This is a genomic window from Streptomyces iakyrus (genome assembly GCF_000717055.1).
GTDB lineage: Bacteria > Actinomycetota > Actinomycetes > Streptomycetales > Streptomycetaceae > Streptomyces > Streptomyces iakyrus.
Window position 1 is genome coordinate 1 of the sequence record NZ_JNXI01000024.1, and the last position, 103,131, is coordinate 103,131.

Here is a 103,131-nt window from a genome sequence, read left to right on the forward strand (position 1 = left end):
GAGGGGGACCGGAGCGACCGGAACGACCGCGGCGGTCAGCGCGGGAGCCGCGGCGGAGACCGTGGGGGCTTCCGCCGCGACAACGACCGAAGCGGCAACGACCGTGGCGGGTTCCGTCGGGACGACCGCGGTGACCGCCCCGATCGTGGAGACCGTGGCGGTTTCCGGCGTGACGACAACCGTGGCGGTGGGTACGGCCGGCGTGACGACCGTGACCGCGGACCGCGCAGGGACGACCGCGACCGTGGTGAGCGCCGCGACGATCGGGACCGTGGCGGTTTCCGGCGTGACGACAACCGTGGCGGTGGGTACGGCCGGCGTGACGACCGTGACCGCGGACCGCGCAGGGACGACCGCGACCGTGGTGTGGCGAGCGGCGCGAGGGCGACCGTGGGGGCTTCCCCCGTCGCGACGACCGGGACCGCGGCGGTTTCCGTCGCGATGACAGCCGCGACCGTGGCTTCCGCGGTGGCGACCGGGACCGCCCCAGGGACGGTGACCGTGGCTTCCGGCGTGACGACCGTGGTCGTGACGACCGTGGTGGTTTCCGTGGCCGTGACGAGCGCCGTGACGAACGTCGCGGGGACGACCGCGGGGAGCGTGGCGGCTTCCGGCGCGACGACGCAGGCCGGGGCGGGCGTCCCGGGTTCCGTCGAGAGGACGGTCCCCGCAGCGACCGCGGCGAGTTCCGCCGCGACGACCGTCGCGACGACCGCCGTGGGGACGACCGCGGTGGCTTCCGCGGCCGTGACGACCGCGGCGGGCGCGGGCCCCGTCGGGACGACCGTGGTGACCGTCCGTCCTTCCGGCGTGACGGCGACCGGCGCGACGGTGACCGGGGTGGCTTCCGCGGCCGTGACGACCGGCGTGGCCCTGGCCGGTTCCGTGAGGAGCGGGACCGGGACCGGGAGCCCATCAAGCGGCTGCCGATCCCCGAAGACGTCACCGGCGACGAGATCGACAAGGACGTACGGCAGGAGCTGCAGAGCCTGCCCAAGACGCTCGCGGAGGACGTCGCCAGGAACCTGGTGATGGTCGCGCGGCTCCTCGACGAGGACCCCGAGGGTGCGTACGGCTACTCCAGGGTCGCGCTGCGGCTGGCTTCGCGTGTCGCCGCCGTGCGGGAGGCGGCCGGGTTCGCCGCCTACGCCAACCAGAAGTACGGCGAGGCGCTGGCCGAGTTCCGGGCCGCCAAGCGGATGACCGGGAACATCGACCTGTGGCCCGTCATGGCCGACTGCGAGCGCGGGCTCGGGCGGCCGGAGAAGGCGCTGGACATGGCCGGGGCGCCCGAGGTGCACAAGCTCGACAAGGCCGGGCAGGTCGAGATGCGGCTCGTCGCGGCCGGCGCGCGGCGGGACATGGGGCAGCTGGACGCGGCCATCGTGACGCTCCAGAGCCCGGAGCTGGCCGCGAACTCCGTGCAGCCGTGGACCGCGCGACTGCGGTACGCCTACGCCGACGCGCTGCTTGCCGCCGGTCGGGAGAGCGAGGCGCGGGAGTGGTTCGCGAAGGCCGTCGAGGCCGACCGCGACGGCAGCACCGACGCCTCGGACCGGCTTGCCGAGCTGGACGGCGTGGAGTTCGTCGACGCCATGGCCGAGGACGAGGACGAGGACGGCGAGGTGCAGGCTCCGGCCGAGTCCGAGGCGAGCGTGGACAAGGACGAGGACGACAAGGACGACGACAAGGACGACGACCAGGACGGCGACCAGGACGACAAGGACTGACGTCCGTCGAAGGAGGGGCGGGTCCCGGCCGTGGTCCGGGGGCCCGCCCCTTCGTCATGCCGTCAGCGGCTTCGCCCTGTCACAGGTCCAGCGCCCGCAGCACCAGGCCCGTGGCCGGCTTCGGGCCGAACGACGTCGACTTGCGGGGCATCGTCACGCCCTGGCGGGCCAGGTCGCGGACGACCTCCTCGCGGACCGGGTGCATCAACACGGCCGTTCCGCCGTCGCGTTCCGCCTTCTCCACCGTGGCCGCCGTGTCGTGGATGTAGGCGATGTGGGCGGGGGAGTCCTCGGGGATGCGCCAGACGTGCTCCAGGAGCGTGGCGTGCAGGACCGTCGCGTCCAGGGTGCGCCAGGCCTCGGGGCGGTCGGCGGGGATCGTGCGGGCCAGCAGGCCGGGGTCCGGATGGTCGACGAGGTGGAAGACGCCGTCGCCGGCCAGCAGGAACGCGTTGCCGGTGCCGGTCGCGTCGGCCAGGGCGTCGAGGGCCTCGGGGAGGCTGACTTCGAGCCGGCGTACGCGGAAACGGCCCTCCAGGGCTGCCACGGCCTCGCCGACCGGCAGGTCGTGCAGCAGGCGGTGGATGGCGCGGACCCGGAGCGGGTACCGGGCCGTGTCGATGAGAAGGACGAGGCCGTGGTCCCACGGGCTGGGCGAGGGGTGTTCCGTGCGGAGGCGGCGGTAGGTCGCCCAGCGGTGGTGGCCGTCGGCGATGAGGGCCTGGTGCCGGCCGAGGCCGGTCTGGATCGCGGCCAGGTCCTCGGGAGAGGTGACCGACCACAGGCGGTGGTGGAAGCCGTCCTCCGTGGTGGTGGCGAGGAGCGGAGGCTGTTCTGCGGTGCGCTCGATCAGCTCGGCCGTGGCAGCCGTCGCGTCATCGCCCCGGTAGGTGAGCAGGAGGGGTTCGAGGTTGGCCGAAGTGGCGCGCATGAGGGCGGCGCGGTCGGCCACGATGTGCGGCATGACGTCCTCGTGCGGCAGCACCACCTGCTCGGCGGGGTCGGACACGCGCAGGGCGCCGATGACGCCGCGCTGCAGCATGCCGTCGCCGTCCTGCTGCTCGTAGAGGTAGAGTCCCGGTTCCGGGTCGGTGGTCAGGACGCCCTCGGACAGCCAGCGGCGCAGGGTGTCGGCGGCCTGTTCGTTGCGGGCGCTGGGCGTGGCGGCCTGCGGGAGGATCAGTCGGACGATGTTGTGCGGGTCGGCGGCCTCGAGGTGGTGCAGGCCGTCGGGGCGTACCACGACGTCGTACGGCGGAGATGTGACGGCGGCTAGGCTGCCGACCCGGTCGGGGTCGTAACGAAGGCCTCGGAACGGGGTGAGTTCCAGGCCTCGGTGCGCCGTCGCCTCCGAGTGACCTGCTGTATTCATCCCGGCATCGTACGGCTGTCGGTGGCATGGGGGATGATCGGGGGAAAGCCGTCGAACGAGGAGCGATGCGGGATGAGCCGGAGCGTCAGGACGAGGCCCGAGGGCAGTGGGCAGGCCCTGAGCGAGGCGTACGACACGGCGCTGCTCGATCTGGACGGCGTCGTGTACGCGGGCGGGAGCGCGATCGTGCACGCGGTCGAGTCGCTGGCCCGGGCCCGGGAGGGCGGTATGCGGCTCGCGTACGTCACGAACAACGCGCTGCGGACGCCGGACACCGTGGCCGGGCATCTGACGGAGCTGGGGATACCGACGGGCGCGGAGGACGTCATCACCTCGGCGCAGGCGGTCGCGCGGCTGATCAGTGAGCAGGTGCCGCAGGGCGCCCGGGTGCTGGTGATCGGCGGTGAGGGGCTGCGGGTCGCGCTGCACGAGCGCGGGCTGGTGCCGGTGGAGTCCGCGGACGACGATCCGGCGGCGGTGGTGCAGGGGTTCGGCGGGGCCGATCTGCCGTGGGGCCGGTTCGCCGAGGCGTCCTACGCGGTGGCCCGGGGCGTGCCGTGGTTCGCGTCCAACACCGACCTGACCATTCCGAGCGGTCGGGGGATCGCGCCGGGCAACGGCGCCGCGGTGGAGGTCGTCCGGATCGCCACGGGTGCCGAGCCGCAGGTCGCGGGCAAGCCGCTGCCCCCGATGCACCGGGAGACGATCCTGCGGACCGGCGCGCAGCGGCCGCTGGTGGTGGGGGACCGGCTGGACACCGACATCGAGGGTGCGTTCAACGGCGACGTCGACTCGCTGCTGGTCCTGACCGGTGTCACCGACGGCGCGCAGCTGCTGGCCGCGCCTCCGCAGCACCGGCCGACGTATGTGGACGCGGATCTGCGCGGAATGCTCGGCCGTCAGCCGGAGGTCGCCGAAGCGGGCGAGGGCGCATTCCGGTGCGGTGGCTTGACGGCGACAGCCGGTACGGACCGGCTGGAGCTCGACGGAGAGGGCGAGGCGCTGGACGGGCTGCGCGCGTTGTGCGCCGCGGCGTGGACGGCAGCCGGTGAGGGTACGTGCGAGTTGGACGGGGGCAAGGCGCTTGCACGGCTGGGTCTCTGAGCGCCTGTCAGCGCTGGGCCTGAGCGTCTGTCAGCGCCCGGGCCGGGTAACCGGGGCGAGGCCGGGCAGAATCTTGCTCGAATGCGAGGGTAGGCTAACCTAACCTGCGTGTTGGTCGAGAGTCCCCCTGAACAGCGCGCGGAGACCGCCCCCGCGCCCCCGGCCCGACGGGCGATGCGAGCCTTCGGGCTGCTCCTGGCCGTCGCGATCCTGGTGCTCGTCGCACTGGCGAGCATCGCGATCGGTGCGAAAGAGCTGTCCCTCGGTCAGGTCTGGCACGGCCTGTTCGAGGACTCGGGGACCTATGGGGACGTCGTGGTGGCGGAGCGGCTGTCGCGGACCGTGCTCGGCCTGCTCGCGGGCGCCGCGCTCGGCCTGGCCGGGGCGGTCCTGCAAGCCCTCACACGCAACCCGCTGGCCGACCCCGGTCTGCTCGGCATCAACGCGGGTGCCTCCGCCGCGGTCGTCACGGCCATCACGTACTTCGGGGTGACCTCGCTCAGCGGCTACGTATGGTTCGCGTTCTTCGGCGCTGCCGCGGTCGGGGCGCTGGTGTGGTTCCTCGGCGGCAGCCGGGGTGCGACACCGGTGCGGCTCGCGCTCGCCGGCACGGCCATCAGCGCCGCGCTGTACGGCTACCTCCAGGCCGTGATGATCATGGACGAGGCCGCGCTCGGCAAGATGCGCTTCTGGACGGTGGGTTCGCTGGCCTCGGCGACCGATTCGACCATCACGCAGGTCCTGCCGTTCCTGCTGACCGGTACGGTCCTGGCGCTGGCGCTCGCCCGGCCGCTCAACGCGATGGCCATGGGGGACGACACCGCCAAGGCCCTCGGCGCCGACCTCAACCGCACGCGGGCGCTGTCCATGCTGGCCGCGACCGTCCTGTGCGGGGCCGCGACCGCCGCGTGCGGGCCGATCGTGTTCGTCGGGCTGATGGTGCCGCACGTCGTGCGCTCCTTCACCGGACCCGACCTGCGCTGGATCCTGCCGTACGCGGCGATCCTGTCGCCCGTGCTGCTGCTCGGAGCCGATGTCATCGGCCGGATCGTGGCCCGGCCCTCGGAGCTCCAGGTGGGCATCGTCACCGCGATCCTCGGCGGCCCGGTGTTCATCTTTCTCGTACGACGGCGGAGGACGGCGCAGCTGTGAAGACCACCAACCGTGCCGTGCGGACGCCGGGCGGCCTCTCGGTACGCCTGGACGCGCGGGCTGTCACCGTCGTGCTCCTGCTGATCGTCGCGGCGCTCGTGGCGAGTGTCGTGCTCATCGGTACCGGCGACTTCCCCATCCCGGCCGCCGACGTGCTGCGGACGCTGGTCGGTGAGGGCAACCCGGGCCAGGAGTTCATCGTCACCGAGCTGCGGCTGCCGCGGGTCCTCGTCGGGCTGCTGGTCGGCGCCTCGCTGGGACTGGGCGGGGCCCTGTTCCAGGCCATCTCCCGCAATCCGCTGGGCAGTCCGGACGTGCTGGGTCTCGGGCAGGGGGCGACGGCCGGCGCACTCGCGGTGATCGTGCTGGGCTCCGGGAGCGCCAACCAGGTCGCGGCCGGGGCGCTGGTGGGCGGCCTGGTGACCGGGCTCGCCATCTATGTGCTCGCCTGGAAGCGGGGGGTGCACGGCTACCGGCTCGTCCTGGTCGGTATCGGCGTCTCCGCGATCGTCACGGCGGTCAACGGCTACCTGCTCACCAAGTCCGACATCGTGGACGCGGCCCGTGCGGTCGTGTGGATGACCGGGTCCCTCGACGGCCGGGACTGGGACCAGGTGTGGCCGCTGCTCGCGCTGACCGCCGTGCTGGTGCCGCTCGTCCTCGTCAACGCGCGCGGGCTGCGGATGATGGAGATGGGCGACGACGTCTCGTACGCCCTCGGGGTGCGGGTCGAGCGCGTACGGCTGCTGCTCATGGCGGCGGCTGTGCTGCTCACCGCGTCCGCCACCGCCGCGGCCGGTCCCGTCAGCTTCGTCGCGCTCACCGCGCCGCAGCTGGCCCGGCGCCTGACCCGCTCGCCCGGGCCGAACCTGCTGCCCTCGCTGTGCATGGGCGCGGCGCTGCTGGTCGTCGCCGACTGGGTCTCGCAGCGGGCGTTCGGCGCCGAGCAGCTGCCCGTGGGCGTGGTCACCGGTGTGCTCGGCGGGGTCTACCTGCTGTGGCTGCTGGTCAGCGAGCGCAGGGCGGGCCGGATATGAGCGCCGGGGTGGAGAAGAGCACCAGCGGACTGAACAACCAAGGGAGCACCGTGAACCGCCTGTCCGCCGAGAACGTCACCCTCGCCTACGACCAGCGGGTCATCGCGGAGCGGTTGTCGGTGGCGATACCCGACAACTCCTTCACCGTGATCGTGGGCCCCAACGCGTGCGGCAAGTCGACACTGCTGCGGGCGCTGTCGCGGATGCTCAAGCCGAGCGAGGGCCGGGTGCTGCTCGACGGGCAGGTCATCCAGTCGATGCCCGCGAAGAAGGTCGCGCGGACCCTCGGGCTGCTGCCCCAGTCGTCCATCGCGCCCGACGGCATCACGGTCGCCGACCTGGTCGGCCGCGGCCGCTACCCGCACCAGGGAATCCTGCGCCAGTGGTCGGCCGAGGACGAGCGCGTCGTGCAGGAGTCCATGCGGCAGACCGGCGTGGCCGAACTCGGCGACCGCTACGTCGACGAACTCTCCGGCGGCCAGCGCCAGCGCGTGTGGATCGCCATGGCGCTCGCCCAGCAGACACCGCTGCTCCTCCTCGACGAGCCGACGACGTACCTGGACATCCAGCACCAGATCGACGTGCTGGACCTGTGCGCGGAGCTGCACGAGGAGCAGGGGCGCACGCTCGTCGCCGTGCTGCACGATCTGAACCACGCCGCCCGTTACGCCACCCACCTCATCGCCCTGCGCGAGGGCCGGGTCATCGCCGAGGGCGCGCCGAAGGACATCGTCACGGCCGGACTGGTCGAGGAGGTCTTCGGGCTGCGCTGCCAGGTCGTCGACGACCCGGAGACGGGCACGCCGCTGGTCGTGCCTGCGGCCCGCAAGGCCCGCGCCCACGCCGCGGGCGGGAAGGCCGCGGCTACAGAAGCTTCCTGAGCTGGAGCAGGTCCCGCACACCGGCGTGCAGCTTCACCCGGCCCGAGCCCCAGGCCTTGGCGAAGTTCAGCTCGCCGCCCACCAGGGCCACCAGGTCGTCGCCGGTCATGGCGAGTCTGATCTCGGCCTTGCCCGGCGGCGGCCCCGGCACGGTGTCGTGCACCTCGATCCGCCCGCCGCGCATCCGGCCGGTGAAGGTGACGTCGAGGTCCGTGATGTGGCAGCTCACCGAACGGTCCAGGGCCGCGGCGTCGCGGACGTCCCCTTCGGCGCGCTGCATGTTGTCCGAGAGCTTGTCGAGTGCGCTGCGGCACTCCTCGATCGTGGCCATCGCGATCGACGGTACCGCAGCGGTTCGCGGTAGCGTCGTGGCATGGACGACGCAGTTCCCGGGACCCCGCCGGCGGCGGAGGACGAACCGGTGCACGACCCCGCCGCCCCGGCCCCCCTGAACGTGCCCCGCACGCCGACCGGCGATGCCGGTGTGGACGCGGCCCTGGACCGGCTCGGTGACGCGGACCACCTCGCCACGGACGGGCATCTCGAGGTGTACGAGGATGTACACCGGGGGCTGCGCGACGCGCTCACCGCGCTCGACGTACGCCCGGGACCTCCGGTGCCCCCGATGCCGCACGCACCTAGGAGCTGAACCGAACGTGGCAGGAGTCGCACGACGCCGTCTGGACGCGGAGCTGGTCCGCCGGAAGCTCGCGCGCTCGCGCGAGCACGCCGCGCAGCTGATCGCCGCGGGGCGGGTCTCCGTCGGCAAGACCGTCGCGACCAAACCCGCCACGCAGGTGGAGACCGCGGCCGCGATCGTGGTGGCCCAGGACGACAGCGACCCCGACTACGTCTCGCGCGGCGGCCACAAGCTGGCCGGGGCGCTCGCGGTGTTCGCTCTGCAGGGGCTGGCCGTTGAGGGGCGCAGGGCGCTCGACGCGGGCGCGTCCACCGGCGGTTTCACCGATGTCCTGTTGCGGGCGGGCGCCGCGCACGTCGTCGCCGTGGACGTCGGATACGGACAACTCGCGTGGTCCCTGCAGAAGGATGAACGCGTCACCGTCAAGGACCGTACGAACGTACGCGAGTTGACGCTTGAAGCGATCGATGGGGAGCCAGTGGATCTTGTCGTGGGGGATCTGTCCTTCATCCCGCTCGGGCTGGTCCTGCCCGCTCTGACGCGGTGCGTGAAGCCGGACGCCGACCTGGTGATGATGGTCAAGCCGCAGTTCGAGGTCGGCAAGGAGCGCCTCGGCAGCGGGGGAGTGGTACGCAGCACCCAGCTGCGGGCCGAGGCGGTGCGGGGGGTGGCCGAGAAGGCCTGGGGGCTGGGGCTCGGGGTGAGGGGCGTGACGGCCAGTCCGCTGCCCGGGCCGTCGGGGAATGTCGAATACTTTCTGTGGCTGCGGTCCGGGGCACCGGAACTGGACCCGGCCGAGGCAGACCGTGCAGTGGCGGAGGGGCCGCGTTGACCGAGAACCGAGCTCGTACTGTATTCCTGCTCGCCCACACGGGCCGGCCCGCGGCCGTGCGCAGTGCCGAGCTCGTCGTGAAGGGGCTGCTGCGCTCCGGTCTGGGCGTGCGCGTCCTGGAGGCCGAGGCGCGCGACCTGCCTCTGCCGGCCGAGGTGGAACTGGTCAAGGAGGCCACTCCGCAGTGCCTCGACGGCTGTGAGCTGCTGATCGTGCTGGGTGGTGACGGCACGCTGCTGCGCGGTGCCGAGTTCGCGCGGGCGTCGGGTGTGCCGATGCTCGGCGTCAACCTCGGGCGCGTCGGGTTCCTCGCGGAGGCCGAGCGGGACGACCTCGACAAGGTCGTCGACCGGGTGGTCACCAAGGCGTACGAGGTCGAGGAGCGGATGACCGTCGACGTCGTCGTGCACCGCAACGGGGACATCGTGCACACGGACTGGGCGCTGAACGAGGCGGCCGTGCAGAAGGTGTCCGCCGAGCGGATGCTGGAGATCGTCCTGGAGATCGACGGGCGGCCGGTCACGGGGTTCGGCTGCGACGGGATCGTGTGTGCGACGCCCACGGGGTCGACGGCGTACGCCTTCTCGGCGGGCGGGCCGGTGGTGTGGCCGGAGGTCGAGGCGCTGCTGATGGTGCCGATCTCCGCGCACGCGCTGTTCGCGAAGCCGCTCGTGACATCGCCGGATTCTGTGTTGGCTGTGGAGGTTCTGCCACACATTCCGCCGGGGGTTCTGTGGTGCGACGGGCGGCGGACGGTCGAGTTGCCGCCCGGGGCGCGGGTGGAGGTGCGGCGGGGGGCCGTGCCGGTGCGGTTGGCGCGGCTGCATCATGCTTCTTTCACGGACCGGCTGGTGGCCAAGTTCGCGCTGCCTGTTTCCGGGTGGCGGGGCGCACCTCACTAGCGGCTCGTGGGGAGGGTGCGGGTGGTCTGTGGCTTGTCGCGCCCACGTGGCGGAGCCGCACATCGATACAGCCCCGCGCCCCTAGGAGCCGATCACCACTCTCGTGGGTGACAGGGGCGGGCCAGTCGCACTCGCCCGCCCGGACCTCGTAAGGTCGTGTCCGTGTTGGAGGAGATGCGGATACGGTCGCTGGGCGTGATCGACGATGCTGTCGTCGAGCTGTCGCCCGGGTTCACCGCGGTCACCGGTGAGACGGGTGCGGGCAAGACCATGGTGGTCACCAGCCTGGGGTTGCTGCTGGGCGGGCGGGCCGACCCGGCGCTCGTGCGGATCGGGGCCGGTAAGGCCGTCGTGGAGGGGCGGATCACCGTCCCGCGGGGCGCCGCGGTCGCCGTACGCGCCGAGGAGGCCGGGGCCGAGCTCGACGACGGGGCCCTGCTGATCAGCCGTACCGTCTCCGCCGAGGGGCGCTCACGGGCGCACCTGGGCGGGCGCGGCGTGCCCGTGGGCGTGCTGGCCGAGCTCGCCGACGAGCTGGTGGCCGTGCACGGGCAGACCGACCAGCAGGGGCTGCTCAAGCTGTCCCGGCAGCGGCAGGCGCTCGACCGGTACGCGGGCGACGCGGTCGCCGGGCCGCTGGCCAAGTACGGCGAGGCGTACAAGCGGCTGCGGGCCGTCGCCGCCGAGCTCGACGAGATCACCACCCGGGCCCGCGAGCGGGCCCAGGAGGCCGATCTGCTGCGCTTCGGGCTCGACGAGATCGCCGCCGTCGAGCCCCGCGCGGGCGAGGACGTGGAGCTGGCCGAGGAGGCCGAGCGGCTCGGGCACGCCGAGGCGCTGGCGTCCGCCGCCGCGGTCGCGCACGCCGGCCTCGCGGGTAACCCCGAGGACCCGGAGGGCGTCGACGCCGGGACGCTCGTCGCGGGCGCGCAGCGGGCCCTGGACGCCGTACGGTCGCACGATCCGGCGCTGGCCGCGCTCGCCGACCGCATCGGGGAGATCGGGATCCTGCTGCGCGACGCGGCCGGTGACCTGGCGGGGTACGCCGACGATCTGGACGCCGATCCGCTGCGGCTGGCGGCCGTCCAGGAGCGGCGGGCCGCGCTCACCGGGCTGACGCGCAAGTACGGCGAGGACATCGCCACCGTGCTGGCCTGGGCCGAGCAGAGCGCCGCCCGGCTGACCGAACTGGACGGCGACGACGAGCGGATCGGGGAGCTGACCGCCGAGCGGGACGCGCTGCGGTCCGAACTGGGCGGGCTGGCGCAGGCGCTGACGGACGCCCGGACCGAGGCCGCCGAACGGTTCGCCGCCGCCGTGACCGCCGAGCTGGCCTCGCTCGCCATGCCGCACGCGCGGGTGTCCTTCGACATCCGGCAGACCGAGGACCCCGAGGGCGTCGAGGTCGGCGGGCGTCCGGTCGCCTACGGTCCCGCGGGCGCCGACGAGGTCGAGCTGCTGCTCGCCCCGCACCCGGGGGCGCCGCCGCGGCCGATCGCCAAGGGTGCGTCCGGCGGTGAACTGTCGCGTGTGATGCTGGCCGTGGAGGTGGTGTTCGCGGGGACGGACCCGGTGCCGACGTACCTCTTCGACGAGGTCGACGCCGGGGTCGGCGGCAAGGCGGCGGTCGAGATCGGCCGGCGGCTCGCACGGCTGGCGAAGACCGCGCAGGTCGTGGTCGTGACGCACCTGCCCCAGGTGGCCGCCTTCGCCGACCGGCAGCTGCTGGTCGAGAAGACCAACGACGGGTCCGTGACCCGCTCCGGTGTCAAGGTCCTCGAAGGTGAGGACCGGGTCCGGGAGCTGTCCCGCATGCTCGCCGGCCAGGAGGACTCCGAGACGGCCCGGGCGCACGCGGAGGAGCTGCTGGCGGCGGCCCGGGCGGACGGTTAGCACGGAGCGGCGCACTTTTGGTGGTGCGGCAAGGCCGGGCGGGTCGCCCGATTTCACTCGTGTGGGTGACCCGGCCCGGGGCGTTCCCCCGCTGCCGCGCCCCGCTGCCGTGGCGCAGGGGTTCCGGCGTTCCCGGAACCCCCTTGTGTCCTGGCATCCTTGGCGGAGTACGCGTGCGAAACCTCGTCGTGACCGTCCAACCCGAACCAGGAGCCCGGCCACGTGACCCCCGTGAGCAGCCACTCACAGCATGGCCAGTTGCCGCTGCGCACCGTGCAGGTGCTGGGCGGCGGCAATGCCGCCAGCAGTGCGCATGTGCGCTCGCTGGCCGCGGGGCTCGTCGCGCGGGGCGTGAAGGTCACGGTGTGCGCCCCCTATGAGGCCGATCAAGCCTACGACTTCAGCGGTGTCGGGGCCGACCACGTGCACGTGCCGCGCAGCAGCGACCCGGTGTCGGTGGCCGCGCTGCGGGCGGCCTGCGCCAACGCCGATCTGGTGCACGCGCACGGACTGCACGCCTCCTTCCGCACCGTGCTCGCCCTCAGCGGGCGACGCGTGCGGACTCCGCTGGTGGTGACGTGGCACGACCGGGCGCACGCCGACGGCGCGCGGGCCCACATGCTGCGCGTGCTGGAGCGAAGGGTCGTGAAGGCGGCCACGGTCGTGCTGGGGACGACCTCGGCGCTGGTGGACCGGGCCCGGCTCACCGGCGCGCGGGACGCCCGGCTGGCGGCCGTCGCGCTGCCCGGCCCGCGCAGGCCCCGCGAGCCCGACGACCCCGACCGGCGGCGGCCCAAGGTGCGCGCCGAACTCGGCGCCATCGGACGGCCGTTGCTGATGGCCGTCGGCTCCCTGGAACGCCACCGCGGATACGACGTGCTGCTGGACGCCGCGCGCGCCTGGCGCCGCCTCGATCCCGTGCCGCAGGTCGTGATCGCCGGAGAGGGCCCGCTACGCGGTGAACTCCAGGCGCGGATCGAGGAGGAGGAGCTGCCGGTCCGGCTCATCGGGCGGCGCGAGGACATCACCGACCTGCTCGCCGCGGCCGACCTCGCCCTGCTGCCGAGCCGCTGGGAGGCGCGCTCCGTCCTCGCCCAGGAGGCCCTGTACGCACGCGTGCCGCTTGTCGCGACGGAGGTCGGCGGCATCCCCGAACTCGTCGGCGACGCGGCCGAACTCGTCCCGTACGGCGACGCGAAGGCCCTCGCCGACGCCGTCGTGCGGCTGCTCGGCGACCAGGGGCGGCGGGACCTGCTGGCCGACAAGGGCGCCCGCCAGGCCGCCGGCTGGCCGACCGAGGACGAGACGGTCGCCCAAGTGCTCAGCGTGTACGACGAGTTGACCCAGCCCCGGCCCCTCCCCTAGCAGCCCCCGGCAGCCCTACGAGACGTGCCTGCGGGCCCGCAGGGCCAGGCTCAGGGCCAAAACCGTCTGCGGGTCGTCGAGGTCCGTGCCCAGCAGCTCCCCGATGCGGGCCAGGCGGTTGTACAGGGTCTGCCGGTTGAGATGCAGCTCGCGGGCCGTCTCCGCCTTGCGTCCCGCGTGGGCGAGGTAGGTCGTGAGCGTGGGCAGCAGCGGCGGCCGGGAGCGGCGGTCGTGCTCCAGCAGCGGGCCGAGGGCGCGGTCGACAAAGGCCGCCAGGTCCTCGTGGTCGCGCAGCCGCCACAGCAGCAGGTCGATGTCGAGGCGGCGGGCGTCGTACCAGGGCCGGTCCGGCAGGCCCTGGGCCGCCGTGGCCGTCTCGGCCGCGTGCCGCAGGCCCGAGGCGGCCGAGGGCCAGCCGCCGGCTGTCCCCACGACCATCACGGGCGGCTGCCCGCCCGGCCGCGGCAGCCCGGCCCGGCCCACACCGGCCCGCAGAGCCGCCGCCACCCGGTCCGCAACCGCCGCCCGCTCCGGCTCCGCGCGCAGCCCGAGCAGCACCAGCACCCGGCCCTCCACCGGCCGCACCCCGAGCAGCACCGGCACGCCCACCGACGCCAGCTCCTCCGAGACCGCCCGGGCCAGCACGGCCCAGCCACCCCCGCTCTCGTCCGGGGACAGGGCGTCCCCGAGCCGCATGACCACCGGCAGCAGTGGGCCGCTACCCGGCCGGAACCCGAGCACACGGGCCTGCGCCGGGGCGTCCTCGGCCGCGACGCGGCCCTCGGCGAGGTCGGTGAGGAAGTCGCCGCGCCCGCGCGCCGCCAGTTCCTCCTCCTGGCGGGCCTGCATCAGCACCACGGCCAGGATGCCCGCGGCCCGCTCGGCGGCCATCCGGTGCACCGGCGCCAGGGGAGTCCGCACGGGCAGCAGAACGAGCCGGGCCCGTACGCCCCCGCTGCCCGGCCCGCCGCCCGGCACGTCCACGAGCACCGACCCCGCGAGCGGCGGCTCGTCCTTGTGCTGGCCGCGCAGCCCCTCCCACACCTGGAGCGGGTCCGCGCCCTCGGGCCCGGACCCGGCCGCGTACAGCAACTGCCCGTCCGCCGTCTCCAGGAACACCGGGTTCGCGGCGAAGTCGGCGAGGATGCCGAGCACGTGGGGCACCCCGCCGCCGCCCAGCAGGGCCTGCGTGCACCGCCGGTGCACCTCCTCGGCCCGCTGAAGCAGGGCGTAGTGACCGTTGACGATCTCGGTGTGGACCTCCTCCGTGACCGTGACGAAGGGCACCTCGCGGTGCAGCTGGACGAGCGGCAGCCCGGCGGAGCGTGCCGTGTCGACGAGGGCCGCGGGCAGCCGGGTGAAGCGCGGACCGAGCTCCACGACCAGGGCCGCGATGCCGCGCTCCGCCAGGGTGCGCACGAACGCCCGCTGCTCGGCGGGGCGCGTGCCGAGGCCGTAGCCCGTGGTCAGCAGGAGTTCGCCGCCCTTGAGCAGGGAGGCGATGTGCGGCACCTCGCCGGCGTGCACCCAGCGCACGGTCCGCCCGAGCCGCTCGGCGCCCGCCAGCACCTCGGGCAGCCCGCTGCGCAGCCCCGGCAGCTCCAGCGCCCGCTGCACGGTGATCCCGGCGCCCTGGGTGTCGTAACCGCTGTCCGTCCCGCTCTCCATGTGCCGGACGCTACCCGCGCGGAAGCCTCGCGGACATCTCCGGCGGGGCACCGAAACGATCACCGTCCGGATCCGGCGCCCGCTCTCCCCGGATTAGCGCGTGATCGACCGGGTACGGGCGCCGTCATGGACATGAGCGTGGTGGCGGTGGGGCGGGAGGACGACAGTCCGGTCGAGGAGCCGTTGCGGGTCGCGGTGCTCGCCGACCGGCTCGGGTACCGGGAGGTCTGGGCCGGCGAGGGACCCACGTGGGACTCGTTCGTCCTGGCGACGGCGATCGGCGCCGCCACCGAGCAGGTCGCGCTGACCGCCGGGCCCGTACCGGTGTCGGTGCGCGATCCGCTCACCATCGTCCGGGGCGCCGCGTCCACCGCGGCCGTCACCGGCCGTCCCGTCGGCGTGGCCCTGGGCACCTCCAGCAAGCGGGTCGTCGAGGGAGTGCACGGCCGGCCGCGCACCCGGCCCGCGGCGGCCCTCGCGGAGTCGGCGGCGGCCGTACGGGCGCTGATGGGCAGCGTGCCGGGTGAGCCGATCGTGCCCGGCAGCGGCTTCCCGCGCCGCCTGTCACCGCCTGGAGGCATGGTCACCGTCGCCGCGTTCGGGGAGCGGGCGGTCGCCGCCGCCGTCGCGCACGCCGACCGGATGCTGCTCGACCTCGTCTCGCCCGAGCAGGTCCGCGTGCTGCGCGACCGGATGCTCGCGGCCGCCGAGAAGGCCGGCCGTACCCCGCCGCGACTGACCGCCTGGCTGCCCGCCGCCGTCGATCCGGAGCCGGAGACGCTCACGCAGGTCCTGCGCAGCGTCGTCGGCTACCTGGCGGTGCCGGGCTACAGCGACATGTTCGTCGACGCGGGCTTCGCCGAGGTCGTCGAGCTGGCCGCCAAGGGCGCCGACGCCGACACCCTGCTGCGGGCGCTGCCGCCCGAGGCGGCCGGCACGGTCGCCCTCGTCGGCGACACCGCCACCGTCCGCGCCCGGATCGCCGCCTACGCCGAGGCCGGACTGGACGAGATAGCCCTCGTCCCGGCCACGGCCGCGGACCCCGCGGGGGAACGCACGCTCACGGCCCTCAGGCCGGAGTGAGGCCCACGGGAGGGCCGGAGCGGCACCCCCGAATGCCGCCCCCCGTTCAGCCGCCGTACGCGCCCGAAGCCGTCAGGCGCAGTGCCGTGTCGATGAGCGGCACGTGGCTGAAGGCCTGCGGGAAGTTGCCGACCTGGCGCTGCAGACGCGGGTCCCACTCCTCGGCCAGCAGGCCGAGGTCGTTGCGCAGGGACAACAGCTTCTCGAACAGCTTGCGGGCCTCGTCGACGCGTCCGATCATCGCCAGGTCGTCGGCCATCCAGAACGAGCAGGCCAGGAACGCGCCCTCGTCACCGGGCAGACCGTCGACGTTCTCGTCGCCACTGGTGGTCGGGTAGCGCAGGATGAAGCCGTCCGGCGTGGACAGCTCCCGCTGGATCGCCTCGATCGTGCCGATGACCCGCTTGTCGTCCGGCGGCAGGAAGCCCATCTGCGGGATCAGCAGCAGCGAGGCGTCCAGCTCCTTCGAGCCGTACGACTGCGTGAACGTGTTGCGCTCCTTGTCGTAGCCCCGCTCGCACACGTCCCGGTGGATGTCGTCGCGCAGCTCCCGCCAGCGCTCCAGCGGGCCGTCCGCGTCACCGGACTCGATCAGCTTGATCGTGCGGTCGACCGCGACCCAGGCCATCACCTTGGAGTGCACGAAGTGGCGGCGCGGGCCGCGCACCTCCCAGATGCCCTCGTCCGGCTCCTGCCAGTGGTCCTCCAGGTAGCGGATCAGCTTCAGCTGGAGCAGCGAGGCGTAGTCGTTGCGGGCGAGGCCCGTCATGTGGGCGAGGTGCAGGGCCTCGGTGACCTCGCCGTACACGTCCAGCTGGAGCTGGTGGGCCGCGCCGTTGCCGACCCGGACCGGGCCGGAGTTCTCGTAGCCCGGCAGCCAGTCCAGCTCCGCCTCGCCGAGCTCGCGCTCACCGGCGATGCCGTACATGATCTGGAGGTTCTCCGGGTCGCCGGCGACCGCCCGCAGCAGCCACTCGCGCCAGGCACGGGCCTCCTCGCGGTAGCCGGTGCGCAGCAGCGAGGACAGCGTGATCGCCGCGTCGCGCAGCCAGGTGTAGCGGTAGTCCCAGTTGCGGACGCCGCCGATGTCCTCCGGCAGGGAGGTGGTCGGCGCGGCGACGATGCCGCCGGTCGGGGCGTACGTCAGGGCCTTCAGCGTGATCAGCGAGCGCACCACGGCCTCGCGGTAGGGGCCGTGGTACGTACAGTGGTCGACCCACTCGCGCCAGAAGTCCTCCGTCGCCTCCAGCGACTGCTCCGGCTCCGGCAGCGGCGGCGGCTCCTTGTGCGAGGGCTGCCAGGAGATCGTGAACGCGATCCGGTCACCCGGCGCGACCGTGAAGTCCGCGTACGTCGTCAGCGACTTGCCGTAGGTCTCCGCGGATGTGTCGAACCACACCGAGTCCGGGCCCGCGACGGCCACCGTGCGCCCCTCGTGCTTGTGCACCCACGGCACCACCCGTCCGTAGGAGAACCGCATCCTGAGCGCCGAGCGCATCGGCACGCGGCCCGAGACGCCCTCCACAATCCGGATCAGCTGCGGGGCGCCGTCACGCGGCGGCATGAAGTCGGTCACCCGGACCGTGCCCCGCTGGGTGTCCCACTCGGACTCCAGGATCAGCGAGTCGCCCCGGTAGCTGCGCCGCGCCGCGGTGGGGGGCTGCTGGTCGGAGGCGTACGCGGGGCCGAGCCGCCAGAAGCCGTGCTCCTCGGTGCCCAGCAGGCCGGCGAAGATGGCGTGCGAGTCGAAGCGGGGCAGGCACAGCCAGTCGACTGTGCCGTCCCGGCAGACCAGGGCAGCGGTCTGCATGTCTCCGATGAGTGCGTAGTCTTCGATGCGCCCGGCCACGTGCAACTCCAGTCGAACGGCCACGTCACCCCACGAGGGGGCTGTCGCTAGTGCGGTCAAGGGGGGTTTCAGCAAGTCTTGCAATGCGTCGTTGAGCGATGAAGCAAAACAGGTCACTCAGCCGTCATGCAAAGCGCCAATTGTTGCTCAACGAACTGACGAGCTCACGTTGTTCCGGTGCTTACGGGCGGGGGGTGGTGCCGTTGGGCCGGACGGGCTCGGCAGCGAGTGTCCGAGCAGGATACGACGCACGCGGATGATCCGGGTGCCCGTCCGGACAAGGGGAGTACGCCGAACGAGTGAGCAACGGGTGAGGAAGCGGTGAGCACGGTCGCCTCCGTGTCGGGATGTGTGCGGAGCGTGGCCGGAAGCCATCGCCCCGCAGCGCTGATACGCTGGTAGCCCGTGGACCGGTGGGCCCCTTCCCGACAGGGAACCCCCGAACCGCAGCGACGGCACCCCGGAGATTTCCGGCGGGCAGCCGCACCGCACCCCCAGACCGCGACCACGGGAGCCCCGTCTTGGCCATGCCGCCCGCCGCTTTTCGTAATTCGACGACCAAGCACATCTTCGTCACCGGGGGTGTCGCCTCCTCGCTGGGCAAGGGCCTGACGGCCTCCAGCCTCGGCATGCTGCTCAAGGCCCGCGGTCTGCGCGTCGTGATGCAGAAGCTCGACCCGTACCTGAACGTGGACCCGGGCACGATGAACCCCTTCCAGCACGGTGAGGTGTTCGTCACCAACGACGGCGCCGAGACCGACCTGGACATCGGCCACTACGAGCGCTTCCTCGACCGCGACCTCGACGGCTCCGCCAACGTCACCACCGGCCAGGTGTACAACACCGTGATCGCCAAGGAGCGGCGCGGTGAGTACCTGGGCGACACCGTGCAGGTCATCCCGCACATCACCAACGAGATCAAGCACCGCATCCGCCGCATGGCGACGGACGAGGTCGACGTCGTGATCACCGAGGTCGGCGGCACGGTCGGCGACATCGAGTCGCTGCCGTTCCTGGAGACCGTCCGCCAGGTCCGTCACGAGGTCGGCCGTGACAACGTCTTCGTCGTCCATATCTCGCTCCTGCCGTACATCGGCCCCTCGGGTGAGCTGAAGACGAAGCCCACCCAGCACTCGGTTGCGGCCCTGCGCAACATCGGTATCCAGCCTGACGCGATCGTGCTGCGCTGCGACCGCGAGGTGCCCACCGCGATCAAGCGGAAGATCTCGCTGATGTGCGACGTCGACGAGGCCGCCGTCGTGGCCTGCCCCGACGCCCGCTCGATCTACGACATCCCGAAGACCGTGCACGGCGAGGGCCTGGACGCCTACGTCGTCCGCAAGCTGGACCTGCCGTTCCGCGACGTCGACTGGACGACCTGGGACGACCTGCTCGACCGCGTCCACAACCCCGACCACGAGATCACTCTCGCCCTGGTCGGCAAGTACATCGACCTGCCCGACGCCTACCTGTCGGTCACCGAGGCGCTGCGCGCCGGCGGCTTCGCCAACCGGGCCCGCGTCAAGATCAAGTGGGTCACCTCCGACGACTGCAAGACCCCGGCCGGCGCCGCGGCGCAGCTCGGCGACGTCGACGGCATCTGCATCCCCGGCGGCTTCGGCGACCGCGGCGTGCTCGGCAAGGTCGGCGCGATCAAGTACGCCCGCGAGAACAAGATCCCGCTGCTCGGCCTCTGTCTCGGCCTGCAGTGCATCGTGATCGAGGCCGCGCGCAACCTGGCCGACATCACCGACGCCAACTCCACCGAGTTCGACCCGGCCACCTCCCACCCGGTCATCTCCACCATGGCCGAGCAGCTCGACATCGTCGCCGGTGAGGGTGACATGGGCGGCACCATGCGGCTCGGCATGTACCCGGCCAAGCTCGCCGAGGGCTCGATCGTGCGCGAGGTGTACGACGGCAAGGAGTACGTCGAGGAGCGCCACCGGCACCGCTACGAGGTGAACAACGCCTACCGGGCCGAGCTGGAGAAGCAGACGGGCATCCAGTTCTCCGGCACCTCGCCGGACGGCAAGCTCGTCGAGTACGTCGAGTACCCGCGCGACGTCCACCCGTACCTGGTCGCCACGCAGGCCCACCCGGAGCTGCGCTCGCGCCCGACGCGCCCGCACCCGCTGTTCGCCGGGCTCGTCAAGGCCTCGGTCGAGCGGAAGACTTCGAAGTAACACACCAGTTGTACGGTGGCCGGGGTGCATCCCTTCAAAGGGTGTGCACCCCGGTTTCGTTTCGGCAGGTCGCGCGGCACGTGGAAGGACAGGCATGACGATCAAGGACGCCCCGGAGGAGTGGGAGATCCGGGCGACGCAGACTCCCTTCGTGGGCAACAAGACCTCCGTCCGCACCGACGACGTGGTCATGCCCGACGGCACCGTGGTCGGCCGTGACTACCAGGTCCACCCCGGCTCCGTGGCCGTCCTCGCCCTCGACGCGGACGACCGCGTGCTGGTGCTGCGCCAGTACCGCCACCCCGTGCGCCACAAGCTGTGGGAGATCCCGGCCGGACTGCTCGACGTCCCCGGCGAGAACCCGCTGCACGCGGCGCAGCGCGAGCTGTACGAGGAGGCGCACGTCAAGGCCGAGGACTGGCGGGTGCTCACCGACGTCTACACCACGCCCGGCGGCTGCGACGAGGCCGTGCGGATCTTCCTGGCGCGCGACCTGTCCGAGGCCGAGGGTGAGCGGTTCGCGGTCGAGGAGGAAGAGGCCGACATGGTCCTGGACCGGGTGCCGGTCGAGGACCTCGTGCGGGGCGTGCTGGCCGGCGAGCTGCACAACAACTGCCTCGTCGTGGGCGTCCTCTCACTGGTGGCCGCCCGGGGCGGTGACGGCCTGGACGCCCTGCGCCCGGCTCTGGCGCCGTGGCCGGCTCGGCCGTTCGAGGCGTAGGCGCTCCGCTCGGGGCGGTGCGACGGGTGGGTGCCGCCACGGTCGTCTGTCGGGTGCGGCGTCGTCGTGGCCGGTCGCGCAGTTCCCCGCGCCCCTTTCGGGGCGCGACCTTCTGCTGTCGGTCCTACGATCTGCTGATCCGATCGGGGGATGTGCCCGCCGTGCCCGCCGTACTCCTCCGGGAACGTTGCAGAGCGTGAACTAGGCTCTGGGGCACGCCCGAACCGGAGTCCCGGCGGGCTTGCGTGTGCGGTGGGACGGGAGTGTGGCCCGTGGCGGATCAGGTCGTGGAGACAGGCGACGTGCGGTCGGCCGGGCGCGCTGCCGGGGAGATCGAGTTCCTGGGCCGCACACGGGAGTTGAAGGAGCTGCGCGCCGACATCGAGCGCGCCGGGCTGGACACCCTGGCCGGCCGCAAAGCACCCCGCGCGCGCGTGCTGCTCATCGCCGGCCGGCCCGGTTCGGGCCGCACGGCTCTCGCCGAGGAACTCGTCCGGCAGGTTGCGGACGGTTACCCCGACGGGGTGCTGCGGGCGAGCCTGACCGAGCCGGGCGGCACCCCGGTCCCCGTCGGACGTGCCGCCCGCGACCTCCTCACCGCCCTGGACGTGCCGGCGCCCGCCGGGGCCGGTGACGACGACCTCACCGATGCCCTGCGCACCGCCCTGGCCGACCGCCGAGCCCTGCTCCTGCTGGACGACGCGGCCGACGCCGAGCAGGTCGACGCCCTGCTCCCCGACACCCCGGACTGCCTCGTCGTCGCGGTCTCCGAAGGGCCGCTGACCGGCATCTCCGACGTCCGCCCCTGCACCCTGGGCGGCCTGGACGCCAAGTCCGGGGTGGAACTGCTGACCCGGCACACCGGCTCGGTCCGCATCACCGTCGACCCCCGGGCCGCCGAGGGCCTCGCCGAGGAGTGCCAGGGGCAGCCCGCCGCGCTGATGCTGGCGGGAGGCTGGCTCGCGGCCCACCCCAAGGCCGCCGTCTCCGACCTCGCCAAGCAGCTGCGCGCCGAGGACACCGAGGGCACCGCCCTCACCCGGGTGTTCCGGCTCGCCCACGCCGCCCTGCCCGCCGGCGCCGCCCGGATGCTGCGCCTGCTCGCCCTCGCCCCGGCCGGGCTGGTCGACCCGCAGACCGCCTCCGCACTCGTCGGCTGCTCGGTCGACAGCGCCCGCAGCACCCTCGACGACTTCGTCGCCCTGGGCTTCCTGCACGCGGTGGACTCTCCGCTGCCGCAGTACGAGGTGCCGGGCTGCCTGCACCCCCAGCTGCGGATCCTCGCCGAGCGCCTCGAACGCCCGGCCGAGCTCCAGCTGGCCCGGGCCCGCATGCTGGAGCGGACCGTACGGCTGCTCCAGGCCTGCCGGGCGATCACCGAGACCGACAGTCCCCAGGCGCGCCAGAAGCTCCTCGACATGCCGCGCGCCCTGCGCTTCCCCACCCCGCGGGCGGCCGCCGACTGGCTGCGCCTGACCCGGCCCGCGCTGCTGGCGTCGGTCCGGCTCGCGGTCGCCGACGGGGAGCTGGACACCCTGGCCCGACGGCTGATGTCCCAGCTGGTCCGGGCGATGGCGGCGCACATCGGCACCCAGGCCGCCGCTGCCGACCTCTACGACATCCACAGCCTCGTCCTCGGCATCGCCGAGCGCCGCCACCTGCCCCGCGAGCGTGCCGCGGCCCTGCTGAACCTCGGCGACCTCGACGCCCGCACCGGCCGTACGGCCGACGCCCTGACGCGCTACCGGGCCGCGCTGGACGCCGGGCGCGAGGTGAACGACCCGTACGCCACCGGCCGTGCGATGGAATCCGTAGGCGGCGCGTACCAGGACCTCGACGACTTCGACCGGGCCGCCGACTGGTTCGGCCGCGCCCTGGTCGAGCGGCTCGCCCGGGGCGAGCGCGCGGAGGCCGCGCGGCTCTACGGGCGGATCGCCGCAGCCCACACCTTCGCCGGCCGCTACGGCGAGGCCCTGCGGAACTGGCGCGCGGCGGTCGCCGGGCACCGCAAGAACGGCGATGTGGCCGCCCAGGCCCGCGCCTTGAGCGAGCTGGCGCGGGTGCAGGAGTACGCGGGCCGGCCCGAGGAGTCGCTGCGCACCTGCCGGGAGGCGGTGGAGTGGGCGCGGCGCGCCGAGGATCCGCGACTGCAGGCCGCCCTGCATCTGCGGGTCGCCGACACCCTGGAGCACCTGGGTGATCCCGCGTCGGCCGGGCTGCACCGGGGAGCCGCCGAGCGGATTCTTGGCGACTCAAACCTTCAAAATGAGCCTGACGCCTGCGAAATCCGTACCGCATCAGCCGAAGATTGATGCAATGAAAGGCTAGACAGCGAGAACGCCTTCATTAGACTGGCTCTGCCGCACGTTCTCCTGCGGTCTCTCCCGGTGTGCCCGTGCGTGCCCGGGTATGTCTAAGAAGTACCCCCATACCCTCTGAGCCAAGGACCGTGATCGACGTGAAGGTCGGCATCCCCCGCGAGGTCAAGAACAACGAGTTCCGGGTGGCCATCACCCCCGCCGGCGTGCACGAGCTGGTGCGCCACGGCCACCAGGTCGTCATCGAGCGCGACGCCGGCATCGGCTCCTCGATCACCAACGAGGAGTACGTCGCCGCCGGCGGGCAGATCCTGGACACCGCCGACGAGGTGTGGGCCACCGCCGACCTGCTGCTGAAGGTCAAGGAGCCCATCGCCGAGGAGTACCACCGCCTCCGCAAGGACCAGACGCTCTTCACGTACCTGCACCTGGCCGCCTCCAAGGAGTGCACGGACGCCCTGCTGGAGTCCGGCACCACCGCGATCGCCTACGAGACCGTCGAGCTGCCCAGCCGCGCGCTGCCGCTGCTCGCCCCGATGTCCGAGGTCGCGGGCCGGCTCGCCCCGCAGGTCGGCGCCTACCACCTGATGCGCGCCAACGGCGGCCGCGGCGTGCTGCCCGGCGGCGTCCCCGGCGTGCTGGCCGGCCGCGCCGTCGTGATCGGCGGCGGCGTCTCCGGCTGGAACGCCGCGCAGATCGCCATCGGCATGGGCTTCCACGTGACCCTGCTCGACAAGGACATCAACAAGCTCCGCGAGGCCGACAAGATCTTCGGCACGAAGATCCAGACCGTCGTCTCGAACGCCTTCGAACTGGAGAAGGCCTGCCTGGAGGCCGACCTCGTCATCGGCGCGGTCCTGATCCCCGGCGCCAAGGCCCCGAAGCTGGTCACCAACGAGCTCGTCTCGCGCATGAAGCCCGGGAGTGTCCTTGTCGACATCGCGATCGACCAGGGCGGCTGCTTCGAGGACTCCCGTCCGACCACCCACGCCGAGCCGGCCTTCCAGGTCCACAACTCGGTCTTCTACTGCGTCGCCAACATGCCCGGCGCTGTGCCCAACACCTCCACCTACGCGCTGACCAACGCGACGCTGCCGTACATCGTCGAGCTGGCCAACCACGGCTGGGCGGACGCGCTGCGCCGCGACCCGGCGCTGGCCAAGGGCCTCAACACCCACGACGGCAAGGTCGTTTACCGCGAGGTCGCCGAGGCGCACGGCGTGGAGCACGTGGAGCTGACCTCGCTGCTCGGCTGAGCCGCCCACCAGCCCTCGACAGCCGGTAAGTCGGCTAAGTAACCAACCGGCAAAGGCGATACGTCAACACCGGTCGTCAACGCCGCGTACCCGGCCGGACCTTGCCCGACAAGGTCCGGCCGGATGTGTGTATGGTCACTTCGCGGTTCTCGGGCAACTCGCCTCGAACGTAACCCTTCAACCGATTCGCACACCGGTGAAACCTGCCGTGCGACGGCCGTACGCCCTTGACAGCGGGATGTTTCATTGCCGACACATCGGGCCGGGTCCGGCGGATTGTGTTGCTGCGGACGCCCGACACGCCATAGAGTCGCCAGCTGTCGGCATGGTGCCACGCTGACCTGTCTAGAAGTTTCCTGGTCACCAAGGAGGTAAGACGACTTGTGAATGAGTCGACATTTACTCCCGGGGGTGGCCAACCAGGAATGCCTGCACGGGACCAGGAGCCCGCGGGGTTCGCGGCTGTCGGCTCCGTCGCTGTGCGCACCTTCGCAGCCCACCAGAGTCAGCAGGCGACTCACACTGCACACCAGAAGATGGATGGCCATCACGTGAACGCCATGGCCGGCGACGGAAGTGGCGCGCCCCACAACCACTTCGCCGACTACGACGAACTGCCCGAGGGGCACTTCTACGACCCCGACGCGGAGTACGAGCCCGACCCCGAGTACGCGGCCACTCTCGCACCCGACGCGGCCAGACAGCGCCGGGAGCGTGTGGGCCCGACCGGGCGGCCGCTGCCGTACTTCCCGATCCCGGGACCGCTGCCCGAACACGGCCCCGCAAAGATCATCGCGATGTGCAACCAGAAGGGCGGCGTCGGCAAGACCACGTCGACCATCAACCTGGGTGCCGCGCTCGCGGAGTACGGACGCCGGGTCCTGCTCGTGGACTTCGACCCGCAGGGCGCGCTGTCGGTCGGACTCGGCGTCAACCCGATGGAGCTCGACCTCACCGTCTACAACCTGCTCATGGAGCGGGGGATGGCCGCCGACGAGGTGCTGCTGAAGACTGCGGTCCCCAACATGGACCTGCTGCCCAGCAACATCGACCTGTCGGCGGCCGAGGTCCAGCTCGTCTCCGAGGTCGCCCGCGAGTCGACGCTGCAGCGCGCCCTGAAGCCGCTGCTGCCCGACTATGACTTCATCGTCATCGACTGCCAGCCCTCGCTCGGCCTGCTCACGGTGAACGCCCTGACGGCCGCGCACAAGGTGATAGTGCCTCTGGAGTGCGAGTTCTTCGCGCTGCGCGGCGTGGCCCTGCTGACGGAGACCATCGAGAAGGTCCAGGAGCGACTCAACCCCGAGCTGGAGCTCGACGGCATCCTCGCCACGATGTACGACTCGCGCACGGTGCACAGCCGTGAGGTGCTCGCGCGTGTGGTCGAGGCGTTCGACGACCACGTCTACCACACGGTCATCGGGCGCACGGTCCGCTTCCCGGAGACCACGGTCGCCGGTGAGCCGATCACCACGTACGCCTCCAACTCCGTCGGTGCGGCCGCGTATCGCCAGCTCGCCAGGGAGGTGCTCGCCCGGTGTCACGCCGAGTGAGTCTGCCGGGGGCCGACGAACTCTTCCGTACGACAGGGGGGATGGGGCTCCAGTCGTCCCAGCCCAGGCGTCAGGCCAACGGCGACGCCCGGGTGCCCGCTCCGGCGGGGGAGGGCGACGCGGCGGCGGCAGCGGCCGCGGAGGACGCGCCGCAGTCGGTGCCCGCGCAGGGCGGTGACGGCGAGGGCGCCGAGCACGTAGCGGCGGACGCGGAGCCGGCCGAGGCCGGGGAGGCGCACAGCCGTTCCGCGACCGCCGAGCGCTCCGGCTCCGCCCGTCGCCAGACGGCGCAGGAAGGTTCTGCCGCCGGTGCCGCGGGGGGCGCGGGGGCCGCGCCCCGTAAGCGCGGGCGGAACGCCTCGCGCCGTCCCAGCGGCCGCGAGCGGCACGACGAGAAGATCACGGTCTACGTGTCGGCCGAGGAGCTCATGGACCTGGAGCACGCCCGTCTGGTGCTCCGCGGCGAGCACGGTCTGGCCGTCGACCGCGGGCGCATCGTCCGCGAGGCGGTCGCGGTGGTCCTCGCCGACCTGGAGACCCGCGGAGACGCCAGCATCCTCGTACGGCGACTGCGCGGGCGGTAGCGGTAGCCTGCGGGGGCCATGACCTCGAACGCTTCCCCACCTCCCCCCGGCGGCCCGGCCGGCCGCCGGCGTGCGCTGGGGAGGGGCCCGGGGGTTCCGCCGGCCGAGCCGAGAGAGGCCGAGCCGCTCACGTCACTGGAGGAGGCCGACCCCGGGGCCCTGCCGGTCGAGCAGACGGGGACGGAGGCGCCTGGGCCCTTCGCGGACGGCGACGGGACGGCTGCGGCGGTTGAGCTGCGGGCGGAGACGGTCGCGAACGGGTCGTTGCCCGCGGGCGGGGGTGTCGCGCCTGCGGAACTCGCCACCTCGGTGGCCGAGCCGAGTTCCTCGCCTCAAGACGCCGGGCAGGCGGCTTCGCCGACCGGATCCTTGGCCGAGCCGCCCGAGCCCTTGGCGGACGGCGACGGGACGGTTACGGCGGTCGAGCTGCGGGCGGAGACGGTCCCGAACGGACCGGCGCCCGCGAGCGGGGGCGTCGCGCCTGTGGGCCCCACTTCCCCGGTGGGCGAGCCGGGCTCCTCGCATCACAGCTCCGGGCATGCGGCTTCGCCGACCGGATCCCCGGCCGGGTCGCTCGGGCACTCCGTGGACGGCGACGGGGCGGCTTCGCCGGTCGAGCTGCGGGCGGAGGCGGTCCCGAACGGACCGGCGCCCGCGAGCGGGGGCGTCGCGCCTGTGGGCCCCACTTCCCCGGTGGGCGAGCCGGCCGGGCCCGCGTCCGCACCGACCGGGTCCCTGAAAGCCGCGGTTCCCGGGCCGGTGGACACCGCAGGGCCCATGGTGCCGCTTGCGGGCGCGGCTGGGAGCACGGCGCGGTCTGTGGAGGCGGCCGGACCTATGGCGCTGCCCAGGGATGCGGCCGGGACCACGGCACCGCCTGTAGACATGGCCGGGCCTGCGGCGCTGCTTGCCGACGCTGCCGGGCCGGTGGGCGTGGGCGAACCGAGAGGGGCTGCCGGGACGCGGTCCGCGGATGCGGTGACCGGGTTCGGCAACGCTTCCGTCCCCGCCCCGAGCCCCCCGCCCCCGGCCGGTGGCGACGGGACGGCTGCGGACGACGGGGTCTTCAAGGTCCGGCTTGCCAACTTCGAGGGGCCCTTCGATCTGCTGTTGCAGTTGATCTCGCGGCACAAGATGGACGTCACCGAGGTCGCGCTGTCGAAGGTGACCGACGAGTTCATGGCCCACATCCGGGCCATGGGACCGGACTGGGACCTGGACGAGACGACCGAGTTCCTGGTCGTCGCCGCGACCCTGCTCGACCTCAAGGCCGCACGGCTGCTGCCCGCCGCCGAGGTGGAGGACGAGGGCGATCTCGCGCTGCTCGAAGCGCGGGACCTGCTGTTCGCCCGGCTGCTGCAGTACCGCGCGTACAAGCAGATCGCCGACATCTTCAGCGGGCGCCTCGACGACGAGGCCCGGCGCTACCCCCGTACCGTCGGCCTCGAAGCGCACCACGCCGAGCTGTTGCCCGACGTCGTCATCAGCATCGGGGCGGAAGGATTCGCCAAGCTCGCCGTCAAGGCGATGCAGCCCAAGCCCAAACCGCAGGTCTACGTCGACCACATCCACGCCCCGCTGGTCAGCGTGCAGGAGCAGGCCCAGATCGTCGTGGCCCGGCTCAGAGAGCTCGGTGAGGCCAGCTTCCGTGCGCTCGTCGAGGACACCGACGACACCCTGACCGTCGTGGCGAGGTTCCTCGCGCTGCTGGAGCTGTACCGCGAGAAGGCCGTAGCGCTGGAGCAGGAGACCGCGCTCGGAGAGCTGCTCGTGCGGTGGACCGGCGGCGACGGGGACGAGACACCGATCGTCACCGACGAGTTCGACCGGCCGCCCGAGCCGCCGAAGGAGGAGAAGAAGGCGTGAGCGAGCCAACGACCGACCTGCCGGCCGGGACGCCCACCGTGGCCGGCCTCGACCTCAAGCCCGCCCTGGAGGCCGTCCTCATGGTCGTGGACGAGCCCGCGACCGAGGAGCACCTCGCGAAGATACTGGAGCGGCCGAAGCGCCAGATCGCCGACGCGCTGTGCGAGCTGGCCGACGAGTACACCGTCCAGGGCCGCGGCTTCGAGCTGCGGTACGTCGCGAACGGCTGGCGCTTCTACACCCGGGCCGCCTTCGCGCCGGCCGTCGAGCGCTTCGTCCTGGACGGCCAGCAGGCCCGCCTCACCCAGGCCGCCCTGGAGACCCTGGCCGTCGTCGCCTACCGGCAGCCGGTCAGCCGCAGCCGGGTCTCGGCCGTGCGCGGAGTCAACTGCGACGGTGTCATGCGCACCCTCCTCCAGCGCGGTCTGATAGAGGAGGCGGGCACGGAACCCGAAACAGGTGCGATCCTGTACAGGACGACGAACTACTTCCTGGAGCGGATGGGCCTGCGCGGTCTGGACGAGCTCCCGGAGCTCGCGCCCTTCCTCCCGGAGGCGGAGGCGATCGAGGCCGAGACCCAGGAAGGCGTACCGTCGTTCGACCCGGACGCGCCTGACGACGACGTGCCGGGCAGCCGCCCGGCCACCCCGGGTACCGACGACGAAGACGACCAGACGGAACTTTGATGCGAAGCAGCAGCGGCAGGAACAGCAGCGGAAACAACGGCGGGAGCCGTGGTGGCAACAGCGGCGGCCGCGGCGGGAGTGGTGGTGGTCGCGGTAACTTCCGCGGCGCCGGCAACAACCGCGACGACAAGCAGGGCAGCGGCCGTCCGAAGAAGCCCCGCCCCGAGGAGCGCCGCTACGACGTGGGCCCGGGGGCGACGAAGGACGGCCCCAAGGCCGGGCGTGGCGGTGCCGCGCGCGGCGGCGCCAAGGGCGGGCCCAAGCAGCCCCAGAAGCAGGGACGTACGACCCCGGCCCGCCCGCGTGAGTACGAGGCGCAGGTCGAGGAGCGCAACCGCGACCGGTACGCCGGGAAGAAGGAGGTCAAGCTCCCCAAGACCTTCCCCGGCGCCGAGCAGGAGGGCGAGCGGCTGCAGAAGGTCCTCGCCCGCGCGGGCTTCGGCTCCCGGCGTTCCTGCGAGGAGCTGATCGAGCAGGCCCGGGTCGAGATCAACGGCGAGATCGTCCTGGAGCAGGGGCGGCGCGTCGACCCCGAGAAGGACGAGATCAAGGTCGACGGGCTGACCGTCGCCACGCAGAGCTTCCAGTTCTTCTCGCTGAACAAGCCCGCCGGTGTCGTCTCGACGATGGAGGACCCGGAGGGCCGGCAGTGCCTCGGTGACTACGTCACCAACCGCGAGACCCGGCTCTTCCACGTCGGCCGGCTCGACACCGAGACCGAGGGCGTCATCCTGCTCACCAACCACGGCGAGCTGGCCCACCGGCTGACCCACCCGAAGTACGGCGTGAAGAAGACCTACCTCGCCCACATCGTCGGCCCCATCCCGCGCGACCTGGGCAAGCAGCTCAAGGACGGCATCCAGCTGGAGGACGGCTACGCCCGCGCGGACCACTTCCGGGTCGTCCAGCAGACCGGCAAGAACTACCTCGTCGAGGTCACCCTCCACGAGGGCCGCAAGCACATCGTGCGCCGGATGCTGGCGGAGGCCGGCTTCCCGGTCGACAAGCTGGTCCGGGTCGCCTTCGGGCCGATCACCCTGGGCGACCAGAAGTCGGGCTGGCTGCGGCGGCTGTCCAACACCGAGGTCGGGATGCTGATGCAGGAGGTCGACCTCTAGGCCTGACCTTCCAGACCCGACCACCACCAGACCTGACCTCCAGGCCTTGTGAGTGACCGGCACCCCCTTTTATAGTCGTGCTGACTATAAAAGGGGGTGCCGCTGCATGGACGGCTACGACAAGTACGCCCACGAACCCTTCGCCGTCACCGTCGATCTGGCCGTGTTCACACTCCGGGAGGGCGCGCTGCACGTGCTGCTCGTCGAGCGCGGACAGGAGCCGTACGCCGGACGCAGGGCCCTGCCCGGCGGATTCCTGCGGCCGGACGAGTCCGCGGAGACGGCCGCCCGGCGTGAACTCGCCGAGGAGACCGGCCTGTCCGACGTCTCGGGGTTGCACCTGGAGCAGCTGCGGACGTACAGCGAGCCCGGCCGCGACCCCCGGATGCGGGTCGTGTCGGTCGCCTTCGCCGCCCTGCTGCCCGATGCACCCGAGGTGCACGGCGGCAGCGACGCGGCCCGGGCCGACTGGGTGCCGTACGGCACGGCGGGCCCGCTCGCCTTCGATCACGACCGCATCCTGGCCGACGCCCACGACCGCGTCGGCGCCAAGTTCGAGTACACCTGCCTCGCCACCGCCTTCTGCCCGCCCGAGTTCACCCTCGGCGAGCTCCAGCAGGTCTACGAGACCGTGTGGGGCACCGAGCTGGACCGGCCCAACTTCCGTCGCAAGGTGCTCGCCACGCCGGGATTCGTCGAAGCCGTCCCGGGCGCCGCGCGACTGACCGGCGGACGCGGCAAACCCGCCGCGCTGTACCGCGCCGGAACCGCCACCGCCCTCCACCCGCCTCTCCTCCGGCCCACCCGGGAAGGACGCCCCGCATGACCACGCTCGTCCACAAGCAAGCCGCCACCGGAGCGCTCACGGGCCTGGCCCTCGGGGACGCGCTGGGCTTTCCCACCGAGTTCGACGACGTCCCCTCGATCCTCGCCAAGTGCGGGCCCTGGCGGGAGATGGAGCTGCCGCAGCGCGCCGTCGTCTCGGACGACACCCAGATGACGCTGGCGCTGGGCCGCGCGGTGCGGACCGCGATGGACCGCGGGGTGCTCGCCCCACTGCGGCTGGTGCGACCCCTGCGCGAGGAGTTCGTGGACTGGTACCAGTCCCCGGAGAACAACAGGGCTCCGGGCCGCACCTGCATGAAGGCCTGCTACCTGCTGAAGGACGAATCCCGCCCCTGGCAGGACGCCGGCCAGATCGACTCCAAGGGCTGCGGTGCCAACATGCGCGTCGCGCCCCTGGGCCTCGTGCCCGGTCTCAGTGACGAACAGCGCGCCGGCGCCGCCCAGTTGCAGTCCGCCCTCACCCACGGGCATCCCACCGCGCTCGCCGCCTCCGACCTCACCGCACACGCCGTACGTCTGCTCGCGCAGGGCGCCGAGCCGACCGGGCTGATCGGCCTGCTCCGCTCCTACGCCCTGGAGAACCGCGGCCGCTACCACGAGCGCTGGCTCGGCGACCTGTGGCGGCGGGCCGGGGACCCGAGCCCCGAGCGGTTCATCGCGCGCGGCTGGGACGAGTGTCTGGAGGCCCTCGAACGTCTCCGGCACGCCGTGCGCACCGTCTCCCCGGAGACCGACCCGTGTCTGGCCACCGGTGAGGGCTGGATCGCCGAGGAGGCGCTGGCGACCGGGCTGCTGTGCTTCCTGCTCTTCGTCGACGAACCGGTCACGGCCCTGCGCCGCGCCGCCTGCACCGTCGGCGACTCGGACTCGATCGCCTGCCTGACGGGTGCCTTCGCGGGCGCCCACCGGGGCGCGGAGGCCTGGCCCGCCGAGTGGGCCGACCGTGTCGAGTACCGGAGTGACCTGGTCACCCTCGGGGCGCTGTGGGACGCGTGACGCCGACGGGCCGGTCGCGGGCCCTCACGCCATGCGAATCGCGTTTCCCTCCACGGTGATCTGCTCGGCGGGCAGCGGCCGCGTCGCCGGGCCCTGGGACACCGCGCCGTCGGCGATCTGGAACTTGCTGCCGTGACAGGGGCAGTTGATCGTGCCGTCGGAGACGGTGGACACCAGGCAGCGCTGATGGGTGCAGATCGCCGAGAAGGCCTTGAACCGGCCCTGCTCCGGCTGGGTCACCACCACCTCCTCGTCCTTGAAGATCTTGCCGCCGCCCACCGGGATCTCGTCGATGTTGGCCAGGACCTGGCCGGCGGGGCCGCTCGTCGCGCCCTCGCCGGTGGGGGACTGTGTCGACGTGGAACCGCTGTCGTCGCCGCCCCCGCCGCAGGCCGCGACGAGCGCCGCCGCGCCGGTCGCGCCCGTCGCGAGGAGAACCGTGCGGCGCGTGGTCTCGTAGGTCATGTCGTCACTCCGAAAGTACCGAAGAGGGGTGAAACGGAATTTGCGTCATCTTGGCACCGAACTTACCCAAAGGTGACGATCCCGGCGTCTCACCGGGCGGGCGCCGCGCACCCGGGCCGCCCTGGCTGACTAGGCTGGTCGGACGTAGAGCGACACGCACGTCAACAAGGAGCATCGCTGTGGCGGTACGAGCGGTCCGGGGCGCCGTCCAACTCGAACGGGACGAGGCCGGGCACATGGACGAGCAGGTCGGAGCCCTGCTCACGGAGATCCTCGAGCGCAACGATCTCGCCGCCGACGACCTGATCAGCATCTGGTTCACGGCCACGCCCGACCTGCACAGCGACTTCCCGGCCGCCGCCGCCCGCAAGCTGGGCATCGTCGACGTGCCGCTGATCTGCGCCCAGGAGCTGGACATCGAAGGCGCCATGCCGCGTGTCGTCCGGGTCCTCGCGCACATCGAGTCCGACCGGCCCCGCGCCGACATCGCCCATGTCTACCTCGGCGCCGCGGCCGCCCTGCGCAAGGACATCGCCCAGTGAGGACCGCACTCGTCATCGGAACCGGCCTCATCGGCACGTCCGCCGCGCTGGCCCTGGCCCAGCGGGGCGTCACCGTGCACCTCGCCGACCCGGACCCGGAGCAGGCCCGTACGGCGGCCGCGCTCGGCGCCGGCACCGACGAGGCGCCGGACGGGCCCGTCGACCTCGTGATCGTCGCCGCCCCGCCCGCGCACGTGGCGGACGTGCTCACCGACGCCATCCGCAGCGGTGCGGGACGCGGCTACCTCGATGTCGCCAGCGTCAAGGGCGGGCCGCGCCGCGAACTGGAGGCGCGCGGCCTCGACCTGTCGGCGTACATCGGCTCGCACCCCATGTCGGGCCGGGAGAAGTCCGGCCCGCTGGCCGCGACCGCGGACCTCTTCGAAGGCCGCCCCTGGGTGATGACCCCGACCCGGGACACCGACACCGAGGTGCTGAACCTCGCTCTGGAGCTGGTCTCGTACTGCCGGGCCGTGCCGGTCGTCATGGACGCCGACGCCCACGACCGGGCCGTGGCCCTCGTCTCCCACATGCCCCACCTGGTCTCCAGCCTGGTCGCCGCGCGGCTGGAGCACGCCGAGGAGTCCGCCGTGCGCCTGTGCGGGCAGGGCATCCGCGATGTGACGAGGATCGCCGCCTCCGACCCCCGGATGTGGATCGACATCCTCTCCGCGAACCCCGCGCCGGTCGCCGACCTGCTCACGGATGTCGCCGCGGACCTGGAGGAGACCGTGCGGGCCCTGCGCGCCCTGCAGTCCTCCGACGACCACAAGCGCCGCGAGGGCGCCGACGGGATCGAGGACGTGCTGCGGCGCGGCAACGCCGGGCAGGTCCGCGTCCCCGGCAAGCACGGGTCCGCGCCACGGGCCTACGAGGTCGTGGCCGTGCTCATCGACGACCAGCCGGGACAGCTGGCCCGGATCTTCGCCGACGCGGGCCTGGCCGGGGTCAACATCGAGGACGTGCGGATCGAGCACGCCACGGGGCAGCAGGCCGGTCTGGTGCAGTTGATGGTGGAGCCCAAGGCGGCCTCGGTGCTGAGCGCCGCGCTGCGGGAACGGGGCTGGGCGCTGAGGCAGTAGGGCGTGCCGGGCGGGGCCGGCCGACGCGCGGCCGGACGAGTGACGCGCACCCAGTAACCTTGTGCGGGGCAGTCGCGCCCTCATCCCGCCGAGCCCGGTTCAGGAAGGTCCCCACTGTGGAAAGCGCCACGCCAGTGATTGTCGCCATCGACGGCCCCGCCGGCACCGGCAAGTCGAGCACCTCGAAGGCCGTGGCGGCCCAGCTCGGGCTGAGCTACCTGGACACCGGCGCCCAGTACCGGGCGATCACCTGGTGGATGGTGAGCAACGGCATCGACATAGACGACCCGTCCGCCATCGCCGCCGCCGCGGGCAAGCCCGAGATCGTCTCCGGCACCGACCCGGAGGGCCCGGCCATCACGGTCGACGGCGTGGACGTGGCCGCCCCGATCCGCACCCAGGAGGTCTCCTCCAAGGTCAGCGCGGTCAGCGCGGTGCCCGAGGTGCGCGCCCGGATCACCGAGCTGCAGCGCTCGATCGCCGCCTCCGCCGAGCAGGGCATCGTCGTCGAGGGCCGGGACATCGGCACCACGGTGCTGCCCGACGCCGACCTCAAGATCTTCCTCACCGCCTCCCCGGAGGCGCGCGCCGCCCGCCGCAGCGGCGAGCTGAAGGGCTCCGACGTCCACTCCACCCGCGAGGCCCTGATCAAGCGGGACGCCGCCGACTCCAGCCGCAAGACCTCCCCGCTCGCCAAGGCGGACGACGCCGTCGAGGTGGACACCACCGAGCTCACGCTGGCCCAGGTCATCGAGTGCGTCGTCACCCTCGTCGAGGAGAAGCGGGCCGGAAAGTGACCGATCTGCCTTCGGCGCGGGGTGCCGAGGTCGGGCGGCGCATCGGCGTCGGCCTGATGTACGGGCTGTGGAGGCCGCGCGTGCTCGGTGCCTGGCGGGTGCCCGCGAGCGGGCCGGTGATCCTCGCGGTCAACCACTCCCACAACATCGACGGCCCGATGGTCATGGGCGTGGCGCCCCGGCCGACGCACTTCCTGATCAAGAAGGAAGCGTTCATCGGGCCGCTGGACCCCTTCCTGCTCGGCATCGGGCAGGTGAAGGTCGACCGCGACACCACCGACCGCACGGCGATCACCAACGCGCTGGGCGTCCTGGCGGCCGGCGGCGTGCTCGGCATCTTCCCGGAAGGCACCCGGGGCGAGGGCGACTTCGCCTCGCTGCGCGCCGGCCTCGCGTACTTCGCGGTACGCAGCGGCGCCCCGATCGTCCCGGTGGCCGTGCTGGGAAGTTCCGGGAAGCCCGGACGGTTGATAAAGGCGCTGCCTCCGCTGCGCTCCCGGGTCGACGTCGTCTTCGGCGAGCCCTTCGAGGCGGGCGACGGCAGCGGTCGCCGGACGCGCAAGGCGCTGGACGAGGCGACCGGGCGCATCCAGAAGCAGCTAGCGGCCCACCTGGAAAACGCCAGGCGCCTCACCGGGCGCTAGGCGACACTTGAGTAGTGGATCAGCCCGGAACAGCGGGTACTCCACCGACCACCACGATGAACGACGAGGTACGGACTTCATGAACGACCACATCCAGCCCGACGGCTCGGACGCCTCCGACGGCGCGTACGAGCACGACCACGGGGCGCTCGGCGACGCCGAGTACGCGGAGTTCATGGAGCTCGCCGCCGAGGAGGGCTTCGACCTCGAAGACGTCGAAGGTGCCATCGAGGCGGCCGGGCACGGCCCGCTGCCCGTCCTCGCCGTCGTCGGCCGCCCCAATGTCGGCAAGTCGACTCTGGTGAACCGCATCATCGGGCGCCGCGAGGCCGTCGTCGAGGACAAGCCCGGCGTCACCCGCGACCGCGTGACCTACGAGGCCGAGTGGGCGGGCCGCCGCTTCAAGGTCGTCGACACCGGCGGCTGGGAGCAGGACGTCCTCGGCATCGACGCCTCCGTGGCCGCCCAGGCCGAGTACGCCATCGAGGCCGCCGACGCGGTCGTCTTCGTCGTCGACGCCAAGGTCGGCGCCACCGACACCGACGAGGCCGTCGTCCGGCTGCTGCGCAAGGCCGGCAAGCCGGTCGTGCTGTGCGCCAACAAGGTGGACGGCCCGAGCGGCGAGGCCGACGCGGCCTACCTGTGGTCGCTGGGCCTGGGGGAGCCGCACCCGGTCTCCGCGCTGCACGGCCGCGGCACCGGCGACATGCTCGACCAGGTCCTGGAAGTGCTGCCCGAGGCGCCGCGCGAGACGTTCGGCGGGGGCGGCATCGGCGGCCCGCGCCGCATCGCCCTGATCGGTCGCCCCAACGTCGGCAAGTCCTCGCTGCTGAACAAGGTGGCGGGCGAGGAGCGCGTCGTCGTCAACGAGCTGGCGGGCACCACCCGCGACCCCGTCGACGAGCTGATCGAACTCGGCGGTGTCACCTGGAAGTTCGTCGACACCGCGGGCATCCGCAAGCGGGTCCACCTCCAGCAGGGCGCCGACTACTACGCCTCGCTGCGCACGGCGGCCGCCGTCGAGAAGGCGGAGGTCGCGGTCATCCTGATCGACGGCTCCGAGTCCATCTCGGTGCAGGACCAGCGGATCGTCACCATGGCCGTCGAGGCCGGCCGCGCGATCGTCATGGCGTACAACAAGTGGGACACCCTCGACGAGGAGCGCCGCTACTACCTGGAGCGGGAGATCGAGACCGAGCTCGGCCAGGTGGCGTGGGCGCCGCGGGTGAACGTCTCGGCGCGCACCGGCCGGCACATGGAGAAGCTGGTCCCGGCGATCGAGACGGCCCTGGCGGGCTGGGAGACCCGGGTCCCGACGGGCCGGCTGAACGCCTTCCTCGGTGAGCTGGTCGCCGCCCACCCGCACCCGGTCCGGGGCGGCAAGCAGCCGCGCATCCTGTTCGGCACGCAGGCGGGCACCAAGCCGCCGCGGTTCGTGCTGTTCGCCTCCGGATTCATCGAGGCGGGCTACCGGCGCTTCATCGAGCGCCGCCTGCGCGAGGAGTTCGGCTTCGACGGGACGCCGATCCACATCTCCGTGCGGGTGCGCGAGAAGCGCGGCAAGAAGAAGTAGCGCACAGCACCGGAAAGGGCGGCCCCGTTCGGGGCCGCCCTTTCCGGTGTCCGGTGCTCGCTCAGACGCCGCCGCGCCGCCCCGGCGGCAGCGCGGCCGGTACGTGGTGCATCCCCGTGCTGTGTGCGGCGACGGTCCCGACGCGCTGCCACTGCGGCTGCTGCCCGGTGGCATGGCGGGCGCTCTGGGCGCCCGCGCTGTAGGCACTGTAGGAGCTGCCGTACGCCCCTGCGTACGGGCCCGAACTGTGCGGGGTGTTCCCGAAGGCGGTGAATCCCAGCTTCTCCTCGCCGCTGCGGTCGCCGGGCAGTGCGCGGAAGGACTTGACGTACTCGGCGTAGAGAGCGTCGTAGATCGGCGTGGCCGATGGGCCGCCCTGGGAGTCCTGAGCCGATCGCGCGGACGGGATCGGCGAGAGGGACTGGCGGCGGGGAACGTCGTATGCGTGCACGTATGTCCAAACGACCCCGCGGGTCAAGGGATGCGGCCCGGGTACGGCTTTCGCCGGTCTGCGGCGTGCACGGGTGACGGGAGGCTCAGGTGCCGGCCAGCGGCAGCGCCGAGCCGACCAGCTTTCCGTTCGCCGCCGCCTTGTCCAGCGCGTCCCGCAGCAGGTCCTCGCGCGGCTGGCGGCCGATCGAGCCGGCGGGCGCGGCGAACATCAGCACCTGCTGGTGCTTGTTGGCCGCCGCGCGCCAGCCGTCGGTCACCTGGAGCGGCTGGTGGGCCTGCCACCAGGCCACCGGCTGGCCGCCGTTGCTGCCCGGCTGGAGCACCGCGTGCAGCTGGCCCACGGCGAGCAGCACCGACCAGCCGTGCAGCACCGGGGGTACCGCCGACAGCTCCGACAGCGGCATGAACCCCTGCTCGATGAGCAGCGGCAGGAAGTCGTCGCCGGTGCCGGTCGTGCCGGCCCGGGCGATGGGCCCGGTCGGCTCCACCACCAGGGCCGGGTGGAGCTCCCCGCCGATCAGGACGAGCCCGCTGGTCACACCCAGCACGGCCTGCTCGGGCACCGCCTTGTCGGGCACCACCCGGTCGGGCTCCAGATCGACGGTGTCGCCGGCGATGGACTTCACGGCGCCCCGCAGCTGCTCCTCGGTGACCTGCACGACCTGCGAGGGCAGACAGCCGGAGTGGGCGAAGGCGAGGACGGCGGTCTCGTCACCGATGAACAGAACGGTGCTGGTGCGCTCCTGCTCGGAGTCGCCCGGTGTGCGGCAGGACGTGCAGTCGTAACTGCCCGGGGCGGTCTCTCCGGCGAGCAGGCGGTCGGCTTCTTCGTCGCCGATCTCGGCGCGTACCTCGTCGCTGACGTCGAGCATGCGCGGCACGGGTGGCTCCCTCGGGGATGCGGTGCGTGGCAAAGCCGGGTGGCTCCCGGCCCGTGGTCCGGGTCGGTCCCGGCTCATGAAGAAGACAACGGACGATCTGTGGCGGGAGTCACGCCCCAGGGCGAACGGAATCGAACCAACCAGCGCGCAGGGTCACGTTTCGCGCGGAATGGCGCACTCACTGTCAACTCGCCGTCATGTAAAGGGCGTTAGGAGGGTGAAGTGGGTCACACACCACCGGGGGAGTTGGTGAACAAATCCGGAAATCCGCGAATGAAGTGGGTGTCCGGAAATGGCCGTTACCCCAGGTATCGGTGAACTGGCCTGCCCGGACGGGCGACTGGTTGATGCCGGCCGCAGACCTCCTTAGATTCCTCCGCCGTGTGCAACGAGCACCGCTCGGGTACGTCCACCGGCCGCCGGGTTCCCAGGAACCGGGCACGGCACCGCTCCGGTGGACGGGGTGAGCGCGGCCCTCGCGTCCCATGGCGCGGGAGTGGCGCTCCGCCTTGGGGGATCCCGGGTGTTTCGAAAGGGACCTATATGTCCGAATGTGCCGATTCCTCTCGCCCCGACGCCCGGAAGACCCCGGTTCGTACGACGGCGGTCCTCGCCGGGGCGGCACTGCTCGCGCCCCTCGGACTGCTCGCCGCGACCGGGAACGCCGCGGCGGCCGACAGCGGAGTGTGGGACCGCATCGCCCAGTGCGAGAGCGGCGGCAACTGGCACATCAACACCGGCAACGGCTACTACGGCGGCCTCCAGTTCGCCGCCTCCACCTGGAACGCCTACGGCGGCACGGCCTACGCGCCCACCGCCGACCGGGCGAGCAGGTCCCAGCAGATCGCCGTCGCCACCAAGGTCCAGCGCGCCCAAGGGTGGGGCGCCTGGCCGACCTGCTCGGCACGTGCCGGGGCGAGCGGCGGCGCACCCGCCGCCGACCCGGTCACCTCCACCGCGCCGGCCCCGGCGAAACCGCCGAAGGCGCCGGCACGTTCCGCGGAACACGCGGACCGCGGCTCCTCCCGCGGTGACTACACCGTCCGCCGGGGCGACACGCTCAGCGGTGTCGCAGCCCGGCACGGGACCACCTGGCAGCGCCTCTACGCCGCCAACAAGGCCGCCATCGGCGGGAATCCCGACGTGATCGTCCCCGGCCTGCGCCTCACGTTCTGAGGCGCCGCTCCCCCTCGCCGGGACACGGGCCCCGTCCGGTCGGCCGACCGGACGGGGCCTCGGCGTCCGGCATCAGCCGGAGAGCTCGCCCGCCTGTCCGGCGAACACGACGGTCCCGCGGCGCAGTTCGTAGACGATCGCGGACCGGTCCCGCAGGGCGGGCGGCAGCCGCTGCTCGGCGACCACCACGCACGCGTCCAGCGCGCCCAGCAGCTCGTACGTCCGGGCCGCGACCGGGGGCGACATGCCCTGGGCGGGCTCGTCGACGAGCACCACGCGCGCGCGGGCGAGCACGGCCCGGGAGAGGGCGAGCATGCGCTGCTCCCCGCCCGAGAGGGTGCCGGCGCGCCGCTCCAGCAGGGGGCGCAGCTGCGGGTAGGCGTCGAGGGCCGGGGTGTGGTCGCGCGCGGCGAGTGCGAGGTTCTCGCGCACGGTGAGCGAGCCGAACACGGCCTGCCGCTCCGGCACCAAACACAGCCCCCGCCGGGCCCGTTCGTACGCCGGGACGCGGGTGATGTCCGTGCCGTCCCACACCACCGTGCCGCCCGTCAGGGGCACGGTGCCCGCCAGGGCGCGCAGAGCGGTGCTGCGGCCGGACCCGTTGCGGCCGAGCAGCACGGTGAGGCCCGGGCCGGGGGCGGCGAGGGTGATGCCGTGCAGCGCTTCCAGGGGGCCGTAGCGCACGCGTGCGTGGCGCAGGGAGACGGTCGTCATCGGCCGGCCTCCGGTTCCAGGGCGTCCAGCACGCGTCCGGGCGGGCCGGAGGCGACGATCCGGCCCGCGGTCATCACGTGCACGACGTCGGCGAGACCGGCCACCAGGTCCAGGTCGTGCTCGACGACCAGGAGGGCCGTGCCGTCGGCGGCCAGGGCCCTCAGGACCCGGGCCAGGGCGGTCACTTCGGCGGTGTCGAGCCCGGCGGCGGGCTCGTCGAGGAGCAGGACGCGGGGGCTTCCCGCGAGGACCCGGGCCAGTTCGACCCGGCGCAGCGTCCCGGTGGGCAGCCCGGCGGCGGGCCGTGCGCGCAGGGGCCCGTCGAGTCCGAGCAGCCTGAGAGCGCGCTCCACGGCGCCCGGGTCGGTCACCCGGCCCTGCTCGGCACCGACGCGGACGTTCTCGGCCACGGTCAGCGACGGGAAGACGGCCAGCTGCTGGAACGTCCGTGCGACACCGAGCCGGGCCCGGGCCTGGGCGGGCAGCGCGGTGATGTCCCGCCCGCCGAGCCGCACGACCCCCCTCGCGGGCGGCAGCGTCCCCGCCAGACAGTGGAACAGGGTGCTCTTCCCGGCCCCGTTGGGCCCGACGACCGCGGTGATCCGCCCGGGGGAGAGCTCCAGGTCCACCCCGTCGAGGGCGGTGAAGCCGCCGTAGCGGGCGTGGAGGCGGCGGGCGGTGAGGAGGGGAGCGGCGGCCGGGGGAGGGGGCGGCGGGGTGCCTCCCAGGCCGGGGACGGCCCCGCCCGGTGGGCCGGGTGGCGGGTGGCTGTTGCCGTCGGGGTGCTCGCGTCGGACGGGTGCGCTGCCGGGGTGCTCGTGTCGGGCGGGTGTTCCTGCCCTGTGAGCCATGCGTGTCGCACCGGTCGGTGCCGGGGCCCTCGGGGCCTTCTGGGGCTCTGCGGGGCGCAGGAGCCGGTGGGCCCGGGCGCCCGCCGGAGTCAGGGCCGGGGTGCGGCGCAGCCGGAGGCGTTCCCTGGCGGTGCGCAGGGCCTCGTACGGGCCGCCCGGGAAGCGGCCCGCCAGGATCGCCAGGACGCCGATCAGGGCCGCCGCGACGCCGCCCCGGGTGCCCGCGTCCAGCCCGACCAGGAGGGCCGCCGCTGCGAGGGCCCCGAGCGTGCTGTCAGCGCCCAGCACCACCACCGCGGCGAACCACAGCAGGCCGCGCACGGGGTCGTAGGCGGCGGCGTCGAAGGCGCGCAGGCCCATGCCGAGCATGCCGCCGCCCAGTGCGGCCAGTGCGGCACCCGCGACGAAGGCCAGCAGCTTGAGGGACGGCACCCGGACGCCCGCCGCCTGCGCGCCCCGCTCGTGATCCCGCATGGCGGCAAGGGCCCGGCCCGTCCGCCCCCGGCGCAGCGCGTGCGTGGCCAGCAGCGCGACCGCCAGCAGGAGCAGCTCCAGGACGTAGTACGCCCGGTCCCCGTCGAAGCCGGCGGGGCGGCCCAGGGACAGGCCCGCGGTGGCGTACGGCTGGGCGAAGACGAAGCGGCTCACCCCCACGCCGACCGCGAAGGTCGCCAGCGCCAGCGCCAGGCCCCGGCGGCCGATCGCCGGCCAGCCCGTCAGCAGGCCGAGCGGCGCCACCAGGACCACCGACACCCCGAGGGCCGCCAGCTCCGGCAGGGCGGGCAGCCCCGGGAAGCGGCCCGCCGCCAGCAGCGCCGTGAACAGGGCGCCCAGGCCCGCGTACGCCGCCTGCCCCAGGGAGATCTGGCCGCCGCGCCCGGTGACGACCACCAGGGACAGCAGGATCACGGCCAGCGCCGGCACCTGGACCGAGGTGTGCAGATCCTGGCCCGCGAGCCCCAGCGGCAGCAGGAACAGCACGAGCACCACGACCCAGGCGCCCGGCGGGGTCGCCGCGCGCGCCGTGGCCGTGCGGGGCAGCGCGTCCCGTTCCCCGACGCCCGGCAGGACCAGCGCCGCGACCAGCAGCGCGACGACGAACAGGTTCGTGCCCACCGCCTGGAGCAGCGGCTCGGCCCAGCCCGACGGGTGCAGCCGCGTCAGCTGGCTCTGCGCCACCCCGATGCCCAGTGCCACCACCACCGCGACCGGCAGGCTCCGCATCCGCGCGGCCACCGCCACCGCAACGACCTCCATCACGAGCAGCGAGAGACCGGACGGGTCGAGCCGTACGTACGGCGCCAGCAGCACTCCCGTCAGACCGGCCGTGAACGAGCCGAACGCCCAGCCCGTGGCCGCGACCCGGTCCGCGTCGATGCCGCCCAGCTCGGCCAGCCGCCGGTCGTCGACCACGGCCCGCAGCTCCCGCCCAAACCGCGTCCGGCGGATTACCACCGTGACCCCCGCGGCCAGCACCAGCACCACCGCCAGCTGCCCCCACGGCTCGTCCGGCACCAGCACCGGAGCGTCGTCCCGCGCCCCCTGCCCCCACAGCAGCGCCGCCCCGCCCACCAGCAGCACGAACACCCCGATGGACGCCACCAGCGTCTGCGCCGGGGCACCGCCCAGGACAGCCAGGGGCCGGAACACGAACCGCTCCAGGACCACCCCCAGCCCCGGGGCCAGCACCAGCAGCGTCACCACCGCACCGAGCCACAGCGGCCAGCCCCACTCGACCACGCACTGCCGCAGCACGTACGCGCACACCATCGCGATCGCGCCGTGGGCGAAGTTCAGCACACCCGTCGCGCGGTACGTCACGATCAGGCCGATCCCGGTCAGCGCCGCCGCGCTGCCCACCGAGAGCCCGGCGAGGGTGAGGTCGTACGTCAGCGACGACATCAGTCGGTTTCTTCGGCCGGCTCGCAGATCGGGCAGGGGTCCAGCTCACCGCTCGCCACCAGCTTGGAGTCCACCGGGACAGCCTCCGCCTTGCCCGCGACCAGCGGGCAGTCCGCGCGGTGCCACAGCGTGCCGCCCGGCACCATCAGCAGGTCGCCGCTGACCGCGAGCGGCGCGAGCGCGGCCCGGCCGCTCTCCTCCGGCTCGTCCGGCTCCGCCGCCACCAGCAGGTGGTACAGCTCCTCCACGCGCGCGGCGGCGATCGACTCCCGGCCCCGGGCCAGCAGCACCGCCCCGGCGACGATCAGCCCGGCCCCGGGGATCGAGCAGGAGGCGAGGTAGGGCAGCTGCCGTTCGGCGTAACGCTCGCCGGAGACCCCGTACCAGCCGACGACGCACAGCACCGCCCCGGCGGCCAGGGCCGCCCAGCCGGCCCACAGGACGGGATGCACGGTCCGCAGTCGGCTGGTCCGCATCGCTGGCTCCCACACGTCGGAATCGGCTGTGCGTGCGTCGGGCTGCCTGTTCAAGTCCGCCGATCGCTTGCACTATGCCCTGTGGAAGCTGACCCTGAAAGCACCGGGCGCACATGGCCCGGACCGACACCCGGTGGTGAGCCAGATGGTTCTCGGCAGCGACCTCAGGCGGGGGAACGCGACGGGGGGTCCACGCACCGCGGGACGGGGTACGGCGATCGCCGCCGCCCTGGTCCTGGCCATCGCCCCGGCCCTCGCGGCGTGCAGTGACGACAGCGGCGGCGGCAGCGAGTCCACGCCTCCCACCCCGACCGCGGAGCGGACTACGAGCGCGCCGGCCAGCGCGCCGGCGGACCGGGCCGCGGCGGAGGCGGAGATCAAGCAGAACTGGGAGAAGTTCTTCGATCCGCAGACCTCGACCGAGGAGAAGCAGGCCATCCTGCAGAACGGCGACCGGATGGGGCCGGTCCTGGAGGCCTTCAGCGGTGACGAGCGCGGCGGACAGGTCCAGGCGAAGGTCACCAAGGTCGAGTTCACCTCGGCGACCGAGGCGGACGTGACGTACACGCTCACCCTGAAGGGCGCCACCGTTCTGCCGAACGCCTCCGGGACAGCCGTCGAGGAGGAGGGCACCTGGAAGGTGTCCGTCAAGGCGCTGTGCTCGCTGGTGCAGATGAGCGGCAATGCGTCGCCGGTCCCGGGTTGCTGAGATCCTCGTCGCCGTCCTGCTGCTCTCCCTGAGCGCGGCCTGCGGCAGCCGGCTCCCGGAGAGCGACTTCGAGCACGACGACCGCACCCCCGCGCCCCGCGACGCCGCGCCTTTGCGGGTCGGCATCATCACCAGCGCCACCAGCCCGGTCGGCGGCGGCGCCTTCACCGGACCGCGCGACGGCGCCCGGGCCTTCTTCGACCGGCTCAACGCGCGCGGGGGCATCGACGGCCGCCGGGTCGAGGTGCGCACCTGCGACGACGGCGGCAGCGGCGTCGGCAACAACGAGTGCGTGCACCGACTCGTCGAGGAGGACCAGGTCGTCGCCCTGGTCGCCACCACCGCCCTCGACTACGCGGGGGCCTCCCGCGTCTCCCGCGCGCGCGTGCCCGACATCGGCGGCCAGCCCATCGGCACCGCCTACGACACCTTCCCGCACCTCTACGGCATCTACGGCAGTCTCGCGCCCCGCGACGGCACCCCCGGCTGGGACGGCAAGCTGTACGGCGGCACCGAGGTCTACCGCTACTTCAAACGCGAGCACGGCGCCCGCACCGCCGCCGTCGTCTCCTACAACCAGTCCGCCTCGGCCGCCTACGCCCGGCTCGTGGAGCGCGGCCTGCGCGCCGAGGGCTACAAGGTCGTCACCGAGCAGGTCGACTTCGCCCTGCCGAACTTCCGCGCCGTCGCCGCCGACCTCAAGGAGCAGGGCGCCGACCTGGTGTTCGACGCCATCGACGGGCACGGCAACGCCCGGCTCTGCCAGGCCATGGACGAGGCCGGCGCCGACGTCACCGCCAAGGTGACCAACGTTCAGAACTGGACATCCACCGTCGCCGAGGACTACAAGGACGCCCCGCGCTGCCGCAACGCCCTGTGGGCGACCGGCGCCAGCCGCAACTTCGAGGACACCGGCAACGCGGCCGTACAGGAGTTCCGCGAGGCGACGAAGGACCTCGAGACGCACTCCCAGTGGCAGCTGGAAGGGTGGGCGGCCGCGCGCTGGTTCACGGACGCGGCGAAGTCCTGCGCCACCACGGGCATCACGCGCGCCTGCGTCGACGCCTTCATGAACCGCAGCCAGGGCTACACCGCCGGAGGACTGCTGCTTCCCGTCCGCTTCGACCGCCTGCCCGAGCCGCCGAAGAGCATCAGGACCTGCCTGTCGGTGGCCCGCTGGCAGGACGGCGAGGGCTGGGTGGGGCAGGGCGACATGAACCGCACCTGCTTCACCGTCCCGCAACTGGCCTACGCGCCTTGAGGACAGTGGCTGTCCGCAAGGCCTGGCAGACTCGCCCCATGTTGGAGACCTCGGCCCGCCTGCTGCGTCTGCTGTCCCTGCTCCAGGCCCACCGCGAGTGGTCCGGCGCCGACCTGGCCGGCCGGCTCGGCGTCAGCGCCCGCACCCTGCGCCGGGACGTCGACCGGCTGCGCGAACTGGGCTACCCGGTCAACGCCAGCCCCGGCACCGGTGGCGGCTACCAGCTGGGCGCGGGCGCCGAACTCCCGCCGCTGCTCCTGGACGACGACGAGGCCGTCGCCGTGGCGGTCGGGCTGCGCACCGCCGCCGGGCAGGGCATCGACGGCATCGGCGAGACCTCGGTACGGGCCCTCGCCAAGCTGGAGCAGGTGCTGCCGAACCGGCTGCGCCGCCGGGTGGGCGCCCTGAACGCCTTCACCGTGCCGATGCTGCGCAGCACGCTGCCCTCCTCGGTCGACCCGGCCGTGCTCACCGAGCTCGCCCATCTGTGCCGGGACGCCGAACGGCTGCGCTTCGAGTACCGCGGCCACGACGGCACCCCCAGCCGCCGCACGGTCGAACCGCACCGCCTGGTGTGCACCGAGCGCCGCTGGTACCTGGTCGCCTGGGACCTCGACCGCGACGACTGGCGCACGTTCCGCGTGGACCGCGTCACGCCCAGACCGCCGCACGGCCCGCGCTTCACCCCGCGCAAGCCGCCTGCCGAGGACCTCGCCGCCTACGTCTCCCAGGGCGTCTCCACGCGCGCGTACGCCACCCACGCCGTCGTACGGCTCCTGGTGCCCCTGGAGGAAGCGGCCGGACACATCTCGCCCTCCGCCGGAGTGCTGGAGGCGGAGAGCGAGAACACCTGCCTGCTGCGCTGCGGCGCCGGCAGCCTCGACGTGATGGTCATCCACGTGGTGATGCTGGGCTTCGACTTCGAGGTGCTGGAGCCCGACGGGCTCATCGAGGCGATCAGGACGACTCGGGACCGGCTTGATGGCGCTCTGGCTCGGGCTGCGCAGTCACCGCCGCGTACTCCGGATGGTGGAGGTCGAACGCCGGCGACTCGGAGCGGATCCGGGGCAGCGTCGTGAAGTTGTGCCGCGGCGGCGGGCACGAGGTCGCCCACTCCAGGGAACGGCCGAAGCCCCAGGGGTCGTCCACCTGGACTTTCTCGCCGTACTTGGCGGTCTTCCACACGTTGTAGAGGAACGGCAGCGTCGACATGCCGAGCAGGAACGCGCCGATCGTCGACACCGTGTTGAGCGCGGTGAAGCCGTCCGCCGCGAGGTAGTCGGCGTACCGGCGGGGCATGCCCTCGGCGCCCAGCCAGTGCTGCACCAGGAACGTGGTGTGGAAGCCGACGAAGAGCACCCAGAACTGGATCTTGCCGAGCCGCTCGTCGAGCATCTTCCCGGTGAACTTCGGCCACCAGAAGAAGAACCCGGCGAAGATCGCGAAGACGACGGTGCCGAAGACGACGTAGTGGAAGTGCGCCACCACGAAGTACGTGTCCGTCACGTGGAAGTCCATCGGCGGCGACGCCAGGATCACCCCGGTCAGGCCGCCGAACAGGAACGTCACCAGGAAGCCGGTCGCCCACAGCATCGGCGTCTCGAAGGACAGCGAGCCCTTCAGCATGGTGCCGGCCCAGTTGAAGAACTTCACCCCCGTCGGCACCGCGATCAGGAAGCTCATGAAGGAGAAGAACGGCAGCAGCACCGCACCCGTGGCGAACATGTGGTGCGCCCACACGATCATCGACAGGCCGGTGATCGCCATCGTCGCCCCGACCAGTGTCAGATAGCCGAACAACGGCTTGCGGCTGAAGACCGGGATGATCTCTGTGATGATGCCGAAGAACGGCAGCGCGATGATGTACACCTCGGGATGGCCGAAGAACCAGAACAGGTGCTGCCACAGGATCGCCCCGCCGTTGGCCGCGTCGAACACCTGCGAGCCGAACCGCCGGTCCGCCTCCAGCACCAGCAGCGCCGCCGCGAGCACCGGGAACGCCATCAGGATCAGGATCGACGTGAACAGGGTGTTCCACACGAAGATCGGCATCCGGAACATCGTCATGCCCGGGGCGCGCATCCCGATGATCGTGGTGACGAAGTTGACCGCGCCGAGGATCGTGCCGAAGCCCGACAGCGCCAGCCCCATGATCCACAGATCGGCCCCGATCCCCGGCGAGCGCACCTCGCTGTTGAGCGGGGCGTAGGCGGTCCAGCCGAAGTCCGCCGGCCCGGAGGGCACCAGCAGCGAGCCGAGCACGATCAGCCCGCCGAACAGGAACAGCCAGTACGAGAACATGTTCAGCCGCGGGAAGGCCACGTCGGGCGCGCCGATCTGCAACGGCATCAGCTCGTTGGCGAAGCCCGCGAAGGTCGGCGTCGCGAACAGCAGCAGCATGATCGTGCCGTGCAGCGTGAACGCCTGGTTGAACTGCTCGTTGTCGATGATCTGCAGACCGGGGCGGGCCAGTTCGGCGCGCATCAGCAGCGCCATCGCTCCGGCGACCAGGAAGAACAAGAACGACGTGATCAGGTAGAGGTGGCCGATCTTCTTGTGGTCCGTGGTCGTGAGCCAGTCGACCACCACCCGGCCGTGCCGTGTCCGCTGCTCGGGCGGCGCCGCCGCCTGTACGGTCTGCGTCCCCATCGCTCGCCCCTTCGCTGATCGCGCACCGGGCCCGCCGCAGCCCGCGCCTCATGTACCCGCGAGCTCACGCCATGATGCTCGCGTCACCGCGCGCTCCGACAGGGGGCGTATCGGCCTCTGTATGCCGAAGCCATGCATTTCCCGTGCCGCGCCGACTTCGCCGGGCCGGTGCGGCGCGGGAAAGCAATGGAGCCCCGGAGGCACTTCACCGGGCACTTTCGCCGGGCTTTTCCATGAGCTCATGCGACACGCGGGAATTCCGATCGAATGCCTGCGGAAGGCGTACGGAATCGCTCGTCCGTGTGACGGACAGCTCCCGAAACGCCTGTCGTGATCTTGTGACAGAAGCGTGACGCGGGCCGGACAGTGACCGGGGCCCCGGCCTGGACTTCCGCGGTCTGCGGCCAGCGCATAGCGTGGCGGCATGGCACCGACTCCGACACCTTCCGCTGAACCCGACGACCGCCCGGACACCTATGTCGGCCTGGAGGCCGGCCGGGCCGAACGCCTCGCGCGGGAGCGCGGCTGGCCGACGGTGCGCTCGCTGCCGCCGGGCGCGATCATCACGATGGAGTACCGCGTGGGCCGGCTGAACTTCGAGGTCAAGGGCGGCCGCGTCGCGCGGGCCTGGAAGGGCTGAGACCCGGCGAAGGCCCCGGTTCCGCTCCGGAACCGGGGCCTTCGCGCTGCCGGAAGGGGTGCGCACCTGCCGTGGTCAGCCGCCTGTCAGCGGACGGGCCGACGAGGCCGAACCGCGTGGGTGACGCTCCGGATGCTGAGGGCGGCGGCTGCCGGCGGGGGTGATCGGGCTGCGCTCCGAGCGGGCCGTGTGCGGGCCCGGCGCCAGGTAGGCCGGGGCCCGGGACGCGCAGGCCGCCACGTCCTCCCGGTCGGCGGGCAGGGGCGTGAGCACGACGGGAGCACCGGCCGGGGTGCGGCGACCGCGGGCCCGCAGGCGGTCGCGCAGGTCGAAGATCGCGGCCTCGGCACGGGCGATCAGCGGCTCGAACCACGGCAGCCCGAGCATGATCAGCAGACCCGCGGTCCAGCCGAGGAGCACATCGCTCAGCCAGTGCGTACCGAGGTAGACCGTGGCCATTCCGACGCCGAGCGAGGTCACCGCGGACACGGCGGACAGCCAGCGCTGCGCTCTCGCGGAGGACGCCAGGTAGGCCAGGATTCCCCAGGTCACCACGGCGTTGGCGGTGTGACCGCTCGGAAATATATCGCCGCCGCGCCACATCTCGTTCGAGCCGATCACGGTCGCGTAGTGCGGCCCCAGGCGGCCCATGCCGTACTTGGCGGCGCCGACCGTGATGTTCAGCAGCAGCAGGGAGACGCCGAGCGCGAGCAGCGGCCGCAAGGTGTGCTGCCGCCAGGAACGCCAGCCCAGCCAGGCCGCCACCATCACGGCGGTCGGGCCGCGCTGGCCGAGGACCACGTAGTAGTCGACGAACCAGTGGATCTCCGACCACTGCTGGTACGGGCGGAAGAACATGACCTGCCAGTCGAGCCGGACCAGCCAGGACGTGATCACCACGGCCCACACGATCGCGCCGTAGAAGGCCAGGGTTCCCGCGAAGAGCACGATGCGGTGCCTGCTCATCTTCGGCACATCGATGTGGGCCGGTCGTTCCGGCTCACGGTCCAGCCGGGCGAACACCCGGTCCAGACGGGTGAGCTTCGGTTCGGTACGCACCCAATCGACGTTACAGCGAGTGAGCTCTGATCCCGGGCGAATCAACGGCTTTGTGATGACGATGTGATGTGGGATTCCTCTCAGGAGGGGGTTTATTTCCAGCGAATCTGCAATCGTCGGCCGCTGCGGCCTTCAATTCCTTTGATCATTCCGGATGCGGGTTTTATTGCGCTTTTGAATTCGTTCACCGGGGCATGGTGCGGAATTCCCCCTGCGCTCACAGCGGGTCAGGGCGGACCGGAGCCGTTCAGCCAGAACGCCCCGTACACCGCCGAGGCCACCGCGACGGCCCCCACAATGGTCGCTGACCTGCGCAGACGTGCCTTGGCCAGGGTCAGCGCGAGCGGCAGCAGCAGCGGGAAGGCGGGCAGCAGCAGGCGCGGTTTCGAGCCGAAGTAGCTCGACGCGCACAGGGCGAGCGCGGTCACGACCCCGCTGTAGACCAGCAGCGGCAGCGGCTGGCGCTGACGTACTCCGGTCACGTACAGCCAGACGACTGACGCGACCCCGGCGATGAGCCCCACACCGGCCAGAGCCGCCGGGAACGACGTGAACTTCTCGGCGACGAACCGGGCGAAGGCCCAGCCGCCGTCGAAGCCGTTGCGCCATCCGGCCTGGACGTCCAGGTAGCCCAGCGGGCCCTTGCCGGTGCGGTGGCCGACCCAGAGCACGTAGCCGGCGGTGCCGAGAGGGGCCAGGGCCATGCCGAGGACGCGCCGGACGCGGGTCGCGGGCTCGGCCGTGACGTGCGGGGCGTCCTGCCCGGGCGCACTCCGGTCCCGTACGAAGGAGGCCACCGCCGCCACCCACACGGCCGCCACCACGGCCAGCCCCACCGGGCGGGTCAGCCCGGCGAACAGGGCCAGGGCGCCGGCCGCCACCCAGCGGCCGGTCAGCACCGCGTACAGCGCCCAGGCTGCGAGCGCCGTGAAGAGGGATTCGCTGTACGCCATCGACTGCACGATCCCGACCGGAAGAACCGCCCACAGCAGCACCGCGCACACCCCGGCCCGGCGGCCGTACACATGGTCCGCCACCGCGAAGATCCCCCAGGCCGCGGCGAGCGAGGCGACCAGGCTGACGAGGAACCCCCCGTCCGCGTACGACAGCGGCGACACCGCCGCCACCAGCCGCTCCAGCCACGGCAGCAGTGGGAAGAACGCCAGGTTCGAGTGCACGTCCCCGTTCGCCAGCCGCACCTCGTAGCCGTAGCCGAGCTCGGCGACCCTGACGTACCAGAGCGCGTCCCAGCGGGCGGTCAGCAGCGTGTACGCGCTCTTGTCCCGCGTCGCGCTCCACAGGAACAGGGCGAGCAGGCCCAGGGCACGGACGGCCGCGTACCCGGCGAGCGCCGGAGCCGCCCGGCGCAGCGCCCCGGCGCGGGGCGGGGCCGCGCGCGTCTCAAGATCGGTCACGGGCCCGATTATCGACCCGGGCCGGAACCGTCCGGCCTGCCGGGGCGTGAACCACGAAAGAGAGAGTGGCGTACACCACATCCATCCGCAGGAGGTGTGAGAGGTCCGCCACTGGTCTCCGTCAGGGACTCGCGTACTCTGACGTGTCACTCGCTTTTCGTTTGCGCGGGCCGGAGACCACCGCTCCTCTCCGGCCGAGTCGCGGGGGCGTCCCCCACCCCGTGAGCCCGCCGATCGCGAGGGAACATCTGGGAGGTACGTACATGTCCGGGACGACCACGGCCGCCGCTGCGCTGCGCCGTAGGGCGGCCGGGGCCGGTGCCAACCGCTGGGTGGTTCTCGTCGTCCTCTGCGTCAGCCTGCTGCTGGTCGCCGTCGACGCCACCGTGCTGCACGTGGCGGTCCCCGCCGTCACCGAGGACCTGAAGCCCGGCGGGATGGAGCTGCTCTGGATCGTCGACGTCTACCCACTGGTCTGCGCCTCGCTGCTGATCCTGTTCGGCACGCTGGGCGACCGCGCCGGCCGCCGGAGAGTGCTGCTCCTCGGCTACACGCTGTTCGGCGTCGCCTCCGGCCTCGCGGCCCTGGCCGACAGTGCTCAGCTACTGATCGTGGCGCGGGCGCTGCTCGGCGTGGGCGGCGCGATGATCATGCCCGCGACCCTGTCCATCCTGCGGCAGGTCTTCCCGGACCGGCGCGAGCGGGCGCTCGCGATCGGCATCTGGAGCGCCGTGGCCGCGGTGGGCGCGGCGGTCGGTCCGCTGCTCGGCGGCTTCCTGCTGGAGCACTTCTGGTGGGGCTCGGTGTTCCTCGTCAACATTCCGTTGATGCTGGTCAGCCTCCCGGTGGGACGGCTGCTGCTGCCCGAGTCGAAGGGGGACGGCAAGGGCCCCTGGGACGTGGTCGGTGCGCTGATGGCGGCGGCCGGGCTGTTCGGTCTCGTGCTGGGCGTGAAGCGGCTCGGCAGCGGGGAGTCTCTCGGCAGCCTGCTCACCGTGCCGTCGCTGGTGGTGGGCGCCGTGCTGCTGGTCGCCTTCGTGCGGCGGCAGCGGCGGCGGGCGTATCCGCTGGTGGACCTGAAGATGTTCGCGCGCCCCGCGTTCAGTACGTCCGTCGGCTGCATCGTGCTGGCGATGCTCGCGCTGGTCGGGCTGGAACTGATCGCGGCGCAGTACCTCCAGTTGGTGCTCGGGCTGTCGCCGCTGGAGACGGGGCTGCGGCTGCTGCCGCTGACGTTCGCGGCCATGGCGGCCGGGCTGGCCGGGGCGCGGATGCTGCGGCGGTTCGGGCCGCGGCGGATGGTGTGCGCCGGGTTCTGCCTCACGGCGTTCGCGGTGGTGCTGCTGACGGCGCTGGGCCGGACGGACGACTGTGCGCTGATGCTGAGCGGGTTCGTGCTGCTCGGCTTCGGGCTGGAGACGACGCTGTTCGGGGCGTACGAGTCGATGCTGAGCGAGGCGCCGCAGGAGCAGGCCGGTGGGGCGGCGGCGATCGGGGAGACGTCGTACCAGCTCGGGGCGGGCATCGGGATCGCGCTGCTCGGCACGGTGATGAACGCGGCGTACGCGCCCGGGCTGTCGGGCGTGCCCGGGGTTCCGGCGTCGGCGTCCTCTTCCGCCGGACATTCGCTGGGGGAGGCGTACGAGGTCGCCGCGCAGCTGGGCGGGTCGGCCGGTGCCGCTCTCCGGAGTGCGGCCCGGGACGCGTTCGTGCACGGGCTGCACGTCACGTTGCTGGTGAGTGCGGGGTTGTTGCTGCTGGGGGCCGTGATGGCGTTGCGGTTGCCGCGGGTCATGCAGTGTGAGTCCTCGGAGCCGGTGGACCTGCCCGCTCCCAGGGACGCTGCGGAGTCCCGCGTCTCGGTGTGACACCCCTTCGCCCACCCACGCACGGCCCGTAGCTGTCGGATGAGGGGCGAGGGTCGCCCGTGGGGGTGGTTGGCCGTTGGCGGCTTGCCTGTATCGGGGCTGTGGGTGGTGCTTGGGCGGGCCCAGGCCGTAGCGTCTGGCTAGCGGTGCTAGTTAAAGAGCTTCGGAGGGTGTCGATCATGTCCGGTTCATCCAAGCTGCCTCCTTTCGATCCCGCCGATCCCCTCGGCCTGGACGACCTCCTGGAGCCGGAGGACCTCGGGATCAGGGACACCGTGCGGGCCTGGGCCGCGGACCGGGTGCTGCCCCATGTCGCCGAGTGGTACGAGAAGGGGGAGCTGCCGGGGATCCGGGAGCTGGCCAGGGAGCTCGGCGGCATCGGCGCCCTCGGCATGTCGCTCGACGGGTACGGGTGTGCCGGTGCGTCCGCCGTGCAGTACGGGCTCGCCTGCCTGGAGCTGGAGGCCGCCGACTCCGGCATCCGTTCCCTCGTCTCCGTGCAGGGCTCCCTCGCCATGTACGCCATCCACCGCTTCGGCAGCGAGGAGCAGAAGCAGCAGTGGCTGCCGCGGATGGCCGCCGGTGAGGTGATCGGCTGCTTCGGGCTCACCGAGCCCGACCACGGCTCCGACCCCGCCTCCCTGCGCACGTACGCCAAGCGGGACGGCTCCGACTGGATCCTCAACGGCCGCAAGATGTGGATCACCAACGGGTCGGTCGCCGGTGTCGCCGTCGTCTGGGCGCAGACCGAGGACGGAATGCGCGGCTTCGTGGTGCCCACCGACAGCGGCGGGTTCTCCGCTCCCGAGATCAAGCACAAGTGGTCCCTCAGGGCCTCGGTCACCAGCGAGCTCGTGCTCGACGACGTGCGGCTGCCCGCCGACGCCGTCCTCCCGGAGGGCACCGGCCTGCGCGGGCCCCTCAGCTGTCTGTCGCACGCCCGGTACGGAATCGTCTGGGGCGCCATGGGCGCGGCCCGCAGCAGTTTCGAGGCCGCCGTCGAATACGCGAAGTCACGGGAGCAGTTCGGGCGGCCCATCGGCGGCTTCCAGCTCACCCAGGCCAAACTCGCCGACATGGCGGTCGAGCTGCACAAGGGAATTCTGCTCGCCCATCACCTGGGGCGGCGTATGGACGCCGGCCGCCTGCGCCCCGAGCAGGTCAGCTTCGGCAAGCTCAACAACGTCCGGGAAGCGATCGAGATCTGCCGCACGGCCCGGACGATTCTCGGCGCCAACGGGATCTCGCTCGAATACCCCGTGATGCGGCACGCCACCAACCTCGAGTCGGTGCTCACCTACGAAGGCACCGTCGAGATGCACCAGCTCGTGCTGGGCAAGGCGCTCACCGGACTCGATGCCTTCCGGTAGGCCGGTCCGGTAACCCTGCGCGGGGGCAGGGCCGGTGAGCGGCCCTGCCTCAGCTCTGGTTGAAGAACCCGTCCGTCCGGTGCCCGGCCGGGTCGCCGTTGACGATCTCCGTGTTGGCGGGGGTCAGCAGGAACACGCGGGTCGACACTCTTTCGATCGAACCGCGCAGGCCGAAGATCAGCCCGGCCGCGAAGTCGACCACGCGCTTGGCGTCGGACGCCTCCATGGCCGTGAGGTTCATGATGACCGGCACGCCCTCGCGGAACAGCTCGCCGATGGCGCGCGCGTCCCGGAAGCTGTCCGGGGTCACCGTGCCGATGCGGCGGCCCTTCTCCTCGGCGACGTCCGAGGCCACCTTGACACGCGGATCGGTGACCCAGGCCTCCCCGGGCTCGTTCCCGTCGGAGTAGTCGTCGTCGTCGTAGTAACGCTCGTCTTCGTTGTCGTCGACGAGGCCAAGCCAGGCACTTGCCTTGCGTACCGATCCCATGGACGCCTCCTCTCACAGCGGTCTTTCTGCTTTCCGCATCCCTATGGTCGTCCATGATGCGGATGGCGCGCCAAGTGGATAGACGCCGCACGGGGGGTTTGTGACGGTACTGGTGCACAGCGAATCCGTCGAGAGTCCGTGTGTCCCAAGGGCCGTTTCCCAAACGGCTGCTGACTGTGAGTGAAATATGATTCTTCTCGGCGTACGGGTGACACCGGGGCGTACGGGTGAATGCCGCAGCCGATACGATGCCGCAGCTCAACGTCGTCACACACCTCGGGGGAGCGTCGTGTTCGGAATCGTCAGGCCCTGTAGACACCGGCTCGGGGAGAAGCTCGCCAGCCAGTGGATGGCGCATTTGTGCGGGCTCTGCCTCGCTCTAAGGGGTGACCACGGGCAGTTCGCCCGAATAGTCACGAATTATGACGGGCTGCTTGTCTCGGTTTTGACGGAGGCTCAGTCGGAGAGCGACGGGACCGGCCGGCGTACGGCCGGACCGTGCCCGCTGCGCGGCATGCGCACCGCCTCCGTCGCGCACGGCGAGGGGGCCCGGCTCGCGGCGGCCGTTTCTCTCGTGCTGGCCTCGGCGAAGGTCCGCGACCACGTCACGGACGGTGACGGGTTGTTGGCCCGCAGGCCGGTGGCGCGTGCGGCGCGCCGGGTCGCCGCGAGCTGGGACACGGCGGGCGCCCGGACCGGCACGGCTGTGGGATTCGACACCGCGCTCCTGGTCGACGCCGTGGACCGGCAGGCCGGGATCGAGGCGCTGGCCGGCCCCGGGACGCCGCTCCTGACCGTCACCGAACCGACCGAGACCGCGACCGCCGCGGCCTTCGCGCACACCGCTGTACTCGCGGGCCGGCCGCGCAACGCCGTGCCCCTCGCCGAGGCCGGACGGCTCTTCGGGCGCCTCGCGCACCTGCTGGACGCCGTGGAGGACCTGCACGCTGACGCCGCGTCAGGTGCCTGGAACCCGATCGTCGCGACCGGCACCTCCCTGGCGGAGGTCCGGCGGCTGGCCGACGACGCGGCGCACGGCGTGCGGCTGGCGCTGCGCGACGCCGAGTTCACCGACGCCCGGCTCGTCCATCTGCTGCTCGTGCACGAACTGCGGCGCTCGGTGGACCGGGCGTTCGGCACGGTTCCGGTGTGCGCCTCCCACCAGGGCGGCGGGCCCTACGGACAGCAGGGGCCCCACGGGCAGCCGCCGCAGGGGCCCTACGGACAGCCGCCGCAGGGGTCCTACGGCTCCCCGCACCACCCGTACGCGGGCGGTGGCGGGAATCCGTACGCCGGCGGGGGAGGTGCCTACGGCGGTGGCGGGTTCGGAGGTGACGGATTCGGGGGTGGCGGGTTCGGCGGTGGCGCGCCGGTGCCCCAGCCGCCGCCCCGACGGCGTGGGTTCTGGGCCGGCTGCGGGATGTTCTGGCTCCTGTGCTGCACCTGCAAGCTGTGCTGCGCCAAGGAGTACGAGGGACCGTGGTCCCGTAAGAAGCGCGAGGGCGTCTGCCGGGACTGTGACTGCGACGGGTGCGATTGCTGCTGCCCCTGCGACGGCTGAACCGACCCGGCCGGGCGGCTCGTAAAGATCGCTCAAAGGTTGAAGTCCGAAAGGCACTCTTGCGCCGACCGGCCGTTCGGCCGAATACTCCCCCTCAGCGCTTGTCAGGGGCACGGCGTGTTCGGAATCCGAACAGCCGGTCCAGGGCTGCGCCTCACGGGCCCGAAACCCCACGAGGGCCCCCTACTTCCTTTGTGGAGGAACGAAAAGTGAGGATCAAGCGCACCACCCCCCGCAGTGGCATTTCGAGACGGACCCGGCTGATCGCCGTTTCCACCGGCCTCGTTGCCGCCGCAGCGATCGCGATCCCCAGCGCGAACGCATCCGACACCCCCACCACCTTCAGCGCCGCCGAGCTCAAGAGCGCCAGCGGCTCGCTGCTGAAGGCCGACATCCCGGGCACCGCCTGGGCCGTCGACAGCAAGACCAACCGCGTACTGCTGACCGTGGACAGCACGGTCACCCAAGCCGAGATAGCGAAGATCAAGCAGCAGGCCGGCGGCAACGCCGACGCGCTCACGATCAAGCGCACCCCCGGCAAGTTCAACAAGCTCATCCAGGGCGGCGACGCCATCTATGCGAGTAGCTGGCGCTGCTCCCTCGGCTTCAACGTCCGTGCCAGCAACGGCACCGAGTACTTCCTGACCGCCGGTCACTGCACCGACGGCGCGGGCACCTGGTACTCCAACTCCGGCCGCACCACGGTCATCGGCTCGACCGCCGGCTCCAGCTTCCCGGGCAACGACTACGGCCTCGTGCGCTACAGCGGGTCCGTCAGCCGTCCCGGCACCGCCAACGGCGTGGACATCACGCGTGCGGCCACCCCGAGCGTGGGCACCACCGTCATCCGCGACGGCTCCACGACCGGTACGCACAGCGGCCGGGTCACCGCCCTCAACGCCACCGTCAACTATGGCGGCGGCGACATCGTCTCCGGCCTCATCCAGACCACCGTCTGCGCCGAGCCCGGTGACTCCGGCGGTTCGCTCTACGGCAGCAACGGTGTCGCCTACGGCCTGACCTCCGGCGGCAGCGGCAACTGCTCCTCCGGCGGCACGACGTTCTTCCAGCCCGTCACGGAGGCCCTGAGCGCCTACGGCGTCAGCGTCTACTAGGCCGGCCCGCACCACGGCACCAGCACCTCGCACCTCGACAGGTGGCCCCCGTACGCGACCCTGCGTACGGGGGCTCGCTAGTGTCTGCTGTCGGTGATCACATGGGGGAGGGATCCGCGCGATGGACTTCGACGACCGGCAACGGCGGGTGCGGCGCAGCCCGTTGCTGTTTCTGGCGCCGCTGGTCCTGCTGGTCCTGCTGGCGCTGGTGCTGCTGTGGGAGATCGTGCGGTCGAACGTGACCGGCGAGCTGAGCCGGGAGTGGCCCTGGCGGCTGCGGCTGATGGACATGAACCCGCTGGGCAGCCTGCTGGCGGTCGCGCTCGCGGCCGTGTTCGGGCGGGCCCAGTACGCGCGGACGGTACGGCCCGCGCTGGGCTGGAGCTCCAGCTGGACGGTCGGCGAACTCGGGCCGGACGAGCCCGCGTGGAGCGTGGAGATAGTGAACGGCGGCTCGCAGCACGCGGTGGTGGAACGGGTGGACTACTGCTTCGTGCCGCGCGGCGGGGAGCCCGGGGAGTGGACGGACCACGCCGGGCTGCTGGAGGCGCTGGCCGAGGCGGGGCTTGTACAGGGCAAGGACTACCACCAGCGGCTGAGCGGGGCGGGCTTCCCGCTGAGCGACAGCGGGATGCGGGCGGGCCTGTACGGACCGCGGTTCGTCGACGACATCGACCAGCTCCGCATGCGGCTGCGGGTCGTCGACGCCGTGGGCGACAGTCACGAACGCGTCATGGACCTGATGCGCGGCGCCCGCCTGTGCCGCCCCGAGACCCGCCCGGAGCGTCCGCATTCCTGAACGCCCGCGGGCGCGGGGGTGGCCCCCCAGGGGGCGGCCGGGCCGTGGGAACGGGCCGGATGACCGGAGGGGCGGGCGGCCCGTGATGCCCGGGCGGCGGGAGTGCCGGTGGTGAGTGGATGGGTGGCTGGACCCGGTCGGGGGGCGGGCGGTGACTGGAGCGGTGGGTGGCGCGGGTGGCTGGATCGGAACGGGTGGATCGAGTCGCTCGTGGGTGGTCATGACGAAATGGGTGTCTGTGCCGGGGCGAGCCAGTCCAGTACGGCTGGAAGGGCCTCCAGGGCCCCGAAGTGGCCGGTGTCCGGGGCCAGGACCGGGCGGACCCGGGGGATGCGGCTCGCCAGCCAGGTGAAGTGGCCCCGTGGTGAGAACATGTCCAGCGCGCCGTGCCACAGCAGGACCGGCCGGGTGATGTCCGCCGGGTCGAAACCCCAGCGGCTCACCAGGGCGAGGTCGTCGTCGACCCAGCCGCTCGCCGACGTGCGCAGCGCCTCGCGGTAGTTGCGCAGCAGCATGTCGCCGACCGCTGGTGCGGAGACGATCCGACGGTCGGAGTCGGTGAGCCCGTCGCGGATGGAGACGAGCAGGTGCGCGGGGTCCCTGCGGATGTCGGCGGCACGGGCGGCGAGCCGGTCGGCGAAGCCCAGCGGATCGGTGAGCGCCCGGGTGAAGTCCTCGACGTTGGAGTCCGCCATCCCGTCGAACCAGCTCAGCCCCGGCGCGTCCGGCGGCGCGGGACACACCAGCGCCGCCGCCCGCCGTACCCGGTCGGGCAGCAGCGCGGCGCAGGCCAGAGCGTGAGGTGCGCCGCCCGAGCGGCCGAGTACGGCGAACCGGCCGAGCCCCAGGGCGTCGGCCAGTTCCGCCACGTCCTGGGCGGCGTCGGCGACCCGGCGGCCCGGCAGGCGGTCCGAACCGCCGTATCCGGGGCGGTCGTAGGCGATGAACCGCAGGCCCGGGTGTGCGGCCATGACGTCCTCGGGCACGACTCCGAAGCGGCAGCCGGGGGTGCCGTGCAACAGGAGCACCGGCGTGCCGTCAGAGCGGCCGTACTCCTCGACCGTCAGCCGCCGCCCGTCCCGCATGCGTACGGTTTCGTCCATCTTTGCCCTCCTGTTGATTGGGGTGTGGTGATTTTGCGAGTAGTTCAGCAATCGATGCTTCTTGTCCTCGGATGGGGATCAGGGGGAATCGGGTGGACGAGGGGCGAAAATCAGCCAGGGGTAGACCTCACAGAGTGCGCACACGTTACTCACGCGTAATGTTTGCAGTGTGAACGGGAGTTGGGCAGGTCCGATTTGACCGTGGACGGTCAAAAATGAGGGGGCGTGCGCTCCGTAATCTACGCGCGTCCTGAACTCGACCTTGTGTGCCCCTGGTTGTCCTCGGAATAGTGGGCGCTCGTCAACGAAGCCTTCCGGCTCGTGAGGTCCCCACAACCTCTCGTGCCGACCCCCCACAGGAGGACAGAAGTTGAAGCACCGACGCATACCCAGGCGGCGTGCAGCCGTGGCAGGCGCGGGCATAGCCGCGCTGGTCGCCGCGGGAGTGACGTTCCAGACCGCGAACGCCAGTGAGACCCCTGAGGCGTCCGCGCCCCGGACCCTGTCGGTCGCCGCGGCCGGAAAGCTCGCCTCGACGCTGGCCGAGGATCTCGGCGGCGACGCGGCCGGGACGTACTACGACACGAAGAGCAAGGCCCTCGTGGTGAACGTGCTCGACGAGGCCGCCGCCCAGGCCGTCGAGAAGGCCGGCGCCAAGGCGAGAGTCGTGGCGAACTCCCTCGCCGAACTCAAGAGCGCCCGCAGCACGCTGAAGCAGGACGCGACGATCCCGGGCACCGCCTGGGTGACCGACCCCACCACCAACAAGGTCGTGGTGACCGCCGACCGTACGGTCTCCAAGGCCGAGTGGGCGAAGCTGACGAAGGTCGTGGACGGGCTCGGGGCGAAGGCCGAACTGAAGCGGTCCAAGGGGGAGTACAAGCCCTTCATCGCCGGTGGTGACGCGATCACCGGCGGCAGCGGGCGCTGCTCGCTGGGCTTCAACGTGGTCAAGGGCGGCGAGCCGTTCTTCCTGACCGCCGGTCACTGCACCGAGGGCATCTCCACGTGGTCGGACTCCAGCGGCAAGGAGATCGGCACCAACGCGGACTCCAGCTTCCCGGACAACGACTACGGGTTGGTCAAGTACACCGCGGAGGTCGCTCACCCGAGTGAGGTGAACCTCTACAACGGCTCCACCCAGAAGATCTCGGGCGCCGCGGACGCGACCGTCGGCATGGCGGTCACCCGGAGCGGGTCGACCACGCAGGTGCACGAGGGCAAGGTCACCGGGCTGGACGCCACGGTGAACTACGGCAACGGCGACATCGTGAACGGGCTGATCCAGACCGACGTGTGCGCGGAGCCGGGTGACAGCGGCGGGTCGCTGTTCTCGGGCGACAAGGCGGTCGGGCTCACGTCCGGCGGCAGCGGTGACTGCACCTCGGGCGGGGAGACGTTCTTCCAGCCGGTGACCGAGGCGCTGTCCGCGACCGGGACGCAGATCGGCTGACCGGTGCGTGTGTGAAGTCCCGCCCCTTGTGCGAGGGGCGGGGCTTTCGTCTGTCGTGGGTGGTTTTCGTATGGCTTCGCCTGACGCCGGGTGTGGGTCGGGGCCGCGCCGGGGGGTGTCCGTCCTCGGAACGGCGCGATGGACGCCCCTACCGACTGACTGGCGTTGACGTGCCAACCGCTGCGGGCGGACAACCCCCGACACGGCCCCTTACGTACGACGGCGAGTGCGGGCCGGCTCTGGCGGGGGTTACGGCGACTGCGTCGCGGTCGCGCGTCTTCGTGCCGCCGCCGCCATGGTGATCGCGGCTCCTGCCACCGCCCACGCCGACAGGACCAGGAGCGACGTCGTCATCGCGTTGTTGTCGAAGTAGGCGATGGAGCGGGTCGACCAGGTGCCGGCGCCTGGGGGCAGGGCCGGGCCGATCGCCTTCCAGAAGGGCGGGAGGAGGGGTGGGGGCAGTGCACCGCCCGCGCTGGGGTTGCCGAGGATGACCACCAGCAGGATGACCAGGCCGATGCCGATCGTGCCGAAGAGGCCCTGCAAGGCGAGGGTGGCAGCGCCCACGGCGAAGATGATCAGGGTGCCCAGGCCCCAGAGGGCCGCGGTGCTGCCCGGCAGGGCGTCCAGGGCCGGGCCGGCGATAAGGGCTCCGCCGAGACCGCCGGTGACGGCGACCAGGGCCATGACCGCCAGCCGGATCGCGGCGCGGGAGGGGTTGGAGGGTTTCGCCCCGGCGCTGATGGCCAGGACCGCGGCGCCCAGGTAGCCGCCCACGCACCAGCCGATCACCAGGTAGAAGGACGAGAGTCCGTTGGGGTCGTGGGGCGCGGACGGGATCACGTCGACCGTCCGGATGGTGCGCCGCTCGGACTTCTCCAGGTCGGTGACCAGGGCCGTCAGCGTGGTGGAGAGGATTCTGCCGCCCCCGGAGGCGACCAGGAGCGTGTCGGCGCCGCCCCTGGGGTCGATGATCAGGGCCGCGTCGATGTCGCGGTGGGTGAGCTGGGACCGCGCCGTGGCCTCGTCGGGCAGGGCACGGGGGTCCAGCGGCGAGCCGGGCAGCCGTTCCAGCCGGGTGACCGCCTGGCCGGCGGCGGCCTGGGGGGCGACCACGCCGAAGGGGACGTCCTTGGGTTTCGGGTCGTGCAGAGCTCCCACGTACGAGGCGATGAACAGCAGCTGGAGTGCGATCACGCCGACGATGAGCAGGGTGGCCCGCGGGGTGACGGCGTCTCTCACCTCCGTGCGGAACGAGCTGTGCGGCATGCCTCCACGGTCGGGGGGTTTGGGGTGTTTCCGCAGGTGGGACGGGGCCGAACGGATGTCGCACATACATTCGAAGATGAGGGTATGGTGGGGGTGAGGTAGCTGGGAACAGATGTTCGAGAGCTGGTGTGGCTCACAAGTGCGGGAGGTGCGTGTGCCGGGGTTCACGCATCTGCACACCGTCTCCGGATTCTCGTTGCGTTATGGAGCCTCGCACCCGGAGCGGCTGGCCGAGCGTGCCTCCGAGCGGGGCATGGACGCCCTGGCGCTGACCGATCGCGACACGCTCGCCGGTGCTGTCCGGTTCTCGAAAGCCTGTGGGAAGGCGGGGGTCCGGCCGCTGTTCGGGGCCGATCTGGCCGTGGCGGGTGCGGAGCCCGGGCCCGAGCGGCGGGGGCGGCGCCGGACCCCGGTGCGGGGTGGCGCCTTTGTCGACGAGTCGGCTCCCCGCGTGACGTTTCTCGCCCGGGACGGCGCCCGGGGGTGGGCGGACCTGTGCCGGCTCGTCTCGGCTGCCCATGAGGGGGAGGGGACGCCCCTGCTGCCCTGGGAGCGCAATCACGCCGAGGGGCTGACCGTGCTGCTCGGGCCCGGATCGGACGTCGGGCGCGCCCTGACCGCGGGGCGGCCCGACCGTGCGGCGCGACTGCTCGCGCCCTGGCGTGACGTCTACGGCGACGCCCTGCGGCTGGAAGCCGTCTGGCACGGCCGGGAGGGTACGGGGCCGGGGTCGCTGCGGCTGGCCGCCCGGACCGTCGGGTTCGCCGCCGAACAGCGGATCCGGCCCGTGCTCACCAACGCGGTTCGGTATGCCGACCCGGGTCTCGGGCCGGTCGCCGACGTGCTGGACGCCGCCCGGCTGCTGGTGCCCATCGACCCGGCCAGGGGGCTGGACTCCGGTGAGGCCTGGCTCAAGGGCGCCGGGGACATGCTCGCTGCGGCGGAGCGGATCGTGGAGGCCGCGGGGTTCCGGCGGGAGACCGCTCACCGGCTGGTGGAGCAGACGCAGGCCACGGCCGCGGCGTGCCTGGTCGATCCCGAGGACGATCTCGGGATCGGCACCGTCCACTTCCCCGAGCCGCATCTGGTCGGCGCCGGGCGGCGGACCGCCCAGCGGGCCCTTGCCTCACGGGCGGCGGCGGGGATGGTGCTGCGCGGGTACGACCGGCGGCGGGAGTACTGGGAGCGGATGCACCATGAGCTGGACATCATCGCCCATCATGGCTTCGCTTCCTACTTCTTGACCGTGGCCCAAGTGGTTGACGATGTGCGGGAGATGGGCGTCCGGGTCGCCGCCCGGGGGTCCGGGGCCGGGTCGCTCGTCAACCATCTGCTCGGTATCGCGCATGCCGATCCGATCGAGCACCGGCTGCTGATGGAGCGGTTCCTGTCGAAGGAGCGGGTCGTGCTGCCCGACATCGACATCGACGTGGAGTCCGCGCGGCGGCTGGAGGTCTACCGGGCGATCATCGACCGGTTCGGCACCGAGCGGGTCGCGACGGTCGCGATGCCGGAGACGTATCGCGTGCGGCACGCGATCCGGGACGTGGGGGCCGCCTTGTCCATGGACCCGGCCGAGATCGACCGGGTGGCCAAGTCCTTTCCCCACATCCGGGCGCGGGACGCCCGCGCGGCGCTGGAGGAACTGCCCGAGCTGCGCGCGCTGGCGGGGGAGAAGGAGAAGTACGGGAAGCTGTGGGAGCTGGTCGAGGGACTGGACGCGCTGCCGCGCGGGGTGGCCATGCACCCGTGCGGGGTGCTGCTGTCGGATGCCTCGCTGCTCGCGCGTACGCCGGTCATGCCGACCAGCGGTGAGGGCTTTCCGATGTCGCAGTTCGACAAGGACGACGTCGAGGACCTCGGGCTGCTGAAGCTCGACGTGCTGGGCGTGCGGATGCAGTCGGCCATGGCGCACGCGGTGGAGGAAGTGGAGCGGGTGTCGGGGGTGAGGGTCGATCTGGACGCCCTGGCGCCGGGGGATCCGGAGACGTACCGGCTGATCCAGTCCACCGAGACGCTCGGGTGCTTCCAGATCGAGTCGCCCGGGCAGCGGGATCTGGTCGGACGGCTCCAGCCGGCCACGTTCCACGACCTCGTCGTCGACATCTCGCTGTTCCGGCCCGGGCCGGTCGCCGCCGACATGGTGCGGCCGTTCATCGAGGCGCGGCACGGCCGGGCGCCGATCCGGTATCCGCACCCCGATCTGGAGGGGCCGCTGAAGGAGACCTACGGGGTCGTCGTCTTCCACGAGCAGATCATCGACATCGTCGACATCATGACCGGCTGCGGGCGCGGCGAGGCCGACCGGGTGCGGCGCGGGCTGTCGGACCCGGAGTCGCAGGCGCGGATCAAGGTGTGGTTCGCGCAGCACGCGGCGGTGAACGGTTATGACGCGGAAACGATTCAGCGGACCTGGGAGATCGTCGAGGCCTTCGGGTCGTACGGCTTCTGCAAGGCGCACGCGGTCGCCTTCGCCGTGCCGACGTACCAGTCGGCGTGGCTGAAAACACATCACCCGGCCGCCTTCTACGCGGGGTTGCTCACGCACGACCCCGGCATGTACCCGAAGCGGCTGCTGCTGGCGGACGCGCGGCGGCGGGGCGTGCCGGTGCTGCCGTTGGACGTGAACGCGTCGGGGGTCGCACACCGTATCGAACTGGTGTCCGGTAAATGGGGGCTGAGGCTGGCCCTCTCCGATGTCCACGGCATCAGCGAGGCCGAGGCGGCGCGGATCGCCGAGGGTCAGCCGTACACCTCGCTGGTCGACTTCTGGGAGCGGGGCCGGCCCAGCCGTCCGCTGGCCCAGCGGCTCGCACAGGTGGGGGCACTGGATGCGTTCGGCGCCAACCGCCGCGATCTGCAACTGCATCTGACCGAGCTGCACCGGGGCGCCCGGGGCGGGGGCGGCGGCCAGCTCCCGCTGGCCGGGGGGCGCGAGACCGCACCGGCCGGACTGCCCGACCTCACCTCCTCGGAGCGGCTCAGCGCCGAGCTGGGCGTGCTGTCCATGGACGCCTCGCGGAACCTGATGGACGATCACCGGACGTTCCTCGACGAGCTCGGCGTGGTGTCGGCGCGGCGGCTGCGCGAGGCCCGGCACGGGGAGACGGTGCTGGTCGCGGGCGCCAAGGCGGCCACCCAGACACCGCCGATCCGGTCCGGCAAGCGCGTCATCTTCTCCACCCTGGACGACGGCACGGGCCTGGTCGACCTCGCCTTCTTCGACGACTCCCACGACGCCTGCGCCCACACCGTCTTCCACTCCTGGCTGCTGCTGGTGCGCGGTGTGGTGCAGCGCCGCGGCCCGCGCAGCCTCAGCGTGGTGGGCACCGCCGCCTGGAACCTCGCGGACCTGCTGGACGTACGCCGGGAGGAAGGGCTGGAGGGAGTCGCGGCCCGGCTGGCCGGCGGCGGTGATTCCGGTGGGTCCGGCGACGACGGTGACGGGGCGGCGCGCCGGCGGCTCGCCGGCTCGGAAGGGGCGCCCGCGCCGACGGGTTCCGCGGCCCAGGACCCGATGGAGCAGCGGAAGATCCGCATGGCCACGGGGTACGAGATGCACCCCTGGGCCGATCTGCGTCCCGCGGGAGAAGGGCCCGCGGCGGTCGGAAGGAAGTTGTGGCACCAGAGTCCGGGGAGTGCGGGATGACCATCCTCTGCGTACGTTTCCAGCTGCCTTTGACGGGCGGGGTGGAGCTGCCCCACCTGCTCGGGATGCTGGAGGAGTTCACCCCCGTCGTCCAGGCCCTGCCGCCGGACGGGGCGCTGGCCGATCTGCGCGGCGCCGAGCGGTACTTCGGGCGGGACGCCGTCGAACTGGCCTCGGTGATCCGGGTGCGGTCGCTCGCGCTCCACGGTGTCGACTGTGTCATCGGGGCCGGGCCCGGGCCGATGCTGGCCCGGATGGCGCTGGACGGCGCCCCGCCCGGGGTGACGCGTACGGTGCCCGAGGAGCCGGGCGCCATCGCGGAGTTCCTCGCGGACAAGCCCGTCGCCGCGCTGCCCGGTGTCGGCACCGCGACCGCCCGCACGCTGGGCGACTACGGCCTCGACACCCTCGGCCGGGTCGCCGCCGCGCCGCTGTCCACCCTGCAACGGCTGATCGGCGCGAAGGCCGGCCGCGAGCTGCGCGAGAAGGCGAACGGCGTGGACCGGGGCCGGGTCGTGCCGAACGCCGTCTCCCGGTCCCTCGCGGCGGAACGCCCCTTCGGGCGCGACGAGCTGGACCCGGACCGGCACCGCCGGGCGCTGCTGTCGGCCGCCGAGGAGCTCGGCGCCCGGCTGCGGGCCCTGGAGAAGGTCTGCCGCACGCTCACCCTGACCGTGCGCTACGCCGACCGGTCCGCCACCACCCGCAGCCGCACCCTGACCGAGCCGACCGCCCACTCCCCGGCGCTGACCCGGACCGCGTACGGCCTGTACGAGGCGCTCGGACTGCAGCGGGCCAGGGTGCGGGCCATCGCCCTGCGCGCCGAAGGGCTCGACCCCGCCGACCAGGCCTCCCACCAGCTGACCTTCGACCCGGTGGACGAGAAGGTCCGCCGCATCGAGGAGGTCGCGGACCGCGCGCGAGCGAAGTTCGGGCCACGGGCGGTGATGCCCGGGGGATTGGGCGGGGCGGCGGCGTAAAGCCCTCCGCCTGACGTCAGTTGGCCCACGGCGGCGCGATGCGGGTGCCGTCGGCCAGCCGTGCCTCCAGGCCGATCGACGTGGTGACCCAGGAGTACGCCGTCCGGTCGGTCGGGTTCTCGACGGTCAGGGTGGCACCGGGGTTGATGATCACCGTGTCGCCCGCGGTGATCCGCTCGGTGCGGCCGTCGAGGGTGATCAGCAGTTCACCGTCGAGCAGATGGAAGATCTCCTCCCGGCTGACCGTGTGCGCGGGCGCCTTGAGGCCGGCCGGGATCTCGCCGCGCCAGGCGCACAGCTCCTTGCTGCCGCTGTTCGGGGTGGCATACGAGACGAATCGGGCGCCGTGGATCTCGTGGGTGACGGCTTCGGACGATCGGACGATGGGCATGAGGCCTCCAATTGGTTAAGCTACTTGACTATATGGTCAAGCAGCTTGACCAGTGCGTCAAGGGTGTTTCAATGCATGCGTGCAGAACTCCGAGGCCATGGCCCTGTCCGCCGCCCTGCTCGCCGTCGCCGGCGGACTCACGCAACGCATCAACGAGGGCGTGCTTGCCCGGGGCTTCGAAGGGGTGCGGCCGGCGCACGGCTTCGCCTTCGCCCGGCTGGCCCCGGACGGCGCGACGGTCACCGACCTCGCTGCCCATCTCGGGGTGACCAAGCAGGCCGCGAGCCAGCTCGTCGATGAACTGGTGCGCAAGGGGTACGCCGAGCGGCGGCCGCACCCCGAGGACGCGCGGGCGCGCCTGGTCGTGCTGACCGAGCGGGGGTGGGGGTGCACGCGTGCCGCGGAGGAGGCGGCCGCGGAAGCCGTCCGGGAATGGGGGGACCTGCTGGGGGAGCGGGAGGTGCGGTCGCTGAGGCGGCAGTTGCTGCGAATCGCTCCGGACGGGCCCGTCCGGCCCGCCTGGTGAGGGGGTTTCAGTGGGGGCCGGGGCTCCGGTTACCGCTGCAAGTTTTTACTGACGCGTAACTTCCCAGTTTGACTACTCGCCCGTAACTTGACGAGTGAACAGCATCCTCGTGATCCGGATCACAGGGCCTCGTGCCGTCGCATCCCCCCTGAGCCGCAAGGAGATCACCCGATGCTGCCCTGGAAACGAGTGCTCAGACCCCTGGCCGCGCTGCTGCTGACCGCCGCGGCCGTCACCGTCCCCGCCACCACCGCCCAGGCCGCCGGCGCCCCGAGCTCCGGCTGGAACGACTACTCCTGCAAGCCGTCCGCCGCCCATCCCCGCCCCGTCGTCCTGGTCCACGGCACCCTCGGGAACTCCGTCGACAACTGGCTGGGCCTCGCTCCCTACCTGAAGGTCCGCGGCTACTGCGTCTTCTCCCTCGACTACGGGCAGCTCGAAGGGGTCCCCTTCTTCCACGGCCTCGGACCCGTCGAGAAGTCCGCCGGGCAGCTGAAGGCCTTCGTCGACAAGGTGCTCACGGCCACCGGCGCCGCCAAGACCGACGTCGTCGGACACTCACAGGGCGGCATGATGCCCCGCTACTACCTGAAGTTCCTCGGCGGAGCCGCCAAGGTGAACGCCCTGGTCGGTATCGCGCCCAGCAACCACGGCACCGACCTGAACGGCTTCACCCACCTGCTGCCGTACTTCCCGGGCGCCGCGGACCTGCTGTCGAAGAACACCCCCGCCCTCGCCGACCAGGTGACCGGCTCCGCCTTCCTCACCAAACTCAACGCGGGCGGCGACACCGTGCCCGGCGTGCGCTACACCGTCATCGCCACGCGGTACGACGAGGTCGTCACGCCGTGGCGCAGCCAGTACCTGTCCGGGCCCGACGTGCGCAACGTCCTGCTCCAGGACCTGTGCCCCGTCGACCTGTCCGAGCACGTGGCCGTCGGGCTGCTCGACCGGGTCGCCTTCCACGAGGTGGCCAACGCCCTGGACCCGGCGCGGGCCAGACCCACCACCTGCGCTTCGGCTTTCGAATGACACGTGTCATCCGTTGACACGTGCCAAAGAAACGTTTCGGGGCCTGTCCGGCCTGAGCCGCCGGACAGGCCCCGGATCATGGGGCGGTGGGGATCAGCCGCCGTGCCGCCCGCCGCTTGCCGTCCGGCGCCGGGCCGACAGGAACAGAGCCGACGAGCCGAGCGCCAGCGTGGCCGCACCGCCGACCGCGAGGTACGTGGTGCTGCTGTCACCGCCGGTCTCGGCGAGGTTCTCGGTGGCACCGGCCGCCTTCGGCCGGTTGGGCGCGGCCGTGGCCGCCTTCGGCCGGTCAGCCGTGCCTTTCCGCGGGGCCGCGGCCGGCTCCGCCGAGGTACTGGGGTCGTCGTCGCCGTGCCCGTGGTGCTCCACGGTCGACTTGGCGTTGCCGTCCTTGATCTGCTTCTCGCTGGGAGCGGAGGCGGACGGGGCCGGAGCGGCCGCGCCTCCCGCCGCGCCGTCACCACCGCCGAAGCTGACGTCCGAGCAGGAGTAGAACGCTTCCGGGCTGTCCGACCGCTGCCAGACCGCGTAGAGCAGGTGCTTGCCGGAGCGCTGGGGCAGGCTGCCGGAGAAGGTGTAGAAGCCACCGCCGGCGGCCGGGTCGGTGGACGTCGCGACCGGGTTGGCGAGATCCAGGTCCTTCCAGGCCAGAGGCTTGGCCGGGTCATAGCCGGGCTTGGTGATGTAGACCTTGAACGTGCCCTTGTGAGGGGCCGTCACGCGGTACTTGAAGGTGTGCGAGCCGCTGCTCACGCTGGTCGCGGGCCAGTCGGCGCGGGCCAGGTCGAGGCCCTTGAACTGCTCGTTGTTCGCGCTGCAGAGCTTGCCGTCCGGTATGAGCTGCCGGTGCCGGCCGCCCGCGTCGCCGATGCGGATGCCGTTCCAGTCGTAGAGGGCCTGGGTGCCGCCGGCCGCCACCGCCGCCTTGCACGCGGCCGACTTCGGGCTCTCGGGGCCCTCGGCGTAGCACTGCGAGACGCGACTGACCGGGTCGCCCATCGAACCGTGCGCGGCGGCCGGGACAGCGGTCAGCGCCGTTACGGCGAGCGGGAGGCTGCCGAGAGCGGCGACGGTGGCTGCTGTGCGGCGTGCGGGCATGCGGGAACTCCTCGAAGCGGTGCGTGGGACAGGTCCGGGCCCGGGTGGGCCGGATCCCGTGGGGTGCTCCGAAGCTAGCCCGTGAGAACCGTGAAATCGCCTGCTGAGGGCGGGTGGAGGAGATCCTTATGGCCCGCTTAAGGGAGTGTTCGGACTGGCATCAGGTAGATACCGTCACGGCATGGCAGACGAGGAGATCCGGCTTGCCGGGACCGCCGACGTACCGGTCGTCGCGGACGTCATCGACGCGGCCTTCCGCCCCTACATCGAGCGCATCGGGCAGGTGCCACAGCCCATGAAGGAGGACCACGCGGCGAACGTGGCCGCGGGCAAGGTGTTCGTGACGGGCGATCCCGTGACCGGACTCGTCGTGGTCGAGGCGTTCGCGGACCACGTCTTCCTCGACACCATCGCCGTCCACCCCACCGCGCACGGCGGGGGAGTGGGGCGGCGGCTGCTCCGGTTCGTGGACGCACACGCGCGTGCGCTGGGCCTGCCCGAGGTCAGGCTCTACACGAACGCGCTGATGTGGGAGAACCAGAAGATCTATCCGAGATACGGCTACGAACTGGTGGAACGGCGTGTGGACGGGCCCTACGACCGCGTCCACTACCGCAAGCGGCTGCTCTGAGGCGTGCGTCTCATGACCGGCACCGGCCGCTCAGGCGTCCGGCCACCAGGTGCGGGCGATGTCCTTGCGGACTTCGGGGCGCCCGGCGGGGCGCTCGTCGGCCTCTTCGCGGACCCGGCGGACATCCGTCTTCTTCAGGGGCTTCTGCACGGTCACACGGCGCATGGCTGCCTCCTTAAGGGTCTACCGGGTTCCGCGTTCTCACGGAGGTAGACCTTTCGGGGGAGAGTTACTCATCGCTCCTGGTCTGTCAGTGGCGGCAGTCACGATTCGAGTGTCAGTGGCGGGTGTCACTCTTGGGCCATGACGAATGTGGACTGGGACGCCGAGGCCGCCTTTTTCGACGAGGAGCCGGACCACGGCCTGCGCGATCCCGGGGTGCGCCGGGCCTGGGCCGGACGGCTGCGCGCCTGGCTGCCGGCCCGGGCGGGGGACGTCCTCGACCTCGGGTGCGGCACCGGCAGCCTGTCGCTCCTCGCGTCCGAGCAGGGACACCGGGTGACGGGCGTGGACCTCTCGGCCGCGATGGTGACCCTCGCCAGGGAGAAACTGACCGGGCGTGACGCGGTGTTCCTCGTCGGTGACGCCGCGGCACCGCCGGTCGGCGAGCAGCGCTTCGACGCCGTGCTCGTCCGGCACGTCCTGTGGGCCCTGCCCGACCCCGGCCGCGCCCTGAGGCACTGGTGCGGGCTGCTGCGGCCGGGCGGACGGCTGGTGCTGGTCGAGGGCGTGTGAGGAAGCACCGCCCCCGTCGGCATACCGGCGGAGCGGCTCACCGGCCTCCTCGCCCCGATCGCCCGGCAGGTGCGCCTGGAGCGGCTGTCGGGCGATCCGTCGCTGTGGGGCAAGGAGGTGACGGACGAGCGGTACGCGGTGCTCGCCCAAGTCCGGACGTCAGGCCAGGAGCGCGGCGAAGTCACCGCCGCGGGCGAGTGACTCCAGTTCGTCGAGGGCGGCCAGGGCGGCCCGCGCCGCCTCCGGGTCCGTCTCGGCGAGGCCGCTCTCGGCGAACTCGTCCTCGTCCAGCCGCCGCACGTCCGAGCCGTCCGCCGAGCGCCACAGGTCCAGGTCCAGGTCCTCCACGACCAGCTCCGGCCCGGAGCGCACGGCGGGGCGGGTGACGTCGCAGTACCAGCCCTTCAGCGCGCCCGTGGCGGAGCGGACCTCCTTGACCGCGTACCACCGGTCGCGCCAGTAGTACTCCGTGAAGACGTCCCCGGACTCGAAGCGGACGAAGCCGAAGTCGCGGACGCCGGAGCCCGCCCACGGGGCGCGGACCGCGACCCGCGTACCGTCGTCCGACAGCAGCTCGCCGGAGTAACGGATCTTCGTACGGCCCGCCTTGACGAGCACGACGTCCAGGAGCGGGAGCCGGTCAGCCGAGTTCGCGGACATACCGTATTTCCTTCGCGCAGGTTTCGTAGCCGAACCACTTGTTGATGGCGATCATCGGCTCGTTGCCGGTGTCGTTGCCGGTGAACGCCTCCGTGTACCCCGCGGCGCGGGCGCGGTGCAGGGAGTCGTTCTTGGCGAGCTTCGCCAGGCCCCGGCCCCGGAACGCGCGGGCGGTTCCGGTCATGGCGGTGGCGTAGCGGGAGCCGCCGTCGGTGTACGCGGCGGTGAAGGCGGCGAGGCGTCCGTCGACGACCGCGATCGTGGTCAGCTCGTGGTCCAGGAGCGGTTGCTTCCAGGTCTCCTCGATCCAGGCGTCGTAGTCCGTCAGGTCCACGTCGATGTCGCTCGGTTCGTCCGACGAGGCCTCCGCGTCCAGCTCGAACACGGGGCGCGGGTCGTCCGCGAAGTCGGCGGCGGTGCGCAGCTCGACGCCCGCCGACAGGTCCTGGCGGGGCGGCAGGGTGCCGTCCGCCAGAGCCAGGCGCAGGAACCAGGCGGAACGGCTGGCCCGGAAGCCGTGCCGCTCGGCGAAGGCGCGGTTGTCCGGCTCGTCCAGCACCCAGGTGAACAGCTTGGTGACGCCCAGCCGTCCCAGGCGCTCCTCCGCGGTGCGCAGCAGGAGCGAGCCGGCGCCGCGGCCGGTGTGGCCGGGGCGCACATAGATGTTGGCGGAGCCCTGGCCGGGCTCCGGGCTCTCGTGGGCGACGCTGATCTGGGCCGTGCCGATGATCTCGCCGTCCTCCTCGGCGACGAGCTGCCCGAAGTGGGCGTCCGGGTGCGCGTGCGTCAGGGTGTGCACCACGGACTCAGGGGTGGAGAGCAGGTACGGAAGGGCGAGGCGACGGGTGTCGGAGAACCCCTCGGCGTCGGCTCGGACGTCGGGACGCAGGTCGCGCACGATCACGGTCATGGGGACGCACGCTACGCGTGGACCCGTCCGGGGTGCCTCTCATTTTCCGTCGGGTGCGCGACAATCGGGCTGTGACCTTGAAGATCGACATCGACGACAGCGCCCCGCCGTACGAGCAGGTGCGGGCGCGGATCTCCGAGCAGGCCCGGTCGGGTGCGCTGCCGGTGGGGTACCGGCTGCCGACCGTGCGGGGACTGGCCGAGTCGCTGGGGCTCGCCGCGAACACGGTCGCCAAGGCGTACCGGGCGCTGGAGGCGGACGGGGTGATCGAGACGCGGGGCCGCAACGGCACGTTCGTGGCCGCCGCCGGCTCGGCGGCGGACCGCGAACTGGCGTCGGCGGCGCAGGCCTATGTGGAGCGGGCCCGGAGGCTCGGGCTGGGCGAGGACGTCGCGCTCGCCGCGGTACGGGACGCCCTGCGGGCGGCGTACGGCGAGCAGGGCAGCCCCAAGTCCTAACCGGACGGCTGCGCCAGGCGCTCCGGTGTCCGTGTGATGTGCAGCCCCGCCGACCTCCCCGTCCGTGCGAACGCCATCGCGTCCTCCACCGCCGCGCCGCCCGGGTCGTTGTTGAAGTACGCGTAGACGTCCTCGCCGTCGGGCCAGGCCGTGGCGATGCGGTCGAGCCAGGTGGCCAGCGAGCGGCGGCCGTAGCGGGGCCAGGGCCGGGCCCGACCCTGGTGGAAGCGGACGTAGCCCCAGTCGGTGGTGCGCCACAGCGGCGTGGCCGGGCGGGCCAGGATGTCGGCCCAGCACAGGGAGGCGCGCCGGGACTCCAGGACGCGGCGGACCTGCGGGGTCCACCAGGAGTCGTGGCGCGGCTCGACCGCGACCCGGGTCGGGGCGGGGAAGCAGGCCAGGCACGCGTCCAGCAGGCCCGGGTCGGCGCGCAGGGTGGGCGGGAGCTGGAGCAGGACCGGACCGAGACGGTCACCGAGGCCCGCTGCGTGGCTCATCAGGCGGTGCACCGGCTCCTCGGGGTCCTTGAGCCGCTTGATGTGGGTCAGGTAGCGGCTCGCCTTGACCGCGACGACGAAGTCCCCGGGCACCCGCCCCCGCCAGTCCTCGAAGGTCTCCCGGGCCGGCAACCGGTAGAAGGCGTTGTTGATCTCGACGGTGGCGAACTGCCCCGCGTACTCCTCCAGCCAGAGCCGCATCGGCAGCCCGGAGGGGTACAGGACGTCCCGCCAGTCCTTGTACTGCCACCCGGACGTGCCGACGAACAGGGTCATATCCCCATCAAAGCACCGCAGGCTCCGGAGGGCGGCCGGGGAGGGCCGGGGCGGCTACGCGTCGGCGCGCGTGTGGAAGCGGTAGAACAGCAGCAGGAAGAGGGCCGCCATGACCAGCAGCGCCGTGATGACCACGGGCCGGATGTCGTCACCGGTCTGGCTGTAGAGGAAGCCCAGCGCGACACCGGCGAAGGCGGCCCGCAGCAGGGCGTGCAGGGCGTGCAGATCGCGCCTGAGACGTCGGACGACCTGGATCACGGCGATGCAGAGCGCCGTGAAGGCGACCGCGCTCCACACGCCCGACGCCACGTCCGCCCCGGTGATCGGGCCGCCGTGCCGCCGGTTCACCGCGACCCAGTTGCCGTAGACGACACCGAGCACGACGGGCAGGACCCACCGTGCGACGCGGTGGGCGGGTTCGCTGAACACGGTGGGCGCCGTGTGCGCCATCGGAGGCCTCCCTGGTCCATGCGGAGCGCGGCGTCGCTCCGCGGCACACCTTGGCACGCCCGGGTAACAGGGAGGTGAGAAGCGGTTGTGAGCGACCCCGGCGGGTGGGGTCCCACTACAGATACAGCCCCGCGTCGACGCCTCCGCGCGGCTCCGGCAGGGACGTCGGGGACGTGCCCCGGCGCAGCGCGTACAGCTCCGCCAGCGTCGCGCCCTCGCGCCCGACGCCGTCCTCCTGGCCCAGCCAGTTCACCGCCTCGGTGCGGGTCAGCGGACCGACCTCGATCCGGGCGAGGCAGCGGCCGGGGCGGACCACGGCGGGATGCAGGCGCTCCAGGTCCTCGTTGGTCGTGACCCCGACCAGGACGTTGCGGCCCTGGCCGAGCAGTCCGTCCGTCAGGTTCAGCAGCCTCGAAAGCGCCTGGCCCGCCGTGTGCTTGGCCTCGCCGCGGATCAGCTCGTCGCAGTCCTCCAGGAGCAGCAGCCGCCAGCGGCCCTTGCCCGTCGCGTCCTCCTCGCCGATGGCGATGTCCATGAGGTAGCCGACGTCGGAGAAGAGCCGCTCGGGGTCCAGGACGCAGTCCACCTGGCACCAGTCGCGCCAGGACCGGGCCAGCGTCCGCAGCGCCGACGTCTTGCCGGTGCCCGGCGGGCCGTGCAGCAGCAGGAGACGGCCCGCGATGTCCTCCGGGGTCGTCTTCATCAGGCGGTCCATCGCGTCCGCCACGGGCGCGGTGTAGTTGGGCCGGATCTCCTCCCAGGTGCCTGCCGCGATCTGCCGGGTGGTGCGGTGCGGGCCGCGGCGCGGGGAGACGTACCAGAAGCCCATCGTGACGTTCTCCGGCTGCGGTTCGGGCTCGTCCGCCGCGCCGTCCGTCGCCTGGTCGAGGACCTTCTTCGCGAGCTCCTCGCCGGTCGCCGTCACCGTGACGTCGGCGCCGCGGTTCCAGCGGGAGACCAGCAGCGTCCAGCCGTCGCCCTCGGCGAGGGTCGCGCTGCGGTCGTCGTCCCGGGCGACGCGCAGCACCCGCGCGCCGGGCGGCATCAGCGTCGCACCGGACCGCACGCGGTCGATGTTCACCGCGTGGGAGTACGGCTGCTCGCCCGTCGCGAAGCGGCCGAGGAACAGCGCGTCGACGACGTCGGACGGGGAGTCGGAGTCGTCGACGTTGAGCCGGATCGGCAGCGCCTCGTGCGGGTTTCCAGACATGCCGCCATGATCCGGCACGGGGAGGCCGCGTGCACCCGGTTTCCCGGTGCACGCGGCATGTCGCCCCCGCGCAGGTCAGCCCCCGGAGCGGTAGACCAGCCGACGCGCCTGCCGAACCCTGCGGACGACGGCGTACCCCTTGGTCAGGGCGCGGTCCGCAGCGAACGTACGGGCGATTGCGCGGCCCTCGACGACCCGCTCGAACTCCTCGATGCCCGTGCTGCGGCGCACCGTCACCCGCCGCAGCGCGTACGGCCCCTGCGCGCGCCGCGCGAGGCCGTTGCCGACGGCGAGGGCCTGGGCGTAGCCCGTCTCGCGCACCGCCTGCCGGACCCGGCGGCTGGAGTAGCCGTAGGGGTAGGCGAACGAGGCCGGTACGGTGCCCAGCTGGTCCGAGACGATCTCCTTGCAGTGGATCAGCTCGAACCTCAGCGTGGCGTCGGAGACCTGGTCGAGCTGCGGGTGGCTGTGGCTGTGCCCGCCGATCTCCACGCCCGCCGCCGCGAGTTCGCGCACCTGGTTCCAGTCCAGCATGGTGTCCAGGCCGCCCCCGGTGTCGTACGGCCCCCTGAGCCACCCCGTCGAGACGAACAGGGTGGCGGGGAAGCCGTGCTTGGCGAGCGCGGGGAGGGCGTGCCGGTGCACACCCTCGTAGCCGTCGTCGAAGGTGATGAGGACCGGCCGGTCGGGCAGCGGCCGGCCGGAGCGCCAGCACGCCGCCAGCGCGGCCGTCGTGACCGGCGTGAGCCCTCGGTCGGCGAGCACCGCCATCTGCTCGGCGAAGGCCTCCGGAGTCACCGACAGGGCGCGGGTCGCGTCGTTCGGGTCGGTCGCGACCGCGTGGTACATCAGAATCGGTACGCGGGTGTCACTCACGGGCCGCCACCTCCACCGCGGGCACCCGGAACGTGGTCCCGCCCCGGCGCGCCCGGAGGCTGCCGACGACGTAACCGCCCGCCGCCGTCAGCACCCCGGCCACGATCGCGCCGGCCCGCCCCGCACCGCCCGGCCGGGCCAGCAGGGCGTCCCGCAGCCCCCGCGCCACCCCGGCCGGCAGGACCCGCGTGGCGTACCGGCGCTCCGACTCCAGGCCCTTCTCGGCGCCGACGCTCCGCGCCACCAGGGCCTTGGACAGGCCCTCGGCGTAGGTGCGGGTGCGGAAATAGCGGAAGTGCTCGCGGATCTCGGGCACCCGGTGGTGGATCACGGCCCGGTCGTCGATCAGCAGGACCGCGTCGGGCCGTGCGCGGCTGAGGCGGATGCACAGTTCCGTCTCCTCGCAGCCCAGCGGGCGTTTGTCGCCGTCCCGGCCGATGCCGGTGGCGAAGCCGCCCGCCGCGTCGAAGGCGCTGCGGCGGAACGAGGCGTTGCCGCCGAGCACGTTGCGCACCCGGACCCGGCCGCGCGGCAGGCCCCGGTACGTGCAGCCCACCACCCAGTCGAACTCCTCCGGGAACCAGTGCGGCCGACGCCCCGACGCCCAGACCGGGACCGTGCGTCCGCCGACCGCCATCACCCGCTCGTCGGTGTAGGCCTCGGCGAAGTGCCGCAGCCAGTCGCGCTCGGCCACGGCGTCGTCGTCGAGGAAGGCCACGACCTCACCGCGGGCCGCGGCGATGCCCGTGTTGCGGCCGGCCGACAGGCCACGGGGGCCCGCGTTGGCGAGCACCCGCACCACGGACCCTTCGGACGACTCCTTGTACTCCTTGGCGAGCCGCTCCCGGAGCGTCTCGTTGTGATCGACGACCAGCAGCGTCTCCAGGGCCGGCCGCGACTGCGCGCGGACCGAGGAGACCGCCGCGAGGATGTCCTCCCAGCGGTCCTCGGTGTACGCGCAGATCACGACGGAGATGCCGGGACCGCTCAAGACACCTCTCCCCGCATCGCGGCCGGCATCGACGACCGGGGCGAACGGCGGCGCAGAGAACGGCGGTTGGAGCGCTCCTGAAGGATCACCCGGAGCACGCGCAGCCCGTCGCGCACGGCCCGCAGATTGCTGACGCCGTGGATGCGCAGGTACTCGTGGCTCGGGATCTCCTGCACCTTGAGCCCGGCCTTGACGACCCGGATGTTCATCAGGGTCTCGACCTCGAAGCCGGTGCAGTCCAGGTCGATCTTGTCGAGGCAGTGCCGCCAGAACGCGTTGTAGCCGTAGCACAGGTCGGTGTACCGAGCGCCGAACTTGCGGTTGACGACCGTGCAGAGCGCCCAGTTGCCCATCTTGCGGATGAAGGTCATGTCGTCGGTGCCGCCGCCGTTGGCGAAACGGGAACCCTTGGCGAAGTCCGCGCCGGAGACCAGGGCGGAGACGTAGCTGAGGATCTCGCCCCCGTCCGCCGAGCCGTCCGCGTCGACCATCACGATGATGTCGCCGGTGCAGGCCTGGAACCCGGTGATCAGGGCGTCGCCCTTGCCCTTGCCGCGCTGTTCGACGACCTTCACCTCGGGCCACAGCTCACGGGCCACCTCGACGGTGTTGTCGGTCGAGTTGCCGTCGACCAGGACCACCTCGTGGATCCAGTCGGGCAGGGTCTTGAAGACGTACGGAAGGTTCTCCGCCTCGTTCATCGCCGGGATGACCACGCTCACCGGCGGGGCTATCGCCAGATACGAGGAGACGGGCCGGTACTTGGCTGCGGTCGGCGGATGCTCGTCCGTCACGGCCGGCTGCAGAACTGAACTCATGAGTCTGGTCCCTCTCGTCCGGTGGACCGCCCCCCCAGGGCAGTCCGGATCCAGTCCGGTTCGAAAGGGGGGTTCTCACCCGAGGCACGCCGAGATGGCGAGGCATGCCGGGATGAAGCTCCGGCACGCCGGGTGAGCTGGCAAAGCTGGCCGGCGGCAAAACGGCAGCCGACCGCGCGGCACGGCCCGGAGACAGTTGAGACCACCGAGCACGGCACCCCCCTACCGCGCCCCGCGCCGGTTCGTCGCGGTCCTTGAGCCCTCCCCTAGAGCCGCGTACTGACGGACCGATGCGGGTGAGATGTATGACGGTATTGACGATTGAACCCGTATGGCAAGACCTGGAACGGCCCCTCACGTTTTTGTTGGTTTGGTCGTTGCGGCAGACGCCTTGTGCGACGCAAGTTGCACGTTCCCTTCGCATAAACATGCGTTCCCCGGAGGCGATCAGGGCCTCCGGGGAACGCATGTTCAAGTGCCGGTGCGGTCCGCGGTCACTGCACGAGTTGCAGCAGCCGGTTCGGCGAGCCGGAACCCGCGCTCGTGACCTTGCCGGTGACGGCGCCGTTCACCAGGGCCGCGGCGACCTGGGCCGGGGTGGACGAGGTGTGGCCCGCCAGGTAGACCGCCGCCGCGCCCGCGACGTGCGGGGTCGCCATCGAGGTGCCGGAGATGGTGTTGGTCGCGGTGTCGCCGGTGTGCCACCCGGCCGTGATGGAGGAGCCGGGCGCGAAGATGTCCAGCGCCGAGCCGTAGTTGGAGTAGCTCGCCTTGGCGTCCGTGCTGGTGGTGGCGCCGACCGTGATCGCCTCGGCGACCCGGGCCGGGGAGGACGAGGAGGCGGTGGTGCTGCTGTTGCCCGCGGCGACGGCGTACGTGACGCCGCTGGCTATGGAGTTGCGGACGGCCGTGTCCAGGGTGGCGGAGGCGCCGCCGCCGAGCGACATGTTGGCCACCGAGGGGCCGGAGTGGTTCCTCGTCACCCAGTCGATGCCGGCGATCACACCGGCCGTGGTGCCGGAGCCGCTGTTGTTCAGCACCCGCACGCCCACGATCTTCGCCTTCTTGGCGACGCCGTAGGTCGAGCCCGCGATGGTGGTGGCCACATGGGTGCCGTGGCCGTTGCCGTCGGAGGCGTTGCTGTCGCCGTCGACCGCGTCGTAGCCGTGCGCGGCACGGCCGCTGATCTGCTGGTGGGTGATGCGCACACCGGTGTCGATGACGTACACCGTGACGCCGCTGCCCGCGCTGTCCGGGTAGGTGTAGGTGCCGGACAGCGGGAGCGAGGCCTGGTCGATGCGGTCCAGGCCCCAGGGGGCGTTGGTCTGGGTGGCGGCGAGGCCGACGCGCTGGTTCTGCTCGACCGAGGCCACCGCCGGGTCTGCGGCCAGGCGCCGGGCCTCGGTGGCGGAGAGGGTGGCGGAATAGCCGTTCAGCGCCTTGCCGAACGTCCTGTCGACCGAGCCGCCGTACTCCTTCACCAGCCCCTTGCCCGCGGCCGAGGCGGCTTTCAGGCCGGCGCTCTTCTTGAGCGTGACCAGGTAGCTGTCCTTGATCGCGGCCGGGGAGTCCGCGGCGAGCACCCGGCCCTCGGCGGGCGCGGCCTGGGCGGGAAGGGCGGTGAGCCCGCCGACGAGGGCGGCGGTCGCCAGCGAGGTGAGTACGGCGAACCCGATTCTCTTGCTACGCAGTTGTGCCATTACGAGGGAGTCCTCCTCTAGGCGGCGCGCGCCTGGGTGGGGCGCGCGTCATGTGGGGGATGTGCGCGTGCTCGCACACACGGCCCGTGAGCGTCGCGTTCCGCTCCCGGCCGGAGTAAAGCCTCGACCAACTACCGGCGTAGAACAAGAGAGTTGAGCATCAGTCAACGAATCTGTCATGGGCACGTAACAAGAGGCGCCCGACGCGTAACGCAAGGCGTGGGGAACGTGCCGAGCGTCCGGGGATGAACCGAAAAGACTTGGCATGGACACTTCCTGTCAACACGCGTAGCTGCTACCACGGTTATGGCAGAGATCCTGCTAAAGGGAGGTTCCATGAGACGTTCCCGACTTGTCGTCCTCGTGAGCTCGCTCCTCCTCGCCGTCGGCACCGCCCTCACCGGGGCGGCGACGGCGCAGGCGTCCTCACTCGCCGCAACCGGCGGCTACGTGGCGCTCGGTGACTCCTACTCCTCCGGAGTCGGAGCGGGCAGCTACATCAGCTCCAGCGGCGACTGCAAGCGCAGCACCAAGGCCTATCCCTACCTCTGGGCCGCCGCCAACTCACCCTCGACCTTCGCCTTCACCGCCTGTTCGGGCGCCCGAACGGGTGATGTTCTGGCGCATCAGCTCACTCCGCTCAGCGCCTCCACCGCCCTCGTCTCGATCACCGTCGGCGGCAACGACGCCGGATTCGCCGACGTCATGACGACCTGTGTCACCCAGTCCGACAGCGCCTGCGTCTCCCGCATCAACACCGCCCGGGCGTACGTCGACTCCACGCTGCCCGGAAAGCTCGACGGCGTGTACGCGGCGATCCGCACCAAGGCCTCCGCCGCCAAGGTCGTCGTCCTCGGCTACCCCCGCTTCTACCAGCTCGGCACCACCTGCCTCGGTCTGTCCGAGACCAAGCGCAAGGCCATCAACGACGCCTCCGACCACCTCAACACCGCCATCGCCAAGCGCGCCGCGAACCACGGCTTCGTCTTCGGCGACGTCCGCACCACCTTCACCGGCCACGAGATCTGCTCCGGCGACTCCTGGCTGCACAGCGTCAGCTGGCTCAACATCGGCGAGTCGTACCACCCGAAGGCACCGGGCCAGTCGGGCGGCTATCTCCCCGTGCTCAACAGCAACGACTGACCGCTCAGCCGGAGTCCGAGTCCGCGTTCGACTCCGGGTCCGAGCCCGAGTCCGGGTCCGCGCCCGGGTCCGTGCCGGAAGCAGAAGGGGAGGCCCCGCCCGTCGGGGTCTCCGTCTCGCAGGTCACCGAGAACGGCACCGAGTCGGACGTCGTCCGCACCGGTTCCCGCACCTCGACGCTGATCTCGTTCTCGAACGTCCCGGTCTCCGCCTGGGTCGTCACCCGCACCGTGTCCCGCTTCGAACGGCCGCCGCCCTCCGCGAACGACAGCGTCTTCCAGCCCCCGTCCAGCACCTGGCCGTCCTGCGTCACCCAGCGGTAGCTCACCTCGGCCGGCAGCCGCCCCACCGTCAACGTCGCCGTGAACTCCGGCGCTTGGGCGTTCGGCGGCGGACAGGCCCCCGCATAGTCCGTACGCCGGCCCTCCAGGGCGACCCGCACCGACTGCGGCGGCGGACTGCTCTCCTTGCTCTCGCTCGGGGTCGGCGACGGACTGGACTTCTCGGTCGCGGTGTCCTCCGGCGGACTCTTGGTCGCCGTGGGCGTGGCGTCCCCGGCCCCCTGGTCGTTGCCGTCGGAACCGTCCCCGTTGTTGAGTAGCGCGTACGTCAGACCGCCGACCGCGAGCGCCAGCGCGATCACACCGGCGACCAGCACCCGCCCCGCCCTGCGGTCCCGGTCCGGGCCGGTGGCCGCCGTGGTGGCGGTCGGCCCGGAGGCAGCGGACGAGCCGGGGAACGGCATCGGGGGCGTGGGAGCGGGCTCGGGGTGACCGGCGACCGTCGGCGGGAACGCCACCGCCCGTGTCAGGTCAGGGCCCGGAGAGCCGCCCGCCGCCACGGCCCGCAGATCCTGCTCGGCCCGCTCCGGCGGCAGCCGCTGCTCGGGGTCCTTGCGCAGCAGCCCCTCGATCACCGGGGCGAGCGGACCCGCCCGGTACGGCGGCGGCAACTCCTCGTCGACGATCGCCCGCAGGGTGCTCAGCGGGGTGTCGTGACGGAAGGGGGAGTGGCCCTCGACCGCCGCGTACAGCAGCACCCCGAGCGACCACAGGTCCGACTCCGGGCCCGGTGTGCGGCCGAGCGCCCGCTCCGGGGCGAGGAACTCCGGAGAGCCGATGACCTCCCCGGTCATGGTCAGCGCCGAGCTGCCCTCGACCATGGCGATGCCGAAGTCGGTGAGCACGATCCGGCCGTCGTTCGAGATCAGCACGTTGGCCGGCTTCACGTCGCGGTGCAGCACCCCGGCCTCGTGCGCCGCCCGCAGCGCCGACAACACCTCGGCGCCGATGTGCGCGGCACGCTGCGGGGCCATCGGGCCCTCGGCGTCCAGGACCTCCGCCAGGGAGAGTCCGCGGACCAGTTCCATGACGATCCACGGCCGGTCGTCGTCCGTCGCCACGTCGTACACCGTCACCACGTTGTGGTTGGCGACCCGGGCCGCGGCCCACGCCTCACGCTCCAGCCGGGCGTACATCCGCTGCACGTCGTCCCCCGCCAGGCCGGACGGGGCGCGCACCTCCTTGACGGCCACCTCGCGGTGCAGCACCTCGTCGCGGGCGCGCCACACCGTTCCCATGCCGCCCTCGCCGAGCGGTGCCAGCAGCCGGTAGCGGCCCGCGATCACACGCTCATGGCCCGGTTCTTCGAACACGGCGCCCCCATTCGCAGCCGGGCGAAATCTTCCTGGGGTGTGTTTTCCCCACGAGGTCGGATTTCCTCACGACGTCCGCTTTTCTCCTGACGTCCGACGCATCACGAACGTAACTCAGCCGAGTGCGGATGCCGCCCCCTTGAACACCAGTCCGGCCCCGAGAACCACCACGGCGAAGGCCGAACCGAGCGGAGCGGTCCGACGCACCAGGGCCGCCATCGGGCCCACCGTCCAGCGGGGGCGCCGGTCCAGGAGCCGGGTCATCCCGCTGCCCGCCTTCACGACGGCGTATCCGGCGGCCGTCAGGGTGAGCGCCAGTCCGACGCCGTAGGCGACGACCAGCAGCAGCCCGAACCAGGCCTGTCCGAGGGCCGCGGCGCCGACCAGCACCACCACGGCGGACGGGCTGGGCACGAGCCCGCCCGCGAAGCCCATCAGGATCGTGCCGCGCAGGGTGGGCGCGACGGGGTGGCTGTGGGTGAAGCCGCCGTGCGTGTGCTCGATCGTGTGGGGGTGGGAGTGGGTGTGGGTGTGATCGTGCGGGTGGTCGTGGTCGTGGTCGTGCTTCTGGTCGTGGTCGTGGCCGCCGTGATGGTCGTGATCGTGGGCGTGGCCGTCGTGGACATGGGTGTGGGTGTGGTTTCCGTGGCCGTGATGGTGGCCGTGATGATGACCCTGCGGGTGGTGGGCGTGTGCGCGGTTGCGCAGGGCGCGGCGGAGCAGGCTCGCGCCCGCCAGGGTCACCAGGATGCCGCTGGCGACACCGAGCCAGGCGATCACCGACGGCGCCGCCGCCGAGCCGGCCGTGACCAGGAGGCCCAGGGCGACCACGCCCAGGGTGTGCGTGACGGTCACCGACGCGGCCATGGGCAGAACGTCCTTCATCCGGGCCTGCCCGCCCCGGGCCGCCGCCGTGGCGGCCATGATGGTCTTGCCGTGGCCCGGGGCGAGCGCGTGCATCGCACCCAGGACGACGGCGATGAGCAGGGCCAGCGCTGCGAAGCCGGCGCTGAGGTCCTGCCGGGCCACCAGGTCGTCCAGGGCCCGCGTCCAGCGGTCCGCGCCGCGCGGGAGCACCGAGGCCGCGGGGGCGTCCGACTCCTCCTCGGCCAGGGCCGAGCCGCCGGGCCGCACCCGCAGGGCGGCCGACGCGGTGTCGGCCGGGGAGGACAGCAACTCCTCCGGGTAGCGGGTCAGCTCGGCCGATATCGACTTCTCCGGCACGTCCGAGGCGGCAAGCGTCATACGGTCGCCGCGTGCCGTGATCTCCCGCCAGCCCGGGCCGCCGGAGGCCCCCGCACCGCGGAAGCCGAGGGACACGGTCTTCTCGCCCGCCGGCAGAGCAGCGGTCAGCTCGCACTCCACCCGCAGCGTGTCGAGCCCCGCCTGCCCGGGCCGCACGCGCGCCTTGCTGCGCTCGGCGGTGAGGGCGACCTCGCGCCCGTCGACGGTCGCGCGGCTGTCCTCGGCGGCCGTGGCGCACCGCTGGCGGGCCCACAGGGCGATGCCCAGCCGCTTGATGTCCGGCCCCGCCTGGGTCGCCGGGATCTCGGCGAGGTCCTCGACGTGGTGGACCCGCAGCTCGCCGGGGGCGGCGACCAGGCCGTCGTAGCGGTTGACGGTGAAGTTGCCCAGCGGGTGGGCGCTCGCCGTGGCGGCGGGCAGCAGGGTGAGCGCGCAGGCGGCCGTGAGGACGGCGGCGCCGGACGCGAACAGCCGGCGCAGGGTCACCGGTTGCCCTCCAGGTCCTTGAGTGCGGTACGGGCCTCGCGCGCCCCGAGGGGCGAGAAGCCGGGATTCAGGTCCAGCGCGGCCTTCAGGTGCTTGCGGGCCTCGCGCTCGTCGCCGGTGGCGCGTTCGATGACACCGCGGTGATAGAGGAAGACGGCGTTGCGGTAGCCGGTCGCCGTCGCCCGGCGGGCGTACGGCAGGGCTTCCTCGTCGCGGCCGTTGACGTGCAGGGCCCAGGCGAGGGCGTCGGCGGTGTGCACGCTGTGGCGGCGGTCCCACTCGGCGCGGGCGGAGCGCAGGGCCTCCTTCTTGTCGCCGTGGTCGGCGGCGGCCAGGGCCGTCTCCAGGTCGGTGTTGGCACCGCCGGCGCGGGCGAGGGCCGTCCAGGCGTCGACGAGGGCGTACTGGTCACCGGCCTTGGCCCGGTCGCCCTCGGCGCCGCGGTCCTCGTACAGCTCGCCGAGGGCGACGAGCGGGCCGGGCAGCGGGAACCGGGCCACGACCTGTTCGAGACCGGTCACGGCGGCGGCCCGGTCACCGCTCGCGGCCTGGGCGCGGGCGCGGCCCTCCAGCGCGGGCAGGTACGCGTCGTCGGCGGCCAGGGCCCGGGCGTAGTGGCCGAGGGCCGTCTTGTACTCGCCCTGGTTCCAGGCGAGTTGCCCCAGTGCGGTGGCCACGTACGCGACGTCTGCGGGGGCGCTCGCGGAGCCCAGGGCGCGCTCCAGCACGGACCGCGCCGTACGGACGTCGCCGCGCAGCTCGTGCACGTACGCGTACCGCGTGAAGACGGGGACGCCGGGGCGCCGGTCGTCGGCGGTGTCGGCGGCCTTCGCGGCGTCGCCGTACCGGCCGAGTTCGACGAGGGCGTCGATACGGGTGCACAGGGCGCGTTCGTTGTAGGGGTTCTGCTTCAGGGCCCGGTCGGCGTGGTTCAGGGCGCCGGGGAAGTCGTGCCGGGCCGCGGCGAGGGCGGCCTGCCCGGCCAGGGCCTGGTCGTTGCCGGGTTCCAGGTCGAGGGACCGCCGCAGGGCGCGCTCGGCCTGCGGGTACCGGGAGGGATCGCCCTTCGTGCGGGCCTGCTCGACGTAGGCCACCCCGAGGGTGGACCAGCCGCCGAAGTCCCTCGGCTGGGCGCGGAGGTGCTTCTGCAGGGACGCGATCCCCGCGTCGAGGTCCCCCCGGGCGAGATCGCCGGGCGACAACGCCCCGGCCGCCGACACGGCGTCGACGCCGGACCCGCCGTCCTGCCCGCCACCGAGAGCGACGGCCCCGCCCGTCACCGCGACCGCCAGCAGCGCGGCACACCCGGCGAGGTGCAGGGACCGCCACCGCCGCCCCCCGTCGGCGGCCCGCCGCAGCGCGGCGACCCGCCGGCCGACGTCGGGCTCGCTTCCGGCGCCGCCGTCCTCCCGCTCCCCGGCGGTCCCGGGCTCCGGGTCCGTCGACGGCGCTCGGTCGTCGTCGCGCCTGGCCGGTGTGCTGTCGGTCGTACGCGGAGGCATGACCTCTCCTCGGTCGGATGAGCTGGTGCGGGGGTCGGCGACGCGGCCCGCGCCGTGGGGGACGGGGGAACGGGCCGCGCCGGTCGGTGGGAGCGGAGCGGGTCAGTACGCCCGGTTCCGCATGCGGCGCCACCACATCAGGGCCGCGCCGATCAGGACGATGCCGCCCGCCCCGGCCCCCGCGGACGCGGCGATCAGGCGCATGTCGTCCGAACCCTCGGCGCCGGCCGGCTGGAGCGCGTCGCCCAGCTGGCTGCGCACGTCGTTGCCGCCGTCGACGCCCTTGGCGAGCGGGCCGCGCGAGCCCTCCGTCGGCAGGGCGACGTACGGGAAGGACTTCTCGAACTTCTTGTCGTTCTTGTCGACCGCGTCACCGAGGTCGTTCTTCGCACCCAGCAGCTCGCCCTCGACGACCTGGAGCGAGGCGTCGATCACGTCGTCGGTGAGGCGACGGCCGTTGGGGAAGCCGGCGTTGTCACCGTCGAGGACACCCAGCCGCTTGGGCTTCGCGGCCGGCTTGATCGAGGTGTTGAGCCGCAGCTGCTCCGAAGGCGTCACGTGCGGGGGCTGGTTGAGGTCCTTGACGCCCTTGAGGAAGACGTCGACCAGGTCGTTGCGCGGCTCGTCCGGCGCCGGGATCTTGTAGATCGCCTCGATGAGCTTGGGCAGCTCCGGGTTGGTGACGTTCTCCAGGAACGCGCCGTCGTCCCGCGGCGTGGACGCGTTGAACTTGTCCTTGTCCTTCAGCGGGTTGACGACCTCGTTGACCAGCGGGTTGCCGAGGCGCGAGACCTGTGTGAAGTAGCCCTTGGCGTTCTTGCGCTGGGTCGTCGACCAGATGCCGACGACCGGCTGGTCGTGCGACTCGGCGATGAAGCTGTTGGGGACCTGCAGGGCGATCGAGTTGACGTTGTAGCCCTTGAGGGTGTCGTTGCCGACCTCGGAGAGGTTCCCGCCGTAGAGCAGGTCGAAGACGCGCAGGTCCAGGAAGAACGGGTCGTCGGCCTGCCCGGCGAACGTCTGGGCGCCGCCGGCGAGCTTGTGGATCGCCTGCTTGCGCAGGGCGTCGTAGTTCGGCATCGACGCCTTGCCGACGTTCGACGGCGCCACCGGCACGTCGTCGGCGACCTTGGTCTTCGACACGGCCTTCAGGTTCCGCAGTTTGATCAGTTCGAGGTCGTACGTCTGCGTGATGTTCAGGTCGGGGTCGTCGAGGCTCTCGACCGGGCCCGTGTTGTAGAGGAACGTCTTCTCGTTCTTCGTATGAGTCTTGAACGTGTAGCGGAAGAGCAGGTCTTCCTTCGCGTCGCCGTTGCTGTCGATGCGCAGGTCGTACTGGGCGTCCTCGGCGAAGGTGAAGAAGTTCGGCCCTCCGGCCGGTTCCTCGAAGGGGATCCAGTTCGCGACGATGGTCGTCGTGTCCGGCTTGTCCGGGCTGACGAACGCGTACACGTCAGTGTTGTCGTACTGCGGGGTCCCCGAGATCAGCGGGGCCTCGCGGTGGCTGGAGGCGGAGGCCGCCTCGGGTTGCAGCACGGTCACGCCGGCGGCCGTGAGCCCGCCGGCGGCCAGTGCGCCACAGATCACGGTCGCGATGCTCGTGCGTCCCGAACCGGTCCTGGAAGTAGGTGTCATGCCGTCCGTCCTCCGTGCCAACTTGCCTGACACACGCCATTCGGAGCGGTCGGCGAAGCGGATTGGTCGAATCTCAAACGTTCTTACGGGGAGTCGGGAAAGTTGTTTCACCGTTGGGGACCCGCGTTTTCGGCGCGCTGATCCGTAACACCGTCCGGAGGTGTGTGCGTTGCGAATGCCTCGTGCGAGGGGACAGGCCCGGTGTGGCCTCGGAAGGGGGGACCGAGTGGAGGCGGACGAGCTGCTGCTGCTCGTGGCAGGTGGGGACCAGAAGGCCTTCGAAGAGTTGTACGGACTCGTGTCCGGGCCGGTGTTCGGTCTCGTGCGGCGTGTGGTGCGCGACCCCGCCCAGTCGGAGGAGGTGGCTCAGGAGGTGCTGCTCGAACTGTGGCGTTCCGCGGCGAAGTTCGACCCGGGCCGGGGCAGCGCGATGTCGTGGATCCTGACCCTCGCCCACCGCCGCGCCGTCGACCGGGTCCGCAGCGCCCGGGCGGCCGGGGAGCGTGAGCAGCGCGAGGCGCTCCGCGCGAACCAGCCCGCCTTCGACCAGGTCACCGAGGAGGTCGAGGCAGGGCTGGAGCGCGAGTGGGTGCGCCGCTGCCTGGACCGGCTCACCGTCCTGCAGCGCCAGTCGGTCACCCTCGCCTACTACGAGGGCTACACGTACCGTGAGGTGGCCGAGCAGCTCTCCTTGCCGCTGGGCACCGTCAAGACCCGGATGCGGGACGGGCTGACCCGTATGCGCGAGTGCCTGGGAGGTGTGGCATGAGCCTCTTCCGCCGCGAGGATCCGCACTCGCTCGCCGCGCCCTACGCGCTCGACGCCTTGGAGCCCCCGGAGCGCGTCCGCTTCGAGAAGCACCTCAGGGACTGCGACCGCTGTGCCGCCGAGGTGCGCGAGCTGACCGAGGACGCGGTCCGGCTCGCCTGGTCCACGGCGGCCCCGCCCCCGGCCGCCCTGCGCGACCGGGTCATGCTCGCCGTACGGACGACTCCGCAGGACCCGGCACCCCAGGCCGCCCCGCCCGCGCCGGCCCGGGCGCGCGCCTCGCAGCTGCCGCCGCACGTGTGGGGCGCGCAGCCGCCGCCGCGGCAGCGGCAGCGGCGCCGGATCCCGCTGTTCGTGCCCTTCGCGACGGCCACCGCCGCCGCGGCCCTCGTCGTCGCGTCGCTCTTCGCCGTGCAGGCGAACCGGGCCCAGGACCGGCTGACCGCCGAGCAAGATCGATCACGTGAGATCGCCCACGTTCTGGCGGCTCCGGACGCCCGTGCGGGCAGTGGCCGGGACGGGCGGGGCCGCACCATCGGAGTGATCGCTTCCGCCACGGAGGGGAGTGCGGTGGTCACCCTCGGCGGATACGGCGCCCCGACAGGCGGCCGCGTGCACCAGCTGTGGCTCATGCGCCCGGGCGCGCAACCACGCTCCCTCGGCCTCTTCGAGGACGACACGCCCCTGGTCGCAACGGGTTTGGGCACCTCCGCGACGTCACTGGCCGTGACCGTCGAGCCCGCCGGGGGATCGCCACAGCCCACTACCCAGCCGATAGTCCAACTCGCCCTGAAATCTGTTGGATTCGGAGAGTAATCGGAGATACATCGTCAACCCCCTTATGGGGAAGGTGAATCCTGTGACCGCGATACACGCGTGCCCGGCCGGGGAGATAGGGTTAACCTGCCCGGGCCGGGTGGACTCGTACGGGTGGGGAGTGACATGGAACAGATAACAGTGCGCAGCAGGGCCAGGGTCCCTGCGATCACCTGCGGGAGCAGCGCGACCAGTTCGCGCCTCGACCGCCACCTTTCGGTGCTGGGCGGCCCCGCCGTCCCTCAGCGGGAGACGGTCGAGGCGACCTCGCTCATGCGGGAACTGACCGCGCGTCAGCCGCACGACCGCAGTGGCAGGGGCGCGCGCGTGCGTCGCGTCTCGCTCTTCGCGCCGCTGCGCCGGCTGCGCCGCTCGCTCTTCGGCAGCAGGTAGGGTCCCGCGCTCGGGCGGTCACACCACCCCTGGCGCAACGCTGCGACACTCGTCGTCCGTCATCCCCGCGGCTCGCAGCGACGCCAGGTGTGTTCCCGAGCGCGGCACGGCCCCTGTCGGTGTCTCATCCCCGCCCGGCAGCGACCGGGGGCCACGTCCGCGGTTCCGGCCGCACGTTCACCGCTCCCCGCGCGCGTACTGGCGCACGGCCAGCGGCACGAACACCCCGAGCAGCACGGCGCACCACAGGAGCGACCCCGCGACGGGGTGGGCCACCGGCCAGGCCGCACCCTCGGGCACCGGCGCGTTGCCGAAGAGGTCCCGCAGGGCCGTCGCCACCGCGCTGATCGGATTCCACTCGGCGAGCGTCCGCAGCCAGCCCGGCAGCCCGCTCGTCGGGATGTACGCGCTGGACAGCAGCGGCAGCAGGAACGTCGCCCCGCCCAGCTGGCCGGCCGCCTCCTCGTCGCGGGTGAGCAGGCCGAGGTAGATCCCGGCCCAGGTGCACGCGAAGCGGAACAGCATCAGCAGCCCGAACGCCCCCGCCGCTTCGGACGGGCTTCCCTCGACCCGCCAGCCGACCGCCAGCCCCACCAGCAGGAACGGCACCGTCCCGGCGGCCGTGGCCAACAAATCCGCAGCGGCCTGCCCCAGCGGTACGGCCGCCCGGCTCACCGGCAGCGTACGGAAACGGTTCGTCACGCCCCGGTGCGTGTCCTGGGCCGCCTGGAACATGCCGGCCATGATCCCGCCTGAGGCGGTCGCCACCAGCAGGCCCGGCACGAGGAACGCCCGGTACGCCTCGCCCGGAACCGCCAGCGCGCTGCCGAAGACGTAGCCGAAGAACAGCAGCATGCTGATCGGCATCGTCTGGGTGAGGATCAGCAGCCCCGGGTTGTTGCGCAGCCGCAGCAGCTGGCGGCCCAGCATCGCGGTTCCGTCGTACGCCAGCATGCTCATGCGGCACGCTCCTTCTCGTCGGTGGTCTCGGGCGCGGTCTCCGTCAGGCGCAGGAACACGTCGTCGAGGGTCGGCGGGCGCAGGCTCACGTCGAGCAGCGGCACACCCGCCGTGTCCAGGGCGCGCACCAGCAGCGGGATGGTGAGGGTCGGGTCCTTGCTCACCGCGCCGACGGCGTTGCGCTCGCGGTCGAACGACGGCTGCGCGCCCGTCAGCCGGTCCAGCACGGCCGCCGCCCCGGCGAGGAGGTCCGCGTCCGGCACCACGACCTCGGCGTGTGCCCCGACGAGCGACTTGAGCTGGGCGGGAGATCCGGTGTGGGTGACCCGGCCGCGGTCCACCAGGGCGATGTCGTGGGCCAGTTGGTCGGCCTCCTCCAGGTACTGCGTGGTGAGCAGCACGGTCGTGCCCTCGGCGGTCAGGCCGCGCACCACGTCCCGGATGAGGGTGCGGCTGACCGGGTCGAGGCCGGTCGTCGGCTCGTCCAGGAACAGCACCTCGGGGCGGCGGACCAGACTCGCCGCGAGGTCCAGGCGGCGCCGCATGCCACCGGAGTAGGTGGACGCGGGGCGGTCGGCGGCCTCGGTCAGGCCGAAGCGGTCGAGGAGTTCCGCGGTCCGGCCTGCCGGACCGCGCACCCGGTGCAGCCGGCCGAACAGCAGGAGGTTCTGGCGCCCGGTGAGGTCTCCGTCGACCGAGGTGGCCTGCCCGGTGACGGAGATCCGGCCGCGGACGGCGGCGGCCTCGCGGACGAGGTCGTGCCCCGCGACCCGGGCGGAGCCGGCGTCCGGCCGCAGCAGCGTGGTCAACAGCCCGACGGCCGTCGTCTTCCCCGCCCCGTTCGGCCCGAGGACCCCGCAGACCGTCCCCTCGGCGACCGCGACGTCCAGCCCGCGCAGGGCGTGGACCTGCCCGAACCGCTTCTCCAGACCTTCACTAAGTACGGCGTACGTAGAAGTCATGGCTTGACCATAGCGCACTACGTACGTTGTACGTAACTACGATGGTGGCCGAGGTGATGATCGATGGCGGACCGAGCGGCCGTACCCGAAGTGATCTGGGCGCGCCCCGAACGCACCGGCCGTGGGCCGAAACCGGCGTTCACCCGCGCCGACATCGCGGCGGCGGCAGTGCGGATCGCCGACGCGTCGGGGCTGGACGGGGTCACCATGCGGCAGGTCGCGGCGGAGCTGGGCTGCGGCACGATGTCGCTGTACAACTACGTCCCCCGCAAGGAGGACCTCTACGAGCTGATGATCGACGCCATCGGCGCCGAGCACGAGATGTTCGAACCCTCGGGCGACTGGCGCGCCGACATGCTCCGCAACGCGGAGGAGACGCGCGCCATCATGTACCGCCACACCTGGGTGCCGCGCCTCATGCCGGGGGTGTTCGGCTTCAGCCCCAACACCCTGCGCTACCTGGAGCACTGCCTGGCCTGCCTCGAACCGCTCGATGTCCCGGCCGGCACGAAGACGGAGCTGATCGCGCTGCTCAACGGGGTGGTGACGACGTACACGGGCAACGAGATCGCGACCGCCGAACGCACCCGTGCGATGCCGTGGTCGGCGGAGGAGGAGAACGCGGTCCGCATGGCCTATCTGGGCAGCCAGATCGCCACCGGCGCGTATCCGCGGCTGACCGCGTCCTTCACGGAGCAGAGCGGACCCGTCGACCTGGAGGCGGTGTTCAGACGGGCCCTCGAACGCATCCTGGACGCCTTCGACCCCGACCTCCGCTAGAGCAGCGCCAGTTGACCCTCCGGGCCCTCCTCGGGGCCCTCCAGTACGGACGCGGGCCGGCGGGCCGTGCCCGGCACGGGGAGGACGCCCGCCGTGCGCAGCTCCGCCGCCGTGACCGGGTCGGGGAGTGCCGGCTCCTCCAGGGGTTTCAGTTCGGCGAGGAGCGCGAGGACGGTGATCAGCTCCAGCAGCTCCGACGTCCAGGTCTGCGGCCAGGTCACGGGGCGGATCGCCGCCAGCGTGCCGGGCTCGGCGACGGCGACGCGGGCCGCGAACCACTGCTCCAGGACGCGCACTCCGCCCGCCTCGAAGTCCCAGGCCTCCGGCGGCACCGGGGAGATGCGGCCCTCGTCCAGGAACAGGGCCTCCTCGCCCCGGTCGTAGTGCAGCGTCACGGGCCGGGAGGGCAGCGGGGCGCGGACGTAGGGGCGGCGGCCGCCGGGGAGCTTCGGGCGTTCGCCGTCGCGGCGCATCAGCCACAGCATCCGGTGGCCCAGCTCCAGGCCCCGCTCCCACGCGTCGGCGTCCCCCGTGAGCGGCACGGTGAGGTCAGGGCGGGCCGTGGCCGTGATCCAGGCCAGTACGTCCAGCGGTGCCGGAGTGCCGCCCAGGCGGGTGCCGAGGTGCTCTGGCAGGCCGGGGGCCAGGTTCGGCTCGTGGCCACCCGGGCGGCGGAACAGCGGGCGGATCCGGCCGGCGCGCAGCAGCGGGAGCAGTGAGGTGACGAGCAGGGGCGGGGTGGCCTCGGGCGTCTCCACCACGAAGGCCTGCCGTTCGTCCGCCACCCGCCACAGCTCCGGGCGGGCCGCGTCGATCAGCCGCTGGTCGGGGATCAGCCACTGCTCGTCGTAGGGCGCGAGCAGGACGCGTTCCGGCTCCGGGCAGGGCCCGGAGGCGCGCACCAGCTTCTCCGTGCCGCTGCCGGTCCGGCCGGGCAGCTGTCCGACCGCCGTGTGCAGCGTGCGCGAGCGGGTCGGTTCGAACAGGGCCCCGCGGTCGGGCCCCTCGGCCTTCACCAAGGCGTCCCAGCGGGCCTTCAGGGACGCCGCGTCGGGCGCCGCCGGCCAGCCCCGGCCGAGCCGCGGCGGTGCGACGGACCACGGCATGAGGTCCGCCAGCAGCGGAGCGTCGTCGTGCGTCACGCTGGGCATCGTACGACCTGGCGACGGCACGCGGGTCAGGTGGCTTCCAGGGTCACCGTGAAGGAGAAGCGGTCGCCCCGGTAGTGGATGACCGCCGCGTCGAGGACCCGGCCCGCGGCGTCGTAGGTCACGCCCGTGTAGTGCAGAATCGGGCTCAGCAGGGGGACTTGGAGCAGTTTCGAGGTCTCCGGGTCGGCCAGCCGCGCCTCCACCGTGTCCGTGATGCGGCTGATGTCCGCCCCCACGACGTCCCGCAGCACCTTGGTCATGGGCCACCGGACGAGGTCGTCCAGATCGATGCGCGCGGCCAGTTCGGGCCGCACGTAGTTGCGGGCGTGATTCGTCGGCTCACCGGTCTTCTCGTCGCTCCGCAGCCGGTGGTACGTCGCGACCTCCCGCACGTCCGGGAAGAACTCGGCGAGTTCCGTCGGCACGGGCGCGCTGCCGTGGTCCAGCAGTTCGGTCGTCATGCCGGACTGCTGGGCCACGATCGCGTCCACCGAGCCGAGCAGCCGGACCGGGGAGCCCCTGCGCGCATGCGGTTCGATGAACGTGCCCCGCCGCCGGTGGCGCGTGATCAGCCCCTCGTCCTCCAGCTCCTTCAGCGCCTGCCGCATCGTCAGCACGCTCACTCCGTAGTGCCCCGCCAGCTGCTCCTCTGTGGGCAGCCGCAGCGGGTCCTGGGGCGAGCGGCCGAGGATCGAGGCGCGCAGCGACTGCGAGACCTGGTACCAGAGCGGCAGCTTGCGGTTCAGGACGATGGAGTCCGGGGCGAAGGAGGTCACGGGCCATCCGTACCGGTAGGAAATGATCAGTGCAAGGGGCCCGCTAGGGGCGGAAGTGCCGCTGAAGGCCCTGCCACACGTCGTCGTAGCGCTGCTGGAGGTGCTCGGCCCTGGCCGCGTGCGGGGTGAGGGTCACCGGCCAGCGCGTCTCGAACATGAAGGCCAGGCCGTCGTCGATCTTCTGCGGTTTCAGCTCGGCGGCGCTCGCCCGGTCGAACGTCTCCCGGTCGGGACCGTGCGCCGACATCATGTTGTGCAGCGAGCCGCCGCCCGGCACGAAGCCCTCCGCCTTCGCGTCGTACGCGCCCTCGATCAGGCCCATGTACTCGCTCATCACGTTCCGGTGGAAGTACGGGGGCCGGAAGGTGTCCTCGCCGACCAGCCAGCGCGGCGCGAACACCACGAAGTCGACACCCGCCAGGCCCGGGGTGTCCGACGGGGAGGTCAGCACCGTGAAGATCGACGGGTCCGGATGGTCGTAGGTGATGGTGCCGAGCACATTGAAACGGCGCAGGTCGTAGACGTACGGCACATGGTTGCCATGCCAGGCCACCACGTCGAGGGGGGAGTGGTCGTAGGTGGCCGTCCACAGGTTGCCGCAGAACTTGTTCACCACCTCGACCGGTCCCTCGACGTCCTCGTACGCGGCGACCGGGGCGCGGAAGTCCCGGGGATTGGCGAGCCCGTTGGCGCCGATCGGGCCCAGGTCGGGGAGGCGGAAGGGCGCGCCGTAGTTCTCGCACACATAGCCGCGGGCGGAGCCATCCAGCAGCTCCACACGGAAGCGGACACCACGCGGGATCAGGGCCACATGTCCCGGCTCCACATGCAGCAGACCGAACTCCGTGCGCAGCAGCAGCCCGCCGCGCTCCGGGACGATCAGCAGCTCGCCGTCGGCGTCGCTGAACACCCGGTCCATCGAGGCGTTGGCCGCGTAGAGGTGGATGGCGATACCGGTGCGCTGGGTGGCGTCGCCGTTGCCGCCCAGGGTCCACAGGCCCGCCAGGAAGTCCGTCTCCGGCGCCGGGTCGGGCAGCGGGTTCCAGCGCAGGCGGTTGGGGTCGGGCACGGTCTGGTTGAAGGGGGCGGTGCGGACCGGGCCGTTCTGGGTCCGGGTGAACGCCGGGTGCGCGGCGGACGGGCGGATCCGGTACAGCCACGAACGGCGGTTGTGCGCCCGCGGCTCGGTGAACGCCGAACCGCTCAGCTGCTCCGCGTACAGCCCGAGCGGGGCGCGCTGGGGCGAGTTGCGGCCCTCGGGCAGTGCGCCCGGGACGGCCTCCGAGCTGTGCTCGTTGCCGAAGCCGGAGAGGTAGGTCAGCCCTTCGGCGGTCTTCCGCGCTTCCCCGCGCTCGAACCCGCTCGCGCGGGGGGTACCCCCATCGCCCATGATCGCTGCTCCCTTGCCGTTGATTCCTATGCAGTACCGTAGGATTGCGATTTCCCCAACGCAAGAGGGGCGCGCGCCTCCTCTCGAGGGATGACCTGAACCCGACTTGAGAATGATCCGCCGGGCCGCACGTGTGTTCTACGCTCGCGGACATGTCGTGGACACGGAAACCTCTGGCCGCGCTCGCGGTCTGTGTCCTCCTTCTGGCCGGATCCGCGGGCTGTGGCACCGATGACGCCCCGGAGGGCGGTGCGTCGCCCGCCCCGGTGGGCAAGATCCTGGAGGAGCGGGACCCGGAGGGGCGGCCCCTTCGTGAGGTCGGACAGGAGGACGCCCCCGGTGTCGGCATCGAGGTGCAGCCCGACGGGGCCGGCGGCTGGGACGTACGGCTGACCGTGCGCAACTTCCGCTTCTCGCCGGCCGGCGCGGCAGCCCGCGCGGTGGCAGGGCGGGGGCTCGCGCGCCTCTACGTCGACGGCCGACCCGTCGCCCGGCTCCGTGCCCCCGCCCACCGGCTCGACGCCCGCCTCGTCCCGCGCGGCACGCACCGCGTCACAGCCCGCCTCTACGCCGACGACGGAACCGTGTGGGCCGTGGACGGCAAGCCCGTGGAGAGCACCGCCGACGTCACCGCCTCGGAGCCGGGACCGGGGATGACGCCGGACGCGTCCTCCCGGCGCAAGGCCCGCACGCGGGGCGCGGACAGCGGGGGGCGAGGTTCACCGGACCGCGCCCGAGGGGCATCATGAAACCCGTGCCCCATGCGACATCGCTCCGTCGTGCGCCCGTGCAGCGGCGCAGTGCCGAACGCCTGACCAGGATCCTCGACGCCTGCGCCGACCTCCTCGACGAGGTCGGCTACGACGCCCTGAGCACCCGTGCCGTCGCCCAGCGGGCCGCGGTCCCCATCGGCTCCGTCTACCGCTTCTTCGGCAACAAGCGCCAGATGGCCGACGCGCTGGCGCAGCGCAACCTGGAGCGGTACTCCGAGCGCGTCACCCAGCGCCTGCGGCAGGCCGGCGAGGACGGGGGCTGGCGCACGGCCATGGACGCCGTGCTCGACGAGTACCTGGAGATGAAGCGCACCGCGCCCGGCTTCTCGCTCGTCGACTTCGGCAACCAGATCCCGGTCGGCGCCCGCCACACCGAACCCAACCACCGCGTCGCCGACCGCCTCACCGAACTCCTCTCCGGCTACCTCGACCGCGAACCGGACGAGGACCTGCGCCGGGTCTTCCTCGTCGCCGTCGAGACCGCCGACACCCTCGTGCACCTGGCCTTCCGGGTCGCACCGGAGGGGGACGAGCGGATCATCGAGGAGGCCAGGGAGATGCTGCGCGCCTATCTGGCCCGCGCCCTCGACTGACCTACGTCCCGCCAGGCCCTCCCCGAGATGCATACCGGTCGGTATGCTCGGGCGGGTCAGCGCGTCACCGTAGCCGCCGCCCCAGGAGGACCCGTGTCCCGCACCGCCCTGCGTATCTGCCCCCTGTGCGAGGCCACCTGCGGCCTGACCCTCACCATCGAGGGCACGCGCGTCACCCACGCCCGCGGAGACCGCGACGACGTCTTCAGCCGGGGATTCATCTGCCCCAAGGGCGCCTCCTTCGGAGCGGTCGACTCCGACCCCGACCGGCTGCGCACGCCGCTCGTGCGGCGGGACGGCGAGCTGCGCGAGGCAACCTGGGAGGAGGCCTTCGACGCGGTCGCCGCCGGCATCCGGCCCGTCGTGGAGCGCCACGGCCCGAACTCCGTCGGAGTCGTCCTCGGCAACCCCAACGTGCACACCATGGCCGGTGCCCTCTACCCGCCCGTCCTGCTTGCCGGACTCGGCACCCGCAGCGTCTTCACCGCCTCCACGGTCGACCAGATGCCCAAGCACGTCTCCAGCGGCCTGCTCTTCGGCGACGCGAACGCCATCCCCGTGCCCGACCTCGACCGCACCGGCCATCTGCTCCTGATCGGCGCCAACCCGCTGGAGTCCAACGGCAGTCTGTGCACCGCCCCCGACTTCCCGGGCAAGCTGAAGGCGCTCAAGGCCCGGGGCGGCACCCTCGTCGTGATCGACCCCCGCCGCACCCGCACCGCGAAGCTCGCCGACCGGCACATCGCCGTCCGGCCCGGCACCGACGCGCTGCTGCTGGCCGCGATGACACAGGTGCTCTTCGAGGAGGGGCTGACGGAGCCGGCCCCGCATGTCCAGGGCGTCGAGGAACTGGCTGCCGCCATCCGGGAGTTCACCCCCGAAGCGGTCGCGGAGGCCTGTGACGTCGAGGCCGGCGAGATCCGCGCTCTCGCCCGCGACCTGGCCGCCGCCCCGGCCGCCGCCGTCTACGGCCGTATCGGCAGCTGCACCGTCCCGCACGGCACCCTGGCCAGCTGGCTCGTCGACGTCCTCAACATCCTCACCGGCAACCTCGACCGGCCCGGCGGCGCGCTCTTCCCGCAGGCCGCCACCGACAAGACCCCGCGCCCCGCCGGACCGGGCCGCGGCTTCGCCCTCGGGCGCTGGCACTCCCGGGTGAGCCGGCACCCCGAGGCGAAGGGCGAACTGCCCCTGTCCGCCCTCGCGGAGGAGATCGACACCGCCACCGAGGAGGGCGAGCCGGTCCGCGCCCTGATCGCCGTCGCCGCCAACCCCGTGCTGTCCGCCCCCGACGGCGACCGGCTCGACAAGGCGCTCGACTCGCTCGACTTCATGGTCAGCGTCGACCCCTACCTCAACGAGACCTCGCGCCACGCCGACGTCGTCCTGCCCCCGCCCCCGCCCTCCCAGAGCCCGCACCACGACTTCGCCTTCAACACCCTCGCCGTCCGCAACCAGGTCCGCTACACCCGCCCGGCCGTCCCGCTGGAGCCGGGCCGCATGGCGGAGACGGAGATCCTGGCGCGGCTGATCCTGGCCGTCACCGGCATGCACGGGGCCGATCCGGCAGCCGTCGACCAGATGGTCATCGACCAGACCCTCGGCAAGGCGGTCACCGAGCCGCACTCGCCCGTCCACGGCCGTGATCCGCGCGAACTCGCCGCCCGGCTCAGCGGCGACACCGGCCCCGAGCGACGGCTCGACATGATGCTGCGCCTCGGCCCCTACGGCGACGGCTTCGGCGTACGACCGGACGGCCTCTGCCTGGACAAGCTGCTCGCCCACCCCCACGGCATCGACCTCGGGCCGCTGGAGCCCCGCCTGCCGCAGCCCCTGAAGACCCGCAGCGGCCGGGTGGAGCTGCTGCCCGGCCCGATCGCCGACGACCTGCCCCGCCTGCGCGCCGCCCTGGCCGAACGCCCCGAGGGGCTCGTCCTGGTCGGCCGCCGCCACCTGCGGTCCAACAACAGCTGGATGCACAACGTGCCCGCCCTCACCGGCGGCTCCAACCGCTGCACCCTGCACATCCATCCCGAGGACGCCGAACGGCTGGGCGTCGAGGACGGGGCCGCCGTGCGTGTGAAGGGCGCCGGGGGAGAGGTCACCGCGCCCGCGGAGGTCACCGACACGATCCGCCGGGGCGTGGTGAGCCTGCCGCACGGCTGGGGCCACAACCGCCCGGGCACCCGCCTCAGCCACGCCTCCACGGACCCCGGCGTCAACGTCAACCAGCTCCTCGACGGCCGTCTGCTCGACCCGCTGTCGGGCAACGCGGTCCTCAACGGAGTGCCGGTCGAGGTGGCCCCCGAGGCGGGCCCGGAAGCGTCCGCCGTGACCGAAAAGCTCACCGCCCTGACCTGAGCAAAGCTGTGACCAGCAGTTTTGCGCTTATTGCTCGCACGTCAACGTCTTGTTAACGCTGCTTGAACGCACCTAACGTCTCGGACACCGCCGGCCCTGGTGGGATGTTCAAGGGCGAACGTTAGGTATCAACTCATGCTGACCATCCTCGGCTTCGCCATGATCGCGACCTTCCTGGTCCTGATCATGATGAAGAAGATGTCGCCGATCGCGGCGCTCGTGCTGATTCCCGCGCTGTTCTGCGTGTTCGTCGGCAAGGGCGCCAAGCTCGGCGACTACGTCCTCGACGGCGTGACCGACCTCGCCCCCACCGCGGCGATGCTCATGTTCGCGATCGTCTACTTCGGCGTGATGATCGATGTCGGTCTCTTCGACCCGATCGTCCGCGGCATTCTCAAATTCTGCAAAGCCGACCCGATGCGGATCGTGGTGGGCACCGCCGTGCTCGCCGCGATCGTGTCGCTCGACGGCGACGGCTCGACGACCTTCATGATCACCGTCTCGGCGATGTACCCGCTGTACAAGCGCCTGAAGATGAGCCTGGTCGTGATGACCGGTGTCGCCGCCATGGCCAACGGCGTGATGAACACCCTGCCGTGGGGCGGCCCGACCGCCCGCGCCGCGACCGCGCTGAAGCTCGACGCCAGCGACATCTTCGTCCCGATGATCCCGGCGCTCCTGGTCGGCCTGGCCTTCGTCTTCGTCCTCTCCTACGTGCTTGGTGTGCGCGAGCGCCGGCGGCTGGGCGTGCTGACCCTGGACGACGTGCTGGAGGAGGAGAAGGAGACCGAGACGGTCCTCGTCGGCTCCGGCGGCACCGGCGACGGCAAGGTCTCGATACGCAAGGGCGGCACGGCCGCAGCAGGCTCCGGCACGGACGCCCCCACGAGCGCCACGGGCACCGCCGCCTCCGGTGACGACGACGGTTTCCAGGGCCTCGACCCGAACCGGCCCACCCTGCGCCCCAAGCTCTACTGGTTCAACGCGCTCCTCACGGTCGGCCTGCTCACCGCCATGATCATGGAATGGCTGCCGATCCCGGTGCTGTTCCTGATCGGTGCCGCGCTCGTCCTCTCCGTGAACTTCCCGCACATCCCCGACCAGAAGGCCCGGCTGGCCGCCCACGCCGACAACGTCCTGAACGTCTCCGGCATGGTCTTCGCCGCCGCCGTCTTCACCGGCGTCCTCCAGGGCACCGGCATGGTCGACCACATGGCCAAGTGGATGGTGGACGTCATCCCCGCCAGCATGGGCCCGCACATGGCCCTCGTCACCGGCATCCTGAGCCTGCCGCTCACCTACTTCATGTCGAACGACGGCTTCTACTTCGGCGTCCTGCCCGTCCTCGCCGAGGCGGGAGCCGCCCACGGGGTCACCCCGCTGGAGATGGCCCGCGCCTCCCTGGTCGGCCAGCCGCTGCACATGTCCAGCCCGCTCGTCCCGGCCGTCTACGTCCTGGTCGGCATGGCCAAGGTGGAGTTCGGCGACCACACCAGGTTCGTCGTGAAGTGGGCCGCCCTCACCTGCCTGGTCATCCTCGGCGCGGGCATGCTGTTCGGGATCATCTGAACCACTCCATGGAGGACGTCATCGTGAGGCCCGGTGGGAACCGCGGCTGGCTGCTCCGCCTCGTCATCGCCTTCGGCTTCGCGCAGGGGGCGGTGTCGATGGCCCGGCCCGCCGTCTCCTACCGGGCCCTCGCGCTGGGTGCGGACGAGCGCGCGATCGGCGTGATCGCGGGTGTGTACGCCCTGCTGCCCCTCTTCGCCGCCGTCCCCCTCGGCCGCCGCACCGACCACGGCCGCTGCGCACCCCTGCTGCCGGCCGGCGTGGTCCTCATATCCGGCGGCTGCGCCCTCAGCGGGGTCGCCGGTTCCCTGTGGACGATGGCCCTGTGGAGCGGGGTGATGGGCCTCGGGCACCTGTGCTTCGTCATCGGCGCCCAGTCCCTCGTCGCCCGCCAGTCCGCGCCCCAGGAACAGGACCGCAACTTCGGCCACTTCACGATCGGCGCCGCCCTCGGCCAACTGGTCGGCCCCATCGCCGCGGGCGCGCTGATCGGCGGCGAGGACATGGCAGGGAGCAGCGCGCTCGCCCTGATCGTGGCGGGCGCCACGGCGGCGGTGGCGTTCACCTCGCTGTGGCGCATCGAGGATCGCCGTACGGCGGCCACGTCCGGCGCGGAGAAGGGCGACCGGGTCCCGGTCCGGGGCATCCTGCGCACCCGTGGGGTGCCGGCGGGCATCTTCATCAGCCTCGCCGTGCTGTCCGCGACCGACATCCTGACCGCCTATCTCCCGGTGGTCGGCGAGCACCGGGGCATCGCGCCGTCCGTGATCGGCGTCCTGCTCAGCCTGCGCGCGGCGGCCACGATCGCCTGCCGCCTGGTGCTGACGCCCCTGCTGCGGCTGCTGGGGCGGACTCTGCTGCTGACGGTCACCTGTCTGCTGGCGGCCCTGCTCTGCGCGGGCATCGCCCTGCCGGTGCCGGTGTGGGCGCTCGGACTGTTGCTGCTCGCGCTGGGCTTCTGCCTCGGGGTCGGCCAGCCGCTGTCCATGACGACGGTCGTCCAGGCCGCTCCCGACGACGCCCGTTCCACGGCCCTGGCCCTGCGCCTGACCGGCAACCGGCTCGGCCAGGTCGCCGCGCCCGCCGCGGCCGGGCTGATCGCCGGGGTCGCGGGGGTGGCGGCGCCGTTCGTGATGCTGGGGGTGCTGTTGCTGCTGTCGTCGGGGGTCGCCGTACGGTCACGACGGGGGCCGGGGGAGCCGGAGCCGCTGGCGGAGGCTGAGGGTGAGGTCCGCGGTGCGCGGAGGGGCTTCCGGTGCCGGGTGCCGCTGCGCCGGAAGAGCGATATCTGACGCGTCGTAGGGCGGTGCTGCGCCCTCTTCGGCGCTGAGGTGACAGAAAGTCAGGTGACGAGGTGTTTGTATGTAAATCATCTGACTTGGAGGCATGTTCATGCCCGTCGTACCCCTCGCGCGTCGTGCCGGCACCCGCACCGCCGTCATCGCCGCCCTCACCCTCGCAGGGACCGCCCTGAGCGGGGTGTCCGCCGTCGCCGCCCCCGTCCCGGGGGACAACGGAGACGTCAAGATCCACGCCAGCACGACGGCCGCGGTCAATCAGCGCAACGACCCGAAGGTCTGCGACTTCTACCTCGCCGCGTTCAACTTCGACGCGGGTGAGCAGATCAACTGGACCATCCAGACCCAGCCCGAGGTCCCGGGCGGCGCCACGCGCACGGGCAGCTTCGTCGCCGACCCGACCGGCATGGGCCGTACCGAGGCCGTCGACCTGCCCAACGGGCAGTACAAGCTGACATGGCTCACCGACCAGGCCCACGGCGCCGGCAAGTTCAAGGTGTTCAAGGTCGACTGCCCGACCTCCAAGCCGACGACGCCGGTCGGCGGCCCGCCGGCGGGCGGTGGCGGCATCGCCCGCGGTGAGGCCTTCACGCCGGTCACCGGCGCGGCCGCGGTCGGCCTGGCCGCCGTGGCCGGGACGGTCTGGTTCCGGCTCCGCCGCCGCCCCGATGGCGCCGCGTAAGCCACGTTCCGCGGATCGCTCCGCCCCGCTGGGGCGGGGCGGGGACGCGCTCGGGTCCGACGCCGGGCCGGTGCGGCGACGTGCAAGCGGCGCCCGGCCCGGCACCGCCCCGGCGGTTCGGCGAGCGCAGGACTCCGATTCCGTCGGTGGGGCGTCGGGGTGGAGCGGGAGTGGTTCTGGTTCCACTCGTGTGGCGTCGGGGCGGCGTGGGGGCGGGGCGGCTTCGGGGGCGTGGCGGGGTGGTGTCGCCGGTTCGCGGTCCCGGTCGGGTTCGGGGTCTGCCCGGGCTCCTGTGGGGCAGGGTGGGGGTGGTGCCAGTTCCGCCCGGGTGTCGTCGGGGCGGCGTGGGGG

91 protein-coding genes and 2 pseudogenes are annotated in these 103,131 nt (G+C 72.3%); 56 read left to right on the top strand and 37 right to left on the bottom strand.

Annotated elements, in window-relative coordinates; genetic code table 11:
- The first annotated feature begins 923 nt into the window (after positions 1-923).
- Positions 924-1,730, top strand: coding sequence for a tetratricopeptide repeat protein (locus OO68_RS32255; protein WP_078625598.1), 807 nt, complete (start codon positions 924-926; stop codon positions 1,728-1,730).
- A 79-nt stretch (positions 1,731-1,809) separates the two neighbouring features.
- Here OO68_RS32255 and OO68_RS32260 read toward each other — a convergent pair whose 3' ends face one another.
- Positions 1,810-3,102 carry a DUF1015 domain-containing protein gene (locus OO68_RS32260; RefSeq protein ID WP_033312751.1) on the bottom strand — a complete coding sequence of 431 codons (1,293 nt, stop codon included), beginning with the start codon at positions 3,100-3,102 and terminating at the stop codon, positions 1,810-1,812.
- A 72-nt stretch (positions 3,103-3,174) separates the two neighbouring features.
- Here OO68_RS32260 and OO68_RS32265 point away from each other — a divergent pair, with 72 nt between their 5' ends.
- The 4 genes from OO68_RS32265 to OO68_RS32280 all read left to right on the top strand — a co-directional run bounded on the left by OO68_RS32265 (position 3,175) and on the right by OO68_RS32280 (position 7,276).
- Positions 3,175-4,206: an HAD hydrolase-like protein gene (locus OO68_RS32265; RefSeq protein WP_033312752.1), complete on the top strand. Its 1,032-nt coding sequence runs from the start codon at positions 3,175-3,177 to the stop codon at positions 4,204-4,206.
- A 108-nt stretch (positions 4,207-4,314) separates the two neighbouring features.
- Positions 4,315-5,358: a FecCD family ABC transporter permease gene (locus OO68_RS32270; protein ID WP_033312753.1), complete on the top strand. Its 1,044-nt coding sequence runs from the start codon at positions 4,315-4,317 to the stop codon at positions 5,356-5,358.
- A complete protein-coding gene (locus tag OO68_RS32275) occupies positions 5,355-6,395 on the top strand; it encodes a FecCD family ABC transporter permease (RefSeq protein WP_033312754.1) in 1,041 nt (346 codons plus the stop codon). Before OO68_RS32270 ends, OO68_RS32275 begins: the two co-directional genes overlap by 4 nt.
- Positions 6,392-7,276 carry an ABC transporter ATP-binding protein gene (locus tag OO68_RS32280; RefSeq protein ID WP_033312755.1) on the top strand — a complete coding sequence of 295 codons (885 nt, stop codon included), beginning with the start codon at positions 6,392-6,394 and terminating at the stop codon, positions 7,274-7,276. The genes OO68_RS32275 and OO68_RS32280 overlap by 4 nt, the downstream gene beginning before the upstream one ends.
- Here the strand turns inward: OO68_RS32280 and OO68_RS32285 are convergent.
- The gene (locus tag OO68_RS32285; RefSeq protein WP_033312756.1) at positions 7,260-7,607 is read right to left on the bottom strand and encodes an SCP2 sterol-binding domain-containing protein; all 348 of its coding nucleotides are present in this window, start codon (positions 7,605-7,607) and stop codon (positions 7,260-7,262) included. The genes OO68_RS32280 and OO68_RS32285 overlap by 17 nt on opposite strands.
- A gap of 42 nt (positions 7,608-7,649) precedes the next feature.
- On the opposite strand from OO68_RS32285, the gene OO68_RS32290 reads away from it, so the two are divergent.
- The 5 genes from OO68_RS32290 to OO68_RS32310 all read left to right on the top strand — a co-directional run bounded on the left by OO68_RS32290 (position 7,650) and on the right by OO68_RS32310 (position 12,908).
- Positions 7,650-7,925: a hypothetical protein gene (locus tag OO68_RS32290; protein WP_033312757.1), complete on the top strand. Its 276-nt coding sequence runs from the start codon at positions 7,650-7,652 to the stop codon at positions 7,923-7,925.
- 7 nt (positions 7,926-7,932) lie between these two features.
- Positions 7,933-8,748, top strand: a complete 816-nt coding sequence (locus OO68_RS32295) for a TlyA family RNA methyltransferase (protein WP_033312758.1) — start codon at positions 7,933-7,935, stop codon at positions 8,746-8,748.
- Positions 8,745-9,650 (top strand): NAD kinase, encoded by a 906-nt coding sequence (locus tag OO68_RS32300; protein WP_031112347.1) that lies wholly within the window; start codon positions 8,745-8,747, stop codon positions 9,648-9,650. Before OO68_RS32295 ends, OO68_RS32300 begins: the two co-directional genes overlap by 4 nt.
- Positions 9,651-9,824: 174 nt before the next feature.
- The gene (gene recN / locus OO68_RS32305; RefSeq protein WP_033312759.1) at positions 9,825-11,543 is read left to right on the top strand and encodes a DNA repair protein RecN; all 1,719 of its coding nucleotides are present in this window, start codon (positions 9,825-9,827) and stop codon (positions 11,541-11,543) included.
- A gap of 222 nt (positions 11,544-11,765) precedes the next feature.
- Complete coding sequence (locus tag OO68_RS32310; RefSeq protein WP_033312760.1) at positions 11,766-12,908, top strand: glycosyltransferase family 4 protein; 1,143 nt, start codon at positions 11,766-11,768, stop codon at positions 12,906-12,908.
- Positions 12,909-12,923: 15 nt separating this feature from the next.
- On the opposite strand, the gene OO68_RS32315 is transcribed toward OO68_RS32310, so the two are convergent.
- Complete coding sequence (locus tag OO68_RS32315; protein ID WP_033312761.1) at positions 12,924-14,576, bottom strand: PucR family transcriptional regulator; 1,653 nt, start codon at positions 14,574-14,576, stop codon at positions 12,924-12,926.
- A gap of 126 nt (positions 14,577-14,702) precedes the next feature.
- Here OO68_RS32315 and OO68_RS32320 point away from each other — a divergent pair, with 126 nt between their 5' ends.
- The gene (locus OO68_RS32320) at positions 14,703-15,659 is read left to right on the top strand and encodes an LLM class F420-dependent oxidoreductase (RefSeq protein WP_033312762.1); all 957 of its coding nucleotides are present in this window, start codon (positions 14,703-14,705) and stop codon (positions 15,657-15,659) included.
- A gap of 46 nt (positions 15,660-15,705) precedes the next feature.
- Here OO68_RS32320 and OO68_RS32325 read toward each other — a convergent pair whose 3' ends face one another.
- Positions 15,706-17,508, bottom strand: coding sequence for a glycoside hydrolase family 15 protein (locus OO68_RS32325; protein ID WP_033312763.1), 1,803 nt, complete (start codon positions 17,506-17,508; stop codon positions 15,706-15,708).
- Between the two features lie 527 nt (positions 17,509-18,035).
- Here OO68_RS32325 and pyrG point away from each other — a divergent pair.
- The 11 genes from pyrG (at position 18,036) to OO68_RS32380 (ending at position 31,638) form a co-directional block, all read left to right on the top strand.
- Positions 18,036-19,694, top strand: a complete 1,659-nt coding sequence (gene pyrG / locus OO68_RS32330) for a CTP synthase (RefSeq protein WP_033312764.1) — start codon at positions 18,036-18,038, stop codon at positions 19,692-19,694.
- 94 nt (positions 19,695-19,788) lie between these two features.
- Positions 19,789-20,415 carry an NUDIX domain-containing protein gene (locus tag OO68_RS32335; protein WP_033312765.1) on the top strand — a complete coding sequence of 209 codons (627 nt, stop codon included), beginning with the start codon at positions 19,789-19,791 and terminating at the stop codon, positions 20,413-20,415.
- 272 nt (positions 20,416-20,687) lie between these two features.
- Positions 20,688-22,727 carry a tetratricopeptide repeat protein gene (locus OO68_RS32340; RefSeq protein WP_033312766.1) on the top strand — a complete coding sequence of 680 codons (2,040 nt, stop codon included), beginning with the start codon at positions 20,688-20,690 and terminating at the stop codon, positions 22,725-22,727.
- Positions 22,728-22,864: 137 nt separating this feature from the next.
- A complete protein-coding gene (ald, locus tag OO68_RS32345) occupies positions 22,865-23,989 on the top strand; it encodes an alanine dehydrogenase (protein ID WP_167345934.1) in 1,125 nt (374 codons plus the stop codon).
- Between the two features lie 425 nt (positions 23,990-24,414).
- Positions 24,415-25,542: a ParA family protein gene (locus OO68_RS32350; RefSeq protein ID WP_078625596.1), complete on the top strand. Its 1,128-nt coding sequence runs from the start codon at positions 24,415-24,417 to the stop codon at positions 25,540-25,542.
- Positions 25,527-26,126 carry a hypothetical protein gene (locus OO68_RS32355; RefSeq protein WP_033312767.1) on the top strand — a complete coding sequence of 200 codons (600 nt, stop codon included), beginning with the start codon at positions 25,527-25,529 and terminating at the stop codon, positions 26,124-26,126. Before OO68_RS32350 ends, OO68_RS32355 begins: the two co-directional genes overlap by 16 nt.
- Before the next feature lie 885 nt (positions 26,127-27,011).
- Positions 27,012-27,992, top strand: coding sequence for a segregation and condensation protein A (locus OO68_RS32360; protein WP_329503473.1), 981 nt, complete (start codon positions 27,012-27,014; stop codon positions 27,990-27,992).
- Positions 27,989-28,678 carry an SMC-Scp complex subunit ScpB gene (gene scpB, locus OO68_RS32365; protein WP_033312769.1) on the top strand — a complete coding sequence of 230 codons (690 nt, stop codon included), beginning with the start codon at positions 27,989-27,991 and terminating at the stop codon, positions 28,676-28,678. Before OO68_RS32360 ends, scpB begins: the two co-directional genes overlap by 4 nt.
- Positions 28,678-29,796 (top strand): pseudouridine synthase, encoded by a 1,119-nt coding sequence (locus OO68_RS32370; protein ID WP_033312770.1) that lies wholly within the window; start codon positions 28,678-28,680, stop codon positions 29,794-29,796. The genes scpB and OO68_RS32370 overlap by 1 nt, the downstream gene beginning before the upstream one ends.
- A 106-nt stretch (positions 29,797-29,902) precedes the next feature.
- Complete coding sequence (locus OO68_RS32375; protein WP_033312771.1) at positions 29,903-30,622, top strand: NUDIX hydrolase; 720 nt, start codon at positions 29,903-29,905, stop codon at positions 30,620-30,622.
- Positions 30,619-31,638, top strand: a complete 1,020-nt coding sequence (locus OO68_RS32380; RefSeq protein ID WP_033312772.1) for an ADP-ribosylglycohydrolase family protein — start codon at positions 30,619-30,621, stop codon at positions 31,636-31,638. The genes OO68_RS32375 and OO68_RS32380 overlap by 4 nt, the downstream gene beginning before the upstream one ends.
- A gap of 24 nt (positions 31,639-31,662) precedes the next feature.
- Here OO68_RS32380 and OO68_RS32385 read toward each other — a convergent pair whose 3' ends face one another.
- Positions 31,663-32,103: a Rieske (2Fe-2S) protein gene (locus OO68_RS32385; RefSeq protein WP_033312773.1), complete on the bottom strand. Its 441-nt coding sequence runs from the start codon at positions 32,101-32,103 to the stop codon at positions 31,663-31,665.
- 179 nt (positions 32,104-32,282) lie between these two features.
- Here OO68_RS32385 and aroH point away from each other — a divergent pair, with 179 nt between their 5' ends.
- The 5 genes from aroH to der all read left to right on the top strand — a co-directional run bounded on the left by aroH (position 32,283) and on the right by der (position 36,741).
- Positions 32,283-32,645: a chorismate mutase gene (aroH, locus tag OO68_RS32390; RefSeq protein ID WP_031106761.1), complete on the top strand. Its 363-nt coding sequence runs from the start codon at positions 32,283-32,285 to the stop codon at positions 32,643-32,645.
- On the top strand, positions 32,642-33,727 hold the full coding sequence (locus OO68_RS32395; protein WP_033312774.1) for a prephenate dehydrogenase: 1,086 nt from the start codon (positions 32,642-32,644) through the stop codon (positions 33,725-33,727). Before aroH ends, OO68_RS32395 begins: the two co-directional genes overlap by 4 nt.
- Positions 33,728-33,843: 116 nt before the next feature.
- Complete coding sequence (gene cmk, locus OO68_RS32400; protein WP_033312775.1) at positions 33,844-34,524, top strand: (d)CMP kinase; 681 nt, start codon at positions 33,844-33,846, stop codon at positions 34,522-34,524.
- The gene (locus tag OO68_RS32405; RefSeq protein ID WP_033312776.1) at positions 34,521-35,168 is read left to right on the top strand and encodes a lysophospholipid acyltransferase family protein; all 648 of its coding nucleotides are present in this window, start codon (positions 34,521-34,523) and stop codon (positions 35,166-35,168) included. Before cmk ends, OO68_RS32405 begins: the two co-directional genes overlap by 4 nt.
- Before the next feature lie 79 nt (positions 35,169-35,247).
- Positions 35,248-36,741: a ribosome biogenesis GTPase Der gene (der, locus tag OO68_RS32410; RefSeq protein ID WP_033312777.1), complete on the top strand. Its 1,494-nt coding sequence runs from the start codon at positions 35,248-35,250 to the stop codon at positions 36,739-36,741.
- Between the two features lie 61 nt (positions 36,742-36,802).
- Here the strand turns inward: der and OO68_RS32415 are convergent, their stop codons facing one another.
- Both OO68_RS32415 and OO68_RS32420 read right to left on the bottom strand, forming a co-directional pair.
- Positions 36,803-37,192 carry a hypothetical protein gene (locus tag OO68_RS32415; RefSeq protein WP_033312778.1) on the bottom strand — a complete coding sequence of 130 codons (390 nt, stop codon included), beginning with the start codon at positions 37,190-37,192 and terminating at the stop codon, positions 36,803-36,805.
- An 85-nt stretch (positions 37,193-37,277) separates the two neighbouring features.
- Positions 37,278-38,075, bottom strand: coding sequence for a DUF8842 C-terminal domain-containing protein (locus OO68_RS32420; protein WP_033312779.1), 798 nt, complete (start codon positions 38,073-38,075; stop codon positions 37,278-37,280).
- A 543-nt stretch (positions 38,076-38,618) separates the two neighbouring features.
- On the opposite strand from OO68_RS32420, the gene OO68_RS32425 reads away from it, so the two are divergent.
- Complete coding sequence (locus OO68_RS32425; RefSeq protein WP_033312780.1) at positions 38,619-39,251, top strand: LysM peptidoglycan-binding domain-containing protein; 633 nt, start codon at positions 38,619-38,621, stop codon at positions 39,249-39,251.
- Between the two features lie 72 nt (positions 39,252-39,323).
- Here OO68_RS32425 and OO68_RS32430 read toward each other — a convergent pair whose 3' ends face one another.
- From OO68_RS32430 to OO68_RS32440, 3 genes are read right to left on the bottom strand one after another with little or no spacing between them, the layout of a single operon-like run.
- Positions 39,324-39,965, bottom strand: coding sequence for an ATP-binding cassette domain-containing protein (locus OO68_RS32430; protein ID WP_033312781.1), 642 nt, complete (start codon positions 39,963-39,965; stop codon positions 39,324-39,326).
- Positions 39,962-42,718, bottom strand: coding sequence for a branched-chain amino acid ABC transporter permease/ATP-binding protein (locus OO68_RS32435; protein ID WP_033312782.1), 2,757 nt, complete (start codon positions 42,716-42,718; stop codon positions 39,962-39,964). The genes OO68_RS32430 and OO68_RS32435 overlap by 4 nt, the downstream gene beginning before the upstream one ends.
- A complete protein-coding gene (locus tag OO68_RS32440) occupies positions 42,718-43,194 on the bottom strand; it encodes a hypothetical protein (protein WP_033312783.1) in 477 nt (158 codons plus the stop codon). The genes OO68_RS32435 and OO68_RS32440 overlap by 1 nt, the downstream gene beginning before the upstream one ends.
- A gap of 145 nt (positions 43,195-43,339) precedes the next feature.
- Between OO68_RS32440 and OO68_RS32445 the strand changes: the two genes are divergently transcribed.
- From OO68_RS32445 to OO68_RS44550, 3 genes are read left to right on the top strand one after another with little or no spacing between them, the layout of a single operon-like run.
- Positions 43,340-43,903 carry an MTB12 C-terminal domain-containing protein gene (locus OO68_RS32445; RefSeq protein WP_033312828.1) on the top strand — a complete coding sequence of 188 codons (564 nt, stop codon included), beginning with the start codon at positions 43,340-43,342 and terminating at the stop codon, positions 43,901-43,903.
- The gene (locus OO68_RS32450; RefSeq protein WP_033312784.1) at positions 43,878-45,164 is read left to right on the top strand and encodes an ABC transporter substrate-binding protein; all 1,287 of its coding nucleotides are present in this window, start codon (positions 43,878-43,880) and stop codon (positions 45,162-45,164) included. The genes OO68_RS32445 and OO68_RS32450 overlap by 26 nt, the downstream gene beginning before the upstream one ends.
- 38 nt (positions 45,165-45,202) lie before the next feature.
- Positions 45,203-46,243, top strand: a complete 1,041-nt coding sequence (locus tag OO68_RS44550) for a helix-turn-helix transcriptional regulator (RefSeq protein WP_106974475.1) — start codon at positions 45,203-45,205, stop codon at positions 46,241-46,243.
- On the opposite strand, the pseudogene ctaD reads toward OO68_RS44550, so the two are convergent.
- Positions 46,242-47,813, bottom strand: a pseudogene (ctaD, locus tag OO68_RS32455) (aa3-type cytochrome oxidase subunit I); the annotation flags it as partial. The gene OO68_RS44550 and the pseudogene ctaD sit on opposite strands and share 2 nt — an antisense overlap.
- 424 nt (positions 47,814-48,237) lie before the next feature.
- Here ctaD and OO68_RS32460 point away from each other — a divergent pair.
- Complete coding sequence (locus tag OO68_RS32460) at positions 48,238-48,453, top strand: I78 family peptidase inhibitor (protein ID WP_033312786.1); 216 nt, start codon at positions 48,238-48,240, stop codon at positions 48,451-48,453.
- Positions 48,454-48,528: 75 nt separating this feature from the next.
- On the opposite strand, the gene OO68_RS32465 is transcribed toward OO68_RS32460, so the two are convergent.
- Both OO68_RS32465 and OO68_RS32470 read right to left on the bottom strand, forming a co-directional pair.
- Positions 48,529-49,512 carry a phosphatase PAP2 family protein gene (locus OO68_RS32465; RefSeq protein WP_033312787.1) on the bottom strand — a complete coding sequence of 328 codons (984 nt, stop codon included), beginning with the start codon at positions 49,510-49,512 and terminating at the stop codon, positions 48,529-48,531.
- Positions 49,513-49,739: 227 nt separating this feature from the next.
- The gene (locus tag OO68_RS32470; RefSeq protein WP_033312788.1) at positions 49,740-50,927 is read right to left on the bottom strand and encodes a glycosyltransferase family 39 protein; all 1,188 of its coding nucleotides are present in this window, start codon (positions 50,925-50,927) and stop codon (positions 49,740-49,742) included.
- Positions 50,928-51,190: 263 nt separating this feature from the next.
- Between OO68_RS32470 and OO68_RS32475 the strand changes: the two genes are divergently transcribed.
- Positions 51,191-52,795: an MFS transporter gene (locus OO68_RS32475; RefSeq protein WP_033312789.1), complete on the top strand. Its 1,605-nt coding sequence runs from the start codon at positions 51,191-51,193 to the stop codon at positions 52,793-52,795.
- 179 nt (positions 52,796-52,974) lie between these two features.
- Complete coding sequence (locus tag OO68_RS32480; protein WP_033312829.1) at positions 52,975-54,165, top strand: acyl-CoA dehydrogenase family protein; 1,191 nt, start codon at positions 52,975-52,977, stop codon at positions 54,163-54,165.
- Between the two features lie 49 nt (positions 54,166-54,214).
- On the opposite strand, the gene OO68_RS32485 is transcribed toward OO68_RS32480, so the two are convergent.
- On the bottom strand, positions 54,215-54,655 hold the full coding sequence (locus tag OO68_RS32485; RefSeq protein WP_030850887.1) for a cell division protein SepF: 441 nt from the start codon (positions 54,653-54,655) through the stop codon (positions 54,215-54,217).
- Between the two features lie 289 nt (positions 54,656-54,944).
- Between OO68_RS32485 and OO68_RS47860 the strand changes: the two genes are divergently transcribed.
- From OO68_RS47860 to OO68_RS32500, 3 genes are all read left to right on the top strand, one after another.
- On the top strand, positions 54,945-56,216 hold the full coding sequence (locus OO68_RS47860) for a DUF5685 family protein (RefSeq protein WP_245237248.1): 1,272 nt from the start codon (positions 54,945-54,947) through the stop codon (positions 56,214-56,216).
- Positions 56,217-56,425: 209 nt separating this feature from the next.
- Positions 56,426-57,331, top strand: a complete 906-nt coding sequence (locus tag OO68_RS32495; RefSeq protein WP_033312791.1) for a S1 family peptidase — start codon at positions 56,426-56,428, stop codon at positions 57,329-57,331.
- Between the two features lie 121 nt (positions 57,332-57,452).
- Complete coding sequence (locus OO68_RS32500) at positions 57,453-58,130, top strand: hypothetical protein (protein WP_051814886.1); 678 nt, start codon at positions 57,453-57,455, stop codon at positions 58,128-58,130.
- A gap of 218 nt (positions 58,131-58,348) precedes the next feature.
- Here OO68_RS32500 and OO68_RS32505 read toward each other — a convergent pair whose 3' ends face one another.
- Complete coding sequence (locus OO68_RS32505) at positions 58,349-59,233, bottom strand: alpha/beta fold hydrolase (protein ID WP_033312792.1); 885 nt, start codon at positions 59,231-59,233, stop codon at positions 58,349-58,351.
- Between the two features lie 370 nt (positions 59,234-59,603).
- Between OO68_RS32505 and OO68_RS32510 the strand changes: the two genes are divergently transcribed.
- Positions 59,604-60,686, top strand: coding sequence for a S1 family peptidase (locus OO68_RS32510; protein ID WP_051814887.1), 1,083 nt, complete (start codon positions 59,604-59,606; stop codon positions 60,684-60,686).
- A gap of 249 nt (positions 60,687-60,935) precedes the next feature.
- On the opposite strand, the gene OO68_RS32515 is transcribed toward OO68_RS32510, so the two are convergent.
- The gene (locus OO68_RS32515; RefSeq protein WP_033312794.1) at positions 60,936-61,955 is read right to left on the bottom strand and encodes a DUF3533 domain-containing protein; all 1,020 of its coding nucleotides are present in this window, start codon (positions 61,953-61,955) and stop codon (positions 60,936-60,938) included.
- Positions 61,956-62,109: 154 nt separating this feature from the next.
- On the opposite strand from OO68_RS32515, the gene OO68_RS32520 reads away from it, so the two are divergent.
- Complete coding sequence (locus OO68_RS32520) at positions 62,110-65,604, top strand: DNA polymerase III subunit alpha (RefSeq protein WP_033312795.1); 3,495 nt, start codon at positions 62,110-62,112, stop codon at positions 65,602-65,604.
- Positions 65,601-66,584 (top strand): DNA polymerase Y family protein, encoded by a 984-nt coding sequence (locus OO68_RS32525; protein WP_033312796.1) that lies wholly within the window; start codon positions 65,601-65,603, stop codon positions 66,582-66,584. The genes OO68_RS32520 and OO68_RS32525 overlap by 4 nt, the downstream gene beginning before the upstream one ends.
- Before the next feature lie 16 nt (positions 66,585-66,600).
- On the opposite strand, the gene OO68_RS32530 is transcribed toward OO68_RS32525, so the two are convergent.
- Positions 66,601-66,975 carry a cupin domain-containing protein gene (locus tag OO68_RS32530; RefSeq protein ID WP_033312797.1) on the bottom strand — a complete coding sequence of 125 codons (375 nt, stop codon included), beginning with the start codon at positions 66,973-66,975 and terminating at the stop codon, positions 66,601-66,603.
- Between the two features lie 79 nt (positions 66,976-67,054).
- Here OO68_RS32530 and OO68_RS32535 point away from each other — a divergent pair, with 79 nt between their 5' ends.
- Entirely contained in the window at positions 67,055-67,501 is a 447-nt protein-coding gene (locus OO68_RS32535; RefSeq protein ID WP_033312798.1) for a MarR family winged helix-turn-helix transcriptional regulator, read from the top strand.
- A gap of 171 nt (positions 67,502-67,672) precedes the next feature.
- Positions 67,673-68,533: an esterase/lipase family protein gene (locus tag OO68_RS32540; RefSeq protein WP_033312799.1), complete on the top strand. Its 861-nt coding sequence runs from the start codon at positions 67,673-67,675 to the stop codon at positions 68,531-68,533.
- Positions 68,534-68,626: 93 nt separating this feature from the next.
- Here the strand turns inward: OO68_RS32540 and OO68_RS32545 are convergent, their stop codons facing one another.
- Positions 68,627-69,631 (bottom strand): lytic polysaccharide monooxygenase, encoded by a 1,005-nt coding sequence (locus OO68_RS32545; RefSeq protein WP_033312800.1) that lies wholly within the window; start codon positions 69,629-69,631, stop codon positions 68,627-68,629.
- Positions 69,632-69,812: 181 nt separating this feature from the next.
- Here OO68_RS32545 and OO68_RS32550 point away from each other — a divergent pair, with 181 nt between their 5' ends.
- A complete protein-coding gene (locus tag OO68_RS32550; protein WP_033312801.1) occupies positions 69,813-70,262 on the top strand; it encodes a GNAT family N-acetyltransferase in 450 nt (149 codons plus the stop codon).
- A gap of 30 nt (positions 70,263-70,292) precedes the next feature.
- On the opposite strand, the gene OO68_RS48355 is transcribed toward OO68_RS32550, so the two are convergent.
- Positions 70,293-70,427 carry a hypothetical protein gene (locus tag OO68_RS48355; RefSeq protein WP_086605087.1) on the bottom strand — a complete coding sequence of 45 codons (135 nt, stop codon included), beginning with the start codon at positions 70,425-70,427 and terminating at the stop codon, positions 70,293-70,295.
- 138 nt (positions 70,428-70,565) lie between these two features.
- Here OO68_RS48355 and OO68_RS42540 point away from each other — a divergent pair.
- Positions 70,566-71,198: pseudogene (locus OO68_RS42540) on the top strand (class I SAM-dependent methyltransferase).
- Here OO68_RS42540 and OO68_RS32560 read toward each other — a convergent pair.
- Positions 71,157-71,657, bottom strand: coding sequence for a ribonuclease FAU-1 family protein (locus OO68_RS32560; protein WP_033312802.1), 501 nt, complete (start codon positions 71,655-71,657; stop codon positions 71,157-71,159). The pseudogene OO68_RS42540 and the gene OO68_RS32560 overlap by 42 nt on opposite strands.
- The gene (locus tag OO68_RS32565; RefSeq protein WP_033312803.1) at positions 71,638-72,567 is read right to left on the bottom strand and encodes a GNAT family N-acetyltransferase; all 930 of its coding nucleotides are present in this window, start codon (positions 72,565-72,567) and stop codon (positions 71,638-71,640) included. Before OO68_RS32565 ends, OO68_RS32560 begins: the two co-directional genes overlap by 20 nt.
- 71 nt (positions 72,568-72,638) lie before the next feature.
- Here OO68_RS32565 and OO68_RS32570 point away from each other — a divergent pair, with 71 nt between their 5' ends.
- Entirely contained in the window at positions 72,639-73,025 is a 387-nt protein-coding gene (locus tag OO68_RS32570) for a GntR family transcriptional regulator (RefSeq protein ID WP_033312804.1), read from the top strand.
- Here the strand turns inward: OO68_RS32570 and OO68_RS32575 are convergent.
- The 7 genes from OO68_RS32575 to OO68_RS32605 form a co-directional block, all read right to left on the bottom strand.
- Complete coding sequence (locus OO68_RS32575; protein WP_033312805.1) at positions 73,022-73,798, bottom strand: DUF72 domain-containing protein; 777 nt, start codon at positions 73,796-73,798, stop codon at positions 73,022-73,024. The two genes, OO68_RS32570 and OO68_RS32575, sit on opposite strands and share 4 nt — an antisense overlap.
- Positions 73,799-73,852: 54 nt before the next feature.
- The gene (locus OO68_RS32580; RefSeq protein WP_033312806.1) at positions 73,853-74,248 is read right to left on the bottom strand and encodes a hypothetical protein; all 396 of its coding nucleotides are present in this window, start codon (positions 74,246-74,248) and stop codon (positions 73,853-73,855) included.
- A 115-nt stretch (positions 74,249-74,363) separates the two neighbouring features.
- Positions 74,364-75,458: a DUF5925 domain-containing protein gene (locus OO68_RS32585; protein ID WP_033312807.1), complete on the bottom strand. Its 1,095-nt coding sequence runs from the start codon at positions 75,456-75,458 to the stop codon at positions 74,364-74,366.
- Between the two features lie 75 nt (positions 75,459-75,533).
- Positions 75,534-76,334: a polysaccharide deacetylase family protein gene (locus OO68_RS32590; RefSeq protein WP_209442644.1), complete on the bottom strand. Its 801-nt coding sequence runs from the start codon at positions 76,332-76,334 to the stop codon at positions 75,534-75,536.
- Positions 76,327-77,325, bottom strand: a complete 999-nt coding sequence (locus OO68_RS32595; RefSeq protein ID WP_033312808.1) for a glycosyltransferase family 2 protein — start codon at positions 77,323-77,325, stop codon at positions 76,327-76,329. The genes OO68_RS32590 and OO68_RS32595 overlap by 8 nt, the downstream gene beginning before the upstream one ends.
- A complete protein-coding gene (locus tag OO68_RS32600) occupies positions 77,322-78,143 on the bottom strand; it encodes a glycosyltransferase family 2 protein (protein ID WP_033312809.1) in 822 nt (273 codons plus the stop codon). The genes OO68_RS32595 and OO68_RS32600 overlap by 4 nt, the downstream gene beginning before the upstream one ends.
- A gap of 494 nt (positions 78,144-78,637) precedes the next feature.
- Positions 78,638-79,843, bottom strand: coding sequence for a S8 family peptidase (locus OO68_RS32605; protein WP_033312810.1), 1,206 nt, complete (start codon positions 79,841-79,843; stop codon positions 78,638-78,640).
- A 336-nt stretch (positions 79,844-80,179) separates the two neighbouring features.
- Between OO68_RS32605 and OO68_RS32610 the strand changes: the two genes are divergently transcribed.
- Positions 80,180-80,986, top strand: a complete 807-nt coding sequence (locus OO68_RS32610) for an SGNH/GDSL hydrolase family protein (RefSeq protein ID WP_033312811.1) — start codon at positions 80,180-80,182, stop codon at positions 80,984-80,986.
- A 4-nt stretch (positions 80,987-80,990) separates the two neighbouring features.
- Here OO68_RS32610 and OO68_RS32615 read toward each other — a convergent pair whose 3' ends face one another.
- From OO68_RS32615 to OO68_RS32630, 4 genes are all read right to left on the bottom strand, one after another.
- A complete protein-coding gene (locus OO68_RS32615) occupies positions 80,991-82,640 on the bottom strand; it encodes a serine/threonine-protein kinase (protein ID WP_245237251.1) in 1,650 nt (549 codons plus the stop codon).
- Positions 82,641-82,754: 114 nt separating this feature from the next.
- Positions 82,755-84,371: a nickel transporter gene (locus tag OO68_RS32620; protein WP_033312812.1), complete on the bottom strand. Its 1,617-nt coding sequence runs from the start codon at positions 84,369-84,371 to the stop codon at positions 82,755-82,757.
- Entirely contained in the window at positions 84,368-85,873 is a 1,506-nt protein-coding gene (locus OO68_RS32625; protein WP_033312813.1) for a tetratricopeptide repeat protein, read from the bottom strand. Before OO68_RS32625 ends, OO68_RS32620 begins: the two co-directional genes overlap by 4 nt.
- A gap of 102 nt (positions 85,874-85,975) precedes the next feature.
- A complete protein-coding gene (locus tag OO68_RS32630) occupies positions 85,976-87,508 on the bottom strand; it encodes a DUF4331 domain-containing protein (protein ID WP_033312814.1) in 1,533 nt (510 codons plus the stop codon).
- Between the two features lie 226 nt (positions 87,509-87,734).
- Between OO68_RS32630 and OO68_RS32635 the strand changes: the two genes are divergently transcribed.
- The 3 genes from OO68_RS32635 (at position 87,735) to OO68_RS32645 (ending at position 89,485) form a co-directional block, all read left to right on the top strand.
- Entirely contained in the window at positions 87,735-88,277 is a 543-nt protein-coding gene (locus tag OO68_RS32635; protein ID WP_033312815.1) for a sigma-70 family RNA polymerase sigma factor, read from the top strand.
- Positions 88,274-89,092 carry an anti-sigma factor gene (locus tag OO68_RS32640; RefSeq protein WP_033312816.1) on the top strand — a complete coding sequence of 273 codons (819 nt, stop codon included), beginning with the start codon at positions 88,274-88,276 and terminating at the stop codon, positions 89,090-89,092. The genes OO68_RS32635 and OO68_RS32640 overlap by 4 nt, the downstream gene beginning before the upstream one ends.
- A gap of 126 nt (positions 89,093-89,218) precedes the next feature.
- On the top strand, positions 89,219-89,485 hold the full coding sequence (locus OO68_RS32645) for a hypothetical protein (protein ID WP_033312817.1): 267 nt from the start codon (positions 89,219-89,221) through the stop codon (positions 89,483-89,485).
- Positions 89,486-89,662: 177 nt separating this feature from the next.
- Here OO68_RS32645 and OO68_RS32650 read toward each other — a convergent pair whose 3' ends face one another.
- Together OO68_RS32650 and OO68_RS32655 are read right to left on the bottom strand one after the other, a co-directional pair.
- Complete coding sequence (locus OO68_RS32650) at positions 89,663-90,445, bottom strand: ABC transporter permease (protein WP_033312818.1); 783 nt, start codon at positions 90,443-90,445, stop codon at positions 89,663-89,665.
- A complete protein-coding gene (locus tag OO68_RS32655) occupies positions 90,442-91,407 on the bottom strand; it encodes an ATP-binding cassette domain-containing protein (RefSeq protein WP_033312819.1) in 966 nt (321 codons plus the stop codon). Before OO68_RS32655 ends, OO68_RS32650 begins: the two co-directional genes overlap by 4 nt.
- 63 nt (positions 91,408-91,470) lie before the next feature.
- On the opposite strand from OO68_RS32655, the gene OO68_RS32660 reads away from it, so the two are divergent.
- On the top strand, positions 91,471-92,187 hold the full coding sequence (locus tag OO68_RS32660; protein WP_033312820.1) for a TetR/AcrR family transcriptional regulator: 717 nt from the start codon (positions 91,471-91,473) through the stop codon (positions 92,185-92,187).
- Here the strand turns inward: OO68_RS32660 and OO68_RS32665 are convergent.
- The 3 genes from OO68_RS32665 to hmgA are packed head-to-tail and all read right to left on the bottom strand — an operon-like array spanning position 92,184 to position 95,504.
- Positions 92,184-93,338, bottom strand: a complete 1,155-nt coding sequence (locus tag OO68_RS32665; protein ID WP_033312821.1) for a type ISP restriction/modification enzyme — start codon at positions 93,336-93,338, stop codon at positions 92,184-92,186. The genes OO68_RS32660 and OO68_RS32665 overlap by 4 nt on opposite strands.
- 26 nt (positions 93,339-93,364) lie before the next feature.
- A complete protein-coding gene (locus tag OO68_RS32670; protein WP_033312822.1) occupies positions 93,365-94,114 on the bottom strand; it encodes a GntR family transcriptional regulator in 750 nt (249 codons plus the stop codon).
- Positions 94,115-94,157: 43 nt separating this feature from the next.
- A complete protein-coding gene (hmgA, locus tag OO68_RS32675; protein ID WP_051814888.1) occupies positions 94,158-95,504 on the bottom strand; it encodes a homogentisate 1,2-dioxygenase in 1,347 nt (448 codons plus the stop codon).
- A gap of 152 nt (positions 95,505-95,656) precedes the next feature.
- Between hmgA and OO68_RS32680 the strand changes: the two genes are divergently transcribed.
- The 6 genes from OO68_RS32680 (at position 95,657) to OO68_RS32705 (ending at position 102,780) form a co-directional block, all read left to right on the top strand.
- A complete protein-coding gene (locus OO68_RS32680; RefSeq protein ID WP_033312823.1) occupies positions 95,657-96,253 on the top strand; it encodes a hypothetical protein in 597 nt (198 codons plus the stop codon).
- Positions 96,250-96,870, top strand: coding sequence for a TetR/AcrR family transcriptional regulator (locus tag OO68_RS32685; protein WP_033312824.1), 621 nt, complete (start codon positions 96,250-96,252; stop codon positions 96,868-96,870). The genes OO68_RS32680 and OO68_RS32685 overlap by 4 nt, the downstream gene beginning before the upstream one ends.
- A 93-nt stretch (positions 96,871-96,963) precedes the next feature.
- Positions 96,964-99,231, top strand: a complete 2,268-nt coding sequence (locus OO68_RS32690; protein ID WP_033312825.1) for a molybdopterin oxidoreductase family protein — start codon at positions 96,964-96,966, stop codon at positions 99,229-99,231.
- Positions 99,232-99,366: 135 nt separating this feature from the next.
- Positions 99,367-100,800 carry a CitMHS family transporter gene (locus OO68_RS32695; protein ID WP_033312826.1) on the top strand — a complete coding sequence of 478 codons (1,434 nt, stop codon included), beginning with the start codon at positions 99,367-99,369 and terminating at the stop codon, positions 100,798-100,800.
- A 23-nt stretch (positions 100,801-100,823) separates the two neighbouring features.
- Positions 100,824-102,092 (top strand): MFS transporter, encoded by a 1,269-nt coding sequence (locus tag OO68_RS32700; RefSeq protein ID WP_033312834.1) that lies wholly within the window; start codon positions 100,824-100,826, stop codon positions 102,090-102,092.
- Positions 102,093-102,192: 100 nt separating this feature from the next.
- Positions 102,193-102,780, top strand: a complete 588-nt coding sequence (locus OO68_RS32705) for a hypothetical protein (RefSeq protein WP_033312835.1) — start codon at positions 102,193-102,195, stop codon at positions 102,778-102,780.
- The last annotated feature ends 351 nt before the right edge of the window (positions 102,781-103,131 follow it).

What these genes read in the sequence shown, in the direction of transcription:
- OO68_RS32260 (WP_033312751.1), bottom strand. Translation starts at nt 3,102, where the DNA reads ATGAATACAGCAGGTCACTCGGAGGCGACGGCGCACCGAGGCCTGGAA.
- OO68_RS32265 (WP_033312752.1), top strand. Translation starts at nt 3,175, where the DNA reads ATGAGCCGGAGCGTCAGGACGAGGCCCGAGGGCAGTGGGCAGGCCCTG.
- OO68_RS32280 (WP_033312755.1), top strand. Translation starts at nt 6,392, where the DNA reads ATGAGCGCCGGGGTGGAGAAGAGCACCAGCGGACTGAACAACCAAGGG.
- OO68_RS32285 (WP_033312756.1), bottom strand. Translation starts at nt 7,607, where the DNA reads ATGGCCACGATCGAGGAGTGCCGCAGCGCACTCGACAAGCTCTCGGAC.
- OO68_RS32290 (WP_033312757.1), top strand. Translation starts at nt 7,650, where the DNA reads ATGGACGACGCAGTTCCCGGGACCCCGCCGGCGGCGGAGGACGAACCG.
- recN (WP_033312759.1), top strand. Translation starts at nt 9,825, where the DNA reads ATGCGGATACGGTCGCTGGGCGTGATCGACGATGCTGTCGTCGAGCTG.
- OO68_RS32315 (WP_033312761.1), bottom strand. Translation starts at nt 14,576, where the DNA reads ATGGAGAGCGGGACGGACAGCGGTTACGACACCCAGGGCGCCGGGATC.
- OO68_RS32320 (WP_033312762.1), top strand. Translation starts at nt 14,703, where the DNA reads ATGGACATGAGCGTGGTGGCGGTGGGGCGGGAGGACGACAGTCCGGTC.
- pyrG (WP_033312764.1), top strand. Translation starts at nt 18,036, where the DNA reads ATGCCGCCCGCCGCTTTTCGTAATTCGACGACCAAGCACATCTTCGTC.
- OO68_RS32335 (WP_033312765.1), top strand. Translation starts at nt 19,789, where the DNA reads ATGACGATCAAGGACGCCCCGGAGGAGTGGGAGATCCGGGCGACGCAG.
- OO68_RS32350 (WP_078625596.1), top strand. Translation starts at nt 24,415, where the DNA reads ATGCCTGCACGGGACCAGGAGCCCGCGGGGTTCGCGGCTGTCGGCTCC.
- OO68_RS32360 (WP_329503473.1), top strand. Translation starts at nt 27,012, where the DNA reads ATGGCCGGGCCTGCGGCGCTGCTTGCCGACGCTGCCGGGCCGGTGGGC.
- OO68_RS32370 (WP_033312770.1), top strand. Translation starts at nt 28,678, where the DNA reads ATGCGAAGCAGCAGCGGCAGGAACAGCAGCGGAAACAACGGCGGGAGC.
- OO68_RS32375 (WP_033312771.1), top strand. Translation starts at nt 29,903, where the DNA reads ATGGACGGCTACGACAAGTACGCCCACGAACCCTTCGCCGTCACCGTC.
- OO68_RS32380 (WP_033312772.1), top strand. Translation starts at nt 30,619, where the DNA reads ATGACCACGCTCGTCCACAAGCAAGCCGCCACCGGAGCGCTCACGGGC.
- OO68_RS32385 (WP_033312773.1), bottom strand. Translation starts at nt 32,103, where the DNA reads ATGACCTACGAGACCACGCGCCGCACGGTTCTCCTCGCGACGGGCGCG.
- der (WP_033312777.1), top strand. Translation starts at nt 35,248, where the DNA reads ATGAACGACCACATCCAGCCCGACGGCTCGGACGCCTCCGACGGCGCG.
- OO68_RS32425 (WP_033312780.1), top strand. Translation starts at nt 38,619, where the DNA reads ATGTCCGAATGTGCCGATTCCTCTCGCCCCGACGCCCGGAAGACCCCG.
- OO68_RS32430 (WP_033312781.1), bottom strand. Translation starts at nt 39,965, where the DNA reads ATGACGACCGTCTCCCTGCGCCACGCACGCGTGCGCTACGGCCCCCTG.
- OO68_RS32435 (WP_033312782.1), bottom strand. Translation starts at nt 42,718, where the DNA reads ATGTCGTCGCTGACGTACGACCTCACCCTCGCCGGGCTCTCGGTGGGC.
- OO68_RS32440 (WP_033312783.1), bottom strand. Translation starts at nt 43,194, where the DNA reads ATGCGGACCAGCCGACTGCGGACCGTGCATCCCGTCCTGTGGGCCGGC.
- OO68_RS32445 (WP_033312828.1), top strand. Translation starts at nt 43,340, where the DNA reads ATGGTTCTCGGCAGCGACCTCAGGCGGGGGAACGCGACGGGGGGTCCA.
- OO68_RS32450 (WP_033312784.1), top strand. Translation starts at nt 43,878, where the DNA reads ATGCGTCGCCGGTCCCGGGTTGCTGAGATCCTCGTCGCCGTCCTGCTG.
- OO68_RS44550 (WP_106974475.1), top strand. Translation starts at nt 45,203, where the DNA reads ATGTTGGAGACCTCGGCCCGCCTGCTGCGTCTGCTGTCCCTGCTCCAG.
- OO68_RS32460 (WP_033312786.1), top strand. Translation starts at nt 48,238, where the DNA reads ATGGCACCGACTCCGACACCTTCCGCTGAACCCGACGACCGCCCGGAC.
- OO68_RS32475 (WP_033312789.1), top strand. Translation starts at nt 51,191, where the DNA reads ATGTCCGGGACGACCACGGCCGCCGCTGCGCTGCGCCGTAGGGCGGCC.
- OO68_RS32480 (WP_033312829.1), top strand. Translation starts at nt 52,975, where the DNA reads ATGTCCGGTTCATCCAAGCTGCCTCCTTTCGATCCCGCCGATCCCCTC.
- OO68_RS32485 (WP_030850887.1), bottom strand. Translation starts at nt 54,655, where the DNA reads ATGGGATCGGTACGCAAGGCAAGTGCCTGGCTTGGCCTCGTCGACGAC.
- OO68_RS32500 (WP_051814886.1), top strand. Translation starts at nt 57,453, where the DNA reads ATGGACTTCGACGACCGGCAACGGCGGGTGCGGCGCAGCCCGTTGCTG.
- OO68_RS32505 (WP_033312792.1), bottom strand. Translation starts at nt 59,233, where the DNA reads ATGGACGAAACCGTACGCATGCGGGACGGGCGGCGGCTGACGGTCGAG.
- OO68_RS32515 (WP_033312794.1), bottom strand. Translation starts at nt 61,955, where the DNA reads ATGCCGCACAGCTCGTTCCGCACGGAGGTGAGAGACGCCGTCACCCCG.
- OO68_RS32525 (WP_033312796.1), top strand. Translation starts at nt 65,601, where the DNA reads ATGACCATCCTCTGCGTACGTTTCCAGCTGCCTTTGACGGGCGGGGTG.
- OO68_RS32530 (WP_033312797.1), bottom strand. Translation starts at nt 66,975, where the DNA reads ATGCCCATCGTCCGATCGTCCGAAGCCGTCACCCACGAGATCCACGGC.
- OO68_RS32540 (WP_033312799.1), top strand. Translation starts at nt 67,673, where the DNA reads ATGCTGCCCTGGAAACGAGTGCTCAGACCCCTGGCCGCGCTGCTGCTG.
- OO68_RS32545 (WP_033312800.1), bottom strand. Translation starts at nt 69,631, where the DNA reads ATGCCCGCACGCCGCACAGCAGCCACCGTCGCCGCTCTCGGCAGCCTC.
- OO68_RS32550 (WP_033312801.1), top strand. Translation starts at nt 69,813, where the DNA reads ATGGCAGACGAGGAGATCCGGCTTGCCGGGACCGCCGACGTACCGGTC.
- OO68_RS48355 (WP_086605087.1), bottom strand. Translation starts at nt 70,427, where the DNA reads ATGCGCCGTGTGACCGTGCAGAAGCCCCTGAAGAAGACGGATGTCCGC.
- OO68_RS32560 (WP_033312802.1), bottom strand. Translation starts at nt 71,657, where the DNA reads ATGTCCGCGAACTCGGCTGACCGGCTCCCGCTCCTGGACGTCGTGCTC.
- OO68_RS32565 (WP_033312803.1), bottom strand. Translation starts at nt 72,567, where the DNA reads ATGACCGTGATCGTGCGCGACCTGCGTCCCGACGTCCGAGCCGACGCC.
- OO68_RS32575 (WP_033312805.1), bottom strand. Translation starts at nt 73,798, where the DNA reads ATGACCCTGTTCGTCGGCACGTCCGGGTGGCAGTACAAGGACTGGCGG.
- OO68_RS32580 (WP_033312806.1), bottom strand. Translation starts at nt 74,248, where the DNA reads ATGGCGCACACGGCGCCCACCGTGTTCAGCGAACCCGCCCACCGCGTC.
- OO68_RS32585 (WP_033312807.1), bottom strand. Translation starts at nt 75,458, where the DNA reads ATGTCTGGAAACCCGCACGAGGCGCTGCCGATCCGGCTCAACGTCGAC.
- OO68_RS32600 (WP_033312809.1), bottom strand. Translation starts at nt 78,143, where the DNA reads ATGAGTTCAGTTCTGCAGCCGGCCGTGACGGACGAGCATCCGCCGACC.
- OO68_RS32605 (WP_033312810.1), bottom strand. Translation starts at nt 79,843, where the DNA reads ATGGCACAACTGCGTAGCAAGAGAATCGGGTTCGCCGTACTCACCTCG.
- OO68_RS32610 (WP_033312811.1), top strand. Translation starts at nt 80,180, where the DNA reads ATGAGACGTTCCCGACTTGTCGTCCTCGTGAGCTCGCTCCTCCTCGCC.
- OO68_RS32625 (WP_033312813.1), bottom strand. Translation starts at nt 85,873, where the DNA reads ATGCCTCCGCGTACGACCGACAGCACACCGGCCAGGCGCGACGACGAC.
- OO68_RS32630 (WP_033312814.1), bottom strand. Translation starts at nt 87,508, where the DNA reads ATGACACCTACTTCCAGGACCGGTTCGGGACGCACGAGCATCGCGACC.
- OO68_RS32640 (WP_033312816.1), top strand. Translation starts at nt 88,274, where the DNA reads ATGAGCCTCTTCCGCCGCGAGGATCCGCACTCGCTCGCCGCGCCCTAC.
- OO68_RS32645 (WP_033312817.1), top strand. Translation starts at nt 89,219, where the DNA reads ATGGAACAGATAACAGTGCGCAGCAGGGCCAGGGTCCCTGCGATCACC.
- OO68_RS32650 (WP_033312818.1), bottom strand. Translation starts at nt 90,445, where the DNA reads ATGAGCATGCTGGCGTACGACGGAACCGCGATGCTGGGCCGCCAGCTG.
- OO68_RS32655 (WP_033312819.1), bottom strand. Translation starts at nt 91,407, where the DNA reads ATGACTTCTACGTACGCCGTACTTAGTGAAGGTCTGGAGAAGCGGTTC.
- OO68_RS32660 (WP_033312820.1), top strand. Translation starts at nt 91,471, where the DNA reads ATGGCGGACCGAGCGGCCGTACCCGAAGTGATCTGGGCGCGCCCCGAA.
- OO68_RS32665 (WP_033312821.1), bottom strand. Translation starts at nt 93,338, where the DNA reads ATGCCCAGCGTGACGCACGACGACGCTCCGCTGCTGGCGGACCTCATG.
- hmgA (WP_051814888.1), bottom strand. Translation starts at nt 95,504, where the DNA reads ATGGGCGATGGGGGTACCCCCCGCGCGAGCGGGTTCGAGCGCGGGGAA.
- OO68_RS32680 (WP_033312823.1), top strand. Translation starts at nt 95,657, where the DNA reads ATGTCGTGGACACGGAAACCTCTGGCCGCGCTCGCGGTCTGTGTCCTC.
- OO68_RS32685 (WP_033312824.1), top strand. Translation starts at nt 96,250, where the DNA reads ATGAAACCCGTGCCCCATGCGACATCGCTCCGTCGTGCGCCCGTGCAG.
- OO68_RS32695 (WP_033312826.1), top strand. Translation starts at nt 99,367, where the DNA reads ATGCTGACCATCCTCGGCTTCGCCATGATCGCGACCTTCCTGGTCCTG.
- OO68_RS32705 (WP_033312835.1), top strand. Translation starts at nt 102,193, where the DNA reads ATGCCCGTCGTACCCCTCGCGCGTCGTGCCGGCACCCGCACCGCCGTC.